Source organism: Paenibacillus sp. 2TAB26, from assembly GCF_052115145.1.
Lineage (GTDB): Bacteria > Bacillota > Bacilli > Paenibacillales > Paenibacillaceae > Pristimantibacillus.
In genome coordinates this window covers 1-115,343 of the sequence record NZ_JBFRGC010000013.1, presented here as the reverse complement: position 1 = coordinate 115,343, position 115,343 = coordinate 1, and the positions used below count along the sequence as shown (strand labels likewise).

Sequence of the window (115,343 nt, the reverse complement as noted above, 5' to 3'; positions counted from 1 at the left end):
CCTGAAAACACGCCCGTCGCGCTGACGCGCCATTGGTTTGCGCCTCCGGTTCCGGTGCCGACATAAAACTCCAGGCTGTCGTACTGGTGATCTCCGCCGGCTCCCTGATATAGATTGCTGTCCTCCACAACTATGCGGGCATACAGGTAGTTGTGGTCCCAAAGTATTCTGGCTGTGCCCGTGGCATGGGGTCTGGAGTCGCCGGGCACAGTGCTTTTGTTGATGCGATGCTCCATTGTCAGGGCCCACAGTGGGTCGTCTGACCCGAGTTCGGGAGTTCCGAAAATGGCGGTCGGCGTTTCATTCGCTTCTGCGTTCTCGATGTTGTCAGTGTCCGCGGCATAGCTGGTAGGCATTAGCGACGCCACCATTACCAAGCAACAGAGGAACGCGAGCATTCTGCTAAATCGTTTTTGCATAAATGAAAATCCTCCTTATTTTTCGATCCGGTGCGCCCACGGCTTACCCGCATCGTATTCGGACACATTGTCAATTTGACAAACGCCCAACTATATGATGTGGTATATTTACCAGGTTTTCAACCTGTCAAAATATAGAATCTATGGAAACGATTGCTCCGAGAAATCTTTGAAAATAATCATGATTCAATTCAAATAAATGCTGATGTTAAAGTGGCTTATTTATCTCATATTCAAGGCGAAATGCTAAAGGATTCTAATACAATACTAGAAGAATTCATCGATGCTGGGTTTAAAACTTATGAAGAGATTAGATCATATATTTCAAAGTATTGCTTTGAAGGTTGAAGGAGAAATTTTTAATCAAAAGATAGAATCTTTATCTTGCGGAAAAAAAATATGCTTCAATTGGCTAAAGTTTTCGCCAGTAAAGCAAACGTATTGCTTCTTGATGAACCGACAAGTCATTTAGACACCTATACACAAATAGCACTGGAGAAAGCCATTGAAGACCATAAAGGTGCGATTCTCATGATTTCTATTCTGTGGTAAATGGTATGGATTATGTTTTAATCATTGACGATAAGACGATTCGAAAAATGAGTATACAAAAATTTAGAAAGATGATTTATGCTAGTCATTTTGATAGAGACTATTTAGAAACTGAACAAAAGAAAAAATCAGTTGAAACGAAAATAGAATTGGCTTTATAAGATACAGATTTTGTACTTGCAAAAGTATTGGTTAATGAGCTATTTCTAATGAACTGATAAATCAGAAAGAGATTCTTTTTCATCATTTATCAATAGATGATTTTATCAAGGATTTTTTTAATAATAATTTTTCAGATATTGAACCTACAAGAGAAGTAGATGAGCAAGTTATCGCACAAATAATGTTTGATCCCTTAGTCTCAATGTACTATTCGACAATTAAATTGTTTTCAGAAGTGGGTTTGAAAGTAATAATAGATACTGTAATCGAGAATGACAAGTGGTTTAATGAGTGTCTTGATATATTTTCCAATCAGCCTACATTATTTATAGGTGTAATATGCTCGAAAGAAGAACTCATAAGAAGAGAGCAAGCAAGAGGAGATAGAAATATTGGACTAGCAGCTTCACAGTTCAGCAAAGTATATAGCATTGATGAATATGACCTCGAAGTAAATACGGAAGAGATGAATCCAATAGAATGTGCCGAAAAGATATTAAGTTTTATTAAGTCCAATAAGGAATACTCGGTATTTAAGAATTTAGTTAAAAGAAATGTTAGTGTTTCCTAGATGGCGTATCCATCAAATGAATGGTTTTGTCCTTTTGATCCAGCTTCATTTTCTTCAAGGAAAAAAGGAAATATAAACAAATAAGCGAATAAAAATATGGATTACGATGCTATCAAAGGAGTTAGAAGCGAAAATGTCTAATCAACTTAGCTCTCTTACCGTATTAATGGTATCCGATTTAGCAAAGTCCCAAAACTTTTATCGCGATTCGCTTGGTTTTAATGTAACCGATTGGTGGGCAGAGCGCGGCGGCTTGCATGGCGTAGCACTCAAGCTATTTCAAGCGGCCGACCCTTCGGATGTAAGGCCGAATCAGCGTCCAGCTGGCGGCGGTTATGCCGTGGATGTACAGGTTTACACAGAAACATGGGCACAATTGGATGCGCTGTACGAGGAGTTCCGCAGTAAAAATGTTATCATTTCCGTGGAACCAATCATTTATGCAGACGGAGGACCATGGAAAGAGTTCGTCATCGAGGATCCGGATGGCTACCACTTTGCATTTGGCGGAACAGATGGCAACCCAGGCAACTAAAATAGTAAAAAGGCTGCCGATCAATGGATTCGGCAGCCTTTTATTAAAATAAGCTAGACGTTAACAGGAGTAGCCTCTACCATCCAGTCAAATGGATCTGCAATTTTGCTCATTTGAATGCCCGTTAGCGTATCGTAAAGCTTCTTGGAGATTTCGCCTGTCTGGCCTCCATTGATGACGAGAACATCATCCTGCCAGTTCAGTTCTCCAATAGGAGAAATAACAGCAGCTGTACCTGTTCCGAAAGCTTCCTCTAATGCGCCGCTGCGCCCAGCCTCATACAGCTCTTCGATCGTAATCGGACGCTCGACAACTTCAATATTCCAATGACGGAGCATATGAATGATGGAATTGCGAGTCACCCCATCGAGAATACTGCCGTTTAGTGCTGGCGTATGAACAACACCGTTGATTTTGAAAAAGACGTTCATGCTGCCGACTTCTTCAATATATTTGCGATGTACGCCATCGAGCCATAGCACCTGAGAATAACCTTTCTCTTTCGCAAGCTCCTGCGCTTTCAGACCAGCAGCATAGTTGCCGGCAGTCTTCGCTTCGCCCACGCCGCCCTTTACGGAACGAACATATTCGGACTCAACGAAGATTTTTACCGGGTTTACGCCTTCTGTGTAGTAAGCGCCAACCGGCGACATAATGATGATGAATTTATACTCTGTAGACGGTGCTACACCAAGCTGAGGTTGAGTTGCTATGACGAAAGGACGAATATAAAGCGACGTGCTAGGTGCTGTTGGAATCCAGTCTTTATCAACTGAAATAAGCTGCTTTAAAGCTTCAATCGTTGAATCGATATCGAGCTCAGGAACGCTGAGACGCTCGTTAGAGCGATTCATTCGTTGTATGTTTTTTTGAGGTCTGAACAGCAATATGCGACCATCGTCGGTTTTATACGCTTTCAAGCCTTCAAAGATCGTTTGTCCATAATGAAACACTTTAGCTGCAGGGTCTAATACGATCGGTTGGTAAGGCAGAATACGCGGCTTGTGCCAGCCGTTGTCCGTCGAATAATCCATAATAAACATATGGTCCGTAAAATGATTGCCGAACCCAAGCTGGTCCACTTCTGGTTGTTGTTTCTTGTTTTTGGTTAACTCGATTTCCAATGATTGTAGCAAATGGCCCATCTCCCTTTATTGATCGTTAATTGAATGCTATCACTTCATGCGATATATTTAAAATATCTATTTTATTGAATGTCCATACCTTTAGGGTATGAACGGACGGAGTGATCGAATTGGACATGCGGCAGCTTAAATACTTCTTAACTATAGCACAAGAGGGACAGGTTACGCGCGCTGCAAAGCTGCTTAATATGGAACAGCCGCCTCTTAGCAGGCAATTGAAGCAAATGGAAGAGGAGCTTGGCGTCAAGCTGTTTGAGCGAAACGGCAAAGGGTTGATTTTGACCGATTCAGGAGAGCTGCTCAAGAAGAAGGCGGAGTCGCTGCTCTTGCAATTTGATGAATCCCTCAGAGAGGTAAAGGGGATGGAGGAGGGAGTTCGAGGCGTCCTGTCGATCGGGTCCGTTGTTTCCTGCATTTCCTTATTGCCCAAAAATATTGAGCTGTTCAGAGAAAAATATCCTCAAGTTACGTTTAAAATATCGGAGGGCGATCACTTCTACCTTGGTGAACAGCTGGAGAAGCGGGCCATTGATTTAGTTATCGCTCGGCTGCCGTTTGAGGCACAGAAACATCCGCAGCAATACTCCATTATGCCGCTGCCATCAGATCCGTTTGTCGCCGTTATTCCAAGCTCATGGACGGAATATGCAGGAAAAGAAGCATTGTGCATGAAGGAGCTTGCCCAGTTTCCGTTCCTCACCTTGAAGACGGATCGAACGACTCGCATGCATGAGCAGGTCGTGAACGAGTGCAAACGGCACGGCTTCGTTCCTAATATTATATGCGAATGCTCTAGTGTCGCCATTATTATGTCCCTTATCGCTTGCGGCATTGGGGCGACCGTATTTCCGAAATCGGTTATGTCTTCTTTTCCAAGCACCGTCGTCAAAATGCTCAACATTGAGGATGCGGACTTTCAGTCGGGTGTCGGCATTCTATGGCTGAAGGATCATTATTTGTCCAAGCGCGCRCAGCAATTTATTGAAAGCTTTCGTACTGAAATGTAATAAAGGAGGAGACAACACTTGGATCAGCTACCTATAAGATTAGCGGAAGCCAAGCTTCGTATGTATGAGCAGCAGCATGTTCTGGAGATGCTTGCAAACCTACCGGAGCAGGAGAAAAACAAGCTGGCTGCGCAAATTTTAGAAATTGATTTTGAGCGGATAGCCAAAGATTTAGCCGGCCGCAGCGATACTAAGAAGCTGAACAACGATACGATATCTTCGATACCTTTTGAAGACTGGGAAGACTTTGAACAGGGAGAAAAAGCGGCATATACCGAAAAGGGCTGGGAGCTGCTGCGAGCTGGGAAAGCTGGAGTTATCGTTGTTGCTGGCGGTCAGGGCAGCAGGCTTGGCCATGATGGGCCTAAGGGTACGCTGGATATTGGACTTCCATCCCATAAATCTTTATTTCAGCTTCAAGCAGAGCGGCTGCTGTATTTATCGAGAAAAGCCGGCAAGTCTATCCCGTGGTATATCATGACTAGCCCCGATAATCATGAAGCAACGAAGGCATTTTTTCATTCCTTACATTACTTTGGTTATCCAGCAGAGGACTGTTTTTTCTTCCAGCAAAATACGATGCCTGCGCTCGATCATGACGGTAAGCTGCTTTTATCGGAAGACGGAACACTTATGCTGGCCCCTAGCGGCAATGGAGAATGTTTCGCGTCGTTAAAACGCACAGGAGCAATTGCTGATATGAAGCAAAGAGGCTTAGAGTGGTTGTTTTATTATAATGTAGACAATGCGCTCATAAAGGTCGCAGACCCTGCATTTATTGGACTAGCTGCGTCACGCAATCAGATGGTTGCAACAAAGGTTATCGAAAAAACGGATGTTGACGAGAAAATCGGGATTTTATGTTTGAAAAATGATCGTCCGGCTGTACTCGAGTATAACGAAATTCCGTCATCCATTAAGGATAAAAGAACGAATGAAGGGCGATTGTTTTATAGCTTAGGGCATATATCTATCCATCTATTTAAGCTGGACTTCATAGAAGAGCATGCAGATACGGATATTCCTTTCCATATTGCCTCCAAAAAGATGAAATACATGGACGCCGAAGGAAGCATCATCACACCTACGGAGCCAAACGCCTATAAGCTCGAACGCTTTATTTTCGATTTTTTTCCATTGGCCGATGAAGTTACTGTTATACGGGGGATTCGTGAGGAGGAATTCGCTCCAGTCAAAAATAAATCGGGTGAAGACAGTCCGCTTAGTGCACGCAAGCTCGTTCAGTCGCTTCATCTAAGCTGGCTGCGCACCGCTGGTGTTTCTGAAGAGCAGCTGCAAGGTCGTGATATTGAAATTTCACCATTAACTTCGTATAACGGTGAAGGCTTGAAAGCGGAAGATTGGAGCTTTGACTGATCGCTAACGAACTCCAGAGTCGCTATATGATCAAATTAGACTCGTTTTGATATGTAACGAATCCCATTGGCTTTATTTAACGTTGAGGCTCCATATATTGAAGTTATTTTGCAGAATAACGTTACTGGAGTTCGTTAGAATTTAGAAAACAATCATTTGTGCGAAATAACGTCTCCTGAGTTCGTTACATGTATTGAAGTCATTCGAGCGCCAACACAGTCTAAATATAGGGCTGCGTTTACCTATTTTATAAAAAGATATCAACAAGGAAAATGTTTACATTACGAACGTGTGTACGGTATTATTGAGGTGGCTGATTATTCATGTTTATTAGCTAATAGAATAGACTTCTTTCTAAAGGGAGATGATCTGATGAATACAGAACACGTAAAATCTACCGATCAATTGCAACAAAAACTAGACAATCATTGCAATTGTCTAGCTAAGCTAGGTTATCTTAACGGTTGTGTATTGGTTGCATTCGAGGGACGAATCATCTTAAACAAGGGCTATGGGATGGCAAGCTTTGAGCTGGATGTTCCGAATGATCCGCAGACGAAATTCCGTATTGGCTCGATTACAAAACAATTTACGGCGGCAGCAATCGTTATGATGCATGAACTGAAGCTTCTGAACGTAGAAGACCCGATCTCCGAGCACCTCCCCAGCTACCCAAATGGCGATAAAATTACGATTCATCACTTGCTAACACATACATCAGGAATTCCGAACTACACAGGCCTAGAGGATTTTGTACCGAAGATGAGACTTGTTTCTTCTACAGACGACCTCATTGCCAGATTTGCAGACAAGCCCTTGTTGTTTGAACCGGGGGAGAAGTTTGATTACAGCAATTCAGGTTATGTGCTTCTTACAGCAATTATCGAGAAAATATCCGGACGCACTTACGAGGACTATATTTACCATGCCATATTGAAGCCGCTCGGAATGATAAATACCGGTTATGATCATGCTAAGAAAATATTGAAAAACCGTGCTTCCGGCTACGAGGTTTGGGGTGAAATAGTGAATGCGGAGTTTCTGGAAATGACTATTCCATCTGGCGCTGGAGGCATGTATTCGACCGTTGAGGACCTTTATATTTGGGGACTGGCGCTGCATTCACATAGGCAGATCAGCGAGAAGGCTTATGCGAGCATGACGACACCTTTCAAAGATACATATGGCTACGGATTATCTATATATGAGGAAGAAATTATGGGCAGCCAGAGGAAAGTTATCGGCCATGGCGGGGGCATTAATGGTTTCTTAACCGAAATGAGGCATTATAAAAAAGAAGATGTAACGGTAATCGTTTTATCTAATCTAGTAACGACGCAGGTAGGACCGATTAGTCAGCAGCTGGCGCGGCTTGTTTTGGGCGAGGAAGTGCAGCTTCCGATATCGCATACGCCGATCAAGCTGGAAATCAATCAGTATAACAATCTCATTGGCAGCTACGATGTGGAAGGGGAGCCAGGCTCGCCATTAATCATTTCGCAAGAGCAAGAGAAGTTTTATCTCACCCAAAATACGTGGTTTAAATTTGAGCTCTGTCCGTATTCCGCAGTAGAGGGAGAACTGCTGTTTTTCTTGAATGGAATGGACGGAAAGATTACTTATACCGATACCGGATCTGTACCAGAATTAACGGTTCAGCTGTTTGGCGGCGTCAAAAAAGCAGTGAAGAGTGTTAAGTCATGATACAAGCCGTTATTTTTGATTTAGACGGTACGCTGCTGGATCGTGATCGTTCCTTATTGATGTTTGTAGAGGAGCAATTCGAGAGATTGATTAGTCCGAACGTCGAGGTGGATAAAGAGAGTTATATTAAAAGGTTCATCGCATTAGACAGTCGTGGCTATGTTTGGAAGGACAAAGTATACCAGGAGCTCATACGAGAGTTTGAGCTAAGGCTGGATTGGAATGAGTTGCTAGACGACTATAAGATAGGTTTCTCAGATCATGCGGTTTCATTTCCTAATATGATAGAACTGCTCGATGGCCTTAAGGAGAAAGGCTATAAGCTGGCAATGATTACGAATGGATTCAGCGACTTTCAAGCGAGCAATATTCAGGCCCTCCAAATCGCTCATTATTTTGATGAAATTCTTATTTCGGAGCGGGAAGGCCTTCGCAAGCCTGATCCCGCTATATTCCTGCGAGCTGCGGAAAAACTGAATGTGGCGACAGAGGCATGTGTTTATGTTGGAGACCATCCAGTCAATGACATCACTGCGAGCAAAGCGACAGGCATGAAGGGAATATGGAAGGAAGACAACTATTATACGGAGACATTTGAGTATGACGCGAAGGTGAAGGACTTAATAGAAATTAGACATCTAGTTGAACAATGGAAATAACGGAGGAAAGCTAAAATGGAGCTAAGACCGAGGGTTTGTGCGGCAATTATTCGTGATGAGAAAATTTTGATGGTCTTTCAAGATCATCCCCTCGAGAATCGGAGCTTCTGGACATTGCCCGGCGGTGGCGTAGATGCTGGGGAAACGAATGAGGAAGCGGTTATTCGTGAGGTTAAGGAAGAAGTCTGTCTAAATGGCAAAGCGGAAAGACTACTATTTGAAGCGGAATATTCATTAGGGCCGGATTATTGCTATCTTGTTACCGTTGATGCGAAGGAAGAGGCGCAGCTTGGAGTAGACCCTGAGCTCTCTGCTGATGAGCAGGTATTGAAAGGAATCGCATGGTTTACATTAGAGGAAAAGAAAAACGATCTGCAGGTGTCTAGAGTCATTGCTTGTCTATAGCTCTTTTCGCCATCTATGAAAAATTAGTTGTAAAATGGAAAATTCACCTTTAGAATAATAGGAATGACTGGAAGGGGTGGAGGTATGAAGACGATGATAGAGGCGCTTCGGGAAATACCTCGATTATCATTTTTATATTTTCATTCTTATATGAAACACTAAAGCGATTGCTGCTTTAGTGTTTTTTTTTATACTTAAAAATGCGAAGGAGTGTTTTAGAAATGATGAGAGAACAACTGGCGAGAGCAATCTATGAAGCAGCCTATTTAGAGGGAGAGTTTAAGCTGCGTTCAGGTCAAGTTTCGAATCACTATTTTGATAAATACTTATTTGAGTCCAATCCTAAGCTTTTGGCAGAAATTGCAGAGAAACTGGCTCCGTTAGTACCCAGCGATACCGAAGTATTGGCGGGGCTCGAGATGGGCGGCATTCCGATTGCAACAGCTCTTTCACTGAAAACAGGCATACCTGCTGCATTTGTAAGAAAAGAAGCAAAAAAATATGGTACCTGTAAGCTTGCTGAAGGTATAGATATAGCAGGGAAAAAGGTCTGTATTATTGAAGATGTGGTTACAACAGGAGGACAGATTCTTATCAGTACGGATGATCTAAGGGGATATGGGGCTGAGATCAAGTCCGTTATGTCGGTTATTGAACGAGAGCCGCTGGGCAGGAGGAATCTCGAAGAGGCGGGATTAACCTACATTTCTTTATTCCATATCGATGAGCTATTGCAAGCTTCGACTAAGTAATATTTCGTAATACCAGAGCAACTACTACCCTTTATAAGAGAATATGATAGCAAGCTGCTATTAAATTGATTGGTAATTTGAATTAAAATTCGTTAATATGTATTAATATGCAATAATCTTGACGAGCATGGATTCTATTCATTCTATATAGAGTAAGGGGCTTATGAGGTGAGAATTTCATTAGAGCTGGTTCCAAGAGACGAGGCCCAGCTGAAGGCGGAGCTGGATTTAATTAAAACACAGTTTCCTGCTATCAATACAATTAATATTCCTGATTTGACGAGGTTCGAGCTACGCAGCTGGGAGGCATCCTGCCTATGTAAATCTCTATATGAGTCCAGTATTCCCCATATCCGGGCAATGGACTTCGACTGTGTAGAACCGCTGCAATTCATAGAACGCTTAGACAAACATAACATTACTGAGGTGCTCGTCGTAACCGGCGATGTTCCAAAAAATAGCGAGAAGGTTGTTTATCCGACGACTTGTTTAGACTTGATCGCCAAGATCAAGAAGGATTACCCCCATATTAAGGTGTATTCAGCGATAGATCCTTATCGTGGCAGCATGGACGAGGAATATGAGTATGTACAAAAGAAGCTTGAAGCGGGAGCAGACGGTTTCTTCACGCAGCCATTTTTTGATCTGAGCTTGATGGAGCAGTATTCAGATATGGTGAAGGGCTCCGAAATTTTCTGGGGCGTATCGCCGGTCGTGTCGGACAAATCGCAAAAATATTGGGAAACAAGAAATCATGTTGTATTCCCTGCTGATTTTCAACCGACGCTTGAGTGGAATATCGATTTTGCGAAGCAAGCATTAGCGTTTACGAAGAAGACGAACAGCCATATTTATTTTATGCCGATAAAAGTCGATTTGCAGGCTTATTTTGATGGGATCTTCAGTAAAGTACTCGTATAAAGTAAAATGCGAATGAAAAACAAATGACGGCTGTCTCCAAAGGCAACATGCCAAGAGGAGCAGTCTTTTTTTTGTGTTTTTATGAAAAAAACTTCATTGGCTGCAAGATTAGAATAATGCTACAATCGTTCAAGTGTGGTCATTTGGAAATGTAAGGAAGTTAAGATCTCGTACAATATATTAAAAAAGGGTTGAAGACGATATGGCTATCAGAACCAAAACGGTCATTTTCACCATATTGCTTGTGCTAGGCTTGCTGCTTCGCTGTTATTATACGGATTGGGATAAAAAGCTGACGGGTGACGAGGTTGGCTATAATAAAATGGTGCTGCAGCTGCTTCACGAGGGCGTTTACGGATATGCTCCATATGCTTATTCAGAAAAACCTAATGCGTTTACAACGCCAGGTTATCCTCTTTTTTTGGCTGGCTGTTATGCCGTATTTGGATATGCGGGAGATCGTCCCCCAGTCGTACAAATTCAGGCGCTGCAAATATTGATTCAGCTTATATGTGCAGTTATCATGTATGGGATTGCGAGACGGATGTTTGCGCATACGGGCATTAGTCTGTTGATGATGGCTTGTTATTTATTGCATCCCACGTTTATTTTATCGCCAATGTATCTTTTAACAGAAACGTTATACGGTTTATTTTTTCTAATATTTATTTATCTTTTAGTGAGGTGTGCACAGGAGACCAAGCTTAGATGGTTTCTTTCACTAGGTGTCGTCTTCGGCATTTGTGTACTGATTCGGCCAACGATCGTTCCCTTTATAGTTGTTTTGCTAGCTGGTGTAGCGGTATACGGCAGAAAACATGGAATGGCAGCGGTACTAAAAGCGATTTCCGTGATTACGATCGGCTTTGCTGCAATGATGCTGCCCTGGTGGATTCGAAATTGGATGACCTTAGATAAGGTGCTGTTGCTCGCGGAGCAGACGGGAAATCCGTTGTTATGGGGTTCTTATCCTTTTGAACGGAGTCCTCATGTTGACGTTAAACAAGATCCCGCGGAAATGGGGAGAATAGCTTATGAGCGAATCATCAATGGTTTCCGCAATGAATTTTTCACTTACCTGAGCTGGTACAGCTGGGGCAAGCTGCTAATTTATATTAGTGAGATTTTTCCGGGTTTAGGATATATAACAGTAAATAAGCTATTGTCCAAGCTGATAACCATTTTGCATATGATCGTTATGGTCATTGGTTTGGGTGGACTCGTAAAGATCATTATCCATGAAAGAAGAAATGCGATGTATATGATGATTGCATTGCTCGCCGTGTTTAGCATACTGCTGTATCTTCCCTTCTCGCCTACGCCAAGATATTTTTATCCTACGATTCCGCTTTGTTTCTTGGGACTGGGATATTTGCTTTCATGCACCATAACGTCTAAGGGCGGACCAATTAAAAACGAAGGTTTTCGAGCATAGTTGCTTTAAGGCATGGACGTTTTATAATAGATAGAACTAAATGTAATATCACGTTTTATTCGAATATAAGCAGCTGGGAAGAAAGTATGAATAAGGACTTTAACAAAGGTGGTATTTTGGTAAATGGCAAAAGGAAAATATTATGTCGTCTGGGTTGGCAAGAAAACAGGGATATTTACTTCATGGCCCGAGTGCCAAGCGCAGGTTAGCGGAGTACAGGATGCGAAGTTTAAATCTTTCGAGACGAAGCAGCTGGCGGAAAAAGCTTTCCAAGACGGCTGGCGCAGTCATTGGGGGACAGGCTCAGGCAAAGCTGCTGCTTCGAGCGCAAAAACAGGGAGCAGCGTAAAGCAGCCTGTACTGCTACAGGAAGAAACGGCTTCTATTGACTACGATAGTATTTCTGTTGACGTAGGAACGCGAGGGAACCCAGGGCCTGTCGAGTACAAGGGTGTGGACACACAAACGAGCGAAATTTTGTTTTATGTCGGGCCCATTCCGAATGGTACGAACAATTTAGGTGAATTTATCGCTGTGGTTCATGCACTTAGGTACTTGAAGGAGAAGGGCAGCACGAAGACAATCTATAGTGATTCTAGAACGGCTCTGAGTTGGCTACGTAATAAGAAGGTAGCCTCCACCTTAAAAAGGGACGCATCCACCGCAAAAATATGGGAGCTAACGGATGAAGCAGTGAAATGGCTGCACACGAATACATACACGACTAAAGTGTTGAAATGGAACACCGAGGAGTGGGGTGAAATTAAAGCTGATTTTGGGCGAAAGTAATGGAACGTTAACATTTTGTAGGGAGCGGAGAGCATGAAGCCAATTACAATTCTGATAGCTGACGATGATACGGAGATTATCGATTTGATCGAGCTGCATTTAGAGAAAGAAGGTTACCAATGTGTCAAAGCTTCTAACGGCCAAGAAGCTGTAGATGCTGTTCAGAAGCGTTCGATCGATTTAGCGATTTTAGATATTATGATGCCAAAGTTGGATGGGTATGAAGCAACGAGACAAATTAGGCTAAAACATCATATACCTATCATTTTTTTAAGTGCCAAGTCGTCTGATCTCGACAAGATTACAGGGCTAGTAAGAGGAGCGGACGATTATGTAACGAAACCGTTTAATCCTATGGAATTGATAGCGCGTGTGAACGCTCAACTCCGGCGTTCTACGCAGTTTAACCAAGTAGCTCCAGTTAACAGTCTCTTGTTGGAGGCTGGAGGATTAGTCATCTGCCTAGAAGAACGAACAGTCGCTTTTTATGGCAAGCCTATCGGATTAACGCCGAAAGAATTTGATATTTTGTATTTGCTAGCTAGTAATCCGAAGAAAGTATATAGCTCAGAACATATATTTCGACAGGTGTGGGGTGAAGCTTATTATGAAGGAAGCAATACGGTCATGGTACATGTCCGCACCTTAAGGAAAAAACTCGGAGAAGACTCACATAAAAATAAGTTGATCAAAACCGTCTGGGGAGTAGGTTATAGCTTCTATGGCTAAAATGATCCGCAGCTTTCGCTCAAAAATGATTCTACTTTTTGGTCTAAGTATGCTATTTTCCGGGGTAATCACCTATTCGATATATAAAGTTCTCCAACTCTATTATTATACGACTAAAGTAGAGGATAGCTTTACTAAATTTCGTTACTTCATAAGAGATATTGGAGATGTAAACTTTTTTCTTATCCTATTTATTCCTCTTTCCATTTGGTTTTTCTTTCTGCTTACTAAACGATATTCAGCGTATTTTCATGAAATATCGGGGGGAATTAACCTGCTGGCGAAGGGCGACTTTAACAACCACATTAACATTTCATCCAAAGATGAGTTTGGGGATATTGCCAGAGACATAAATTTAGCAAGCGAAAAATTAAAGCTGGCCTTGGAAAGAGGAGATTTTGAAGAAAACAGCAAGGAACGATTGGTGTTGAATTTAGCTCATGATTTGCGTACACCGCTAACTTCTGTTTTAGGTTATTTAGATTTCATCCTTCAGGATGATCAACTGTCCAAAGAACAAGTAAACCACTATACGAGCATAGCTTATATAAAATCTCAACGTTTGGAAAAACTCATAGATGAATTATTCGAAATTACGAGAATGAATTACGGAAAAAATAAGATTGTAAAAAAACAAGTCGATCTTAGCGAGCTTCTCATTCAATTAAACGAGGAATTATATCCTGCTTTTGAGAAAAACCACCTCACAACAAGGCTGAATGTCGCTCTGCATTTGAACATACGAGGTGACGGGGATTTATTGGCACGCGTATTTGAAAATCTTCTGACGAATGCAATCCGTTATGGAAAAGACGGCAAGTTTATCGACATAAACGGCAAACTTGATGGAGAAGAAGTGGTCGTGCACATTGTCAATTACGGAGATTGTATCCCAGAGGAAGAACTGCCGCATATATTTGATATGTTTTATACCGGCGATAAATCTAGAACCTATCAAGAAGGAAGTACAGGACTCGGCCTGTTCATTGCGAAAAACATAACGATTCAGCATCAAGGCACTATTTCAGCAGAGAGCAATTTTATTCATACGATTCTTGAAGTTCGGTTGCCACATGATAAAGGATCTGATGGCAGCGAGAAATCATAATAATATTCATTTAAGGAAAATTTTATGTTTACCCTACTTTTTCTTTTATCATTCACCCCTATTCTAAATGTACGAATGGGAGGTGGAACGAAGAATGAAGAAGTGGGGTTTTTGGCATGTCTTCATTGCAGGGAAACATATGAAAAAGTGGTTCAGAAAGGATTCCTCAGCGGCTTTGCTATTTCTCGTGCCGAGCGTTTTCGGGTTTGCGTTATTTTACCTGATTCCGTTTGCCATTGGAGTATTCTATTCTTTTATGGATAGTACGGTAGATAGCCAGTTTGTTGGATTAGATAATTACCGCGAGCTATTTGCGAGCGACTCCTTCCGAAAAGCGTCATCCAATACGTTTTATTTCAGCGTGGTGAGTGTTCCGCTTATACTTGCGCTGTCGTTAGGTCTTGCCATCATTTTAAATAAAAATATATATTTGCGAAATTGGCTGCGCACTGCCTATGTGCTGCCACTTGTCGTCCCTGTCGCCTCGATTCTACTCATTTGGCAGATGCTGTTCGATTGGAACGGCTCTTTGAACGCATGGCTTGCCGGGTTCGGATTTGAACGGGTGGATTGGATGAAAACCGATGCGGCCCGAAACGTAATCATTATCGTTTATCTATGGAAGAACATCGGATATAACGTCATTTTATTTTTGGCGGGACTGCAACAAATTCCTAAGGATTATTATGAAACCGCCCAGATTGAAGGTGCAGGGCGGTTAAGGCAGTTTCGTAGTATTACGCTGGTCTATTTAACATCCACGATGTTTTTTGTAGTTATTATGTCGATCATTAATTCGTTTAAAGTATTTCGGGAAACGTATTTGATCGCAGGCGAATATCCGCATGACAGCATATACATGATGCAGCATTACATGAACAATATGTTCACGTCGCTTAATATTCAGAAGCTGACAGCCGCCGCGACATTGATGGCAGGATGTATTCTTCTGATCGTCATGGGTTTGTTTGTGATGGAACGCCGTTTTCGGCAGTACATGGAGTAGGGGGAAGGAAGGCTGTGCTAGTTGTAAAAGTAGTACAAAAAATAGTGTTAACGGGAGTCATGTGTACAATAGCAGTTTTATTGTTGTTTCCCATTGTGATTACGTTCACAAACTCATTCATGACAGAGCAAGAAATTGCCATCAATTATAGTCCCATAGGGCAAATAGAAAAAGTGGAGGCAGGAAGAGAAAATCCTTTTGTAAATTTAAAATTGCTGCCGGATCAATTGACCCTGGAGCAGTTTTACAACGTGTTGGTGGGCAGTCCGAGATATTTGATGATGTTCTGGAATTCGGTATTTTTAGTCGTGCCAATCATCATAGGACAAACCCTCGTAGCAGCGCTTGCTGCGTACGCTTTCTCAAAGCTGAAATTTCGCGGTCGAGAACACTTGTTTCTCGTCTATATCCTGACAATGCTCATGCCGTTCCAAGTCACGCTAGTGCCCAATTATATTATGGCGGATAAGCTAGGTCTCCTGAATAATCCGAATGCGATTATATTACCTGGCATATTCGCGGCTTTTGGTGTGTTTATGCTCAGACAGTTCATGCTTGATATTCCCTATGCTTACATAGAAGCGGCCAAAATGGACGGAGCTGGACATTTGCGAATTTTTTTTAAGATTATTACTCCGATGATCAAACCGGGTCTGGCTGCGCTTGTGATTCTCTTGTTTGTTGATTATTGGAATATGGTAGAGCAGCCGCTTATTTTTTTGGACGATCCATTTATGCAGCCGCTATCGGTGTTTTTATCTAGGTTGAATGGTGAGATGGGGATAGCTTTCGCTGCATCTATGCTTTTCATGGCTCCGATGGTGCTGCTGTTTCTTTATGCGGAAACATATTTCATCGAAGGCATTCAATTGTCCGGAATTAAAGGTTAGGGGGAAAGATGGGAGATGGAGCTGGAAAAAGAGCCACCAGATCGCAGGCGCAAACGAAACATTTTAGTTGTATTTTTTATTCTGATGGGACTGTTACTATTTTTCACGCTTCTTAGCAATACGCTGCAGTCGCTGGCATTGCCGAAAGTAAGTACGGAAAAACCGGTCAAGGGCAGCCTTGCCTTGTCGCTCGAAGGCAGCGGTATTTTGCAACCGATCGCCCAAGCCAAATTATCGAACCCTGCTGGTTGGAAAGTCCGAAAGGTCCTCGTGAAAGAAAACGATCGAGTAACGAAGGGGCAAAAGCTCATTCTCTACGACAGCAAATCCGCCGAGCGAGAACTGTTAGATGAGAAAACCAATTTGGACAAGCAGAAAATTGAGCAGCAAAATATGCAAGATCAGTTCATCCAAACAATGATTGAAGGGGATGAGCTGAAAATTCGGAAAGCAAGACGGGATCTTGAAACGATGAAACTTGATCTTAGCACGCAGCAACGTAAAATTGACGATTTGAAAGAGCGGCTAATAAGCCAAAAGGAAATTACAGCTCCTTTTGATGGCATTATTACGCAATTGAATGCTGTCGAAGGGTTAGCACCAACAGGAGAACCTGATGTTGTTATTTCGAACAGCAGTCTTGGTTATCGCTTGGATATAACAGTTGATTCAAGGCTGCTCACAAGCTTCGGGCTATCAAGCGGAGTGAAGATAGAAGTCGAGGTAGATACTGCTCAGAAACAACAGACACATATGCTGGGCGGCATGATTGATGAGGTAGTAAATGCAGAACCCCGTACAAATAGCTCATCTAGTGAAGATGCTGGTCAGACCAAAACGGTTCCACAACATATTCTTCGCATAAAAGTCGCAAATTCAGAGCTGAAAGGAGGTGAACAGGCAAAAATTAAACTGGATGCACGCTCGCAGCAAGAGGGATTGCTCATCTCCAATGAGGCTATTCATAATGATCAAGAAGGCATTTTCATCAATAAGCTTGAAGTGCAAAGGGGAGCATTAGGCAATGCCTATGTTGTCCGTAAGGTCAGAGTTCCTTTCAGCGAAAAAAACGACATAGTAACGATGATTCAAGCGGATAACCTATATGAGGATGAACTGATTATTTTGGAGAGCAGCGAGCCTCTTCAAGACGGAAATCGTGTTCGCCTGCAGTAGTAAAGCAAGTAGAAGAGAAAAGGATAGGAGAAATGTATACCATGAAAAAGATACTGTTTATTATGGTTTTGATGCTAGTCATGACCGCATGCAGTTCTGGGGGCGGCGAGGAGTTGGAAAGCGCGAATAAGCCCGGAAGCAGTGAGGGGAAAACGGTCGTTACATTGGCAGCGCGACAACCGAGCATATTTTTGCAGACGGCAGAAAAAAAGTTTGAAGATAAGTATCCGGACATCGATATTCAAATTCAAGTCACAGAGGAATATGAAAAATATACAAAAACGACGAACGCAGCGCTCCTTTCAGGGAAAGGACCGGATATTTTTGATATAAGCAGCTTGCCTATAGAAGATTATGTGAGCAAGAAGCTTATTCTAAATATGGATGAGCTTATGGAGAAGGACAAAACGATAAATAAGAGCGACTTGCAAATGAATATTTTAGATCAATTAAAGTCGAATGATGGTATGTATACTATGCCTTTTGGTTTCTCCTTGCGGGCATTCATTGGCGATGGGGACATTCTAGGGAACACGGATATTGACGATAAAAATTGGACGTGGAAAGAGTTCGAGAAGACTGTGAAGGTATTGGGGGAGAAGGGGCCGGAACGCCGCTATGCTATGGCAAATGACCCGCCGGAAATGCTCCTGCAAGAAATGCTTATGGATAAATATTCAGAGTTTGTGGATCATGCAGCGAAAGAGGCAAAGTTCGACTCTCCATTATTTATGGAGGCGATGCAACAAATTAAAGGGATGTTTGATAATAAAGTTATGACTGCGGAACAGGCTGATATCGGTAAGCAAATGTTCCATTCCATTGTTATTGAATCGCCGGCAGACTTTATTAATGCTCCTCTACTCTATTTCTCAAATCCGAAGCTGCTGCAAAAACCGGAACAAAAAGGCGGAACAAGGATTATTACTTATTCCCGGTTCGCCATTCAAGCCCAATCTCCCGTTAAAGAAGAAGCTTGGAAGTTTATTTCCTTCTTGTTATCTGTGGAAGGACAATCTTTGCAAGATAGAGTAGGGTTTTCATTACTGAAATCTGTGAATGAAAAACAGCTGAATGAGATTCAGCAACAAGTTAAAGGTGGAACGTACAAGCTTCCGGACGGGAAAGTGCCGCAGGTAACCGATGAACAATTTAATCAATTTAAGGAACTGACTAGTACAGCGGATAACTATTCAGATGTGGACGGTAAAGTGTTTTCTATTGTAGGAGATGAGGCCAGCTCATTTTTTAGCGAACAAAAGTCTGCTGAAGAAGTTGCGAAGCTGATCCAGAACAAGGTGACCACTTACTTGAACGAGTAGTTAACAATAGAAGTAGCCTAATTAGTTTCCCCGAAGCGAGGACGGGGAAACTTTTTTGTGTTTTTTGAACGTACGGCTAAAGTAATAAATGTCATTGAAGCCTGTCGCTGTTGCAACCTCCGACACGGTAAGCGGACTATGACGCAGCAAGTAATCGGCTTTGCCGAGCCGTGTCATCGTTATATATTCTGTAACGGTATGGCCGCTCAGCTCTTTGAACAATCGGCTAAAGTGGTAGCGGCTGAGGTTTGCCATGCTTGCCAGCTGGTCCACCGAAAGCTCATCCTTGTAGCTGTCCTCAATATGCTTGAAGACAGGCGCGAAGCGCTCAATGTTCTTCATACGCTCTGCATATTCGTCTTTGGTGAGCACGGTAGCGACATGACCGCGAAGCAGCAGCGTCAACAGGCGGTAGAGCTCGGATTTTATGGCCAGCTCGTAACCGAACTCGCGCTGCTCGAGCTCATTGATGATGGCATGCATGCAGGACGTTACTTTGCTGTCGTCACCAATATAATTTTGCAGCAGAAGGCGGTTCTGCGTAATGGGCGTAATGAACTTCGTTTCGGCAGCATCCACCGACTGGCTGTGCAGCAAGGAAATGTCGGCGATGAGCGCATAGTAGTACAAATCTGATGATAGGCTGATTCCGTAGTGAAGCTCATTGCTGTTCACGACGATGAGATCGCCAGCGGATGCTGTTATCGTAGTAGAACCGCACTCTATCGAGGCTTTGCCCGACACAAAATATAAAAATTCAAGATGTTCATGAAAATGATGCGGGAAAATGACCATTCCCTGCTGGTCGAAGGTGTTGTGATGCAGTTTTATCGGAAAATGAGGGTCTGGCATGTCCATAGGCTCACGCAGTTCTTCGAATTTTTCCAACTTGAAAGACCTCCTCAGTAGGATAGCACAATTGTACAAACAAACCGCACAGCTTTACATGGAGTTGCAGGTTGAAACCATTATAATACGAAAGTGTAGACATGCAAAACCTTACTATTAGAATTCATAAGGAGAGATTAGCAATGAAACCGATACAAATCGCGGTTATTGGAACAGGCTCTATCTCATCATCTCATCTAGATTCCTATAAGAAAAATCCTAATGCGAACATTTACGCGGTTTGCGATTTAAATGAAGAGCGCGTAAAAGCCGCAGCTGAGAAATATGGCGCCGAAAAAATCTATACGGATTATCACGAGTTGCTCGCCGATCCAGTTATTGAAGCAGTCAGCATTTGTACGTGGAACAATACGCATGCTGAAATCAGCATTGCGGCTCTTAAAGCTGGCAAGCATGTGCTCGTAGAGAAGCCGCTTTGCCGTACGGTTGAAGATGCGCTTCTTGTGCAAGAGGCTGTAGAGCAATCCGGCAAGCTCCTTCAAGTGGGCTTCGTCCGCAGATACGATACGAGTGCACAATTGATTCGTGCGATGGCTGACAGAGGAGAGTTCGGTGAAATTTATTTTGCCAAAGCATCAACGCTCAGACGTCTTGGAAATCCAGGCGGATGGTTCTCCGACATTGAGCGCTCAGGCGGCGGACCGCTTATTGATATTGGCGTACACGTCATCGATCTTTGCTGGTATTTGATGGGACGTCCGAAGCCGGTATCCGTTAGTGCCAATACGTATCGCAAGCTTGGCAATCGTGCCAATGTAAAAAACCTAAGCTTCTACCAAGCGGCGGATTATGATGCGGAGAAAAACACAGTTGAGGATTTGGCGAATGCACTTATTCGCTTCGAGAATGGCGCATCGCTGCTCGTAGATGTCAGCTTCACGCTGCATGCCAAGTCTAATGAAAATACAGTTAAGCTGTATGGGGAAAAAGGCGGTTTTGAAATCGATCCGGAAACCGTTATTGTAACAGAGCAAAATGACACGATCTTAAACGTATATCCGCAGACGGATCACGCTGGCTTTGATTTTGTTGGCGCTTTCCAAAATGAGATCAACCACTTCGTTGATTGTGTTGCTAACGGAAAACAGCCAATCAGCCCAGTGGCGGATGGCGTGGAAATTATGAAGATATTAGTGGGCATTTATGAATCCGCAGCAAAAGGAGCGGAAGTGCGACTATGAAATTAGGAATCAGCACATACAGCTTATATAATGCACTGAGAACGGGCGAAATGACGATACAGGATGTTATCGTATATATCGCATCCATTGGTGGAGAGCATGTTGAAATAGTACCGCTTGGCTTTAACCTTACTGAAAATCCGGAACTGATCGAAGTGATTAAGAAGCAAGCGCAGGAAAGCGGTGTTGAAATATCGAATTATGCGGTAGGTGCAAACTTCTCCGGTTTAAATGAAGAACAATTCGAGCAGGAGCTTGACCGCTTGAAGCGTGAAGTGGATATTGCGGCAGCACTTGGCGTGAAGAAGATGCGTCACGACGTGGCATCATCGCAAAACCTATCCATTTCAAACTTCTTGTTGGAGCTGCCAAAGCTAGCGAAGGCTTGCCAAGCAGTTGCGGATTATGCAGCAACGTTTGGAATTACAACAAGTGTAGAAAATCACGGTTATTTTATACAACATAGCGACCGGGTACAGGCACTCATTGAGGTTGTAGATCGTCCAAACTTCAAGACAACGCTTGATGTCGGGAACTTCCTTTGTGTGGATGAGAATCCTCTTGCTGCTGTTAAAAACAATGTCAGCCTGGCTTCTATGGTCCATATTAAAGATTTCTACTATCGTCCATCTACCGAAAATCCGGGTGAAGGCTGGTTTAAATCCAAAGGCGGCAATTGGCTTCGGGGCGCAATCGTCGGACATGGTGACATCGCAATGCCGCAAGTACTGCGTGCAGTGAAAGAAAGCGGCTATGATGATTATATTTCGATCGAGTTTGAAGGCTTGGAAGATTGCCGTCTTGGAACGAGACTTGGCTTTGAATTCGTAAGACGTGTATGGAACGAAATTTAAACGAAGGAGTGACTCGAAGATGACATCACCTATCATTACGAACAAAATCGGCGTTATCGTGGATAGCTTTCAGGTTGGTGTAAAGGAAGGTTTGCTTAAAGCGAAGCAGGTTGGTGCGGATGGCGTACAAATGTATGCAGTACATGGCGAGCTGGACCCTGCTAACCTTAACACAGCTGCAAGAAAAGAATGGAAGTCTTATATTGATGGGCTAGGCCTTGATATTTCCGCTCTTGTTGGCGATTTGGGCGGCCATGGTTTTCAGGACCCGGCAGAAAACCGTGCGAAAATCGATAAATCCAAACGGATTATGGAGCTTGGCATGGAGCTTGGAACAAACATTATTACGACGCATATCGGTATCGTTCCAAGTGACAAAAACAGCCGTGTTTATGAGACGATGCATGCGGCATGTGAAGAGCTAGCTAGATTCGCGAATGATATGAACGCTTATTTTGCGATTGAGACAGGACCTGAGACGTCTGCGCATTTGAAGTCGTTTCTTGATGGTCTTGGCACCAAAGGCGTAGCTGTTAACTTTGACCCTGCCAACATGGTTATGGTTACTGGAGATGATCCTGTTCAAGGCGTGTACACGCTTAAGGATTATATCGTTCATACGCATGCGAAGGATGGCGTGAAGCTGGGAGATGTTGATCCGCGCGACGTTTATGGCGATTATGGCTACGAAGTTGCCCTCGACCATGAGAAAATTGCTGCGATGGCCGAAACAGGTTCTGCGTTCCGCGAAGTGCCGCTTGGTGATGGTACTGTAGACTGGCCGGCATATTTGCGAGCGCTTCAGGAAATTGGCTATACAGGTTATTTGACGATCGAGCGTGAAGTTGGTACGAGTCCAGAAGCGGATATTAGCAAAGCCGTTCAGTTTTTGAAAGCTTTTAAAGGACAATAAAACAAGCATGGAGCATCCTCAATCGTTCTCTACAGATGAATTTATAGGCTGCAAGCAGTCCAGCTGGAAGGCAAACCGTCTGGCTGCACGGCGGCAAATAAGAGGTTAGTCATCGGTTTGAGATGAATGTGTGATGTGGATTTAAGCGAAAATCTCATGAAACCGCCCAAAAGAAAGCTCTCATGGCTTATCCATGAGAGTTTTTTTGACTTTTGCAGTTAGCTTTAAGGTGGAAAGGGTGAAGCGAATTCGGTAAAATAATTGAAGACGGAGTACCGTCGATTGATAATCATGTAACTATTCAAACAAGAGGACGTGCAGAAATGGCAGTGAAAATTGTACAAGTATCACATACCGATACAGATTTACATAGGCTTATTCAGAAGCTGGATGAGGATTTAGCGCAAAGATATACGGCAGAGGAAGTATTTACAGTAGATTTTAATGATCCTGGAATTGAGCAAATTGTATTTGTGGTTGCGTACGAGCAAGGAGAACCGGTTGGATGTGGAGCCATAAAACCGCTGGATGAGGAGTATATAGAATTAAAACGATTTTATGTCAGCCCCGAATTTAGAAGGAACGGCATAGCCGCACAAGTTTTGAATGATTTAGAAGCCAGAGCGAAGGATATGAAGTATCAATATATTCGTTTGGAAGCAGGGGCTCCTCAGCCAGAAGCGCTTCATTTCTATAAAAAACATCATTATTATGAAATTGATAGATATGGTGAATATGTTGCGTACGATTCAAGCCTTTGTTATGAAAAGAAACTTTAAGTACCACCGTTAGCTCAATTGTCGGAACGCTATAATAAAACAAACCAACGACGCAAGAGTGGAAATGGTTCGCACATGATTCCATGGCGTCCAGCTGGCAACATAACGCGTCCATAATTCGGGGCCGGCGACACTTGGGTCTACTGAGGCAAGCATATCGTTTAAAGGTACGTTAAATACAATCGTTACTAGAACGGAGCCAATGAGATAGATAAGGCTGCCGGCAAGCAAATAGGTTGCAGCGGGAATATATTTCCATTTTGTTGTAAAGCCTATTTTTTTATGGCTGAGGCAGCCTAAGTATTACTGTTCAATTCTAGGCTGCCTCAGCATCTTAACTAACAGTTAGATCGATCATGCCTGCTACACGAGCAAATTTGCTCGTCGCTCACTCCGCCAGCGAACAACAAATAGTAGAACTGCGCCTGCGGCAAGAAGCAAATAAGTTAGCGGCTGCACATACTGCGCGTAATAAATATCGGCGAGTCTACCGATTAGTAATTTTTCCATCCATCCAAACATCAGAAAAGCATAAGGGATTTGGAGTCCGATGATAACCATGTAATTGGGTGCCATGCTCGAGATCCATGCTGCAAACACCGCGGTGATTAGACTGAGCGCATATATAGCTGCTACAGTCAGACCAATGTATTGTCCGAATGTGAGATCATACCAAAAGTAACCTATATTAAATATCGAATTGATGCCCGAGTCCAGAAATAATCCTGTTCCCAGCCTGCTATACATGAGGAAGAAGACGCCAAGCTGTACGGTTACGATAAGGAGTGTGGAAATCATCGCTGCAGTAAGCTTTCGCAAGAAAAGCCTTCGTCCGATTCGCGCAGTATATTGCAAATGAATAAGCTTGCTTCGTTTATCGTGAAGAAAAATAGGTGAAACCATAAAGAGGATACTTAAACCGATAAGAACGGTCATGTAGATGATTAAACTCATATAATTTCTGAATACAACATCGGTAAATATCGAGTCGCCCTCATCGGAAGCAACAAGCTTCTCCATTCTATTCTGCTGATTCGAATCAACCTCGCCATATGAGTTGTAAGGATATTTTTTACTATTTTCATAGCGTTCTATCATGTACCTGCGCGCTTGCAGCTCCCAGAACAGTTCGGTGTCCGACTCGAATACAGCATAATTATGAATCTTGTTCATCCGCTCACTGTTAGAATCGACGTTTTGAAATTGCTCATATGTGGAGATCCCAGCATCAATAAATTGCTGATCGTTCTTCATGAATTGTTCTGTTTCTTCGATCTTTTGGTCGTATTTCTGTTTAAATCGCTCATATTCAGCATCATCCATATAATTTCCATAATCCTTTTTCATCTCAATGCTGGCTCTATGAATTTCGGTTTCTGGATTTCCATTCGGAAAATATTGAAAATAAAACTGTATGAATAAAAAATAAAATACAACATTGATCGCTAGAAGCATAATGACCATTCTCAGGCCAAATACCTTCTTTATTTCATGCAGCACGATTGTCATAGGAGCTCCTTTCTAATTAATATTTTGTCGTTTAAATTGATGCAAGCAGAGGAAGCAGCACAGTGTTAACAGCGCCAGCCAAATGCCAGCTGTAATCCATTCGTTATTTGGAAGGCTCATGAAGGCGCCGCTTGCTGTAAACCACGCTTTCGGATTCAATACAAGATGAAACGGAGTAAACCCTGTAAATAAAATAAGCTTTAAATCTCTTGGTACGATGTTGGTAATTAGGAGAAAAGAGCCGAAAAGAATGGCAAATGCTCCAAATACCAAGTAGCTGTTGCGAATAATTGCGGTTAACACAAAGGTAATGGCGGTAAAGATAAGCAGGAGCACAAAGATGAGCGCGATAGCACAGCCTAAATAGGTAATATAAGACATCGAGTGCCATGTTAAATAAGGATAAGGCATGCCGAATTCCCAATTGAAAAAGCTGCTGACCGGCACCTTCCAAAGCCCCTTGTAGCTGAAGGTCAGGAAGTAAGCGGACAAGGATATTCCGGTTAGAGCGGTCGTCACGATTATGCTGGCTGCGAAGGAGGAAAGCAGCTTATCCGTTTGCAGCTTTCTGCCTCGTTTGGTGGAGTAGTGCAGCAGATGTGTACCTTGCTCAAATTCGTAATTGCTTATATACCCGGTCATTAATACAACTAAAATCATCAGCTGCAGCAAAATAGATCCAATGAGCGTTTTGAACAGCATCGAATGTGATTGATAGATTTGACCAATGAAAAATAGATTCTTGTGCTCGCCACTTTCGATAAGCTGCTGTAGTCTCTCAGCAATGTGGTCATACCGCTGTCTCACCAAATCAGCCGCCGAGCCGCTGAATCCATATTTCTTTATCTCGCCCTCGGCGATCTGCTTCATATTGAACCCAGCATAGGTATCATCGATGTCTTGCATCAAATAATAATAATTTTGAATAACTTGCAGCTCATTAAACAAATCAAGCTCATCTCTGCTGTAAAGATTCGGTTGATCGGTCACGTAACGCTTATAATTTTCATATTCAAAAAAATCGCTGGGCATCTCATACGTTTGAGATGTCCGTTTATTCGTCAGCTTGTTCATATCGTCCAGTCGCGACAAATAGTAAGACTTGTAATCCTCCTGCATCGGCTTAGTAATCTCGGAACCGAACTGTGCAACAAGCTCGTTCAATATGCTCATTTCATCCTTTTTATAAGCCTCTTGAGCAATGAGGAATAGATTATAAGCGGTAAACACCAGCAGCAGCGCGATAATGACGGGTGAGAGAAGCGCTTTTCTCAGCTCGCAAACTCGAATTTTCCAGCTCATACCGGTTGTTCCGCAGCAGCTTCATCCTGGTATATGTAGATGAATACATCCTCAAGGCTTGGCGCTGATGGGTTCCAATCAGGCTTAGGATGTCCGGTGCCTATAAACCTAAATTTCATCCGACCTGATTCCTGCTTCTCAGAAAGCGACAGATACGAATGTCGAAATGCATCCGCAGCATCGAAATCAACCGTAGTTTCATACACCATACCGTCGATGAGGCTGCAAATATTCGCAATGGAATCCTTATGCAGCACACGTTTGTCCTTGATCAAAATAATTTCATTCGCAATCGATTCAACATCCGACACGATATGTGTAGACAATATAACGATTCGATTACGCGCTAGGCTGGTCAACATATTGCGAAAACGGGCTCGTTCCTTCGGGTCCAAACCCGCTGTAGGCTCGTCCAGAATAAGAATTCGCGGATCATTCAGCAGCGCTTGTGCAATGCCAACACGCTGGATCATGCCTCCGGAAAACTTTTTCATCTTTTTATCGATCACATCTTCAAGCGCAACGAGCTTCAGCAGCTCCACGATTTTGGACTTCGCAGCAGTGGTCTCGATGCCCTTTAAAGCCGCAATATACAGAAGATATTTCCGCGGACTATAATTTTTGTAATAGCCGAAATGCTGGGGAAGATAGCCGAGCTGCTCGCGATAGCGTTCATCCAGCCTTATAATATTTTCACCGTTGTACAATATTTCACCCTCACTGGGGTACAGCAGTGTGACTAACATTTTAATCAACGTCGTTTTTCCTGCTCCGTTCGGAGCGAGCAGTCCGTAAACGCCGTTGTTGAATTCAAGATTAATTTGCTCCAGCGCGCTGAAGTTACCGAAGTGTTTGGACACATTTTGTACGGTTAGCATGTCAGACAGCTCCTTCCGAGCTTTGGAATGTCGTTAGCTTCTTAAGATTTTTTAAGGATATGGCGCATCCAAAGATGGCGACTGCAATATAAATCGAAATGGGAATGGCGGATATGAAATGTAGATAAAACTCTTTGTTTAGCTGCAGGAGAGTCAGATTCAAAATAAACCAGCCTGCAATGAGCACATATTTCATCATGTCCGAATGTACGCTGACCATGATGTACAAGAAAGCTGCAGAGAAAAGAAAAAGTGAAGCGGCTGACAGCGATATTGCGAATAAAACGTTTAGTTGGCTGTAAATGATGGCTGCCGCGACAATTAAAACCGCATTAACGACCATGCAGGCGAGGCTGAATACGAGCATCCTCAGTGAGGCAAGCTGGTACACATTATACTTGCAGGTCATTTCTGTCTCATAGGTATCGCTGTATTTTCGGCGGACAAAAAATAGGAGAGCGATGACGAGATACAAAACGGGAGATCCGATGAAAATGGCTGAATATAGGTCTTCACTCAGTACTCTTGTACGTTCAAATGCGGTGAGCGCGAACCAGATGATAAGAGCGAACCCGGCAGTTATCGCAAAGACGATTTCTGTCCAGTCATGGAACAGATGCCTGAAGCCGAGACGACGATACATCGTTCGTAAATAGTGATAGAACGTTTGCTTTGGAACAAGGCCAGCTGCAACAATGCTGCGGATATGCTGTTCTATCTCAAGTTCATCCGGCAGTTCGACTTGCTGAAATTTTTGCTCATTCATTGCTGTCGCCTCCAAGCTTTTTTTTTAGCCTTCTGATCATGGCGTAGTATTTGGTCTTCGCTGTTGATTCTGGAATATTGAGCAGCGGCGCAATGTCAGAGAATGTGTACTCAGCAAAAAACTTCAAGCGGAAAATATGCTGTGAGGCAGCATCCATTTGATTTACCTGGAGCATAATCGTTTCAATCTGCTCTCTCTTTTCTATTTCCAATGTAAAATCGCCGTCATCTGGCATTTCCTCCTCTATCGGAGCGGTATGACGGGCATAGCTGTAATATTTGGAGCGATAGTAGTCGACAATTCGGTTTGTGGCAAGCTTGTACAGCCAAGTACGGAAGGAACCGCGTGTTCCGTCAAATTTTCCAATCGACTGCAGCATATGAATGAAAATGTCCTGTGTAAGATCCATGGACAGCTGTTTGTTCGTAGTTTGCCTGTATGCGTAGCTGTACATTTCCTTGTAGTACCGGGAAACGAGTGCATTCGCTGCCGTTTCACTGGATTGTCGCTGAACTTGCTTGATCCATGCTGCTTCTGTGTCCATATCGCTCTCTCTTTCCCGCATAGTAAATTGCCGCTTGCTTGTATATTCGAAGTCCGGTCAGAAATAGTTTGCATGTGTTAAAAAAATACTTTTTCTTGGTGAATTGCACACATACGAAAAACCGCCAGCGAAGCGCTGGTGGTTGAAGGTATTCGAGGAGGTATGGAGCAATGCAGCAACACAGCAGCATAATCTCCATTGCCTCTCTTTTGCAGTTGTATAGGATGATATAAATAAATTTATTATCCTGCCAGAGCCTCAGGCAGCTCGCGCTCATAGTGTTTATGCAAAACATAACGCTGCAGTCCCCGGCTGCTTAACAGCGCTTTTTTTGCATAAGAAGCTGCTTCTAGCTGGTTTCCTGTTTTTTCTTCAATTTCGGAAAGTAATGCATTTTTCATCCATGGCTTGGAAACTCTAGCAGCGCTTGATCGAGCAAGCTCTATGTTTCCTTCTTCCAAATGAACAAAGGCTGCATAATAATGTTGGTAATCCATTGGCCGTATATGTACGATTTGGTTTTTTACCGAGGAAACATCTTTCCGATATGCACCATGAAAGGCCATATACAATGCTTGTCTGTGGCGCTGTTTATACTTGAGAAGCAATTGAGGCATCAGACGTTCAACTTCTTCATCTTGTCTGTTCGAAGATGCATATAAAATATAAAAGGCAGGGTTTTTACGCTGGGCAATTAAAAATTTCTCCAATCGATCCAAATCTGTTTCAAGAAGCGGCGTATAAAGAGGTAATACAAAGAATAAAAAGACAATAATAAAGCTGGAAATGATGGAGTAATTGATGCTTAAACCCAACATGCTTAAGGAAATATTGACGATAAAAACGAAAAGAAATGCAAATAGCGTACGGACTGGCGAGTTAATATTGAAACACATCCTTTTCTCAATAACTGCTCGATATAACTAAAGATGTTGAATGGAATAGAGAAAAATTTCCCATTTCAGAGTATTATAATACAGAACGTAATAAGGACACTAGTCTATTAATCGTTTCTATTGATCGTTTTTAAATCTCATGAGCTGTAAAATCTGTGTATTTTATTGTCTTTGAGTTTGAATTTTGCTACAATTTCTATCAGGTTATATTTGGAAGGGGAATCAACACTATGCCAGTTACTTTGTAATAGTTTAATCCACAATTCTATTTTTACTATTACAAGGAAACAAAGCAAAGTGTGTTATACATCACATCATGCGGCGAATCCTTGTGATTTGCTGCTTTTTTTGTGATTTATGATGCTTCTCAATATTCTGCTTTGTATTCCTTCTATACATTAGGAGGATATCGATGAGTCATTCACAAAATACAAGTAATAGCATTTTAACTATAGCGTGCAAAGATATTATTTTGAGAGAGTATCAGGTCGAGGATTTAGATGCTCTGCATAATCTCACTTGGCAGCCTCATTTTCATGAATTTTTGCTGGATTGGAATGTTTCTAAGGAACAAAGGGCAGACTGGTTCAATCATTATGAAATACCAGAAAATCTACTTTTTTTAGAAGCGGTATCCAAAGATGGTGATATAGGAGAGCTGCGGCTGCGACTGAGTATAATATCCAGAGATACTGGCGAATTTATCGGTGTTTGCGGGACAGGAATATTGGATAAAATATCGCCGCCCAACAGAGAGATTTTTTATGGGATTTCAAATGATCATAGAAATAAGGGTTACACGACTCAAGCTGCAAACGGATTGATTCAGTATTTGTTCGAAAATACGAATGTCGAGGAGCTCGTGGCTATCGCTCAGATACGCAACGTACCATCGAATAAAGTGATCCTAAAATGCGGTTTTGAATTTCAAAACAATATCGTTATTGAAAATAGGGAATACAGTTATTACAAGCTTAAAAAGTGATAGTTGAAAAACGGAAAATGAGAGGGCTGCCAGCAAGCAGTCCTTTCGTTTTGTTAAAATTCATCGAACACCAACAGCATTTTATCGTTCAGCCAATACATCATTCACAAATTTTATGATTTAATTCAGTGTAAAGGTATAGGAATAAAGAGCACTTAAAGCTATAATGGTTTTTAGTATAGCATTTACAAAAGGACATGGGCCGTTAATGACTGTTTGGTCCAGCCGAAAAATAACTTTTAAGGAGTACTCGAAATGACTAAAACGCTTATTTTCGGGCACAAAAACCCGGATACCGACACGATTACATCAGCGATCGCATACGCTGAGCTAAAAACAAAGCTAGGTGCTGACGTTGAGGCGATTCGCCTTGGGGACGTTAATGGCGAAACACAATACGCTCTTGATTATTTCGGCATCCCAGCTCCTCGTTTGATCGAGAATGTTGCTGACGAGACTGACACTGTTATTTTGGTCGATCATAACGAGCGTCAACAATCCGCAAACGATATCGACAGTGTACGTGTACTTGAAGTAATCGATCACCACCGTATTGCTAATTTCGAGACAAGCCACCCTGTATATTTCCGCGCTGAGCCTGTAGGCTGCACAGCGACGATTTTGAATAAATTGTACAAAGAGAACGGCGTTGAAATCCGCAAAGAAATTGCTGGCCTTATGCTGTCTGCTATCATTTCTGATTCCTTGCTGTTCAAATCGCCAACTTGCACGGAGCAAGATGTAGCAGCCGCTCGCGAGCTTGCTGAAATCGCTGGCGTTAATGCAGAAAGCTACGGTCTGGACATGCTTAAAGCAGGCGCGGATCTTAGCGACAAAACGATTGCACAGCTGATTTCCCTAGATGCGAAAGAATTCGCAATGGGCAGCTACAAAGTAGAAATCGCGCAAGTAAACGCGGTTGATACAAACGATGTTATTTCTCGTCAAGCTGAGCTGGAAGCAGCACTTAACGATATTATTGCAACAAAAGGTCTTGATCTGTTTGTGCTTGTTGTAACGGACATTTTGAACAATGATTCCGTAGCGCTTGCACTTGGCGCTCAAGCTCATGCGGTTGAGAAAGCTTACAACGTAACGTTGGTAGACAATAAAGCGGTACTCAAAGGCGTTGTTTCCCGCAAATCGCAAATCGTACCTGTTCTTACAGAAACGCTAAGCAGCCTGTAAGAAACAGCGAGGCAGCAGCCGTTTGCCAAAAAAATAGCAGTCTGAAGCTTGGATTTCAAGTTTCAGGCTGCTTTTGTTTTGCTATACTAGAGAAGAAGGAGCGGATGACATGTTTACTGTAACAGAATATAGCGCTGAATTAATGAAGGACCCGTTTGGCATTTTATCAGGAAAGAGGTATGAGTTCATTCTTGATCTGGATGTAGCGGATGATGATGAGCTTTATCATGACGAGGGCGTGACGCTCCGTGTCATTTATGTGATCGAAGAGGATACAGCCCGAATCGCAAAGTATGAATTTCTAACCACTTCCTCCAATAAGTACATTGATTTTGAGCTGGAAGAGGATGAAGAGAAGATGGTACTGGCGTTTTGTCAGGAGCATTTTGACAAGTCGGAGGAATAAACAGCCTTTTAGCAGTTGAATTATAATACATAATTCACTATACCATCTGTGCCAATAGAGCTAATTATTAGCTCTATTGCGCATAGCCTGCCGCAGTAGTTGCGAAATCCATGTATAGGGGATGAGAAACGATGGATAGCGGAATAAAGAGGAAACTGTCAGAAAGTGAAATGACAGCGATTACATCGAAAGCTTTTGGACAAGCTGCCATTGCTGTTAAAGAACTTACGGATGGATGGGCGAACGCAGCCTATCAAGTCATGCTGGAAGACGGGCGATTAATTATCGTGAAAGCGGCGCCGCTAGCGTCTGCGAAACTGATGAGCTATGAGCAAGGTTTGATGAAAGCAGAGGTTGAGGTGCTACGATTGGTGAAGCAAATGGGCGTGATTCCAGTACCGGCTGTTTATGTCCATGATGCTTCGGAATCGATCGTAAACTGCGAGTATTTCATTATGGAGATGCTGGATGGCGAACCCTATAACAAAGTGAAGGATCGCCTGACCGATGAGCAGCGTAATCAGATCGATTATCAGCTAGGTATCTATAACCGTCAATTAAATGAAATTCACGGAGAACGATTTGGCTTGTATGCGGCTAACAACGAGGCGAATCGCACATGGAGAGAGGCTTTTCACAGCCTGTTGCTTGGCGTGCTTGCAGATGGCGAAAGTGAAGGCGTACGGCTGACTGCGGAATACGATACGATTCGAAGCGAGGTTGCGCGTAGGCTTGGCGTGCTGGATGAAGTAACAGAACCGAGGCTCATTCACTGGGATTTATGGGACGGCAATGTTTTTATAAAAGACGGAGCGATTACAGGCATTATTGATTTTGAGCGTGCACTTTGGGGCGATCCACTAATAGAGCATTATTTTAGTCACTTCTGTAACACGGCTGCGTTCCTTGAAGGTTATGGAATAACGCAGCTGACTACGGCAGAACGCGGGCGCAGAGCACTCTATGATCTTTATTTGGATCTTATTCTTTGTATAGAGTGCTCATTCCGGCAGTATGAGGATGTTAATCATCTGAGATGGACACGCGATAATATGGAGCAGGGCTGGCAACGTTTTTTAACGATGTCATTGATTAGCTGACATTGGCATAGATTAAAAAACCGAAAAGAGGCAGCACCCAAATGAGCGGTACCATTGCGATGGTAACCGCTATTTTCATTTTATTGAACCGATAGAGCACCCAGCTTGCAATAATGGACAAAATAAGAGCTACCGGATAAAGCCAAATCACAATAAATAAAAGCACAGGCCAGAATAGATTTTCTGAACCTGGCGAGTCGAACATCATAACAGACATTAACGCGACAAAAAGCCAAACGAGCGTAAACAATCCGAACAAGATTTGACTAATCAGCATTGTAAGAAAAACCTTTTTGTTTTTCATCACTCAACCCCCCTTTCCCCCAAATATTATTAAAGCAAGCCTCGCGGATTTGTACAAGTGAAATTGTTACTTTCTGCCTATCCTCGGTTCCCTTTGTTATTTGTCACCCCTTAACCGCATAAAATTCAAAAACAGCTATTTTTTGCGGTGCATGCAGAGAGGAGCAGGTGATGAACAGGGCAAATAAGGATATTGAGCTGGCAGAGCAATTTGGCGCCCATAATTATCATCCCCTGCCGATTGTGATTAGCAGCGCAGAGGGCGTATGGGTGCAGGATTCAGAAGGCGCGCGCTACATGGATATGTTGAGCGCTTATTCGGCATTGAATCAAGGGCATCGACATCCTCGGATCATTAGAGCGTTAAAGGAGCAGGCGGATAAGGTCACGATTACATCACGAGCTTTTCATAATGAGGCACTTGGTGCGTTTTGCGAGAAGCTGGCGGCCTATACCGGCAAGGAACGAATTCTTCCTATGAATACAGGGGCAGAGGCAGTTGAGACGGCGATCAAAGCTGTACGACGCTGGGCTTACAGCGTCAAGCAAATACCGAATGATCAAGCTGAAATCATCGCTTTTGAGGGCAATTTCCATGGCAGAACGCTGACACTGACGTCTTTCTCCTCAACGGAGGAATATAAGCAAGGTTACGGTCCCTTTACACCTGGATTTCGTGTTGTTCCATATGGCGACCTAGAGGCAGTGAAGGCGGTGATGCAGCCGAATACCGCTGCGATATTGATTGAGCCGATTCAAGGCGAGGCGGGCATTCGGATTCCTCCGGATGGATTTCTTGCTGCTGTTGCTCAGCTATGTGCAGAACAGCAGGTGCTGCTTGTGGCAGATGAGATTCAAACCGGCTTCGGGCGTACAGGACGAAAATTCGCATGCGATTGGGAAAATGTCATTCCTGATATTTATATTATGGGGAAAGCGCTGGGTGGAGGGGTCATGCCTGTATCGGCTATCGCCGCGAACGGGAGCATTATGGATGTATTCGAGCCGGGCTCTCATGGTTCAACCTTTGGAGGAAATCCGCTTAGCTGCGCTGTTGCGATTGCAGCGCTTGAAGTAACCGAAGAGGAAGGGCTGGCGGAACGCTCACAGCTGTTGGGGCAATATTTGATGAGCAAGCTTGCTACATTGCGCCATCCGGACATTGCTGAAATTAGAGGACGCGGATTGTTCATCGCCATTGTGCTTTCGACGCCTGCAAGGCCTTATTGCGAGAAGCTGATGGAGCTGGGACTGCTTTGCAAGGAAACGCATGAGCATGTCATTCGTTTGGCACCGCCGCTCATCATCACGGAAGAGGAGCTCGACTTTGCCTTCGAACAAATTCAAACGGTCTTCGCGAATAGCATACAGGCAGGAGCGTGACGGCGATGAGCATTCAACAGGTGGCAATCGTTGCTGTTCCTTTTGGGAAAGGGGCAGGGAATCCCGGTGCGGAGCTTGGTCCAGCGCATATATTGCAGGCGGCAGAGCTTAGCCGCAAGCTGGCGGAGCTTCACATCCCGCATCGGTTAGCGGGCGAGATTGGCTTAGTTACTCCAATACCGCCGCTTCAATCCGCAAATGCCAAACATTTGTCTGAGGTGCACGAAGTGACCAGCCGATTGTCTGAGCGCGTATCGGAGATCGTTGCGGCAAGGGAATTCCCGTTAGTGCTAGGCGGAGATCATAGCATTTCCATTGGGACGATTGCTGGCTTAGCCGAGCATTATAAAAATCTTGGAGTCATTTGGTTTGATGCGCATTCGGATTTGAATTCGGAGGATACAAGTCCCTCGGGCAATATACATGGGATGTCGCTTGGCATCAGCCTTGGCAGAGGCATTCCTTTGTTAACGAATTTAAGAGGATTTTCGCCCAAAATAAAGCCAGAGCATGTCGCGATTGTCGGAGCCAGATCGCTTGATTCCGGCGAGAAGGCCTATATCCGATCTTTAGGCATCGCTTGTTATACCATGCATGATATTGATCGCCTTGGTATTGCTCGCGTGATGGAGAAGGTGATACAGCAGCTTAAGCAAACGACTGATGGCGTCCACGTCAGCTTTGACATTGATAGCCTTGATCCGGTTGAGGCACCGGGTACGGGCACGCCTGTCAGGGGCGGACTCAGCTACCGTGAAGCGCATCTTGCACTTGAGCTTCTTTATCAATCGGATCTGGTCACATCAGCCGAAGTCGTGGAAGTTAATCCAAGCCTCGACCATAATGACCAGACGGCTAAGCTTGCGGTGGAGCTAATTGGCTCGCTGCTGGGTGAACAGATTTTGTGAAGCAAGGGAAAGAGCCTCAAGCGACTAGCAAAGATTCGAATGAGCAGGAGGAACTGAGCTATGCGGGAGCCATATCAGAACGAACCATTTACCGATTTTTCGGTAATCGACCATATTAATGATTTTCAGGAGGCGCTGCGCAAAGTTGAACTGGAGCTGGGCCAAGAGTATTTTCTAAGGATTGGTGCTGACCGCATCGAGACGATTCAAAAGCGAAAATCAATCAATCCCTCTGATGTTGGGCAGCTTGTAGGAATCGTCTCACAGGCGGATTCTGAGCTGGCGCATAAAGCCATACTTGCTGCCGCAGAGACTTTCGAGCATTGGAAGAAAGTGACGCCTTCTGCCAGGGCGAGAGTATTGTATAAAGCAGCGACGTTACTGCGAAGGCGTAAGCACGAGTTTTCTGCATGGCTCGTTTATGAAGCGGGCAAAAGCTGGGCGGAGGCCGACGGAGATACAGCCGAAGCCATCGATTTTTTGGAGTATTACGGGCGGGAGATGGAACGGCTTGCAGAGCGTCAGCCTATTGTTGCTGTAGCAGGCGAGGATAATGAGCTAGTCTATATCCCGCTTGGCGTTGGCGTTATTATTCCGCCATGGAATTTTCCGCTTGCGATTATGGCGGGCATGACCATGGCGGCGGTTGTTGCCGGCAATACGGTAGTATTAAAGCCGGCCAGCGCGACGGCTGTTATCGCGGCGAAATTTGTTGAGCTGCTGGAGGAGGCAGGGCTGCCTGACGGTGTTGTGAATTTCTTGCCCGGCGCGGGAAATGAGGTGGGTGATTTTTTGGTGGAGCATCCATTAACCCGCTTTATATGCTTTACGGGGTCAAGGGAGGTAGGCCTGCGTATTAACGAGAAAGCCTCTATCGGCCAGTCGGATCAGAAATGGTTGAAGCGCATCGTTTCAGAGATGGGCGGCAAGGATACGATTATTGTTGATGCGGAGGCCGATCTTGAGCTGGCGGCCGATGCGATTACAGCATCCGCTTTCGGTTATGCTGGACAGAAATGCTCGGCCTGCTCGCGTGCTGTTGTGCATGAACTCGTCTATGACGAGGTTATTGATAAGGTTGTTGAACGAACAAAACGGCTAAAGCTTGGGAAAGCAAGCGAGCAGTCTACTTACGTTGGACCGGTCATTGACGAGCGAGCCTACATGAGTATTTTAAAATATATCGAGGTTGGGCGCAGCGAAGGAATCATCGTACATGGCGGCAAAATTGGAGATAGCAGCGGTTATTTCATTGAACCAACAATCATTAAGGATGTCGCTCCGCTTGCCCGCATCGCGCAAGAGGAAATATTCGGGCCGGTACTCGCGTTTATTAAAGCGGGCAGCTTTGACGAAGCGCTTGCTATCGCGAACAACACCGATTATGGGCTGACGGGTGCCGTCATCTCGCGGAACCGCAGCAGATTGGAGCAGGCCCGCGAGCAGTTTCATGTCGGCAATCTTTATTTTAACCGCAAGTGTACAGGTGCCTTAGTTGGGGTCCATCCTTTTGGCGGATTTAATATGTCAGGTACGGATTCGAAGGCCGGCGGGCGTGATTATTTGCTGCTCTTCACGCAGGCGAAGGTTGTATCAGAAAAATTCTAATCGTTACAGGCGAGCGGATTGGGCTATTAGGCTGCCGATCCGTTCAATGCCGCTCTCAATGTTCCTCTCAATCACATTGGTCACATTAAGCTTTAATAGATTTGCCCTCTGAAAAGTAGACAAGTAGTCACGATCCATGGCATCAACCAGTATGTCCTCCTTGCGTAATTTGCTGATTAGGAGCGGGACAGAAATGGTTTCATGAAGCAAAATATGAGTATGAACGATCGGGTAATTGGATCGCTCATAGGTGAAGGCACCTTTGCTGCGTGAAGCTTCCTTCGCAAGCGCCGTATCGAGAAGCTTAGCCCTTTCCGAGTATTTCCCGCGGATTTTGGCGCGATGACGCTCGAACATGCCGCTGCGCAAATAGATTTCAAGAGCGGCTTGCGACAGCATGGAGCTGTCGATGTCGTCTTGTTTTTTGTATAGGCGAAACGCTTCTGCAAGTAAATCAGGGATGACCGCAATACCGATCCTCAGGCCGGGAAATATAATTTTGGAATAGCTCTTTAAATAGATGACATGAGAGGAGTCGTCATAAGTGTAGATCGGATCGGCTTTGCTGTTCTGCTCGAAATCAGCTAGAAAGTCGTCTTCAACGATATATACATCGTATTTGGCGGCCAGCTTAGCGAGCAGCTGCTTCTCTTTCTTCGAATAGGAGCAGCCAAGCGGGTTGTGAAACCGCGGCATCGTATAAAAAAACTTAATGTCCTCTGTGCGAAAGATCTCCTCCAGCCTGTTGAAATCAATGCCGGAGAAACGACGCTCGATGCCAATTACGGGTACATTCCGTGTTTGTAAATACTCTATAAACAGATGATAACCTGGCTGCTCAATCAGCACCTTCTGCTTGCCGCTCGGAAATGGCATAGATGCAAGCAGAGACAGCGCCTGTTGAACCCCGGAGACAACAAAGATATTGCGCTCTGGCGCAAACACCTGATAGCTCATCAATTGCTTGCGAACGATATCAATCAAGGAATCCATTCCTTTGGCGGTGCCATAAACAAATAAGTCCTTCTGGTAAGTGTCGATTGCTTTATTAATGCAATGCTGAAAATCCAAATAAGGAAACAATGCCGGATCGGGCGCCGATGCTGCAAAGTTGAGCAGGCGGGCTGCTTCATCTTGAGCGGCGTTCATTCCTTTTACAACAAAATAGCCGCTTCTTGGCATCGCATAAATGAGATGGCGTTTCTCCAGCTCATCCAAAGCTTTAATAATTGTGCTCTTGCTGCAATTGAACTGCTCTGCCAGCGCTCGAATGGAAGGGAGCTTCTGCCCATCCTTATAGGGCTGCTTTGCAATGAGCTCCTCCAGCTCATTCATGAGCTTTAAATAAAAGTACATTTTAACAGTGCCTCCTGCCATCTGTACCGATACAGATGGCTTTTTTGTATATTGTAGCATGTGCAGCTTTGGAGATACGATACCTATATAAAGCGAACAGTTACTAGGAGGTATACCATGATGACAACACACAATAATTCGAAGTCGAAACGGCTTGCGTATACAGCGATTATTGTTTATTCCACTATTGTAGGGCTTTCTTTTCTTTTCGGAAAATTAGCCTTGACGGTTACAAGTCCGCTGGACAGTCTCGCCCACCGTTTCACCATATCTTTTATTGCGGCAACAATACCAGTCGCATTCGGCTGGATCAAGCTGCAGCTTAAAGCGCGGGATATGCTAAGCATTCTTCCGCTAGCTGTCTTTTATCCGTCGATGTTTTTTGCTTTCCAAGCCTATGGATTACAGTTTACATCCTCCGCAGAAGCAGGTATTATTCATGCCACAGTGCCTATCTTCACGATGATTGCCGCAGCGTATTTCTTGAAGGAGCGGACGACTAAGGTACAGAAGCTTTCGACCCTGCTCTCTGTTGTTGGGGTTATATTCATCTTTGTCATGAAGGGGACGTCAATCGATATTTCTAATGTAAAAGGCACCTTGCTCATACTTTTGTCAGCTCTTTCCTTGGCAGGCTATAGCGTACTAGCAAGGCGACTCTCTGGTCGCATGAAGGTAATGACGATGACGTATATGATGACGGCTATTGGCTTCCTTGTATTTAACTTTATCGCAATAAGCCAACATGTCGCCAAAGGAACGATTGCTCATTATTTTGAACCATTTGCCAGTCCAGTGTTCCTCCTATCGATATTATATTTGGGTGTGCTCTCTTCGCTCGTATCCAGCTTGCTCAGCAATTACGCCTTATCCAAGCTTGAAGCGTCTAAAGTGAGCGTATTTAATCATCTGGCAACGTTGGTCTCTGTTATCGGTGGATTTGTGTTTCTCGGCGAGAAGCTGGCATACTACCATTTCATTGGCGCTGCAGTTATCGTTGTTGGTGTGCTGGGCACGAACATGGGGGCATTCGGTAAAAGAAAGGGAACATCTCCGATAAGTGTTTCTCAAAAGGTGGAACGATAACAGAAGGCAGCGATTCCATCTGAGTCGTACAGCTGCTGCCGGAAAGCTTAGTTATACTCATTCTCTACGCTGACAGCTGCTCTAATAATGGATATGATTAGGTTTGTAGGTTATTAGAAGCGGCGTTAAGGGGATGATCAAGTGATCGAGAATAAGGATACATGGATTGTGGAAGCGGATATTACAAGCATGCAATCAGCAATGGAAAAAGGATGGATAAGCTCAGAAGAGCTGGTCCAGTTATATATGGAGCGAATCAGCAAATATGATGGCGTTCTTCGATCTATTTTGGAAATGAACCCTGATGCCATTGAAATTGCCAAAGCGTTAGATAAAGAGCGACAAGAAAAAGGGAGTCGTGGCAGCCTGCACGGTATTCCGATTTTGCTCAAGGATAACATCGATACACACGACAATATGCACACAAGCGCGGGATCAGTAGCTTTAGCGAATTCATATGCTGCGGAAGATTCCTTTGTTGCTTCGCAATTACGTGCCGCAGGAGCGGTTCTGCTAGGCAAAGCGAACATGACAGAATGGGCTAATTTCATGTCAGGCACAATGTGGGCGGGATACAGCTCAAGAGGAGGCCTTGTGCTTAACCCGTATGGTCCGGGAGAGCTGTTCATTGGCGGTTCAAGCTCGGGATCAGGCGCTTCGGTTGCCGCCAATTTGGCAGCTGCTGCAATTGGCACGGAAACTTCGGGATCCATCATTAGCCCTGCAAGCCAAACGAGCCTAGTAGGAATTAAACCAACGATTGGGTTAGTAAGCCGAGCTGGCATTATACCGATTACAAACAGTCAGGATACAGCAGGTCCGATGACTAGAACGGTAACGGATGCGGCTATTCTTCTTGGAACATTGGCAGGCGCCGATGAGCGAGATGCGGTTACGGTAAATGGGGCAAAGCAAGCTCATTCCGACTATACGCCATTCCTTGATGCTGGTTATTTAAAGCAAGCAAGGATCGGAATCCCGCGCTTTTATTATAAAGATTTGGACGAAGACAGGCTTGCGATCATGGAGTCGACTATTGCGGTTTTGAAACAGGCTGGCGCGACGATTATCGATCCCGTTGAGCTGCCGTGTGAGAAGGTTGATTGGGATTGGCATGTGCTGCGATATGAATTCAAAAAATATATCAATGACTACCTCGGAAAGCTGGATGAATCGGTTCCGGTTCATTCCTTGAAGGAGTTAATTGCTTATAACGAAGAGCATGCAGACATTGCTTTAAAATATGGGCAGGATACGCTGCTATCGGCGGAGGAAACGAGCGGAACGTTGACCGAACAGGAATATGTCGATAGTATTTTGAGAAATAAAGAGCTGGCAGGCAAGCATGGAATTGACTTCGCATTAGAGGAGCATCAACTGGATGCTTTGTTGTTCCTAGGCAATGATGATGGCGATGATCTTGCAGCAAAAGCGGGTTATCCGGTCATTACCGTGCCTGGCGGTTATGCGGAGAAGGGAATCATTGCCGAAGGCGGCTATACGACCAAGGGACCGCAAGGGGTCACCTTTATCGGTACAGCATTCAGTGAGCCTACCTTAATTAAACTAGCGTATGGCTTTGAGCAGGCGACCAAGCATCGTGTATCTCCGTCAGCTTTTAATTGAATAGCTTGAAATAAGCAGGCGTAAACACCGGATATAATCCGCTGGTTTGCGTCTGTTTTTTTGGGAAGAAATAAGGAATAGAAACATGTATGGCTTGTTATGTTTAAGAGACTGCGTATCTTTTTTTAGATATGGATCGTTTTCTAATAAAGGTGTTTTGGAGGAGTGTATTTATAATGCAAAAGGTACTTATTTTAGGTGCAAGCGGTCTTGTAGGAAGAGCATTGGTCAATGAACTGCAGCATGGTTTTGACCTGTATGGCACTTATTCTTCATCATTTACGAGGCTGCCTACGGATAAGCAGTACAAATTAGATGTTGAGCAAATGGCTGAAATGAAGGAAATCATCCATTCGATTAAACCCGATATTGTTATTTCTTGCTTAAGAGGAGAGTTTGATCAACAGCTGTTGTTCCATAAAGAATTGGCTATGGAATTAGCTAAGCATAATAGCCGACTGTATTTCTTTTCTACGACGAACGTATTTGATGGAGACTTTTCAAAGGCTCATTTTGAAACAGATCTACCTATTTCCGGCACCGATTACGGGAAATTCAAAATCGAATGTGAAAACATGCTTACAGAAATTTTGAATGAACGAGCGATCATTGTCAGAATACCGGCGATATGGGGGAAAGATTCTCCGAGATGGAACACGGTTAAAGATAGTATCGAAAATAATAAAGAGATAGAGGTTTACAGCAATCTCGTGTTTAACAATCTTCTGGATGTTTTGCTCGCTAAACAGCTGCGCTTCATTATTGAAAAAGAGCTAAAAGGAATTTTTCATTTAGACGCAGTGGATACGCTGACTCAAGGACAATTTTATGAACAAATTTTAAAGCAATTAGGAAGTGAAAAGAGTATATTGCGAGAACGATTATATGAGGATGATGCTGCTACATATTATTTTCAGTTGCGTTCGAATCGCGATGACTTTGCCAGCGCTCCGCGAAGCACTAATGCTGAGATGATATCATATTTAGTGAGCAATTATTTGGATTAAGAGCAGCAATAGTTTAAAAAGGATGGGGCGGCCGGCGGGCGGCTCTTTTTTTTATTAAACAGCCCTGCGACAACAGGCTGATCCCGATAAGCATAGGGCGTCATCTATCATAAAGAGGGCAGGAACAATCCTGCCCTCTTCATTTCTATTGCTTGATTTGGGGGAGCGTGGCAGAACTTTATGCCAAGGGCCAGCGGCTAGCAACTGGAGAGGAAGCATTCGAGGTGAAGCCTACCGGAGAGGAAGGCATCGAGATGATAAAAGCATTACTCGGAATGGGCGGGCTGATTACGAACGTAAATATGCCGAATCGCGGACAGATCGAAGGTTTGCCGGCGGGAGCCGTCGTAGAGACGAACGCTGTATTCGGTTATAATCACGTAAGCCCGATTCTTGCTGGCAGGCTTATTCCTGAGGTGGAGCAGCTGGTGCTGCCGCATGTAATGAATCAGGAAATGACACTTCAAGCTGCCTTAAACAAAGACAAAGCCTTGGCGTTTCAGGCTTTCATGAACGATCCGCTTGTTAGTCTGCCTAATCAAGCTGGAGCAGCATTGTTTGAGAAAATGCTTCAGAACACGAAGTCGATGCTGCCTGGCTGGGACCTGTAGCAAAAAACGACAGGGAAAAAGCAATTCCCTTTTGAGAGGGAATTGCTTTTTTTGTTCGTGCTGTCGCTGTAAGTCCAAGACCTCCGATGGCGGTCTTTTCTTATGTTTGTTTTTCAATCTAGAATGAAGTGTGTCTAACTGAAAGATTAATTCAATAAGGATGAAAAACCAATATATGTTAAGATATTTATGCGATATCATTTGGGAGTAACGATTTACCTTACAAAGTATTTAGAAGCTGATTTACTTCGTAAAAGGTAAAGTTATGTGGACTGCTAAGGAGGGCAGATATGACTATAAAAGCGAGATACATTTTGCTTGCTGTATTAATAATTAGTGTGGCCATTTTAATTTTACTGCTGTCATCAAGACAAGAGAAATTTATTCACAAAACAGCAGTTAACGAAAAGATAGTTCAAACTAGAAGTTTTAGCGTGAGTTCTGATTCTACAGATTTGAATACATCAGCAAAAGGAACATTATTTATCAAGGGAGACAAAGGAATTCCGGAACATATTCAGATTGTTGCTTCGATTTCAATCGACCCTAAAGACTGGGGTGGTGTTGCTTTCAATATTCCTGATAAATGGTATATTTCAAACATTACAAGCAGTTATCCTGAAAAAGAAACAAAATCCATACCTACGGACTATATAACGACATTGACTACCGCGGATACAGAAAATAAATGGAGAGCAATAATTGAAGTTGGAAGAGGACGAGACGCCTATAAATCAACGGGAGGCGGTACAGGAACGGTTGTGATTGACTTAGTTTCTGATAAAAAGGCAATACAAGAGTCAGATAAGTTCAGTATTTCGGTTGCGGTGGGCTCAGATGAAAAAGATGGTGTAAAGATTGTAGGACCTGATTATGTTGAAATACCTATATCGTTAACGGATATGTCAGATGATTAAAATTAGATAATAGACCATTRCACTTCATGTGAAACTTAAAGTGCCGCGTCATATGCGGCTTTTTCTATTTGAGAGGGATCTCGTTATAATGAGAAGAGCGATTGCAGAAAGAAGTGAAATAATCATGAAGATCATTGTCATTGGCGCAGGAATTGCTGGAGCATCAACCGCATACCATTTGGCTAAGCAGGGAGCAGATGTCCTCATTATCGATAGGAAAGATGAAGGACAGGCTACGGATGCAGCAGCTGGCATTATTTGTCCTTGGCTGTCGCAGCGGCGCAATAAGGCGTGGTATCGCCTTGCTAAGGCCGGAGCGAGTTATTACCCTGTTTTAATTGAAGAGCTGGAAAGTGAAGGGGAAACCGAAACCGGATATGCCAAGGTCGGCGCCCTCAGTATACATATGGATTCGGAGAAAATCGAGAAAATGGAAGCGAGAGCTTACAAGCGTTTAGAAGAAGCTCCAGAAATCGGTGAGATTACGCAGCTTGATGAACATCGGACCCGAGAGTTCTTCCCGCTGCTCGTCGAAGGATATTCTTCCGTTCATATTAGTGGAGCTGCTCGTGTGGACGGCCGTGCGCTGCGTGATGCTTTGCTTCGATCTGCACAGAGGAATGGGGCTGAGCTTATCTATGGGGATGCTAGGCTTGAATATCAATCCAACCGAATAACGGGTGTAACGGTTGGGGCAATTAGTTACTCGGCTGACATCGTGATCGTCTGTGCAGGGGCTTGGGCAGGGCAGCTGCTGCAACCGTTGGGCATTGATTTTAAAGTGAGTTATCAGAAAGCGCAAATTATGCACTTGCAGCTTCCAGATGCCAAACAGAATACTGGCAGCTGGCCGGTTGTTATGCCGCCTTCCGATCAATATTTACTCGCCTTTGATCAGCAAAAAATCGTCATAGGGGCCACTCATGAAAATGATATTGAAGGTTATGATACGAGGATCACGCCCGGTGGAATGCATGAAATTTTAAGCAAATGTCTTCCACTTGCACCTGATCTGGCCGATAGTACATTTCAGGAAGTAAGAATAGGCTTTCGCCCTTTTACTGCCGATTTTCTTCCGGTTATAGGCGTCATTCCAGATTGGGAGGGACTGCTTGCCGTAAACGGTCTTGGGGCTTCCGGCTTGACGATGGGGCCTTATATCGGAGAACAGTTGGCTAAGCTAGCATTAGGAATGGAAGTGGATATCGATTTAACCGATTATGAAATTTGTAAAGCCATTAGCTAAGCTGTAGGTTAAATTCATAATAAGTCATTTTAATATCGTAGAAGGAGAGCTGCTGTTTTGAAGAATAATATCATCGAATACTGTTTAACGAAGAACGGAGCGTCTAAGGATTATCCCTTCGGATTCGAACCGTTGGTCATCAAAGTTGCAGGTAAAATATTCGCGTTTATTTTTGAGGACAAAGGGGAGCATCTTCGCTTAAACCTAAAATGTGATCCGATTATTGCGGAAAACTTAAGGGAACAGCACGAGGCTGTTCGACCAGGATACCATATGAATAAAAAACATTGGAATACAATTACGATCGACGGTTCTTTGCCAGAGTCGGATGTTTTTGAAATGATTGATCATTCTTACGAGCTGGTTGTCAAAAGTCTTTCTAAGAGCCTTCGAGAATCTATTATCGAAAAGAACTAATTAGATATGGCTCAGAGCGTATGACGGGACTTCGCAGGTTGTAGTTAAATTAAGATTGTGATAAACTGTACCTAATTTTGATGACGGGAGTTGAACGAATACAATGTAGAACTTTCTTGCTGTGAGATCACGAAAAGAACGAACTCAGCGATCCGCTGTGGTTGGTTTATTTCGTCTCTGCAAGAAAGGTCTGCATTTCGTTTGCGCTCCCTATCCGGATAGTCATCCAGTCCCATAAAATGGGGCTGTATTTCCTCGTATGGATTAGAGACGCAAGAAAGCACCTTTCTTGCGTCTCTTTTTTATTTTCATACGAAAGGATGATCGCCATGCCCGCGATTCAAGTATCTAATCTCACATTTGCCTATCCAGGCAGCTATGACCTCATATTCGAAAATGTTCATTTTCAAATCGATACAGACTGGAAGCTCGGGTTTACAGGGCGAAACGGTCGGGGGAAAACGACGTTCTTTAACCTGCTGCAGGGGAAATACGAATACAGCGGTACGATCTCCGCACCCGTTGCCTTTGATTATTTTCCGTTTCCCGTCGAACATCCGGAATATTTGACCGTCGACGTCATCGAAGAAATCGTGCCAGACTATGAGCGCTGGAAGCTGATGCGTGAACTGAATCTGCTTAAGGTTTCGGAAGATGTGTTGTACCGGCCATTCGAAACGCTGTCCCAAGGCGAGCAAACGAAGGTACTGCTTGCCGTGCTGTTCATTCAGGACAATCGCTTTCTGCTCATCGACGAGCCAACCAATCATCTCGACTTGCATGCACGTAAACTCGTCGGTGATTATTTAAACACGAAGCGCGGTTTTATTCTTGTGTCACATGACCGCTCATTTCTTGACCGCTGTGTCGATCATATTTTATCGATCAACAAAACAAATATAGACATTCAAAAAGGCAACTTCTCCAGCTGGTGGACGAACAAAACTCGCCAGGACACGTTCGAATTGGCACAAAACGAAAAGCTATATAAAGATATCGAGCGTTTATCAAGCTCTGTCAAACGCACGAGCGGCTGGTCCCACGAGATTGAAAAATCGAAAAACGGCACACGAAACTCTGGTTCCAAGCTGGATAAAGGATATGTCGGGCACAAAGCTGCTAAAATGATGAAACGCGCGAAATCCATTGAGCAGCGGCAAAATGCCGCTGTTGAAGAGAAATCGAAACTGCTTCGAAATATTGAACAGTCAGAAAGCCTTGTGATCTCTCAACTCGCGTATTCCAAATCTGAACTGGCTGTGCTGGATCACGTCTCGATTTATTACGGGGAAAAATCAGTTTGCGAGAACGTTAGCTTGACGATCGAACAAGGGGATCGGATCGCCATTTCGGGTCCAAACGGTTCGGGTAAGTCTAGCGTGCTCCACCTGCTAAACGGTGAGGCGCTTCACTATACGGGTACGTTTCGGCTTGATCCTCAGCTGCGCGTTTCCTATGTATCCCAGAATACTTCTCATCTGCGAGGGTCTCTTTCGGATTATGCAGCAGAGCACGGAATCGACGAAAGTTTATTTAAGAGCGTGCTGCGAAAGCTTGATTTCGCCCGTATCCAGTTTGAGAAGGATATGTCGGCGTTTAGCGGCGGACAGAAGAAAAAGGTTCTGATCGCGAGAAGTCTATGTGAAGAGGCTCATCTGCATATTTGGGACGAACCGCTGAACTTTGTTGACGTCATTTCCCGGATGCAGATTGAGGAGCTGCTGCATGAGTACGCACCGACCATTGTGTTCGTGGAACATGATCGTGAATTTCACGACCGTGTCGCCACAAAAACGATTGAACTGACGGGAAACTTTGACTAAAAATCGTATCGTTTAAACGAAACAGCAGCCATAGGGCTGCTGTTTTTTTTGTGCAATCAAAGGCCAGTTTTATTATTTTCCAGTTGCATGACTCGATTTTAAAAATTGGGGCTGTGCAACACTGTTTGTCTGAGCTTATTTTTGATGCCAAAAACAAAACTGTTTCTCTAGACCCACACGCATTCTATCAAGTAACATAGGTTTTGTTCTGCAAAACCGACTGGGAGTGAAATAAGTGCAAGAAACGTATGATGACATCAAACAAGGCGAAAAAGGTGCATGGCTGAGCATTGGCGCTTATATTTTCTTGTCCGCAATAAAGTTAATTATAGGTTACCTCACTGGCTCCGAAGCCTTATCAGCTGATGGTCTGAACAACTCAACCGATATTATTGCTTCTATAGCCGTGTTGATCGGGCTTAAAATATCACGGAAACCACCGGACAAAAACCATCGGTATGGTCATTACAGAGCTGAAACGGTAGCTGCCCTAATCGCTTCTTTTATAATGTTCGCTGTAGGTTTGCAAGTTTTGTATCAGACGGTTATGAAGTTCAGAGCTCCAACAATTGAATCACCTGATATTATTGCAGCTTGGACTGCCCTAATTTGTGCCATAGCCATTTATTTCGTTTACCTTTACAACATTCGTTTAGCAAAAAAAATAAACAGTCACGCAATGATGGCGGCCGCACAAGATAATCGTTCGGATGCTCTTGTAAGCATGGGTGCTTTTGTTGGCATCATCGGTTCACAATTTGGCTTGCCATGGCTTGACCCAGTCACAGCTCTAATTGTAGGCATCATTATTTGTAAAACAGCATGGGATATTTTTCGTGATTGCTCGCATGCGCTTACAGACGGTTTCGATCATGAAGAACTTCAAACCATTAAACAAACCGTTTCCGATACCCCAGGTGTAGAGAAAATAATTGATATAAAAGCTCGTATTCACGGGAATAACAAACTGGTAGACGTAACGATTGCCGTAGACCATCAGCTAAATGTAGGCGAAAGCCATGACATTTCAGAACAAATTGAGAAACGTATTGCTGAATTGCACAGCATTTCCTACGTACACATTCACATAGAGCCTTTTTTGGCAAGTAGTTAGGTACACAGAGTAAGTTCAGATGTCTGTTACTGAAATAACGGTAACAGCTGACCGTATCACTATGCATTTTCATTAAGGGATGGATGCAAAGAATCTATGTATAACGAAAACTCAATAGAGAATAGGAGATTTTGTTCTGAATAGACATCAAATATTGAAGCTGTTGCATGATAACAAATTGCAAACGAATATACCATTTGAAGGATGTACAGAAGCAGAACTTAACTTATTAGAAAGTGAGATTGGCAATAAATTACCATTTGCTTATCAAGAATTCTTATTGGCAGCTGGTCATAATCATGGGAAATTGTTTCAAGGAAGCGATATTGAATTCTCGCAATTGAGGGATTTACAGATTGAAGCTAGAGAATTAGTAAGAGAGAATAATTATCCGATAATACTTTTAGAGAACGCATTTATATTCTCGATGCATCAAGGATATGAAATTCGATTTTTTGAGTTAAATGGAAATGACAATTCACCTGTCCTGGAGTGGTATGAAGGAAGTGATAAGGGGATTGTTATGCTCTCTGAATCATTTGAAGATTTCTTGCAAACGCAAATTGAACAGCACTCACATGTCAAATTGAAAATATCCAGCTTGTTGGATGAATGAAAACGGAATTGAAGTTATCAATGGATACCCTATAATAAAAGCATCATCAGAAAGGAATTGAATATGTCAGTAATAACTTTATGCGGTTCTACAAAATTCAAAGATCAATTTGAAAAAGCAAACGCGTTTCTTACACTTCAAGGCAATATTGTTATTAGCGTTGCTTTTTTTGAACAAAGCGATGGTTTTAAAATTACAGAAGAACAAGCAGAGTTACTAGGGCATCTACATTTTAGAAAAATAGATATTTCTGATGAAATATTCGTAATTGATGTTGATGGATATATAGGCAACAGTACAAAAAAAGAAATTCAATATGCTAAAGAAAAAAATAAAGTAATCCGTTACTTTTCCGATGGCGAGATTCCCTCAAATATATTCAACTAACGGATAACTATGGTGGAGGAATTGCAGTTGTACAGTTCCTCTTGTATCCCCAAAAAAGCCCGCCCGAAATTATTTTCGGGCGGGCTTTGCTCTTGCAATTATTGTTTAGGCAGTTGGTCCAGCGGTGGTGATCATCCACATTACGCCGTATTTGTCTTCGATATGTCCGAATAATGTGCCCCAAAATGCGGGTTCTAACGGGCACTTTATGTTGCCGCCTACAGCTAGCTTATCGAAGGCTTCGCGGGCTTCAGCCTCTGCATCATACTCGAGACACAGATGTATGGCATTTCCGCGAATGATTGGTTCAAATACAGAATCGGACATTAAAAAGTGAATTCCTCCAGCCATCAGACTCAAGTTAACCACTTTATCCTTGAGTTCTTCCTTTGCATCAGGAAGCTGTCCATGCGTCATAACGGACAGGATCTCTCCACCAAGTGCATGAGTATAGAACTCAGCTTGAGCTTTTGCGTCCTCCGACATCATATAAGTTGTGTGTTTTGCCATCTTATAACATCCTCTCATCCCATAGTTTGGATTATTTTTGTAGATAACCGATGAACTCAGCCTCTATTTAGACAACGAATGAGAAATTTGAAAATCGACAGATTCCAAAAAAAATTTTTAAACTTTATTTTATTATGCTGACAGGCAGTGAATTTCCAGTAATGATAAAATGAAGTTGCAGCTCGGGAAGGTGTTTATTAATTATTTCTGATCATGGGCTGCCTAAAGAGTTATTTTAAAAATGGGTACAATGCTGGCTTTAAGAGTATTTGTAGCTTAATGAGGTGTTTGGATTGGTTACTGTTAAAACCGAGGTTCTTATAAATGCTCCAATTCATCATTGTTTTGATCTAGCGAGGAATATAGAAGTACATACTCAAACGGTCTGGAAACATACGAAAGAGAGGGCCATAGCAGGAACGATTGAAGGCATGATTAATAAGGGAGAAACCGTGACCTTTCAGGCTACTCATTTTCTAATCAGACAAAAACTAACCTCGAAAATTACGGAATATGAAAGACCCTATCTTTTTGTAGACGAAATGAGTAAGGGGGCTTTTAAAAGCTTAAGACATGAGCATTTATTTGAGGAACATGATGGAATGACATTAATGAAAGACATATTGGTTTTTGAAGCTCCGTTTGGAATAGTTGGATGGATTACAGAGAGATTGATATTAAGAAGGTACATGAAAAGTTTTTTGGAGCATCGAAATAATCAATTAAAGAGTAGGGCAGAAGAGCTAGTCACTGACCTTGATTAACCTCGTTTAAACGCTCTGTACTGGCAAGCTTCTCTTAACAATCAAGCAAGATGATAGAGACCATATATGAACAGGTACTACAAAAAGTTGGTACTCGTTTCAAGAAAAGGTTTTTATTAGAATTGATTTGTAAGGAAGCAGATGATTGCTGGATTACGAGCTGGGAGGCATCAATATGTCATTTTTAGCACTAATTGTATTGTTAATCATAGGAGTAATCATGTTAGTGGTCGGATTTGTAGCTAAAAAGAATTGGCTTAAGCTGTTATCCATTATCCCGCTAGCTATTTCTACGTGGCATTTTTCAAATTTGTTTTTGATAGGTTATGGATGAAATTTGTGAGCATATCTCTAGCATTTTTTCCAGCTCTTAAAATATAATCATATGATCCAAAAGGAGGCAGCCATTATTATGGCTGTCTTTTACCTCATAACTGAAAAATTATGGTATTATCAAGCTGCTGTTATAGCTAGAAATAGGAGGGTGTGAACAAAATGAAGGAAAAGGTTGTCACAGCGTACGACAAACTTGCAAAAGACTACGAAAAGCATGTGGATACTGAGAGCGGGCACAACGCTTATTATGAGCGGCCAGCAATGATGAAACTTATGCCAAATGATATGAAATCACTTACAGTCCTTGATGCTGGCTGTGCTGCAGGTTGGTACACGGAGCAATTTTTAAAGCGTGGGTCTCAAGTAACGGCTATTGATTTGAGTCCTGCTATGGTAGAAGCATGCAAAAGGCGAGTTGATCATGAGGCAGAAGTATTCGCTTGTGATTTAACGGAGCCCCTCCCATTTAAAAACGAAACATTCAACCTTATAGTAAGCTCATTAACCCTGCACTATATCGATGATTGGGCGCCAACCTTTCAAGAATTCCATCGCATATTGAAACCGGGTGGACAAGTTATTTTCTCCGTACATCATCCATTTATGGACTTTAAACATTTTGAAAGACCTGATTATTTCGCTCACGAGCTGCTTATGGAAACCTGGAACAAGAAAGAATCTGGCCCAGTGGAGGTTACATTTTATAGGAGGCCTCTTCAAGAGATTCTGAATGTCACATCTGCCCAATTTATCATTGATCAAATCATCGAGCCGCAGCCGGATTTAGCTTTTAAAGATAAACCAGATGCTATGGATTGGTATAAGCGTTGGTATGATCGTCTTTCGACTAATCCTCATTTTCTCATTGTGAAGGCACGGAAATAGAAAGACAGAATTCTTAATTAGGATTAGGGGGATATGATGTCGACATTAATCGATGAGCTAATACACTATTATTTTATTCATCCGAGCTATGAAATCGAGTCTGTTCCTTTTGGTCTAACAAACCTCACGAAGATTGTTAAAATCAATGATCGAAAATATGTAGTCCGCATCTACGATCGTTATACGAAAAATGTACAAAGCATGGAAATGGAATCGAAAATAACTTCGTTTTTGAGTGGCAGTAATCTTACATTTCAAGTGCCTGTATTTCTTCGGGCGCTCAATGGGGATGAATACATACAATTAGCAGACGGTACTTTAGGTGCGGTCGTATCATTTATTGAAGGCCGTGTACCAGAAATAGTAGAAACACAACAAGCCTTGAAATTTGGTCATGTCGTTGGAGAAATCTCTTCAACACTGAGCGAATATGAAACTGATCTGCTAGACCACCATGGAAAAGCTTTCTCAGATCTTTATGATCTTCATCCACTCGCCCATCGTAATGATATAACTTCTTTTATTGAAAATCCGCCATTTTACATTTCTGAATCCCACCTGAACTTCTATAAAGATACGATTTTGTCCGTTGAGATGTCTATTCACCAGCTAAAAAGTTTGCCAAGGCAGCTCGTTCATCATGATTTGCTCATATTCAACCTATTGTCCCACAACAACAACATATGTGGCGTATTGGATTTTGATTTCACTTCGATTGATGCTAGTTTTATGGAATTTGTCATTAGCCTTAATCATATTTTGCAAATGTCGGATGGATCTTTGGAAATGACTGAAGCCTATATTAAGGGGTATGCCGTTTATCGTAAGGCAACTATACAAGAAATTAATCATTTGCAGCTCATGACGCAGATTTATCATATTGCAGTTCTCTATATTTATATAGGCCAGCATTACTCAGGTAAACCGATTGAAGCTAACTTCAACTATATACTCAATCAATTTCAAACACGAAATAACTGGTTGAATGAGCATCGTGAGGCCTTGCAAGCACTACTTGAATTGTATCTAGTTTGAGAAATTCTCAACTCAAGCACCGCTTGATATACAAAAAGAAGGGTCAAATATACACTGAAAGTATCTTGAACGAAGGGGTGATGACAGTGTTTGATATGATGAAGGTAGGCAGAAATATTTCAAAGCTAAGGAAGAAGATCGGAATTACCCAAATGGGATTAGCAGACAGACTTAATATCAGTTATCAGGCGGTGAGCAATTGGGAGCGGGGAGAGACGATGCCTGATATTTCTAAGCTTCCCCAGATCGCAGAAATTTTTGATGTCAGTATCGATGAGATTTTAGACGAAGGCAAAGGTACTGAACTACTTAGAAGTATGCTGGATCATTCAACAGAAGATTATTTACAACATAATGAAGTTTCACTTAAAGATATTTCCGAAATTGCACCATTGCTCAAAACAGAGCAAGTGGATGAATTCGTTGCGAATGCAGAGGAGGTTGCTGAAATAGGCGATCTTTTGGCTCTTGCTCCTTTTGTTAGTGATGAGACGATAGACAGATTTGCAAAACAGGTGTTTGAAAAAGAGGGCATTTATGTACTCGTATCGTTAGCTCCCTTTATGAGTGAATCTGCGATTGACGAGTACTCGAAGCAATCTTTTGAAAAAGCAGGTATACATTCACTCGTATCGATGGCCCCATTTATTAGTCAGTGTGCGATTGATGAATGTGCGAGGATGGCGGTTAAAAAAGAAGGCATAACTGCCATTGTGTCACTCGCCCCGTTTATTAGTAAAGAAGTCATTGATGAATGCGCGAGGATAGCCGTTGAAAAAGAGGGCATAAATGCCATTGTATCGCTGGCGCCATTTATAAGTACAGAGGCAATTGACGAATGTGCAAAAAAAGCTTTTGAGAAAGAAGGCTTAAAAGCACTGGTGTCGATCGCACCCTTCATCAGTAGAGGTATATTGAATGATTGTACTGAAAGCAGTGCTATAGCGAAAAACTGAAGGATGGACGTAAAGTCAGTCTTCCATCGATAGCTTTAAAGAACGTTTGGGAATCCGCTGCAATTCGGGTTCCTTTTTCTTATGCTTAAACGGCAGGCGATGCAATGTTTGGCTTGTTTTATATGTATAATATAAGAAAGACAAGCAGGATGTTAGAAGGGAGTATTTCATTGACTCTACAACAATTAAAATACGTAATTGAGGTCGCCAATCGAGGCTCCATTAATGAGGCAGCCAAGCGGTTGTTTATTTCTCAGCCTAGTCTTTCCAATGCCATTAAGGATCTGGAAGAGGAAATGCAGCTAGAGATTTTCGAGAGATCTAATAAAGGAATTTCACTTTCTAAGGAAGGTGTTGAGTTTTTAAGTTATGCTAGGCAGGTCGTTGAGCAGGCGGAATTGTTGGAAAGCCGTTACCTGAATGCCAAGCCTTCGCCGCAGCATTTTTCGGTTTCTACTCAGCATTATGCTTTTGCAGTGAATGCATTTGTCAGTTTGGTTCGCGAGTATGGTCAGGAAGAATATGAATTAACATTACGTGAGACTAAAACCTACGAAATTATTGAAGATGTTAAAAGCCTGCGCAGCGAGATTGGAATCTTGTATCTTAACGAGTTCAATGGGAAGGTAATCAATAAGCTGCTCAAAACGGCGAATTTACAGTTTATTAGCTTATTTACAGCTAAGCCTCATATTTTCATCAGCATTAATAACCCGTTAGCCAATCAATCCATCGTGACCATAGACCAGCTTCAAAATTATCCCTATTTGTCCTTTGACCAAGGCGAATACAATTCTTTTCATTTTTCAGAAGAAATTTTAAGTACGATGACTCATAAAAAAAGCATCCGTGTAAACGATCGGGCGACGCTGTTCAATCTCCTAATTGGACTAAACGGATATACGATATCGACTGGTGTTCTAAGCGCTGATTTAAACGGCAATGAGATTATTCCAGTACCGCTCGATTGCGAGGAGACGATCAATGTAGGTTGGATTTCGCAGCGAAATGCTTCCTTATCCAAGCTTGGATCAGCATATATTGAGGCGCTCAAACAAGCGATTGGCAAATAAAAATGCGGGTATAGCTTAAGGCTATGACTAGATATAGTTTAATCCAGTTACTCTATAACAGTGAATACGTGTTATCTTTCTTGTAACAATTTGTATAGGAGTGTTACGAGATGGTGAAAAGCAGTGTTTTGGGATATCCACGTATTGGTGCGGATCGGGAATGGAAGAAGGCGCTAGAAGCGTTCTGGGCAGGCAAGCTTGAAGAATCAGAGTTCCATGGCAAGCTTCAAGAAATCCGTTTGAATCATTTGCGCAAGCAGCAGGAGAAAGGCATCGACCTTATCTCGGTCAATGATTTCAGCTATTACGATCACATTCTTGATACAGCAACGATGTTCGGGATCATTCCGAAGCGCTTCACTTACGAAGGCGGTTCAGTACCACTGTCGGTTTATTATGGCATTGCCCGCGGAACGAAGGATGCAACGGCAAGCGAAATGACCAAGTGGTTTAACACCAACTATCACTACATCGTACCTGAACTGGACGGAGCAGCACCTGTACTTACAGAGAATAAGCCGCTTATCGCATATTTGGAAGCTAAAGAAAAGCTCGGTATCGAGGGAAAACCCGTTATTGTCGGCCCATTAACTTTCTTGAAGCTGTCCAAAGGATATAGTCAATCAGAGACGGATGCTTGGCTGGATCGATTGCTGCCGCTTTATGTGCAGATCCTGCAAGAGCTTGAAAAAGAAGGCGTTCAGTGGGTACAAATAGATGAACCAATTCTGGTAACAAAACTTAGCGATGCTGATCGCAGTCGCCTAAAAAATATTTATACCACGCTTGCTGCATCGGTAACTAATCTAAACATCATGCTGCAAACGTATTTCGAATCCGTAGAAAACTATACTGACATCGTTGCGTTGCCGGTCAAAGGAATTGGGCTTGACTTCGTACACGGTTTGTCCGTAAACTTGTCATCCATTAAACAATTTGGCTTCCCTCAGGACAAGGTTCTAGGTGCAGGAGTCATTGATGGCCGCGGCATCTGGAAAGCGTCACTTCGCGATAAATTGGCATTGTTGAAAGAGTTGGCTGAAGTCGTAACGGCTGAACAGCTAATTGTACAGTCATCTTGCAGCCTGCTTCATGTTCCAGTCACAGTGCAAAATGAGACTAAGCTATTGTCTGAACTAAAGGGTGCTCTAGCATTTGCGGATGAGAAGCTGGATGAGATTGTTCTTCTTGCGAAAGCAGTTACTTCGGAAGATGCTTTCATTACTGCTGAGCTTGAGAAATGTGATGCTGCTCTAGAGGCGCTTAAGCAATCAGGCGAGCGCAATCGCAGCAGCATTCAGCAAGCCGTAGCCGCTATTAGCGTGCAGAATCCAACACGCAATCTGCCATTTTCTGAGCGTCATATTGCCCAACAGAAAAAATGGCAATTGCCGATTTTCCCAACGACGACAATTGGCAGCTTCCCGCAATCCGCAGAGGTGCGCAAAGCCCGTCAACAATGGCGCAAGGGTGATTGGAACAATGAACAATACGCTAGCTTCATCCGTGAGCAAATCGATATCTGGATTAAGCTTCAGGAAGAAATCGGACTGGATGTACTCGTGCATGGCGAATTTGAACGGACAGATATGGTTGAGTTTTTCGGTGAGAAGCTTGCGGGCTTTGCGTTCACTCAGTTCGGTTGGGTACAGTCGTATGGCTCCCGCTGCGTGAAGCCGCCAATTATTTTTGGAGATGTAGCGTTTGAAGAAGCAATGACTGTCGAGGAAACGAAGTATGCTCAGTCGAAGACTGAACGTCCAGTTAAAGGAATGCTTACGGGACCGATCACGATCATGAACTGGTCGTTCGTCCGTGATGACATTACGCGTGAGCAAATCGCTTACCAGCTTGCCTATGCGCTTAGACAAGAAGTAGAAGCGCTTGAGCAAGCGGGCATTGGGATGATTCAGGTTGATGAGCCTGCGGTTCGCGAAGGTCTGCCGCTTAAGGAAGAAGACCAAGCCAACTATTTAGCTTGGGCTGTCAAAGCTTTCCGTGTGACTACATGCACGGTTCAGGATACGACGCAAATTCACACGCATATGTGTTATTGCGAGTTCCATGACATGATTGATTCCATTGAAGCGATGGATGCAGATGTTATCTCCATCGAGACTTCACGCAGTCATGGTGAATTGATTCATAGCTTTGAGCTGAATACTTACAAGCTGGGTATAGGTTTAGGCGTATACGACATCCACAGCCCGCGTATTCCGCGAGTGGAGGAAATGACGAGTATGATCGAACGCGCTTTGCGTGTGCTTGATCCGAAGTTATTCTGGATTAACCCAGACTGCGGACTTAAAACACGTGGACTCGAAGAAACCGTTGATTCCTTGCGCAATATGGTTGAAGCGACACAGATCGCTCGTGCGAAACATTCTTTGCAGGTGTAAGCTAGGTTAATAATAAAAATCACAGAAGAGCAGGCTGCCACGGCAGCCTGCTCTTTTTGATAGGATCAGATCCGATTTTGTTTTATAAATAAACTAGAATTAGGCTGATTTCTCAAATATGATATGATAAATGAAATGAATTGATTTTAAAAGGAATGAATATCATGGATAAGCTTCATACAGCCATAAGTTTAAGAGAAGCAGGGAAACTGGAAGAAGCCAAGACATTGCTGATAGATTTAGTCAAAGAAGAGCCGCAGAACGCTTCAATATGGTATCAACTAGCTTGGGTTCATGATGCTATGGGACTCGAAAGGGAAGCCGTCCCTTTTTATGAAAAATCGTTGGAACTAGGATTAGTAGGTAAAGAAAGAGAAGGGGCATTGTTAGGCCTAGGAAGTACATATCGTACTTTAGGCATGTATGATGAATCAAAACGTATATTTGAAGCAGCAATAAAAGAGTTTCCAGAACGTAGAGAGTTTCAGGTGTTTTATGCGATGGTTCAATACAACTTGAAGGCTTATGACAAGGCAATGGAAATTTTATTGAAGCAATTAGCCGAAACGAGCACTGATGAGGGAATTCAGTCGTACAAGAGAGCTGCCCTTTTTTATTCAGACAAATTGGATCAGGTATGGAATTAAGCCAGCCTGCTATTGCCCAACTATAAGGCGATAGACTAGGACGTCATGATGACGCCCTAGTCTATCGCCTTTTTTTATTTATTCGGATCAGCCGAAACAAATAAGGTTTTGTACCGTCTAACAATTAGTGTAAATTTTACCATTAAAACGATTTACGTTGATTTGCAGGAGGGGGAGCAATACGAATGAAACAAAATGGATTGAAATTAATAATGAGAATGGGGCGCGTCTTTCTGGCTGGATGTCTGATGTTGCAGCTGCTTATTGGCGTCGCGTCAGCCAATACGGCGGAGAAGCTGGCATCTGGCGGCAGCGTTAACGCGAGCAGCAAGGTCGATCGTTCGCTGGCCTTCACAACAGACATGCAGGATGCATTAAAGGAAGCGGAGCAATTGCTATTTGATCAGAAACCGTTCTCGGATTGGGCGGCGATCGGATTTGCAAAGAACGGCCGAGCAGTCCCAAAAGGCTTTCTGGAGGAGAAAGCAGATGTCATATTAAATAATGGGGGAAGATTTGATACGTATATAGATATGACAAGAACGGTGATCGCTTATGCTGCTGCTGGCGGCAGCAACATTAACAATATCGCTGGTCTTGATTTTTTCTCAGCCGTTTTGAACAATCCTGACCTTGAGAAGAAGGGGATATATGAACTCGTACCCGCTTATATCGTGGCGAAGAGTTCCAGTCCCTACTCTCCTAATTCAAACCCTTTCTGGTATCCTGACGCGTTTTCTCATATCATCACAAATCAGCAGCTGAAAGATGGAAGCTGGTCCGAGTCCGTTAATGGGAAAGGTAGTGCTATGGCAACGGCTGTAGCTTTGACAGGATTGTCACTCATTTCGAGAACGCAAGATCGGGAGCTGACGGAGTCAGAGCAGAAAGCGCTGGAGTGGCTGCGCATGCAGCAATCAGTCGACGGTGGCTTCGACTTCAGCACAGCGGCGACAGCCCAGGTTATCATTGCACTGTCATCGCAACGAATGGACGCTGCTGCGTTCGCGCAGCAGGGAGGCGCTCAGCCGCTCGATTTTCTGATGTCTCGTCGATTGGATGAAGGTGGATTCTCGGAGCGCAGCGATGGCGTTTTGGATATGACGGCGACGCTCCACGCTTATTTGGCGTTGACCGCTTATAAGCTGTATGTGAATGGCAAAGAACGGCTGATCGATGACTTGAATTTGGCTGCGGGCAGCGCGATTATTCAGATCGAGGGGCCTACAGGTACGATCGCACAAGGACGCGTTCCTAGTGGCGGTAAGGCAATAGATACAGCTCTTGCTTTCCTTAAGCAAGAAGGAATTGCCTACGAAATGAAGACAGCTTCTTCCGGGGAGAAGGTAATCACCTCAATTAAAGGAATCGACGTCCTCCAATACGGCGGAAAGAATGGATGGAAGTTCGCTGAGTACAGTAGAGATGGAAGTTGGATGTTCCCAGAAAATACTGGCAGCGGGAATGTTCTTAGTGATAGAAGTCGATTGCTGCTTTATTATGGTTCGGACACAACTGAGGTTATCGACTTAGTCGTTGTTAATGGCTCAAATGCGAACGGCAAACTAGCAGAAGGACGGCCTTCAGCAAATTCACTTTTCGAGCTGTTCGTTAAGAAAGCAAATCGTAAATCGGGTCAACTGCCTGCGCCGAATATAACGGTGACAGTCGGTGGGAAGACGATGGTGACCGATGCGAAAGGGAAAGTGGCTTTTGCGGGAATGCCCTCCGGTGTGCATGTCGTTACTCTAACTGGGTATCGGAAGGATGCTGCGCCTGCTGTGGCCAAAAATCTTTACTATTTATCGGTCTCTGCTCCTCCGTTGGCTGACTTTAAGGATGCTAATCAAGTAGCCGGCTGGGCAAGAGAAAATATGGCACATGCGCTTTATGAAGGTTACATCCAGGGCGTAAGCGTGAAGGATAATGTACTGGCTCCGAAAAAGACGTTGTCTCGCGCTGAATTCGCAGCCATGCTGCTCCGCTTGGTACACGGCGCTACGGATCTGCCTGCTGGCAGCTCTCCCTTTAATGATGTTCCAGTGGGCAAATGGTACAGCGACGAAATCGCAAGAGCTGCAAAGCTCGGCATTACTGACCGTACATCCGGTCGGTTCGAGCCAGAGCGTACGATTACCCGCGAAGAGGCAGCGATGATGTCCGCAAATGCTGGTCGATTAGCAACCTTCGGCAGTGAGGGTCGAATGGCGTTCGGAGACATTAAGGGTCTATCCGCGACGAGTCTCCACGCTATCCAAGCCGTCAACGAGTATAAGGTGATGGTCGGCAGCGACGGCATGTTCAATCCGCGGCAGACGCTGGTCCGAGAGCAAGCGGCGGCGATCCTTTTGAGGCTGCAGAAGCTGCTATATCCCGAGAAGTACTTAGATTGATCATGCAGCACTCTGTTCAATGGCTATGCATTCATTTTCCTATTCGAAGTTTGCAATTCATAGTATTGGACCAGTCATACCACCCACAATCGCTTGCTCAGGTTCAAAGAGGAGAAGCGAAGGAGGAAATGGTGTTATAATCAATCTATAAAAACCGAATTGCCTTGCAAAGAAATGGGAACCATCTAGGTGATAAATGGTATTTATGACTTTTTTTCATTAGATGACCATGCAATAACGAAGATAAACGACACAAGAATATAGGAGATACGATGACTGAGGAAACAGCATTAGATAAAACAGGTTGGAACTTTGACAACAGTTATGCACGGCTGTCGGAAACATTTTTCACAAAAATGAGCCCGCCGCCTGTGCACTCTCCGCAGTTGAATATTATGAATGAATCGCTCGCAAAATCACTAGGCTTAAATGTTCAATCACTTCTAAGCCAGGACGGTACTGCTATGCTATCGGGAAATGAAATTCCCGAAGGCGCTTTGCCGCTTGCTCAAGCTTATGCTGGGCATCAATTTGGACATTTTAACAGATTAGGGGATGGCCGTGCGCTATTGCTGGGTGAACAAATTACGCCTACAGGTGAGAGGTTTGATATTCAGTTTAAAGGTTCTGGCAGAACGCCATACTCTCGCGGAGGCGACGGCCGGGCGTCACTTGGACCGATGCTGCGCGAATATATTATAAGTGAGGCTATGCACGCGCTTGGTATTGCTACCACTCGCAGCCTCGCCGTTGTCACAACTGGCGAGCCTGTATACCGCGAAACGGAGCTGCCGGGTGCAATTCTGACCCGCGTAGCTTCCAGCCATCTGCGCGTTGGCACTTTTCAATATGTTGCCCAGTGGGGTACGGCTGAAGAACTCAGACAACTTGCTGATTACACCTTGCAAAGGCATTACCCAGAGGTTGGCGAAGCTGAAAATCGCTATCTTCGCCTTCTGCAAGAAGTGATTAAGCGCCAAGCAGCGCTTATTGCCAAATGGCAGCTCGTTGGTTTTATCCACGGTGTGATGAATACAGACAATATGTCGATTAGCGGAGAGACCATTGATTATGGCCCTTGCGCCTTTATGGATGCCTATGATCCAGAAACGGTATTCAGCTCCATTGACGTTCATGGCCGTTATGCCTATGGCAACCAACCGCGTATCGCCGCGTGGAATCTCGCTAGATTTGCTGAGGCGCTTTTGCCGCTGCTGCATGACAATGAAGAACAAGCTATAAAACTGGCAGAGGATGCGTTATCTGGATTTGCAGAGTTGTATCACCAGAGCTGGCTTAGTGGAATGAGAGCGAAGCTTGGAATTTTTAATGAAGAGCTTGAAGATGAGGCTCTAATTACAGATTTGCTTCGTATGATGCAGGAGCATGGTGCAGACTACACGAATACCTTCCGCTCGTTCACATTAGATAAACCAGAAGATACAGCACTCTTTGGCACCGAGGAGTTTGCACCATGGTATGAGCTGTGGCAGGCGAGACTTGGCAGGCAGCCGGAATCCAAAGCTGCATCTCATCAGTTGATGGGCGCAAGCAACCCTGCGGTAATCCCGCGCAACCTTCGAGTTGAAGAAGCGCTTGAAGCCGCAGTGAAGCAAGGCGACAACCGTGTGATGGAGCAGCTTCTGAGTGATCTTTCGAGCCCATACGATCACGCCCGCGAACGGTCTGATCATTACACGTTCCCTGGGGTATCAACTCGTCCATACCAAACTTTTTGCGGTACCTGATATAAAAAAGCGGCAGCTCACCTCAATGGTCAGCTGCTTTTGTCTGTTCTGTGCTGTTTTTATCATTCAACACGATTTATAGTATAATGATTACTATTAATTGGAATGTATAACAGGGAAAGAGGGAACGAATGCCTACTATACTGGTTGCTGATGATGATGCGAACATTCGCGAACTCGTTTGTTTATTTCTACGCAACGACGGATTCGAAACGGCTGAAGCGGGAGACGGCAAGGAAGCACTGGCCGTCTATGCCTCGATGCATATTGATCTTGTCGTACTCGATATTATGATGCCGATTATGGATGGTTGGACGTTGTGCAAGGAGCTCCGAAGAAGCAATCCTGATCTTCCGTTACTTATGCTGACTGCAAGAGGCGAGACATGGGAGAAGGTGAAAGGCTTCCAGCTCGGGACGGATGATTATTTGACGAAACCATTTGATCCATTGGAGCTGACGGCTCGTGTTGGAGCTCTTCTGAAAAGGTACCGGATTGGCTCAACACAGACGATTCGGCTAGGCAGCATCATTCTTGACCGGCAGACCTATAAAGTAATGAGAGGAACGGAATCACTTGCGCTGCCGCTCAAGGAGTTTGAACTCCTTTATAAGCTCGCTGGCACACCTGGACAAATCTACACGCGTGAGCAGCTGATCGATCAAATTTGGGGGATCGATTATGCAGGCGACGATCGAACGATAGACGTACATGTTAAACGATTGCGCGAACGCTTCGCGACGACTACCGATTTTCATATCGAGACGGTGCGCGGGCTTGGCTACCGGCTTGAGGTGCACGAATGATCAAATCTTTATATACACGAGTCGTCCTCATTTTTCTAGTCTCCACGATTGGGGGCACGATCATTGCTTTTTTTGTGGCAACTTGGGCATTTGAAGAAAAATTGAGTGAAAACTCGCAAATTTTGATGCGTAATTTTGGACAAGACATCGCGCGAATTTATGAGGCCATCCCCTCACGTGATGCGGACAAGTTCGTAAGTGGAATGAAGCAGCTCAATTCCTATCATATTCGAATTTATGAAACGACGGATCGATTCCAGTCTTTCGGAGCGCTGCACGGGCATAAGCCTGCTGTAATAGCCAAGGAACAAGTAATGAAGGTACTGGCTGGAGAAATGGTTCAGGTTCGTATGAAGGGGGTTACTGTTACTTTCATAGGATTGCCGCTCAAAACAGACATGGGAACGAAAGCGATGTTTGTGGAAGCACTCTCCCCTCCATCTGCTTCTTTTGTATTCAAATGGGGATTATCTTTTGTCGCTTATGCGTTGATTACAGGCAGCTTATTTATTCTAATTGCCTCCATATTTCTAATAAGACCAATTAAAAAGCTGACAAAAGCGACTAGACGGATAGCATCTGGCGATTTCAACGTCAAGCTGAATATTAAACAAACGGGCGAGCTGGGAACGCTGGCTCGAAGCTTCGAAGAAATGATGCATGACCTGCAGCAGTTGGAGCAGATGCGCAGAGAATTCGTAACGAATGTCTCGCACGAAGTTCAGTCTCCGCTCACGTCGATATCCGGCTATGCTATAGCGCTCAAGCAAGCAAATGTTGCGGATAACGATCGAAATCGCTACCTAGATATTATTATTGCTGAAGCTGAACGGATGTCCAAGATGAGTGATAGCCTGCTAAAGCTGAGTTTGCTTGAATCACAGTCACAACAGATGCGGCTGACCGCATTTAGACTTGATGAACAAATAAGACGAATTATCGTCGCGATACAGCCGCAGTGGTCGACTCGCAATATCGATTTCGAGCTCCATTTGCCTACCGTTATTTTTTCAGCTGATCATGATCTGTTAAATCAGGTATGGACTAATATAATCGGCAATAGCATCAAATTTTCGCAGGATGGCGGCATCATTAAAGTGAGTATCAAACAAGATATCAAAAACGTGACCGTCCGAATATCTGATAGCGGCATAGGTATTGCGCCAGAGGATCAGAAGCGTATCTTCGAGCGTTTTTTTAAGGCGGATCGCTCCCACAGCCGTAAATATGAAGGCAGCGGAATGGGGCTTGCCATCGTTAAACAGATCGTATCGCTTCATCAAGGTGACATTCGAGTGGAAAGTGAGCCTGGCCGAGGAACGACCTTCATTGTCACCCTGCCAATCATTACTCCGACAGAGTAATTCGATTCATATTTTATTAGTCGACATCGCTCGTTTACTCTATGCTGCGGCAGCAGGTGCAAGCTCTTTGCATGTGTTGCTGCAGCATTTTTTTGTTGTTCATATTCAGTTCATATTGTCGTCACGCGGAGTACATCTTCGTCGTATAAGCTTTCTTTAGCGGCCCATTAAGAGAGCCCAACATAGAGTTAATGACAGGAGAAGATGTGAGTGAGCATACGAGAGGTAAAGAAAATGGATTTGGAAACAGGTAAAAAACCAGCCAGTAAAATGAAAAAAATATTGTTCATTTTACTTAAAGTATTAGCAGTAATAGTTATAGCAATCGTCCTTTTTGTAGCTACAGTATTTGTCGTTAATAAGATCAGCAGCAAATCAGAAGAAGGTAAAATAAAACCCTATGGTCAGTCTGTAAAGGTAGACGGGAAAAATATGAATGTTCTGATTCAGGGACAAGGCGAAGAAACAATCGTGCTCCTGCCTGGTCAAGGAACTGCGACACCAGCGCTTGATTTTAAGCCGCTAATTGAAGAGCTGTCGCCATTTTACAAAATTGTCGTGGTTGAGCCTTTTGGTTATGGATTAAGTGATAGAACTGACAAAGAACGAACCACAGATAATATTGTAAGTGAAGTTCATGAAGCGCTGCAAAGCCTTAATATTGACCGTTTTATTTTAATGGGTCACTCCATTACAGGCATTTACGGACTTGATTATGTGAACAAATATCCAAACGAAGTGAGTGCATTTGTCGGGATTGATACGAGTGTTCCAGCGCAAGGCGGTATGGATAAAAAATTGCCATTAGGAGCCTTCAAACTGCTCAAACAATCAGGTTTCGGCAGATTGATGACGAGTTTTGGCGAGGATCCGTTTGCTGGGATGCCATATGATGATGAAACAAAAAAACAAATGAAGATGCTGTCAAACAAAAACATGTTTAATAACACCAGCTTGAATGAATTGGAAAATCTTTATCCCAATTTTGTTGCAGCTCGAAGCTTATCATTCCCAAAAGAGCTTCCCCTTATTTTCTTTATACAAGCGAATAATACAGGCGTAAAAGGTTGGATACCGCTGCATGAAGAGCAAATAAAAGATTCTGTTCATGGTAAAGTGATGACCTTTGAAGGTGGTCATTATTTGCACCATACCAAATCAAAAGAAATCGCTGAGAACTTCCGGGCATTTATGGAGCAAGTAAAACAAGACAAATAGACGATTATTTAGAAGCAGTTGCTGATCAAGAAGATATTGGGCTAAATAAAAAGCGGCAGTCTCGGACGTTAGTAACTCGTCCAGGCTGCCGCTTTTATTTTAGATTATAAACGGATTTTAAAAGATTTTTTCGTAAGTGGATATAGCCATTTTACGCCGCTTGGCGTGAGTGTGTCCGCTACGAGATGAGATAAATAACCGAGCATAGCCACGATCGCGATCCCTTCGATTTGAAGCTGGTTTTCCAGTCCAAGGCCGATATATCCCCAAATCGGGACGGCCCATATTGTATGCGTCATACCGCGGTGCTTCAGCCAAGGCACCCAAGCTGAAAACAGTCCGAAGCCGATGAGCCAGTTCATTTGGTAGTAGTAGCCTGCGTACATCACCGCACAGCCAACTGCGCTGGCAAGTACATTTCGGATCACGCCTTGTTTAGCAACAAGACCCAGCAGGAAGATAGCGGCTGCGACGCCTATGTACACCGGTGATGGATATTGATCTGTGAAAAAATAATAGGCAACGATTCCGGCTAGCAGGCACCCGGACCAAAGCGTAAGCTCACGAATGAGCTTCGATAGCTTGCTGAGCTTGGTGCTGAGCATGCTTGGTCCGTCAAGATCAGCGCTAAGCGCTGAAAATCCGGCTACGGCAATGTACAAAGCGGCATGCTCGATCGTAAAGGGATAATAAACAGAAGCGGCTGCGCCAACAGCTGCTCCGATTGCAAGATGGGTCTTTCCTGTCATAATTCCTCCTGTGACTGACTATGCGTGGCATGAAATATGGCAGTCTATTATAGTTGTTCTTTGTTAACTTGCTCGTTTCGAACCATTTGCTCCAGCTTCTCTACCAGCCGATCATGCGCCGGGTCTTTTTTTCCAAAGCCAAATAAACGTTTCCGATTTTGCTGCTTCAGCAGCTGAAGCAAATAGAGCTTTTCTTTTAGAGTAAACATGATGATATTGAACCTCCTTCTGCTTAGGCATGCCAGCTGAGGTTATTCTCTAGCCTCTACGATAGACGCTAGGCGTCATGCCGGTGCACCTTTTGAACAATGCGTTAAAAGAATGAATATCGCGATAGCCAACCATTTCGGCAATGGTACTGATTTTTAGCTGAGAGCCGCGAAGCAGCTCTTGGCTTTTTTGGATACGCAAGTTTTGCAAATAACGATGAAAGCTTTGTTTCGTATACTGCTGAAAGAGCCGCTGCAGATGACGCTCGCTCCAGCCGCTAGTCTCGGCCAGCTTGGCGAGGGTCAGCTCCTGCTGGAAACGCTGATCAAGATCATGTAACAGCTTTATAAATTCCAGCTGCTGCGGCGCACGAGCAGTAACCTCCGGATCGCTAGCAACAGAGCGCTGCAGAGTAATGAGCAGCTGGAGCAGGAGCGTATGCAAATAATCGGACGAGCCGCTCTGAGTCAGTTCAAATTCTCTGTGCAAGGATAGAAAAAGCTTCTCAAACTGACTATTTGTATCCATACAAGAATAATAGGGAAACTTGCCGCTTTCCATATCATTAATAAACTGCACGCTGCGATAATCGGAAGCGAATGCACTAAGCTTATGCAGCAGCAATGGAGAAAAGACGCAGTTGAATACGCTTAATGGGTTGCGGGCTTGGTCGGAGGAAATCGGCCTGAACACATGAGAAATGCCGATAGGGATGAAAAATACCTGACCTTTCCGCACCTTATGCACCTGATCTCCGATATGGTGATAGCCGGCTCCTTCTGCAATATATACGCATTCGAGAAAATCGTGATCATGATAGGGGCTCATGATGCTTTCGCTTGCACGATTAACATAAAGCAGCTGGTTGTTCTGAAAAAAGTACTCTCCACGGTATGTTTCTACGGGATGGTTCATCGTGAGCTCTCCCTGCGCAAGTTCTACATTTTGTGAAAATGTCCTGTTTGCCGCATGATATTGTCCGTTTTACCCAACATTTTTCAAGCATGCTTTTTTATAATTATAGTGTAAAGCGTTGTGGCAAGGAAGGCGAACACTCAAAAAAAAGGCGCCAACTCTATTATAAGCTCGGGCAATCATTTAATCGTTGTAAATGATCTTAAGGAGGATTATAGGATGTTTGAAATCAGCGCAGTATATTGTGAATATCAGCAAAATCCAATTGGAATCGGAGTGACAAAACCTCGTTTAGGATGGAAATTATATTCTGATGAGAGGGCAGTTATTCAAACGGCTTACGAGATTGAGATTGCGGCAGAACCAGACTTTGCATCGATCCTATGGCAGTCAGGACGCGTAAACAGCGAGCAGTCAACGCATGTTGAGCTGGACTCTTTTGTCGGTGAATCCTGTAAACGCTATTATTATCGTGTTCGGGCTTGGAATCAAGATGGAGATGCAACCGCTTGGTCTGCTGTTGCCTTCTGGGAAATGGGACTGCTTAGTCCAGACGAGTGGCTTGGCGACTGGATCGCTGCACCGCTTGCGATGCTGCCAATTGAGGCGGAGCCTAGCCCGCTAATGAGGAGAAGCTTTGAGCTCACAGGCAAAGTGAAGGAAGCGCGGGTTTATGCGACTGCGCTCGGCATATATGAGCTAGAGCTGAACGGGCAGCGAGTTGGCGATAGTTATTTTGCGCCGGGCTGGACGAGTTACAATCATACGCTGCAAACCCAAACTTATGATGTGACTGATCTGCTGAAATTAGGCGGGAATGCAATTGGCGCTTCCCTTGGAAACGGCTGGTACAAAGGAAACTTGGCGTGGGGCAATCAGCGCTGCGTGTACGGCGATCGTTTGGCGCTGCTGCTGCAAATGCACATCGTTTACGAGGATGGACGTGAAGAGGTCATTGTATCCGATACGAAGTGGAAGGCCGCCGTCAGTCCAATTCAGTTCTCGGAAATTTATCATGGCGAAACGTATGATGCACGCCTAGAACAAGAGGGCTGGAGTACAGCCGCTTATGATGACAATGCGAGTGAGTGGCAGACGGTTGAAGTGATTCAGCATGAGAAGCATATGCTTAGGCCGCAGGTGAATGAGCCTGTTCGCAAGCAGGAGAGGCTAAAGCCAATTGCTCTGATTACGACACCCAAAGGGGAAACCGTGCTTGATTTTGGCCAAAACATGGTTGGCTGGGTGCAGTTTGCGGTAAAGGGAGAAGCGGGCTCCGAAGTAGCACTGCTGCATGCAGAGGTGCTTGATCAGGAAGGCAATTTCTACACCGAAAACCTGCGTGCGGCAAAACAAATGATTCGATATGTGCTGAAGGGCGGAGAGACCGAAACATATGAGCCGCGCTTTACGTTTCAAGGCTTCCGATATGTGCAGCTGATTGGCTTCCCTGAAACGGAAAGCATTAAGCTTGATGATTTTACAGGTGTTGTGCTGCATTCGGATATGGAGGAAACCGGTGAGTTTCAGTGCTCTGAACCGCTTGTCAATCAGCTTCAGCATAATATCAAATGGGGCCTCAAGGGGAATTTCCTTGACGTACCGACCGACTGCCCACAGCGGGATGAGCGTCTCGGCTGGACCGGCGATGCGCAAATGTTCATTCAAACGGCATCCTATTTATCAAACGTCGCTCCTTTTTTCACGAAGTGGCTGCGTGATGTAGAAGCGGATCAAGCAGAAGACGGCGGCGTTCCATTCGTGGTTCCTCAGGTGCTGGGCGAGAATGACATGTCCTCGGCAGCATGGGGGGATGCAGCAGTGATTTGCCCTTGGACGTTATATATTTGTTACGGAGACAAACGGATATTAGAAGAGCAATATGACAGCATGCAGGCGTGGGTATCGTATATTCAGAGCCAAGGCGAAAATGAGTTTTTATGGAATACAGGTTTTCACTTCGGGGATTGGCTTGGACTTGATGCCAAGTCAGGCGATTATGTAGGGGCAACGGATCGGGATTTTATCGCGACAGCCTTTTATGCCTACTCGGTATCCATCGTTCAGAAGACGGCAGCTGTGCTCAACAAGGATACAGATGCGAAGAGATACTCGGAACTATACGACAATATTGTAGCGGCGCTTAGAGAAGAGTTTGTAACAGGTGCTGGACGGCTGGCTGTTCCGACGCAAACAGCTCAAGTGTTAGCCTTGATGTTTGGACTCTTGGATGAAGCTGCAGAGAAACGCGCTATTGCCAAGCTGACAGAGCTGATTGAGCAAAGCAAAGACCATCTGACGACAGGTTTTGTCGGTACTCCATACTTGAACCATGTGCTTAGTGCTTTTGGTAAAAACGATGTGGCATATAGGCTGCTTCTTCAGCAAACCTATCCATCCTGGCTGTACCCTGTGACCAAAGGCGCTACGACGATTTGGGAGCATTGGGACGGTATCAAGGAAGACGGAAGCTTCTGGAGCAAGGATATGAACTCATTTAACCATTATGCTTACGGAGCGATTGGCGATTGGATGTACCGGACGGTAGCGGGCATTCAAACAGTGGAAGATGCTCCTGGCTATAAACGAATCGTCATCGCACCGCTTCCGGGCGAAGGGCTGACGTGGGCGGAAGGGAAGATTGAGACGGTATATGGCTCAGTTAGCTCAAAATGGTCCAAATCGGAAGAGGGGCACTTCACGCTTGATGTGACGATTCCTTCGAATACCACCGCGGAAATTCGTTTGCCAGGTGCGGAATCGGGAACGAATGTAACGGAGAGTGGCGGGTTGCTAGCCGAGAGTGCGGGAATAAAATCAGCAGCTGAGACCGATGCAGGCGTTACGATACAAGCAGGGTCTGGCAGCTATCGATTTGCTTGGTAGATCTGTGCAAGCTGCAAGCAGGCATTTCAAATTCACCCCATCAACCGAAACATGTTATAATGTGCTTTAGGATGAATAGGGTTGGTGGGATGATGATGGATAATCAAGTTGTCGCAGCATGTGATGATTCGTGCGCAGGCTCTGAGGTAAACATAGAGAATGTTAGAAGCAAAATGATTAATGAAACAACAGCTGCTCAGTTGGCTGATTTGTTCAAGGCGCTTGGCGATCCCACGCGAGTGAAGATTATCCATGCGTTAGTGCAGTCTGAACTTTGCGTTCATGATTTGACTGAGGTGCTCTCCATGGGGCAATCGGCGGTTTCTCATCAGCTTCGGCTGCTGCGTAACATGCGTATCGTCAAGCGCAGGAAGGTCGGGAAAACCGTCTTTTATTCGCTCGATGACGATCATGTAGAACAAGTCTTTATGCTGACGCTTCAGCATTTGAAGCATGAATAATACATCAAACAAAGCTGCTCTTCACGGTTAGCAACCATGGGGAGCAGCTTTTGTTTTATTCAAATGGATTTTATTGATTTTTAGTAAAATTAAAGTATAATTTTACTTATCGTCACGGGTTAGCAGGAAGGAAAGGTAATATGGCTACAATTAAAGAGATTGCACAAAAAGCAAAGGTTTCAATTGCGACCGTGTCGCGGGTGCTTAATTATGATCCAGCCATATCGGTTGCAGACGTGACACGCAAACGTATATTTGAAATCGCGCAGCAATTGAATTACAAGACGCTTCGTCAACGTAATGGCGCCGGGCTTAAAGAGCGTTACCGGGTTGGTCTTGTGAACTGGTATTCTGATCAAGAGGAAATGCTTGATCCTTATTACATGGCCATTCGGCTAGGCATTGAGCGAGAGTGCTTCCATAGAAATATGGATTTGGTAAAATTGTTTATGCAAGTCCACTCTGACGAGAAAGATTGGCGAGGCGAGTCGTTTGATGGCATTATCGCAATCGGGCGCTTCGAGAAAGAGGATCTGAACCGTTTTCCAGAGGGGTTGGAGCCTATCGTATTTGTTGATTCATCTCCAGATGACAATCGATTTGATTCTGTTGTTATTGATATCGGAAAGTCGGTTTCAGAAGTGATTGATTATCTAACTCGCCTTGGCCACACAGAAATCGGTTATATTGGCGGGCATAACTTAGTAAATAATAAGCGTGTGCGTGATGAGCGTGAGCATGTATTTATAGAACGAATGACTGATAAAGGATTGTACGATGCAGAACTTGTTTATACGGGAGAGCATTTGTATTCCGAAGACGGTTATAAGCTGATGCAGCAAGCGATAAAAGCGAATAAAGTGCCAACCGCTTTTTTTATCGAAAATGATTCTATGGCCGTCGGCGCCCTCCGAGCACTGCATGAAGCGAAGCTTCGGGTGCCAGAAGATATTTCAATTGTCGGTTACAATGATATCGCTATTTCAGCCTTTTTGCAGCCGCCGCTTACGACGGTTAAGGTGCATATGGAGTATATGGGCGAGACGGCTGTTGAGCTGCTTGCTGATCGTCTGACTTCAAAGCGGGATATTGCGAAAAAGATCGTATTGCCGACCAAGCTGCAGGAACGTGAGAGCAGCATTAAACGAGTGAAGCGCTGAATAAAGCAGCCGCTAAGACGAGTACAATCCAGGCATTCGAGCGGAGGTGGCAAGATGTCGATGTTGCTAAACGGGCAAAACGTATTGCCGGCAGTGCATAAGCTGAAGGATGTGGAAGCGGTGCTTGCCTCGCCTTTTTCATACATGGTGCTCCTTGGTGGGCATTTGGGGCAGTTAAAGCATATCGTTGATCTGGCGAGTCAGCATAACAAAAAGGTACTGCTGCATGCCGATTTGATCGATGGCTTGAAAAACGATGAATACGCGGCAGAGTTTCTTTGCCAGTCTATTAGGCCAGCAGGCATTATCTCGACGCGATCCAGCGTTATTGGTCGTACGAAGCAGAATGGACTGATTGCCATTCAGCGATTATTTCTTATTGATTCGGATGCTTTGGAGAGAAGTTATACGGTGCTTGACAAAAATCGTCCTGATTTCATTGAGGTACTGCCGGGTGTTATACCGGATATTATAAGTGAAGTGAAGCAGCGGAGCGGCATTCCCATTATAGCGGGAGGACTAATTCGTACGGAGGCGCATGTCAGCCAGGCGCTTGAAGCGGGAGCTTCGGCGATAACGACATCACGGAAAGAGCTGTGGAAGCTAGGAAAATAAGAGGAAGCTGAAAAGTGAAGGAGGGGTTCAAGTGGAAACGTATATGTTATCGCTCGATCAGGGCACAACCAGCACGCGCGCGCTGCTCGTGGATAAGAGTGGAACCATTGTAGATATAGCAAGAGAAGAGCTTCCGCTGTCTTACCCGCATGCAGGATGGGTAGAAGCAGATGCTAGGTTTATATGGCAGTCGACGAAAAAGGTAATGGCAGAGCTACTGGCCAAAACAGGCATTACCGCTGAGCAAATTGCTGGAATCGGAATTACGAATCAACGGGAAACAACCGTTGTCTGGGACAAAACGACGGGTCAACCGATTCATAACGCGATCGTATGGCAATCCCGCCAAACGGCGGAAATTAGTGATGGTCTTAAGAAAAGCGGCTATGAGCAACAGTTTCATGAGAAGACGGGACTGCTCATTGATGCTTATTTCTCAGGCACGAAGGTGAGCTGGCTGCTTGAGCATGTGGAGGGCGCACGCGAGCGTGCTGAGAAAGGCGAGCTGCTCTTTGGCACGATCGATACATGGCTGATCTGGAATTTAACCGGCGGACAAGTGCATGTAACAGATGTTTCGAATGCTTCTAGAACACTTATGTTCAACATCCATGAGCGGAGCTGGGACGATGAGCTTCTGCATATTTTGAACATTCCTAAAGCGATGCTGCCGGAGGTTCGATCTTCCTCTGAAGTTTACGGACATGTGGTTGATGAAATAGTCGGACGCAAAATTCCTGTTGCAGGAGCAGCTGGTGATCAGCAAGCAGCTTTGTTTGGTCAAAATGCTTATGCAGAAGGAAATACAAAAAACACATATGGTACGGGATGCTTCATGTTAATGAATACGGGCACCAAAGCAATCGTCTCCGAGAAGGGGCTGCTCACCACGATTGCGTGGGAGGTTGATGGCAAGCTGGAGTATGCGCTTGAAGGGAGCGTATTTGTGGCAGGTGCTGCGATTCAGTGGCTTAGAGATGGTCTAGAGCTTATTGAATCGGCTTCCGAGACGGAAGCTCTGGCGGAGCAGGTGGAGTCCTCGGACGGCGTTTATGTCGTGCCGGCATTTGTTGGACTCGGTACGCCGTATTGGAATAGCGATGTTAGAGGAGCCGTATTTGGACTCACGCGGGGGACATCCAAGGCACATTTTGTCCGTGCTGTATTAGAGTCGCTGGCTTACCAGACCAAAGATGTTCTCTCCGTTATGGAGGAGGAATCAGGTTTGCCGCTGGAGTCGCTTTGTGTAGACGGCGGAGCCGTTGCCAACAACATGCTTATGCAATTCCAAAGTGATCTGCTTGGCGTTCCCGTGGAGCGTCCAGTAGTAAATGAATCTACAGCACTTGGAGCTGCATATTTAGCCGGACTTGCGGTAGGCTTCTGGCAAAACCGCGAGGAGCTGGCTAAGCTGAGACAGGTAGATAAAGTATTTAAGCCTGCAATGGAAGAGGAGACACGTGCCGATTTATACAGCGGATGGCATCGTGCAGTCCGAGCGGCCATGGCTTTCGCGCAATAATTATGCTATACTGATGGCAAGTTAATAACGGTTGGAGATCAGGAGAAACCACGAGAACCACTTCCACACCCTTTTTAGGGATTGGGGAGCGGTTTAAGTGGTTTTTTTGTTTATTTAGATTCATTCATGAGTAATGAACTGTAAATGGCAGAACAATAATAAATAGACAATCGGGAGGAAATAATGATGACCATTCATAATAAAGAAATATTTGCTGCCCAAAATCGTGAGCAAGTACTGAAGCAGATGCAGCAATCACAGCTGGATGTACTCGTCATAGGCGGAGGAATTACTGGCGCGGGTATTGCGCTTGATGCTGCTGCGCGCGGTATGAAAGTGGCTTTAGTGGAGATGCAGGATTTTGCAGCTGGGACCTCTAGCCGTTCGACGAAGCTGGTCCATGGCGGTTTGCGTTACTTGAAGCAGCTAGAGATTGGTGTCGTAGCCGAGGTTGGCAAGGAGCGGGCAATCGTATATGAGAACGGGCCGCATGTTACGACACCGGAATGGATGCTGCTTCCGCTTTATAAGGGCGGCACCTTTGGTAAATTCTCAACATCGATTGGTTTGCGCGTTTACGATTTTCTAGCTGGCGTCAAACGAAAAGAGCGCCGGATGATGCTGAACGTAGAGGATACGCTGTTTAAGGAACCTCTTTTGAAGCGGGATGGCTTAAAGGGCAGTGGATATTATGTGGAATACCGTACCGATGATGCACGGCTGACGATAGAAGTGATGAAGAAGGCGGTAGAAACCGGCGCATTGTCGGTGAACTATGCCAAGGTAGAGACGCTTCGTTATGGCAAAGACGGTAAAATAACAGGCACGTTGGTTAAAGATATGATTAACGGCGCTGAATATGAGTTGAAGGCAACTAAAGTCATTAATGCTACGGGCCCTTGGGTCGATGATATTCGTCAAATTGATGGATCGAAGAAGGGGAAAACGCTCCGTCTGACAAAAGGCGTTCATGTGGTCTTCGACCAGAGTCGTTTCCCATTGCGCCAAGCCGTCTACTTCGATACGCCGGATGGCCGCATGGTATTCGCGATTCCGCGCGCGGGAAAAACGTACTTCGGTACGACGGATACCAACTATAAGGGCAATACGGTCAATCCAGTGATGACGCTGGAGGATCGCACTTATTTGCTGCAGGCTGTTAACTTTATGTTCCCAGATCTGAAGCTTGTAGAAGCAGATGTGGAATCCAGCTGGGCAGGCCTACGTCCGCTTATACAGCAAGAAGGAAAATCGCCTTCGGAAATATCGCGTCGTGATGAGATTTTTGTATCGGATTCCGGACTGATTTCGATTGCGGGCGGCAAGTTGACGGGTTATCGCAAGATGGCTGAAACCGTTGTTGATAAAGTAGTAGAACTGCTAGGGCAGGAGGGCGGCAGCAAAGCTTTTGCCAAAAGCGAGACCAAGACGATTACGATGTCAGGCGGGGATCTAGGCGGGTCAAAAGGTTTTGAGCCTTTTGTTCAGAAGAAATCAGCAGAGGGAGCACATTATGGCTTCAGCAAGGAAGAGTCTGCGTTTCTCTCGCAGCGTTATGGCTCAAACGTGGATCAGCTGTTCTCACTGGCGCAAAGCACAGGCGCTTGGGCGGAATCCTTTGAATTGCCGCTCATACTAGCGGTACAGCTTCGTTACGCCATAGAGGCGGAAATGACAGTGAAGCCAACCGATTTCTTTATTCGCCGCACAGGTGATTTGTTTTTCCGAATTGGATATGTTCAGCAGTGGAAAACACAGGTCATAGCCGCGATGGCGAATCGTCTTCAGTGGAACGATGAGCAGCGGACTGCTTATACATTGGAGCTGGAAGAAAAGCTGGTTGAAGCAGTAGAGCCACTGAAAGGCTAAGCTGCTTCGATATTCGTTAGATCAATGGAATCCGATAGAAATGGAGGTGCAAAGATGCGCCTCTTTTTTTGTGCGTAAAAGTTGTTGCAACATTAGCATAAATTACATATAATAAATTTAATAACATATGAGCATGTATTCATATGTTATAGAAATTCGATTGTATTCATGAAATAGTTGGTTTAGATGCAGACTAATAAAGTCTGTTGGAATGGATTGGGGGAGAGAATTATGAACGGATCACAAGGTGAGAAACTAGGGAAAAATTTAAAAACAGCAGCCATTGCGGAAAACCATCAACATGATCATGGAGATGGAGCATGCGACCATAACCATGAACAGAACGCACCTAAGCATTCGCATGGGAATCACAGCCATCACGGTCACCACCATGGTCACTCGCATGGTCATCATGGACATTCTCATGCTCCGAATAATAAAGCAGGACTGCTGATCGCACTTATTATTACAGCGGGTATTATGGTTCTGGAATTTGTAGGGGGACTTGTAACGAACTCGTTAGCGCTATTGTCTGATTCAGGGCATATGCTGAGCGATACGGCGGCACTGGCGTTAAGCTTGGCAGCAATGTGGATTGCCGTGCGTCCAGCTTCTTCTAACCGCACTTATGGATTTCATCGCTTTGAAATATTGGCAGCCTTGTTTAATGGCATTACACTGTTCGTTATCGCCGCGTTTATCATTGCGGAGGCAATCAAGCGGTTCGGTGAACCGCCGACCGTCGCGAGCGGGTCGATGATGATTATAGCTGGTATCGGTTTGCTGGCTAATATAGCAAGTGCATGGTTTCTTATGCGGAAGGCGGATGTGAAGGACAATCTAAATGTTCGGAGTGCATATCTTCATGTCATCGGAGATGCCATTGGTTCGGTAGGCGCGATCATTGCCGGCATTTTGATGTATTCATTTTCGTGGTATATCGCTGATCCAATCATTAGTGTAGTCGTTGCTCTTCTTATTTTGCGAAGCGCATGGGGAGTGATTAAATCAACCGTTCATATTCTGATGGAGGGAACGCCAGCTCATGTGAATGCTGAGCAGGTTAAAGAAGCACTGCTAGACATTCAAGGTGTCAAAGACGTTCACGATCTTCATATTTGGACAATAACTTCGGGAATAGACTCCTTAAGCTGCCATCTTATTGTTGAGGATGAGAAGGATTGCCAAGTCATTCTTCAGGAAGCGATTCAACATCTGGCCGACAGGTTCCAAATTGAACATTCGACGATTCAAATCGAGAAATCGCAATTGAAGCACTCTGCTTGCAAGGTATAGATCCGATTATCGTAAAATAGGGCTGTCACTTCAGTAGGATGATCTACTTTTGTGACAGCCCTATTTTTTAGCTTATGATTACGACTAGGCTGCTTCCACAGCTGATTTCGATTTATACACTTGGGAGCCGATTAAGAAGGACACAACGCCCCATGTGACCATAATGCCAATACCGATCCAGAATGAGGTTGAAACGATCCCGGAATTGTATATGAGACCATCCCGCATGCCCTCCACGAAGTAAGTAAGCGGCAAAATTTGTGCAATCGGCTGCAGCCAGTTTGGCATGATTTCGAGTGGGATAAATACACCGCTAAGAAACATCATGAGCATGCTGGTAATGTTGGATATCCCCATATAAGCTTCTATAGATTTACTGAAGGAAGAGAATAAATAACCCATCGCATTAAATACGAGTGCGCCTGCAAAGAAAGCAATAACTAAGCTTAATACATTAATATGAAGATTTGCGCCAAAACCGAATACGCCAATCAATGTTAAAATAATGATTTGAAAAACGCCGAGCAACAGCTTTACAATTACGCCTGCCAGCCCGTAAAGGCCCATTTTTGCTGGCGTCATGCGAAGCCGCTTCATCAGTCCCTTTCTGCGCATCTCAACTAGACTGACCATGCCGAACAGACCACCCTGCGCGAGTGTTAGACCGATCATGCCTGTCAGCAGGAAGTCCGCGTAATTCAAATCCTCGGAGCCTTGCGAAATGGATTGTCTAGTTAAGCTGAATGTTGGCGTAGCTTTGGCAACGGTCCAATTCGTCTGTTGAATAAATTGATCCAAAATGCCGGCAATAGCCTGGGTGGTAGCGCCTTGCTCATTGGCTTTGTTTACAACGAGCTGCATTGTCGTGGAGCTATCGGATTCAGGCAAAATAATGAGCGCATCGATATCTTGTTTCTCAATGAGCGTATTGCCGGCTTCCTTCGTGATTGGCTGCTCTTCTTTGAACTCGAATACCGGGATTTGGCGCAGCTGCTCAAGCAGCATGCTCGAATTAGCATTCGGCTGTGAATCAACAACGGCAATTGTAGCTTTAAAGCTATCGGGTGAGCCTCCGCCAAAAATGACCATAAACAATACCATTAAAATTATCGGAAAAAAGATGTTCCAAAACCATACTTGTTTTTCGCGAAACATCATTTTGACTTGGGCGCTAAACATTTTGGAAAATTGTTTGGTGCTGTTCATTTAACTTAATCCCTCCATTCCTTGCCGGTGAAGGCAATGAATACATCTTCCAGGCTCATTTCACGAATAGAGATTTGCTCGACGCGGAAGCCGCGATCCTTTGTAAATCCAAACAGCTCATACAATGTTTCTTCAGGCTGTGTCGTCCATAGCTGGAGCGAAGCGCCTTCGCGATTCGTTCGGACGACAGCATGGTGGAGTGTCGCGACTTTCTCAGTCTCAAGAGCTGCCTCAGCGCCATCAATAAAGGTAAGCCTGACCTCTCGTTCCTTCGTGAGCCGATCAATTAAAGCAGCTGGAGTATCTAAGGTGACGATTTTCCCTTGATCAACAATGCATACACGGTCACTCAGCTTTTCGGCCTCTTCCATGTAATGGGTAGTAAGGATGGTTGTTTTGCCTAGCTCCTTCAGCTTAAGAATAATGTCCCATATATTTCGTCTTGCCTGCGGATCAAGTCCTGTTGTAGGCTCATCTAAAAAAATGATCGTAGGGTCATTAATCATGGCGAGTCCAATGGCAAGCCGTTGTTTCTGTCCGCCGGAGAGCTTCCTAACCTGCTTGCTGCGCTGATCAGTGAGATTAATCATTTCGAGCACTTCTGCTGCTGGCCGGGATTTTGGATAAAAGGTAGCGAACAAATCTAGATTTTCTTCTACCGTCAATAAATCGAACAAAGCGCTGGATTGAGGCTGAACTCCGATGGACACCTTGATTTGTTCACTATTTTTTGTCCAATTTAGAGGACCAAATTCGATTTGGCCGGCATCAGGATTTTGCAGCCCTTCAATCATTTCAAGCGTAGTCGTTTTTCCTGCGCCGTTTGGACCGATGATGGTGAACACTTCTCCAGCCTCGACGGTGAAGCTAATGCCGGCTACAGCGCTGACTGATCCAAAGCTCTTTTGTAAATTACGCACTTCTAATACGGGCATTATGTAACCTCCTTTAGTTTTTGTGAAGCAAAAACTTACTTCGAAAGCATAAGCTTAGTTTTTGTGGAGCAAAAACTCACTTCGAAAGCATAAGCTTAGTTTTTGTAATGTAAGGTTTCCGATTTAATTGATCTGCTACAATAATTTTAACCGTATCCATTTTATGAGAGTACCGTCTTAAGCATGCTTCGGACTCGGTCTTAAGGCGGAGGCCGGAATGGTTTGGAGATTTTGAAAACGATCAGCGTGTTGAATCTCCTGTCGAAGCTAGAGGAACATCGAGCAATTGCAAGGCTAGTTTTACACTTGGATGGTCGCGATTGTCTGTTAAATAGAGAGCATAGGCCCTCGTAACTGGAAAAGGTAATTCGCAGCGCAGTTCATATAAACGGTGATCATCTAGAAAAGGCTGTGCAATAGATCGGGGAAGGAAGCCAAATCCTGCTCCTTGCAAAAGCAATGTGAGCATTATGGTGGAGTGGTCGGTTTCAAAAGTAGGCAGATAACCTTCCCCAACGATTGAGCGAAACCAATCTGGAAACGGATATCCCCACTCGATGTGACAATATTGTCCCGAAAAGAAGTCTGTTTTCGTAAACAAGTTAGAACTATTTTGAGAAGAAACAAGAATAATTTCGTCCTCAAATAGGAAATATTTAGTAACATTAGGGCGATCAAGAGGGTCGTACCGAATTGCTACTTGTACAACGCCATCGAGTAAAAGATCACGAATCATGTAGCTGGAATCGATGTAGCTCAGAAATTTAATAGCAGCCTTCGGGTGTGCTTGCCTAAACGAAACAATGTGCTGCAAATAATAGTAATGCCAAACAGAGCCAGGTCCGCTCATGACGATATAGTTTTCTAATCCTTCGGATAACGTTACCTTGCTTTCTTCAAACAGCAGCAGCATCCTCTCGGCATAAGGGAGGAAATGGATGCCTGCCTGCGTTAAGCTTACATTCCGATTATCTCTTAGAAACAGCGGCTTTCCGACGGATTGTTCCAGCGCTTTTATTCTTGCTGTAACAGCAGATTGCGAGATATGCAAATACTCTGCGGCTCTTGTGAAATTGCGAATTTTGCACACCGATAAGAAAGCCTCTAACTGTGGAATATCCATAGCTGCACCTCAACTAATTTGAAATATGAATCATTATAATCAAATAAATTCGTTATACAAATTATACTTCGTTCATTACTATTAAACTATACTCATGGTTTGGAGGAGATTTGGATGGCTAATGATGTGATAATTGAACAAATACAATCCATTGAAGAACATGTTAGCGGGCTGGCGGATCTGTTGGTGCAGGTCGTTGAAGATGGTGCTTCAATTGGCTTTTTACCCCCAATGAAGCTTTCTGATGCTGTAATGTATTGGGAGGCTGTGTTAAGTCCAGAGGTGATTTTATACGTTGCCAAAATCGATGATCGAATCGTTGGGAGCGTGCAGCTGCATCTATGTACGAAGCAAAATGGCGGGCATAGAGGGGAAATTGCAAAATTAATGACTCATCCAAACTATCGTCTTAGAGGAATTGGACGTTTACTTATGCAAAAGGCAGAAGGGCGAGCAAGACACGATGGCAGAACATTGTTAGTTCTCGATACGAGGGAGGGGGATCCTTCGAATATCCTGTATACTTCATTAAAGTACATTGAAGCCGGACGCATTCCTGGCTATGCACGATCTGCAGACGGTAAATTAGATGCAACGGTTTTCTATTACAAAATGCTGAATTAAATGATCTGTTAGATCAGGCAGCCTTCCAGAATAGAAATCATCACATAAATTCATATGGTACAATATGGATATTGTATCTGCGGAGGAGTTGATCTATTTTGGCAGTTAGAAAACCTTTTGGTTATGGATCACTTTCTATACTTTTTTTATTTTCGGGGTTTTTAATAAATTATAATTTTGGGAATGGTTTTATTTTAACTCACTATCTCTTTAACCTAATCGGATTAGCAGTATATTCAAACGGCACAGATGGTTTCAACTATCCCTTTTTAGCTTCCATGCCGTTTTGGTTAGCGACAATATTGGTTTCGAAAAGACATATTCATGATTTTGGAGCAGTCGTCAGCAAAAGAATTGGTGAACTCCTGCTTGCTATAAGCGTTGTAGTTACATTTATTTTTTTAATACTGCCAATATGGATTGAATTCTAATAAAATAAAGAACAAGGAGCAGTTTGCCGCATGGCAGGCTGCTCTTATTTCATGAAGCCATATAAAAAAAGTTCTTATAAGATATTTTTGAATGGTCGTTCGTGTTTTATATAGGAGGTGAATAAATGGACAACCAATCTATAAGTCGTACCCATAGTGAGTTTTCTGAAATGTATGAGCGGAATATCGATATGGTGTACAGATTATGTTTCATCCTATTGAAAAATACGATGGATGCGGATGACGCTGTTCAGTCTGTATTTTTAAAGCTATTCAAGCACAACAAAACCTTTAATGACCGCGAGCATGAAAAAGCATGGCTTATTGTGACGACCAAAAATACCTGTAAGGACGTATTAAAAAGCTGGTGGAGATCTCGCCGGGTTGATGTAGACGTTTTGCCGGAAAAAACATACTGGGAAAACAATGAGCAGCAGAGGGATATACTCGAGAAATTGCTGCGGCTTCCTGAAAAATACAGAACGGTGTTATACCTCTACTATGTGGAGGATTATTCTGTAAAAGAAATATCAAAACTACTAGATCGAAAAGAGAGCACGCTGCAAACACAATTATCCAAAGGACGAACACGCCTGAAGGCTGATTTGGGAGGGATATATGTTGACGGAAAACCAGTTCAAGGGCATATTTGAAACCATAAAGCCTAAGAAGGAACATAAGGACAAGCTATTACATGACATAATTGTAAAAATTGAATCGGAAACCGTGGATAAAAGAATACCAACATCATGGAGACGTGCAAGATCAGCGATGCTGGCAGCAGCGGTTATGATCTGTTTGCTAACAACCACTGCTTTTGCAGCAAGCTATATGGGCCTCGATATGAAATTTTTGAACTTTCTAAACCCGTTGAATGACGAACAGGAGCTGTATTTGGAAAACGGCGCTCAATTGGTCAACAAAAAAGCGGTAAACGAGAATGGAACAATTGAAGTTAAACAGATTATCGGAGACAGCAATTTGATATATGTTCTTTTGGACTTCACCGCGCCGGAAGGTACCGTTCTAGATGCCAAAAGGTATCGTTTTGTGACACATTTAAGTTTTGACCATATGAGTACCAATAGCTCCTCAACCGGTTACACCTTATTGGACGATGAGAATCCAAGCGATAATAAAATCAGTCTAATGATGAGTTATTTAACGAAGAATAGAACAATCGCAGGAAGTCCTGTTACTTTGATGCTTAGTCATTTAGAGGCGGCAGATGTTTATCCCGATATATTTGAAAAAGTAAATCCAGGTTCATGGAAAATTAAATTCAATTTGGACTATAAGGATATGTCAACAACGTATCAGATTGATCAGGGCATATCATTATATAACTACGGAGCAACACTATCATCTATTTCTATCTCGCCCATTTCCGTTACAATAAAAGTAGACAGTGCGCATACCAAAGAGATTTCTGAGGCAGCGAGCCGCTCCTCGCGGGAAATAGGGTTAAACGAGTATGCGGATCATTATCCGATCACCATACATTACAAAGATGGAACATCGGAGACAACGGCTGTTTTTAAGGGGATGTCCTCAGGGGATCTTATAACTAACACCATAACGATTGTGAAGCCATTTACCCCCATTATTAATGATAAAGAAATAAAAGCTGTCGAATTTTTTGATAAGGTCATTCCGATGGACTAATTCGATTCTTGTGCGATTTGAGGAACTGCATGTATGCAGTTCCTCTTTTCTTAGTTGATGGTATGGACTGGTTACAGAAGAAGCTGTTAACCTGCATTGTATTGACAAGAAATATAAATAAAATTAATCTGAATATATATTAATTTGTATGTATAAAAATACAGCGTGAAAAGAGGCCATCAACTTGAATCATCTATATAAAGAGTTTCTAATTAGTGATGACAAGTCACTTATTAATATGGATACCGTTTGCAAATTTTTATCAAGGAGCCATTGGGCAAACCAAAGGCCAGCGGAAACGATTCATAAATCCATTCAAAATTCAGTTTGTTTTGGCATCTACGATAATAAAAGGCAGGTTGGATTCGCTCGAATTGTAACGGATTGGGCAACGATTTATTATTTGTGTGATGTTTTTATTGATGAAGAATATAGAGGTAGAGGGCTCGGAAAGAAGTTAGTTGAATACATTACCAAAGAATTCGAAGGGATTGGCGGCATACTGCGAACGCATGATGCTCATGAATTGTATGAACAGTATGGATTTATAAAAGATACTGAACGATTTATGAATCGCCTATTGAAAAGATAGTTTAGGGGTGAACAAACCAAAGGCAGTCTAAGACATGATTTGATGTCCTAGTCTGCCTTTGTTATTTGAATCAGCTCTGCTCACTAGAATAAACAATTAATCCGATTTTACAGTCGCGTGAATTTCAATGCCGGAAGCGTCATGTACAACGAACGCGTTTCCTTGCTCCGCAGCTTCAACACCGTCGCTGCGCAGATGCTCGAGCCAAGCTTCACGAGAAGTTGAAGTTGGGAAAACAATCGTATAATAAGATAAGCCAACCGTATTGGCTGACGGCAAGGTAGCACCTGCGCCTGCCCAAATGTTCATGCCGATATGGTGATGGTATCCGCCAGCCGAGACGAATACAGCAGCCATTTGCGCATAATCGCCAACAACATCAAAGCCTAGCTTGCCTTCATAAAACGCGCGCGACTTCCTAAGGTCGCCTACGTGAAGATGGATATGTCCAATAACGGTTCCTTGCGAAAGACCGCTCCATTCTAGACCATCACTCTGAGTAAGCAGATCTTCCCAATCAAGCGGGTCTGTTGCCATCACATAATTGCCCTCGGCATCTCGCTTCCACTCTTCACGCGGACGATCCGCGTAAATTTCGATGCCGTTATGATCCGGATCTGAAATATAAAGCGCCTCGCTTACCAAATGGTCAGCCTGCCCAATATGAATGCCGCTTGTGATCAAGTTGCGGAGCGCAAGCGATAAGGAGCGACGATCCGGCAGCAGAATTGCAAAATGGTACAAACCAGCATGAGAGCGTTTTTGCGGCACAACGGCATTCGGTACTTCCTCTAGAATGAGCAGCGTATGTTTCCCATCAGCAGTGAACGCTGCAACACGATGTATTTCATCATGCTGCAAAACCTTTAGCCCGACAACTTCCGTATAAAAAAGGATTGAACGCTCGAGATTGCTTACCTTAAGCTTTACTTCTCCCAGTGAAATTTGTTCATCCAAAAATGTCGACATGATTAATCCTCCTTGAAGTATATATGGTTGTGATACTTGATTGCTTTAAATAAACTGCATCTAAAGCATAGTCCTTTACGTCTATATCATGTACAATATTGGAAAATGTAACCAACAAGCATTAAGGCTGCTATAAGCTCAAATCGTATGAAGTAGGTTTATAATAGCATATCAATTATAAAAATTAAAGTAGCTTATTAAAAGTAATCAACTTATAGTATTTTAATCAAAAGGAGGTTGGAATGAGAAAAATATTACGAAGGGTAGAGTGGGTGCTGCTTATTGTTATTGGAGGTTTTGCGCTGCTTTTTGCGCTTCCTTCAATTGATTTGTTTGATCATAATGCTGAGCTGAGCGAGGCTAAGAAGAAGGGTTTTTATTATAAGGTGGATGCAGATAAGCAAACCTATTTCAACAAAGAGATAAGTATTGACGGCGTTGTTTATGGGGAAGGGAAGCTGACTGTTTATTTATCTTCAAAACGTTTTTTTTCGGTGCCGCAACTGCCTAATACCATTCAAATAAAAACAGATGCCAATGAGGTGCTTCAGTATCAATCTTCAGGTGCATCCATGCGGCTTTATCGATCAAATGGTCAATTTACGTTTACTAACGTGCCGCCTAATCTGAAAAGCGTCACTGTATTTAATGAAGCTTATGGCGAGTCCTTTTCCTTTTATATTCCACTTGAAAGGGGGAAGGCAGACTAATGCAGACAACTACAAAAATAATTTTCGGACACTTGATCCGTTGGTTATTGATTCTTCTGGCTTGCTCCATCATCTATTCTGCGCTTTTCGCACAAAGCTCTATTCGTGTGGAGAAAGTAGCACAGCATGCACTGGATATGATGGAGTCTCCTTACGCTCCTATTTCCTTAAAATCAAAGACAGGCCAAGGCTATGAGCTGTTGCTAATCGTTGATCATAAACATGAGCTCCAACATCAATTGTTCGTGAAACGTTCGCTTGGATTTTTCTGGAGCTCCCGCGGCGGTGGATTTGGAATGAAGCTGGACCCGCAAATCTTACTCAGCTTTCGGACGGGCATGTCTACTTTTGGCAAGTATCGTCATTATTATGCTGTTGGTCAACTGAATGATCCGAATATAAGCAGGGTGCAAATTGCATGGTGGGATGGATATGAGCAGGATGCGCTTATGAAAGACGGGGGATATCTTGCTGGGCGTTCTATTCGCAGCTCTACTAAAGAGCAGTCGGCTTCCAGGACGAATAAGGTGTATGCCTATGATGCAAACGGGCAATTATTATATGAGCTAAATGATGAGCAGCGGGAGATTAAAGCGGATGCGAAATCAGAAACGGAAATGAAGGAAGCAATTTAATAGAAGAGCCGTCCGCGCTTTCTTTGGAAGCGATCGAACGGCTCTTTTTTTTATTATCCTTGAATACTTGGCTGTATTGGAGAAGCAGGCTGTTTCTTCTTAGTTGGAAGCGGACCAAACAGCAGCCAGTGCCATTTGAATGGTGCGCTAAGTGCCATGATAGCCCAAGGAATAACGAGTGCGAGCAGGAAGCCGCCGGCCACCCAAACATGGAACAGAATTGGAGAGCCGCTGGCATTCGTCTGGCGGTATAAATACAGAATTAAGGGATGGACCAAATATATGCCAAAGGATGTGGCACCGATATGTATAAGAGCTTTGACGACCATCTTGTTCCATGATGTATAAATCCAGAAGGAAACTTGAAGCAGCACAATAGCAGCCGTAACGCAACGCACCTCATCTATCAGTTCTAATAGACTTGTGTTTATAACAGATAGCCCAGTTAACCGTTTCTCGTAATAAAAGTAGACCATAGTCATATTTGACGATAAGAATAGTGCCCACAGCACAAGCGATGCTGCAATTTTTGCCGGAGTAGCGCTTTTTCTTGTGAGATTAACCCATTCAGCGAATTTCTCATAATAAATACCGATAAATGCACCTGCTGTAAAATAAAGCATATACGTAAACGCATAGCTGCCGGGGCTAACCACATGATATTCCCGGACAATGATAAAAATAAATAACCATTGCACCAGCAAACCGATCCAGACGATATGCCGGCTGGATTTTCGAAACCGATTAACGGCGTACAGCATTAGTGGTGATATTGCATAAAATTGAATAATAATAACGACAAAATAAAGATGGACATAGGTTTTTCCAAAAATAAGCATTTTGAGAAATTTAGTCGTTGTAAAGTAACCGATAAAGGTCTGCAGGTCACTAAATCCGTAAGCTGCCAGTCTCGTAAAGGCGAAATAGAGGAACGAAAATAATATAAAAGGAATCAATACTTTAGATATTCGTTTTTTGTAAAACTGCCCAATTGCTGTTGCTGTGAAGGGTTTATTGTAGTAGTTGTAAAACAGGACGAAGCCGCTTAGAAAGATGAAGACGGGCACTGCGAATTTGGTAAATGTGTTTAGAAAGACATAAAGAGGATATAGCGTAGCCTTGTGATCGTAGTTAGCTACGACCGCTGATGTTGCGTGAATCATGATGACCGCTAAAATACCGAATGCTCTAAAAATGTCTAGCGCAGGTAAATATGGTCTTTTTGCTAATTGTGCCATTAAAATCCCCTTATTTTTATAAGATACTAGCTTGTGTTAAGAGGCTATGAGGAAACCTCTATTCGTTATTATAAGGTTAGTCCCAGTTTCAGCCAATACTTTTATTTTTGCATCGGATTACAGAAGAAAGAGCCTCTTCCTAACGCTGAAAGAGGCTTTTTGTGCTTTGGTTTACAGCCATCAGGTTGAACAGAAATAATCATCAAAAATAATAATTAGTAATAACAAGCAAGGTTCTGGATTATAAACTGGAAGCCTATAACAGGGAAATCTATCATTCCGTAACCAAAGATGACAAGCATATGTATGTGAAGCTGGTTAATGCAGACGGTGTGGAGAAAGCAGTGAAGCTTGATTTTAAAGGGGTAAATGCAGCTTCTACGGGTAAATGGGTCATATTAACGGGTGATGCTTCACTTGTTCATGTTCCGAATGTGAACAAAAAGAACGATGAGAAAATAACCCCAATGGAAGCTGAAATAAAAATCGAGAATAATACTGCCATAATAAATTTGGCAGCCAATTCCGTGAATGTTATTATAGTGAGCCTAATATAATCGAGAAAAACACTTTATCATTGAGCCTCAGAGACTAGTCTCTGAGGCTCTTTTATTGGCAACCAGACCTATTTGTAATTCTTATTCATTACTTGACTGAACAGTGATAAACTGTGGAATAGCCTTTAACGTTTTGGAAAAGTAGCATTGCACGGATAAGATGGAGGACTGGATAACATGTTGCTTGCAAATAATGTTAAGTTAAAGGAATTGCTGAACGGAAATAAAATGGATACACCCTCCTTTTTACATATAGCGATCGCGCTGACTGAATCCGTACATAAGGCTCATAAGCAAAACCTACTAATCGGTCATTTGAATCCAGCAGGGATACTCATTCAATCGGAAATAAATACTGTTGTGCTCACAGACGAAAGAATAACAGATTACGCCTACCTATCTCCTGAACAAACAGGCAGAATCAACCGTAAAGCTGACGAACGAAGCGATTTGTATGCAATCGGCATGATATTTTATCACATGCTCGCAGGTCGTCTGCCCTTTCAAGCTCAGAATAGGGAAGAATGGCTGCATGCCCATCTTGCGATTGTGCCAATGCCTTTGCGTGAGGTGCGTTTGGAGCTGGAGGATTCTCTCGAAAATATAATTATGAAGCTGTTGTCGAAGAGGCCAGAAGACCGCTATCAGAGTGCTTTTGGATTGCTGTTTGATTTGAAAAGCTGTGCTTCTTCTATGGAGAAAAAAGGAGAGATCATCCCTTTCGAAATCGCTCGTGTCGATGAGGCTAGTCGGTTTCAGCTGCCAAAAACTCTTTTTGGTCGTGAAATGGAAGGAAGGGCGCTCCGCGAGGCTTTTCAACAGGCGCAAGCCGGCGTGTCTTCGTTCGTATTCGTTAGCGGAAGTGCAGGCAGTGGAAAAACCGCGCTTATTCGAGAGCTTCAGGTGCTGGCTAGAAAAGAAGGCAGTCTGTTCATTGGAGGAAAATGTGATCTGATGAATCGTGACGTTCCTCTCTCGCCGCTCTTGCAGGCTCTGCGGAGCTTGATTCGGCAAATATACAGCCAGTCCCCTGAACGAATGGCAAAGCTGAAGTTACAGTTGGAAGAGGCATTAGGTCAAGGAGCAGCTGTTATCGTACAGCTGCTGCCAGAAGCAGCTAAGCTTTTTGGCGAACTTCCGTCTGTGGAGCCGCTGCCTCCTGCCGAAGCGGCTATTCGGTTTCATCGCTTGATTCCTCTTTTTATGAATATATTTGCTGAAAAGGAACATCCTCTCCTTATTTTTCTAGACGATCTACAATGGGCAGACCCAGCTACGTTGGATGTCCTTCGTTCGCTTGCCCATGCTCCCAATCGATTAAACTTACTAGTAATAGGAACGTTAAGAGTAGAAACGGCTTCTGGCTGCTCGGACAACGGAGCAAATCAAGGTGAAGCAGCCGTATGGATGGAGAACACACTTCACTTGCAGCATGCAAGCTCATCCATACCCGTACAGCATATCGCCCTCGAAGCGCTGACCTATTTGGATGTAAGACAAGTCCTTTCGCATGTTTTTAACGAAAATTCGGCTCGTGTACGAACACTTGCAGAGGTGCTATATCATCGAACAGGCGGTAATCCACTATTCGTACATCGTCTTCTAGACAGCCTGTATCGTGAGAATAAGCTTTATTATGATGAGGAAGCTGCGATTTGGAATTGGGACGCTGCGGCAGTTACACAGTTACCGGAACATCCTGACATTCTTCATTTAATCGGGACCCGTATTCGTATGCTTTCACCGGATATGATTGAGCTGCTTGCCATAGGTGCAGCGATTGGTCATCGTTTTCATTCCTCTACGATCGCTTTAGTAAGCGGCCGCTCTCCGCTTCATACACTTCAGCTTTTACGTTTAGTAGAGGAAGAGGGTTTATTAAGTAGAGAAATTGAAATGGATGATGCAGCAGCGGATGAAGGTTATTATACATTTATGCATGACCGTGTGCAGCAGGCAGCTTATATGACTATTACCGAAGCGGAAAAATCGAGCTTGCATCTGACCATCGGCCGTGTGCTACGCGACCATTCATTAGAAGAGCGTGAACACTCCATTTATGATATGGTGTATCACTTGAATATGGGCAGCGATAAGCTGGTAAATGAAGCAGAAAAGATGGAGCTAGCTGAATATAACTATCAGGCAGGTTTGAAATCGAAGGCAGCAACAGCATTTGCGGCTGCTCTGAACTTTTTTGAAAAAGGCTTGCAGCTTGCGGGGGATGATTGGAGGAGTACGAGCTCACTAGCCTATCGTCTGATGCTGGAGCTGCCTGAATGTGAATTTATGTGCCGTCGCATAGACAAGGCAGAAGCTCTGCTCGAACAATTGATGTCCTGTACTACGGACTTGGTGGAGCGCTCTCAGATTTACCTGAAACGCATAGCCATGTATTCGTACTTGAAGAATGACGAGCTTGCTGTCCATATTGGAAAGCAGGCGCTGGCGGAATTTGGCTGGATTTTTTCTAGTGAGCCCTCTAAAGCTGTCATCGTAAAGGAATTGATCATGACGCAAGGTGCATTATTTAGTATGCGGCATGAGATTATGAATTTACCGATTAATCGTAATCCTGAGTATAAAGCCTTGTCGGACTTGGTCATGGCGATATCTTCTTCTGTATTTACATTAAGCCTTGAACTGTCTGCTGTACTTTTCTCGAGGTTCATTCGCTATGCTCTAAAGCATGGAAGCAACGAAGCGTTCGCTTTTATGCTTGCTGGCTATGGCATGATTATTTTTAAAATTTCTTTCTATCATACGGGACCTCAATATATAGATTTGGCATTTAAGCTATCAGCCTCCTTTGAAAGCTCGGATTTGCGAAGCAGACTGCACTATATTAAGGGGCTTGTTGGGCTGCAGCAGAATCCTGAAGCAAGCGTCAAGCATTTTGAGCAATCGATTTACTATGGGATGGAATCGATTAATCTGTCCTATGTAAGTATCGCTATGCTAACCTCTACGACCACTCATACGGGTGATTTGCATACACTTACTGCACGGATTTCGAATTATGAAGAAATTTCACAGCAGCTCTTGGATGAAGTCACAGTTAATATCTTTCGCATTGCGAGGTGGTATGTGGCACAAATGCAGGATGGAGCGGGTGGATACGATGAAGTCGTAGTGCCGGTGCTGAAGGATCGATTCGAGGAGAAGCTGAATAATGAGGTTTATTATACTTGTACCAGTCAGATAGAAATTGCTTATTTGTTCGGACGCTATCAAGATGCCTTGGAATGGGTAGAGAAGGGCAAATTCAACACATATCGTCAAACCCGGATGCAAGTGCGCAAACAGCATATTTACCATTCCCTGACGCTTGCTGCCATGTATGCGGAGGCAGCGGTGGATGAGCAAAAGGGCATTCGCGCAAAGCTTAACAAGCAATTGCGCAGCATGAGACAATGGACGGGATATTACGGGAATGAATCTTCAGCATATTTGCTCATAACAGCTGAGCTCCACCGTATTGATGGTGACCGAGTGAATGCAGCCAAAGGATTTGAGGGAGCGACCCGAGAAGCTCGAAGAGAAGGAAATGGGCTAATGGAGGCTATTTCTTGTGAGCGTGCTTCAATCTTCTATAGGGAAGCTGGGAGTATTACCGGAGCGGATGTTCTGATTGCAGATGCCTGCGCTGCTTATTCAAGATGGGGGGCAACTGCTAAAGCAAAAAGACTGATGGAGTCAAATTCCAAGCTGAAATTAGCTATGGCGGAACTACAAACAGAAAGCGTGGCTGCCACTGAGGAAATTGGACAAGTAAGCACTATCCGTGAAACCACACCAATGTTCGTTGATGAAAAGGCGTTTATACGGCAAATTACAGATTGGTCAAGAAAGGCAGATGACTCTAATGTAATGAGCCAATTCCTGGAGTCGGCACTTCGGTATTCCGGTGCGGAAAAGGGATATGTGCTGGAGAGCCATGAAGAGGTTTTCACCATTGCAGATCAGGCTGGCACTAGGAATGAGAGTGATGGAGAGGTTTCGTACGCGGAGGCTATTGTCCGTTATGTGGTTAAGACAGGTGATTCTGTTGTGCTTGCAAATGCTTCACGCAGCTCATACGCAGCTGATCCCTATATCACTCGCAGTAAGTCTCAGTCTGTTCTTTGTATGCCGGTTTCCTTTCCAGGAACATCATCGCAATCTGTCCTTTATTTGGAGAATAATCTGATCTCCGATGTATTTACGAAGGAGAGGCTGGAAGTGCTGGATCTTATGATTGCACGGATGGTTTATTTGAAATCGTCAGAGGAATTCCTAATTCAAAGCAGTGCGTCTGCGTCTAGTAGCGATTCGGAGTACAGTCCTCTAGATATCGCTGCCAATGCTGCACAGCCGCAGCCGTTAGTTGAACTGCTGACAAACCGTGAAGCAGAGATTTTGTATGCTTTAACCGATGGATTGTCGAATAAGGAAATCGCCTATCGTTTTGGATTAAAGGAAAGCACCGTGAAAAGTTATGTATTCCATCTATACGGAAAACTAGGCGTGAAACGGCGCAGTCAGGCCATTGCGCGTGCAAAAGAATTAGAGCTGGTTACTTAGTTGTATGGGATAGGCATTTATATGTGGGAGAATACAATAATTACTCATAAGATTGGAGAGGTGAGAATGAGAGGCGGATACAGTATCCTTAGGGAAATTCATAGAAAAGATTTTATGCCTAATGGGAAGGACTATGGCCTATTAGACTATGAATTCGATAATATGATCCGTTTTCTTGAGAAACAAGGGTACCTAGAAAGAGTATTGAGAGTGGGCGACGCCTATTCGCTAAAACCAGCAAAATTAACGTTAAAGGGACTCCAGCTTCTGAAGGATAAATCTGATTATGAAGAAACCTATCCCGCAAGGAATGGTTTGATTGAATGGGTTAGATCAGAGAAAGAACATTATTCTAATTACTAGGCTCCACCAATCACACAGAAGAGAATGTCCCAAAGATAACATGATTTGCTTAAGAAATCATGTGAATATTGAAAAAATGGCGTTACAGAGATTTATTTCTGTGACGCCTTTTTTTTATTTATTAGACATACCACGGACAATATTAGGCCCTAACCAGCTCTTTGGCATACTGCTTGCCTGCCGAAAGAAGAGTGCCGCTCAGTTCTGGATCGTGAACAGACCGTGCAAGAACAAGAGTGCCGACCATTGTACTGATCAGTGCGCTGCCCTTGGTTGTGTCAATTCCCGCTAGATTCGAGATGAAAGTAATCATCCGCTCCAGTTCGTGGGTAAATACCTGCCGGACCTCTTCGGAAGAACGGGAAATTTCGCCAGAAAGAGCAGGAAGAATGCAGCCCATCTCTGTTTTGTCGCGGTGATACGGACTTAAATAATAATCGATGACACTATTGATTTTGGGATTCTGCTTCTCCTGATCAGCAGCATTCTGCAAAATGGCTATGGTATCGCTGATAGCATACCGGCAGGCTTCGGCGACCAGCTGTTCTTTATTGTCAAAGTGTGAATAAAACCCTCCATGCGTAAGTCCTGCCCCCTTCATAATGAACGGAACACTTACATCGAGTATACCCTTCGTGCGAAAAGCTTGGGCAGCACTTTCAACGATCTTATTCCGCACTTTCATCTTATGACCTTTGGGATACGGTATTGTAATCACTCCACAGCTTCATAATTCTATCTTCAAAATATTATAGTCGTCATAATATAGAGTGTCAATTGAGAGAGTTAGCAACGGTTAGCTAGCGGAAGGGGCTAATACGGCTGTTGACGGCTTTAAAATATGATGGTTATAATATATTATGGTCATCATATTTTAAATGGTTTCATCAGGAGGGAACAGGAAATGAGTAAGCTTGAATCCGTAGAAACGTTGGTCATTGGATCGGGTCCGGGAGGTTATGTGGCGGCGCTGCGTTCTTCACAGCTTGGAATGAAGACGGCGATTGTGGAACGCAGTCAGCTCGGCGGGGTCTGCACGCATGTTGGCTGTATTCCATCCAAAGCATTAATTGCAGAATCGCATCGCTATGATTTGCTTAGGCAGTTCAATCATGCGGATTCGGCAGCAGCATTTGAAATTGCGCAGCATTTCAAGCAGGGAATTGTGAAAAAGCAGGCTGGAGGAGTTAGCTATTTATTAAAGACTGCTGGTGTGAGCATTTTGGAGGGAGAGGCCAGTTTGGTTGATGAACATACAGCTATTATTCAGCAAAGCGGCCTGGAGCAAACCATTTCTTTTAAAAACGCCATATTGGCAACGGGATCTCGTTCGATTGAGCTGCAAGCATTTCCGGTTGGAGGACGTATTTTATCTTCCACAGAAGCGCTATCGCTCCCTGAAGTTCCGACCAGTTTGGTCGTTATTGGCGGCGGTTATATCGGAATCGAACTAGGCCAAATGTATGCCAAATTTGAAACAAAGGTATCGATTCTAGAAGGAGGAGAACAAGTGCTGCCGGGTTTCGAGGCAGACCTCGCGATCCCCGTGGTTCGGCAGTTGAAAGCCGATGGTATTCAAATGATTACTGGGGCGACAGCACAGAAAGTGGTTCAGCATGCTGATTCAATTACACTGCAGTATTTAAAAAACAAGGAGCAACATGAAATTACAGCAGAGTATGTGTTAGTCACTATCGGCAGAAAACCAAATACAGATGGTCATTTAGGGCTTGCGAACATAGGCTTGCCCGTGACGGGCAGGGGACTGATTGAGACAGACGAACAGTGCAGAACGGTTATTCCAAATATTTTTGCCATTGGAGATATTACAGCTGGTCCGGCACTCGCCCACAAGGCTTCTTACGAAGCGAAAATTGCGGCAGAAGCCATTGCTGGTCATGCCTCTGAGGTTAATTATAAAGCCATCCCGCTCGTCGTTTTTTCTCATCCAGAGCTGGCCAGCGTTGGTTTAAATGAAACGGAAGCAAAGGCTAAATCCATTCCGATTGTAATTGGCAAAGCTTCTTTTGCAATCAACGGAAGAGCTTTGGCATTGAGGGAGACTGAAGGGTTTGTGAAAATTTTGGCGGACCCATCCTCAGGAATCGTGATCGGTGCACAAATCGTTGGCGTGGAGGCTTCAACACTCGTATCAGAGCTTGGCCTTGCTATCGAGATGGGAGCAACCGTGGAGGATTTGGCTTTGACCATTCACCCCCATCCGACACTGGGAGAAGTAATTATGGAAGCTGCCGAAAACACGGTCTTAAAAATGATGAAGATAAAAAAAGAGCAGCAGATTTAACTGCAAATAGAGAATGGGAGAGATTGAGGAATGAAAATAAAAGCAGGTTTTTATATTGGGATTGCGGTTGCGCTGATCGTTGGAGGTTCACTTCTTGTTGTTAAAGGAAAGGATGCAGTCAGTCAGGCTGAGATGAGGAAACAAGGTGTGCTTGAGGCGGAGCAAACGACCCTATTTTATCAGAAGAGTCCAGGTTCGATTGTAGAGGTAGGTGTGGCTGCGGGTGACTGGGTAAAACGCGGTGATGTGTTATTTAAGGTTAAATCAGCTGAAGAAGGAGAAGAAGATGTGTTTGCGCTAGATGACGGGTTGATCAGCAGAATTGCGGTTAAGCCGGGGGATCAAGTAAAGCAAGGCGCGCCGATGGCGGTTTTGCAGAAAAATAGCTATTATACAGATCTCTATATACAGGAAAGTGAAATCCAAAAGCTTCAGGTTGATCAAAACATTGGTATTCATTTTCCATACTTGGATGATCCCGCACAGGTGACTGGTGTTGTGACTTCGATTTCAGCGGCCCCTCAATTTGCGAACTTGCGCATGTCACGTGAGAAGGGGCAAGCAGATTTAAGTATGTTTCTTGTCCGAATAGCTGTGGATTCAAATGCTGATTTGCTTCCGGGGATGACGGCGGAGGTGAGACTTGATGAAATCGCTGATTGACGAGTGGAAGTACGTATCGGGCAGTAAGTATTTGCGTTTAATCTTTATTGGCCCACTAGTTGCGGCCCTATTTTTTGGTTTAATGTTCTCGCATAACCAAATTAGCGAATCGCCCGTTGTAGTCATTGATGAGGATCACAGCTCGTATTCGCGGCAGCTGATCTCGAAAATAAATGCTTCCCCCTACATGAACGTTACAAATGTGTACGCGAGCCGCCTGAGCCCGGAAATATTGCTTGCAAATGAGCAGGCTGTAGCGGTCATCATGCTACCTAAGCAGTTGGAGCAGCTTCAGCAGCAAGGGATATCAACGAATATCGGCATTTTAATGGATAACACGATGCCCTCAGGGTTAACCGGCATTCGGACAGCGATTCAGGAAGTCATCGTAACGGAAACTATGACCCTTTCTATGTCCCATCTGGTTCAAAAAGGGATGGACGCCGAAACCGCTAGAGGCGTTGTTTCTCCGTTGTCTCTTCAGCAGCGGATGCTGTTTAATCCAACCACAAGTTATGTCGGCTTTATGGTGCTTGGTTTTGTAAACATTGTGGTTCTCATGATTACAACAAGCGCAGCGGGCTCTATTGCGCCTCGTTTGCGTCAGGAAGGGAAGCTCTTTGCAAACGGAAAGTCGCCCTTGCAGCTTTGGATTCGCAGTGTACCTTACGCGGTCATGACCGCCCTCTCGCTGCTCTTATGTTATGGATTACTGAAGCAGGTGGGGGGAATGCGGTTTGAAGCGGAGCCTTATCTTTTTATTATCCCATTGCTTGTTTATGCCTTTGCATTGTCACTTATGGGGCTGTTGATCGGCTATTCTGCCAAAGATTTGTCTAAAGTCAATTTGCGAACCAGCTTCGTATTGTATCCTTCATTTCTTGCAACTGGAATTCAACTGACCCCGCTTGCTTTTCCAGAGCCATTTCAAATTTTTGCATGGGTATTGCCGATGAACTGGCTTAACCGCCTCATACGCGGGATGGCGTTTCGGGATGGAGCGCTAACAGCCTACAGTCAGGAGCTCGGAGCACTGCTGATCATTATAGGCGGCGTGTCCTTATTCCTTGGATTACTGGTACTGCGGGAAGCAGGGAAAACATATTCCAGCCGGGAACGAGTCGTGAGTGCGGACATTCTGCCGAGCAGCGGTTCGTTAAATAGTTAAGTTCCTTACCCGTTCGAATAACGCCCTTGACTAAGATAGATACCCTATTTCAGTCAAGGGAACACAGGGGGAATACGAGAGTTCAGATTCTCGACTGTTCGAAGGTTTGTTTATTCGCGTTTAATAAATAGCTTAAAGACACTGTTTTTCAAATAATCAAGGGAGTAAAAAACAGGTTTATCGTTATCGTCATAGTGGAGCTGCTTTAATAAAGCTAGAGATGTGCGTGTTATTGGCTCTGCTAGCCTAGATTTATGTTTAGTGGCATCGGGTAGATTGACTGGATTTTGGCATGATGGGCTTTATCCTTGGGGTGTCGCCGCTGGCTTGATTATTATTCAAGAAGCGGGTGGGAAGATATCAGACCGTGATGGAAATGAGTTTAAATTCAAAGAACATAAAGATGACGCCAAGAAATATTTTCCTGAGCGTCATTTTTGTTTTTGTTATCGAAACAAAAATAGATTCGTTGAGCTGTGACGCGTTTTTAGCTTTCAAAAGATGGTCCGCTGTATGATAACAGAGGGTGGACATTGCAATTAGAGTTTGCTATTATTTACCCAACAATATTTTAGAACACGGTTTTATAATATAAAACCACTTCTAGGAGGGGAGCGAGTGAAGGAATATGCCCATCATTCAAGCATTGGATAGAGCACTGAAAATTATCGACTTATTCGATGAGCATCATATGGAGTACAAACTGTCTGAAATAAGCTCAGAAATGGATTTGCACAAAAGTACAGTTCATTCATTGTTGAAAACGCTTCAAATTCATGATTACATTACACAGGATGAGCAGACTGGGAAATACCGCCTCGGGATGAGGTTTGTAGAGAAGGGGCAATTGCTTCTCAATCATTTTGATATTCGGGAAATCGCTAGACCGCATCTTAGGGCTTTGTCTGCCGCCACTGGCCAAACGACACATTTGGTCATTATGGATGATGGAAAAGAAGGGATATACATTGATAAAGTAGAGGGGCATAAGGCTGCAATTCGTTATTCACGTATCGGTCGCAGAATACCTTTGCATAGCAGCGCCGTGGGTAAAGTATTGGCGGCTTTCCGGTCTATCAAAGAACAGGTGCAGATTGCGGAAGGACATACGTTTGTTAAGCATACGGATAAGACGATCGACAACCCCGAAGCTTTTTTGAAAGAGTTGGAGCAAGTAAGGAAGCAAGGTTATGCTATTGATAATGAGGAGAATGAGCCGGGGGTCCGGTGTGCCGCTGCTCCGATATACAATCATAACGGACAAGTGATAGCGGCGATGAGCATATCCACCATGGTAGCACACGTTGATGATCAAGAACTGGCACATTTAATTGACCTGATTCAGCAGGAAACGAGTGAAATTTCTCGTCAACTAGGTTATCAGCTCTAAGATGAGCTTCCAGAGCAATAACTTTTGAGTTCATGTTAGATCGACATGCGATGAAAGCAAGTCGATCTATATTATAATTTCAGAACGTCGTTTTATATTATAAAACAAGGAGAGATTAAAATGAGAATTATTCGATATCGTGATGGCGTAGAGCAATGTTTGGCAGCAGTAACTGACGAGGATAAGGTATTCAAATTGGCAGATTCGGACTTTTTATCATTCCTTGAACGAATAGAGAAGGCAGGAAAAACACCACTTGAAGACGTGAACGATCTGATTCGTTCAAATCAGCCGCTGGATAGGGAGTTTGCTAGTCTTGAATTACTTATGCCAGTAGCTGCCCCAGAAGTATGGGCAGCCGGTGTAACCTATGCGCGCAGCAAGGAAGCTAGAAATTATGAGGCGACTGGCGGCAAGCTGAATGCATCCACCTACTATGACAAGGTGTATGATGCAGAAAGGCCAGAGTTGTTCATGAAATCCACAGCAGCTCGGACGGTTGGCCATTTTGATAATGTTTGCTTGAGAAGCGACTCGAATTGGCAGGTTCCGGAACCGGAGCTTGGTTTGGTTTTAAATAAGCGAGGCCATATTGTTGGATACATTATTGGCAACGATATGAGCTGCCGCGATATTGAAGGAGAGAATCCGTTATATCTTCCGCAAGCCAAGGTTTGGAAACAATCATGCTCAATTGGACCGGTCATAAGATTAGCCGAAACGATTCAAGATCCCTACCAGTTGCAGATCACTTTGCGGATTTATAGAGATGGAAAAAAAGTAGTCGATGAATCAGCAAGCACGGGACAGCTTAAACGCAAGCTGGAGGAACTCGTTTCCTTTTTGCTCAGGGATAATATTGTGTACGATGGTACGATTCTCCTCACGGGTACATGTATCGTTCCTCCGAATCAGTTCACACTTGCACCTGAAGATGTCATTGAAATTGAAATCACTAGCCTTGGAACACTAGTAAATACTGCTGTTTTGGCCTAAATAGCAATTTAAATAAGAGAGGAAGATTAAAATGGTAAATATAAATTACGCTATATATAACAACTACATTAATGGCGAGTGGAGAAGCTCTGAGAGCGGCAGAACGCAGAAAAGTATTAGTCCAGCAAATAAAAACGAAGTCGTAGGTATGATCCCGGATTCGACTAAACGGGATTTAGAGGATGCTGTTGCAGCTGCAAAGGCGGCCAAGCTTGCTTGGCGTAAGCTAACGGGATCACAGCGGGGGAATTTACTGTTCAAAGCAGCTGATATCATGGAAAGTAGAGTGAATGAAATCGGTGAAGCGATGACGAGGGAAATGGGGAAGACATTACCCGAGGCGAAGGGCGAGACGGCACGTGGAGTGGCCATTCTGCGTTATTATGCAGGAGAAGGCATGCGTAAAATAGGTGATGTTATACCGTCTTCCGATCCAGATGCTTTCTTGTATACTACAAGGTCACCGCTCGGAACGGTAGGGGTGATCTCCCCTTGGAATTTCCCAGTTGCTATTCCTATTTGGAAAATCGCACCTGCATTAATATATGGGAACTCGGTCGTATGGAAGCCAGCAACGGAAACAGCGGTTACAGCAGCGAAAGTTATGCAATGCTTCCATGATGCAGGCTTACCAGCTGGTGTTCTGAATATGATCGTAGGCAGTGGCAGCGTCATTGGTCAAGGTATTGCGGAACATGCTGATATTAACGGAATCACCTTCACGGGCTCCAATGCTGTAGGGCAAGCGGTAGGGCAAGCAGCGTTGGCACGCGGGGCTAAGTATCAGCTGGAGATGGGCGGAAAAAATCCGATCCTAATTGCGGCAGATGCAGACATTGATTTTGCGGTTGAAGCGACAATTAGCGGGGGGCTTCGTTCTACTGGCCAGAAGTGCACTGCGACAAGCCGAGTTATCGTAGTGAAGGATGTTTATGAGGAGTTCAAGTTGAAGCTGCTCGAGAAGGTGACTGAATTGAAGGTTGGAGATGGAATGGATGGACAGACATGGTTAGGCCCATGTGCGAATGAAAAACAAATGGAAACCGTTCTATCTTACATTAGTAAGGGTGTAGAAGAAGGGGCAGTATTGCTGTATGGCGGCACAAGACCAACTGAGGGCGCATTATCAGATGGCTTCTATGTCACGCCAGCGATTTTTGATAAAGTGACTTCAAAAATGTCGATTGCTCAAGAAGAAATATTCGGGCCTGTGCTTACACTAATCGAAGCGAATGATATTCAAGAAGCGATAGAGATTGCCAACGATACGGACTATGGCCTTAGCGCATCAATTTATACCCGTAATATCGGAAACGCTTTGCAGTTCGTTCAAGATATGGAAGCAGGTCTCATCCGTATTAATGCAGAGACAGCCGGTGTTGAGCTTCAAGCACCGTTCGGGGGTATGAAACAGTCCAGTTCGCATTCAAGGGAGCAAGGCCAAGCCGCTATTGAATTCTATACTTCAATCAAAACCGTATTCATTAAGCCATAACGACAACACAAGGGATGGATGGTGTGAAATGAATGAAGGCTTCGAAACGATAATGGGCAAGGATATCGATTCTTATTTTGACATCTATACGCATGCTCCAGGACCAAGCGGCTCCTTGCCGCTTACCCCGGATATGCTTCGTAATTCACCAAGCGGTGATTTATTCGGATTAACACAGAACGTTGGCATGGGATGGGATCCGAAGAAGCTTTTGGGAAAGCAAATACTCATTCTTGGAACCCAAGGCGGCATTCGAGATGAGGACGGCCGCCCGATCGCTCTTGGCTATCATACGGGACATTGGGAAGTTGGAATCATGATGAAAGCCGCAGCGGAGGAAATCACAGGTCTTGGTGGCGTGCCCTTCGCGGGTTTCGTGAGCGATCCTTGTGATGGCCGTTCACAAGGGACGACGGGGATGTTCGATTCACTGCCGTTTCGCAATGATGCAGCCATGGTATTAAGACGTCTTATCCGTTCCTTGCCGCAACGCTCTGCCGTATTGGGGGTAGGCACTTGTGACAAAGGATTGCCATCCATGATGTTGGCACTGGCAGGGATGGGTAAACTTCCTGGCGTAATTGTTCCAGGCGGCGTTACGCTTCCGCCGACCCAAGGCGAGGATGCAGGCAAGATCCAAACGATTGGCGCGAGATATACAAATGGTGAACTCTCGCTTGAGGAAGCGGCTGATCTTGGTTGCCGCGCGTGCGCGACACCTGGTGGAGGCTGTCAGTTCTTAGGAACAGCGGGAACGGCACAGGTGATAGCGGAGGCTCTTGGTATGACCGTTCCTCATGCTGCACTGGCACCGTCAGGACAGCCGGTGTGGGAGGAAATGGCACGGCAATCTGCCAGAGCTGCTCTCAAAATGGCGGAGAGCGGACTGACGACAGGCCAGATTATAACGGATCATGCCATTCGAAATGCGATGGCTGTTCATGCAGCCTTCGGCGGATCTACAAATTTGCTGCTCCATATTCCTGCAATCGCACATGCGGCAGGGCTCACCCTGCCAACTGTCGCTGATTGGGCAGAAGTCAACCGCAGCGTCCCGCGATTAGTCAGCGTTCTTCCTAATGGACCAGAACATCACCCGACAGTGAGAGCTTTCCTTGCTGGCGGTGTACCTGAGGTTATGCTGCATATGCGCAAACTTGGCGTTTTGGATGAGAAGTCGCTTACGGTAACAGGCAATACAATTGGGGAGACGCTGGATTGGTGGGAATCGTCAGAACGCCGCCACCGCATGCGCCGGCATTTGCTGGAGAACGAGGGGATTGATCCAGACCGCGTCATCTTCAGCCCGGAACGCGCCAAACAAGCGGGGCTGACCTCGACTGTGACTTTCCCAACAGGAAACATTTGTCCCGAGGGCTCTGTTATTAAATCGACTGCAATTGATCCTTCGATGGTTGACAGTGATGGGGTCTATCGCCACATCGGCAGGGCGAAAGTGTTCACGACGGAACGTGCGGCAATCCATGCGATAAAAAACAAAGGCATCGTTGCCGGGGATATTATGGTACTCATTGGGCGCGGCCCATCGGGTACGGGGATGGAAGAGACTTATCAGCTGACTTCAGCGCTTAAGCATCTGCCCTTCGGCAAAGAAGTATCACTGCTTACGGACGCACGCTTCTCGGGCGTGTCAACTGGCGCTTGTATAGGTCATATTGGACCCGAGGCCCTTGCTGGCGGACCCGTTGGCCAGCTTCGCAATGGCGATTGGATTGACATCCGTATCGACCTCCGTCAATTAGAGGGACATGTCGAAATGGTAGGCAGCGGTGAGGTGCCGGAGGATTCGGAAGTGGGAACGAATGTATTGGCTTCTAGAAAACCTCATCCCGATCTCGCGAAAGACTCTGATCTTCCTGACGACACTCGGCTATGGGCTGCACTGCAAGCAGCGAGCGGCGGCACATGGCGGGGATGCGTCTATGACGTAGACAGAATCGTCAAACTGCTGGAAGCGGGTATGAACACGGCAGAAGGCCAGGAAATAATGAACAGTTAAACAAGATTTAAAGGAGAGTTGGGGAACATGATTAACAATCCCATACTGCGAGGATTTCATCCTGATCCATCTATCTTGCGTGTAGGAGAAGACTATTATATTGCAACTTCGACATTTGAATGGTTCCCGGGAGTACGTGTTCACCATTCCAAGGATTTGGTGAATTGGCGTCCGCTCACTTCGATATTGACACGTGCTTCACAACTGAATATGGAAGGCAACATCAATTCCGGTGGCGCGTGGGCGCCATGCTTAAGCTATCATGAAGGCGTTTTCTATCTTATTTATACAGATGTAAAAAGTCGCACGGGAGCCTTCAAGGATACTCATAATTATATGGTGACGGCGGACGATATAATGGGGCCTTGGTCTGAGCCCATTTATTTGAACAGCAGCGGTTTTGATCCTTCCTTATTTCATGATGAGGATGGTCGCCAATGGTTGGTGAATATGATCTGGGATCATAGGAGAGGGACAAACTCTTTCGCTGGCACTATTCTTCAGGAATACTCGAAGGAAAAGAAGAAACTTATTGGTCCTAAGAAAAATATTTTTCTAGGCACACAGCTGAGATTAACCGAAGGGCCTCATTTATATAAACGAAATGGATACTATTACTTGCTGACAGCTGAAGGTGGAACGCAATATGAACACGCTGTCACGATGGCGCGTTCTCGGCGTATCGATGGTCCTTATGAAGTCGACCCTGCGAATCCAATCTTGACGTCTGCGGGCAAGCCGGAATTGAAATTACAGAAGGCGGGCCATGCTTCACTAGTGGAAACACAGAACGGCGAGTGGTATATGGTTCACCTTGTCGGTCGTCCTGTGATTGATAAGCGATGTATGCTCGGCAGAGAAACGGCTATTCAGCGCTGTCATTGGACGGATGATGATTGGATCGCTGTTGACGGAGGAGCCAATTCGCCGCAATATGTGGTGCAAGCACCTCAATTGCCAACACATCCATTCCCTGCTGAACCGAGCCTCGATCACTTTGATAGAGCACAGCTTGGGCTGCAATGGAACACCCTTCGCATCCCTGCAAGTCCCGATTGGCTATCCTTAACGGAAAGGCCAGGATTCTTGCGGCTTCGCGGCCAGGAGTCCATGAGTTCAACGCATCGCCAAAGTCTTGTCGCGCGTAGACAGCAATCGATGTATTGTGAAGCGGAAACATCCATTGAATACCGTCCAGAGCATTATCAGCAAATGGCGGGATTGATTCTGTTCTACGATACCCGTGATTATGTCTATTTACGCCTGACTCATCACGAGAAATTAGGTACATGTATTGGGATTGTACAATCACAAAATGGAATCTATATCGAAATACTGGATCAAGATATTCCAATTGCGGATGGAACATACCGATTGAAGGTGAGTATTCAGCGTGAAATGGCCAGGTTCATGTATGCGGGCCAGACAGGGGAATGGATTGTGATTGGCCCACAGCTTGATGTTAGCCATTTATCTGATGAATATGCTGATTATATTCGTTTTACAGGCAATTTTATCGGTGTTTGCGTCCAAGACTTAAGCGGGGAACGCAAGCACGCTGATTTCGATTATTTTCGATATGATGAGTATGATGTTGTGCAGACGGATCATTAAATAAAGATTACAGCAGATATTACGTCTTATACGACCCATAGCTTTGTTGTGAGTTTTGTGTAAATAGAGCTGCAGGTGGACTCGGGTGGTAATACCAACAAATCCAGCTGGGAAAAATAGATTTTTTTGTTGAATACTATATATCTGAGGACCTTCCCATTTCTTTCGGTGTTAGTGGTGTGCTTAACACTTGAAGATTTGGGGAGGTACTCCTTTTTCTGGGCTTAAAAATGATCAATCCTGTATGGCTTCGGGGTTATGAAATGAAATCACTAACAAAACAATTGGCTTGAAAGAGGGACAGAATGATGAACAATGCTGTCAGATTCTTGATTAGTTCCTTACCTGGAAAAACCATCATTCGAACGATCATGTTCTCATATTTAATTGTAAACATTCTACTTTTATTGTTGCTGGGACTATTATCCGTTCAGGACTCAACTAAAAGTCTTACCAAAGAAGTCACTCAATCCAGCTACAAAATAATGGAGCAGGCAGCACGCGGGCTCAGCTTCAATCTTGAAGAAGCGACTCGCCCGCTCGTTCTTCTAACAGGCCATTATTCGGTTGGAAGCTTGATGAATCCAGGCAGGGAAATGGATATCGCAGGACGCATCCAGCATGAGAGGAATATCGCAGACCTAGCATTTGGCGTATCTTCCTTGCAATCAATGGTAAGTGATGTTTTGATCTTGGGCAAAAATGGCTATGTAAACAACCTAGATGGCAGAAAATCACTTCGGTGGGATTATCCTTTCACCGAACAAACTTGGTTTAGGCAGGCGATCTCGGATACTCCAAACAAAGGATTCATTACGCTTGGACTCCATACGCAGGACTATTACTTAGAAAATAATATTTCAAAATATAACATGCCGACGTTATCGATCGCTCTTCCGGTTAAAGATTATACCCTTAGAACGATCGGGGCTGTCATTGCTAATCTGGATTTAGCCAAAATCAACGGGATGTTTGAATTTAGCTCCTATCAAAACAATGAAAGCATCTTTATGATCGATAATCAGCAGACTATCATCGCCCATAAGGATAGTACGGCAATCGGGACAAAACTTGACTTCTCAGGTATCGAGCTTATTTATGCCAGCGACTCAGGAAGTTTCGTTACCGAGCTTGGCGGAAATGAGACACTTGTTATCTTCCACCCTACTGCCGTTCAGGGTTGGAGAATGATCTCGACGATTCCGATGTCTGTCATCAGAGGACAATCAGACTCACTGAAGTCAAACTTGATCGGTTTTATTTATCTTTGTTTGCTGCTCAACCTCCTCATATCCATCTTAAACACCGCTCGGATATCCCGCCCATTTGGACAACTGCTCTCAACTTTGGACAAGATTGGCGAAGACAGTATTTATATCATTAAGAATAAATACAGGTATCGCGAATTGGATTTGATAGGCGACAAATTTAGGGAACTGGTCATCCGGATCGAAACGTTGGTCAAACAAAATTATCAATCAGATATTGCACTAAAAGAGGTAGAGCTCAAAACGCTGCAGTCCCAGATCAATCCGCACTTTCTATTCAATACGCTGCAACTGCTGCAAACCGAAATTGTATGTGGAAGCACGGAGGATTCTAACCATTTGGTGTTGTCATTGAGCAGTCTGCTAAGGTATTCCATGAAGCAATCGGAAGAGATGGTGGAGCTGGAGCAAGAAATTCAGAACGTCAGGGATTATCTCTATATTGTGAACAAAAAATATGACGATCGAATTGACATCGAGTTTCTTATTCCGGACGAGTCGATTCTAAAAAACAGAACGATCAAGTTGATCCTGCAGCCTCTCGTAGAAAACGTGATTTTTCATGGATTTGGCGAAAATCCACGGTCAGCAAAAATGACGATTAGGGTTATGACAGTCAAAAAAGGAATTATGATCGTTATCCAAGACAATGGAAAAGGGATATCAAGGAGCAGAAGCCGTCAATTGGCAAGGCAATTGAACCAACAAGACTTTAAGCCGGATGGGATAGGCCTATTCAACGTCAATCAGCGTATCCGATTGAAATTCGGACCTGATTACGGACTGAAGATTAGAAGCAGGCAAGGGGTATTTACAACGGTTTATATCGTGTTGCCCAGAACGTGATATCTTCGGGGAGGTAGCGAGCATGAAATTGCTTATTGTGGACGATCAATTATCTTTGCATAGATATTTAGATAAAGTGATGGATTGGAAGGAGCTAGGGTTTGTGAAGGTGCAACATGCATATGACGGAGAAGAAGCGGCCAACATGGTAGAAACCTTCCGTCCCGATCTGATGATCATGGATATTCATATGCCGTTGCTCGACGGAATCGAGTCGCTGAAGCGGATTCAACATTTGGACAAAATACCGCGAACAATTATTTTAAGTGCGTATGATCAATTCGAATATGCACGGGATGCGCTTCGACTTCATGTTTCCCAGTACCTGTTAAAGCCGGTCGATGCCGAATTGCTTCGGGATGCTTTGCGTGAGCTGATTCAACAGTCCGTATCGGATGCTCAGAAATCGATTCGCAGTGAACTCGATCGGACGATATACGCTGGACAGATCGAAGCAAATTCGTTGATAAACTTCCGAGACTGCCTAGAATTTCTCGCCATCGAACGTTTTGCAATTTTGACATTCGAGAACAGTCTGCCATCGGACGATGATTATTCTTGCTTGCTGCAAGAACAAGCGGTCATCAAAATCCACTGTGTTATGTGTTGTAAAAACCGCAAGGAGCAAGTAGTGCTAGTCGGCGGGGGGGACGATCTGTCTAGCGGTCAATTGAGGGAATTAAGTGAATCTGTGATGGAAAAAGTGGCAGAGTCATCACCGTCTCACACATTGTCTGTCGGAATCAGCTCAATTACCCAAGATGCCGCATTTCTGCCACAGCTAATTTCCGAGAGCATGCTAGCGGTAAGAGCGCCTGCTTCGGAAACCGGATCCAAGCTTCAGGATGCTGTGCGGCGGATTAAACCGTATGTAGAAACCCGATATCAAGAGGATTTATCTTTGCAATCAGTGGCAGATCGCTTCGATATAGACAAGTATCAATTAAGTCGTGCGTTCAAACAGGAATTCGGTGTGAATTATTGGGCTTATGTGATCCAGGTGCGGATGATTAAAGCCGCAGAACTACTCGTTGGAACGAATTGGAGGAACAACCACATCGCGGATCATATCGGTTTTTTGGACGAGAGTCACTTTAGCCGCGCTTTCAAAAAGTATTTCGGCGTAACGCCTAAAGAGTACCGCGCATCGTCTATTCGACCCAATTAATCGGATTTGCTGCTAGTGCAACATTTGACAACAAATGATGCAACAATATGAATTCAGATTCAAGCGAGTTCATATTACACTCTAAATGTAAGTGCTTACAACAAGTGCTTATTACAAAAAAATGATTACATGGGGGTTAATCAAACATGAAGAAAACGTCTCTACTGCTATTAATCACTCTCCTTTGTTTGTCAGTCGTGCTCGCTGCATGCGGTAAAAACAGCAATACAGGTAATAAAGGCAATACCGGTAATGAAGGTACGACCAACAATGCTGAAAAGGGTAATGATGCACCTAAATCAGTCAAGCTAAGCATTCTTGCATGGAACAATGAAAAAGAAATGAAGCCTGTTATAGACGGCTTCAAAGAAAAATATCCACATATTTCATTCGATTTTCAATTTGCTCCACCGGTAAAGGATTACATTGCTAAGCTTCAGACGATGCTGTTGTCTAATACGGCACCTGATATTTTCATCATCGCCGCAGAAAACCGTAATGAGATTATTGATGGCGGTTATGCACTCGATTTGACTGACGAACCATTCATGTCCGTTATGTTGGACAGTAACAAACCGATGCTAAGTAAAGATGGAAGAACATATGCCTTCACTCAAAGCGGATGGGCAGGCGGCTTGTTTTATAACAAACAATTGTTTCAAAAAGCTGGCATCACTCAATTGCCAGAAACATGGGATGAGTTCATCCAGGACTGCTTGAAGCTTAAAGAAGCGGGCATCATTCCACTCTATGACAGAATGCATGATATTACGATTATTCATTCCGCCATGTTCGGCAGCAATGTACTAACGAAAGACCCAACGTTCGACGAGAAGCTGTTTAAGGGCGAGGCAACATTTGCTGAAGGATGGACTGAAGTGTTAACGATGTGGAAGGAAGGGCTTATCGATAATAAAATTTTGACGCCAGACATGATTGGACTAACCGGTGACCAAGTGATGAACGAGTTCTCCCTTGGTAACGTAGCAATGTTCCCTGGCGGCCCTTGGAACATTGCCACAATTGAGAAAACGAATCCCGATATTGAGTTCGAAATTATGCCGATTCCAGGAAAAGAACCAGGCAACAAATACTACAACGGTGCTCCTGGTGTAGGTTTCGCTGTCAACAGTAAAACGAAAAACAAGGAAGAAGCTTTGCTGTTCCTCGAATATATGACAACGCAAGAAGGGTTGAAGCAATTCGAGGAAGGCACTGGCGGCATCATTACAGCTCACGGTTATGAAAGCAAAGTTCACCCGGCGTATGCACCAGCATATAACGACGGGCTGATGGCAGGAAAGATTTATTTGCCAATGGTATCGTGGGACAGACATCAAGAAGCGCTGCGCAACCAATTCCTTGTATCGATCCAAGATATAGCCGTAAACAAAATAACACCGGAGCAAGCAACGGCTTCACTAGATAAGAAACTGAAAGAAATGGAAAATAAATAATCGGAATTAGTTAAAGTAGAGGGTATGTTGAAACCTACTACCCTCTCTTCAACTATTTACACCTTGATCCTCTATTACTTGAATGCTTCCAATGCAGTTTTATCGACTGCCGACATCATCAATCAAAGTCTCAAAGGAGGCAAATTATGGTCAAATATGTTCGTCAACTACAGTTTCTATTGTTTTTGCTTCCGATTCTAGCGATATACTCATTGTTTACGATCTATCCGCTGATCAAATCGTTTTTCTTGAGCTTTACTAATTTTGACGGATATACGGAGGCATATGATTTTATTGGCTTGAAAAACTATGTGCGGATATTTAGTGATGATGCGATTACATCCGCCATTTCCTATACGTTATTTTTTACTTTTGGCAAGGCTTTGCTTGTTACGTTGTTAGCTATCCCGCTCGCTATGATATTGGATCAAAAATTTTTAACGAGAAACATTCATCGCGCCATCTTTTTCTTCCCGTCGATTCCAAGCGGCTTGCTGCTTGCCTATATTTGGGGATTTATCCTTGCACCGATTGGGTCAGGGGTACTGAACACCGTCCTTAGTGAGCTGTTTAACATCGGTCCTCAGCCATGGCTATCCGCCCCGTTGCTAGCGAAACTGTCAACAATCGTCGTGGCAACATGGGCGATAACAGGATGGCACGCAGTGCTGTATTTGGCATTTCTGCAATCCATTCCGAAAGATTATTATGAAGCTGCCTCAATAGATGGGGCGAACCGTTTACAACAAATTCGGTTTATAACTTTTCCGCTACTCGCACCTGCGATGACGGTCAGCGTCATGCTGCTGCTTACCGGCGGTCTCAAAGTATTCGAAATTCCATTTGCATTGACAAAGGGCGGGCCTGGCTATGAAACTTATTCGATAACCCAGGTCATCGTATTAAGGGGAATATCTGAAACCCAATACGGCCTAGCATCGGCAATGTCGATCGTCTTTTTCCTAATTGTGTTAGCGATTGCTATCTTCCAAGTTACAGTAATGCAACGAAGAGAGCAGGGCATACAATGAAAAAAACCTTTGAAAAACGGTTATGGATTCTAGACATCATCATGCTCCCTGCCGGATTAATAGCGTTCTTCCCGTTTTATTTGATCATTGTCAACACGTTCAAAACGATGCAAGATGCAGCAAGAAGCCCGATGGCTCTTCCTTCGAAATGGATCTTTAAAAACTATGTCCAGGTTTTCGAGGAAACATCGATCTTGCAAAGCTTTTGGAACAGTTTTATAATCACCGTCTGTTCTGTCGTATTGATCGTTTTGATTGGTGCGATGGCGGCATACCCGGTTGTGTTTAATGCGAATCGATTAACACGGTTTGCTATGCTCTATTTGCTTGCCGGATTTATGATTCCTTTCCAAGCGACTCTCATTCCCTTGTTCCAGCTGATGAGTGATTTGCGCCTGATCGACAAAATATCCGGTTTGATCATTCTCTACACGAGCGGCTCTGTTTTCGTCTTTTTCCTAATGACGGGCTATATGAAGTCGATACCCAAGGAGCTGCCCGAAGCGGCCGTCATCGATGGCTGCAGTGTATGGGGCATTTTCTGGCGGATCATCTTTCCGCTGCTAAAGCCCATTACGATAACGAGCATCATCTTTCAGACGATGTGGATATGGAACGACTTTTTGGCACCTATGCTGTTTTTGAACTCATCCTCCAAATCGACACTCGTTCTGCAAATCTATAAAGCCAAAGGCGAATTTACCGTTGATTGGCCGATGTTCATGACACTTACAGTCATCACACTGGTGCCGATATTCATCTTCTTTATTATTATGCAAAAGCATATCGTCAAGGGTATCGCTGCCGGCGCTGTCAAAGGCTGATATGTATTAAATCAATAGATTTGTTAGAAACGCCTGATTCTATAATCGGGCGTTTTTCACTAATTGCAAGTTTAATTCCAAAGGGAATATTTTATGGTGGGAGAACAAGATGGGACTTGCAACGTTTGTTTAAAAAGGGAAGCGGTGTAGACAACCGCTTCCTTTTTGTTTATCTTTCATATAGGTTTGATTTAAGAAAGGGGTTCTATTGCACTCATGTGGCTTACTTATTCAGTGTTTGCAGCCTTATGTTTTGGCTTGCGAGGCATTCTGTACCATTGGACGAGTCAGAAGCCGCTTAACCGTAACTTGTTGCTATGCGGCGCGTTCACTATGGGAGCGCTCGTAAATGGAATTTGCGCGTTAGTGTTCTCATCGAACTGGACGCTCGCGGCGTTGATAGGCATTCAAATGGGCTTGTTTTCATTCGGTGCGAATGCCAGCATGTTCAAGGGTTTTGCCGTCGGCAAGGCTTCACTTGTAGCGATACTAACGGCATTGCCTTCAGTCGTTGTTGTGATCGTTGCGTTTGGACTTTGGGGAGAAAAACTCCATGCGATGCAATTCATTGCATTTGTCGTGATTGTTGGCGGAGTGCTTCTCGTTCGGCTATCGAATGACATCTCGCTGCGCAATTTGCAAGGAGCACAGTGGGGGCTGCTGGCTATGCTGCTATTTGCAGCAAATGATTTGTCAGGGAAATGGTCAACAATTATGGAAGCAGATTTGTTTCCTACAATGTTTTTTATGTTTGTGACGGGCGCATCGTGTTTTGGTATATGGTGGCTGCGAGATCTGCAAGCGGAGAGAGCTAGAAGAGCGTTGTCGCTGCAGGGTGCGGTCACTGCCCGGGGGGAAGTGCGTGTGTCACAGCATTCGACCAGTGCTAGTTTAACCGATAAGCCACCGGCTTGGAGCGGCAAAAAAACGTTTCTTATTGGTTTGGCCGTCGGCACAACTAACGCTGTCGGCATGATGCTTATTGTAACCGCATTTGATCTTGGCAAAGCGGGGCTAGTATCTGCTGTCACAGCTCTAAACGTTCTGATTGTGCTGCTCTATACACGATTCGTTGTGAAAGAGAAGTTCACGAAGATAGAGATCACCGGCATTTCACTTGCCTTCGCCGGTATCTTGCTGATGCGATTATTCGGATCGTAAAAAATAATGGATAGAAGAAGCTTTGCATGGGCTAAGAAGTTAAGCCTGTGCAGAGCTTTTTTTGTGGATGATATTGACAATTTAGGTTGGTTCATTTAAATTAATGTTTAACGATTGTTAAATGACTTTTGTATATTGTTTAAATAACATTAAACGAATACTTAACGAAGTATGGAGGCGTTAATTATTTTAGACTGGGAAATAGCAGCCAAAAGATTACATTTTTCTTATCATGAGCCTATTGAATTTTTAGTCACGATGAAATTTGTTGCGCAATTCGAGCATATGAAGGCTTTCGCGCGCGAGATTCATTTTACACTGGATGATGAAATGATTCGTATGGCGGAGACCGCGAATGCGAGCATGAGCAATTATGTGAAAGCAGAGATAGCTACCCTATTTGGTGACAACATGTTTAAAGAGCGGCTTGACTATGTCATGGTTATGCTGTTTGTAGAGGAACGAGACAAGCTGAATAGTTCTGAGGATTTTCTGGCGTTTTACCGTGACAAGCCTGCAAGCGAGCTCGTCTTCCATCTGGCAGCTGCGAAATATAATGACGAGAACATGGAATGGACGAAGGGGAGAGACTGGGGAGCCATCTCGAAGGATGCGGGGTTGCTTTACGAGCTCGTTGAGGGATGTGAGCTGCCTGATCAAGCGGAGCATGCGGCACTGCTGGAACATATTCGATTTTCTGAGGAATACAAACAGCGGACTCTGTTTATAATGGAGCAGTTTCATCGTTATGCCTATATGCCTATGCGAGATCGCTTGAAGGAGCTTGGCGAAGCTGGAGCTGTGAAATATCGTGCCTTATTTGATGAACAGCCAGAGCGCGCGATCCGCGATATTACGAAGATGGATGTTGATCTGGTCGATAAAGAGACAGCCGTACATGTTAGTTATTTTTCGCAGGTGCGTGTTGGCATTCATCGTGATGACCGTGAAGGACATTCCAATTTGGTGGTGATTGGAATCAACAATGACGCTTTTGCATGGCGTAACGAGGATCAAGAGACGATTGAGCGTTTCTTGAAGGTTATTGCCGATAGGCGAAGGCTGGAATTGATTGAGCTGCTTCGCCATAAAAATTACTATGGCAATGAGCTTGCTCAGGAAATGGGCTTAACGCCTGCTGCTATAAGCTATCATACGAATATGTTGTTTGATCTAAATCTCATTCAGCTGATTCGGGTAGATAATCGCATCTATTATGAGCTCGACAAAGAAAAAATCGCTTATTACTGGGAGCAAACAAGGCGCAAGCTGCTGCCGTAATACATAAGGGAGTGAATGAGATTGGGTGAGTATGTATACGAGCTAAAGGGAGTTAGTCAGGTATATAAGAAAGGCAAAACGATGGTCACAGCCAATGATGATATCTCGCTTACGATTCGTGAAGGAGAGATACTCGGCGTGCTCGGCCCGAATGGGGCGGGCAAGTCAACGCTCATTAAACAAATGGTCGGTCAATTGAAACCCACAAAAGGGCAGGTTTTGTTTTGCGGCGAGGATGTGATTAAGAATACGCGTCACGTATCCGGCATGGTGGCTTATTACGCGCAGGAGCCGCATGTGCTGTCAGCGCTGAAAGTGCATGAGGCTCTTTCTTTTACGGGCAGGCTAAGAGGGATGCCAGCATCAGAGGCAGAAAAGCAGGCGAAGGAATTATTAGAGCAATTTGATATGGCGGATGTAAGAAACAAGCTGCTGAAGCAGTTGTCCGGGGGACAAAAACGATTGATCGGTATTGGCACAGCCCTAATTGGCCGTTCACCTGTGCTTATCTTTGATGAACCCACCAATGAGCTTGATCCGAAAAAAAGGCGGCTCGTTTGGAATTTAATCCAAGAACGCAATCGCGAAGGCGCGACGATTATTTTGGTCACCCATAATGTGCTGGAGGCTGAGCAGGTTGTAGACAGAGCGGCTGTCATCAATCATGGCAGGCTGCTGGCGATTGATCATGTAGCAACGTTAAAGCAGAAGGTTGATCAGCGTTTGAAGTTTGAGCTTACGACAGAGAATGGGCGTCGTGCCGAAGCTGCTGCTGCCCTTCATCATTACGGGATCGTGCAGGAGAGCGGTGAGAATCGTTTGCTGCTGCTAGTTGAGAAGAATGTTGCCGGCAGAGTACTAGAGTATATTATCGACCATACAGAGCTGCCGATTTTGGAATATGCCGTAGTGCCTCCAAGCTTAGAGGATGTTTATTTCCATATTGATGATTTGGCGATGAAGGAGGTATCCGCATCATGAATGGAACACCACTTGGCTTGCGGCACATGCAGTCCATACAACTATCTGAACCGAAGCGATTATGGACGGAGCTGGAGATTTTATTCCGCATTCAATTCGCGCTTATACGTGACAGCTGGGTAATCGTCGTGCTGCTGGCAACGATGTTTCCGCTCACGACGATTTTATTTATGCGTTTCTTTATCGCTGACCCAGCCCCGGAGATGATGGTTCAAATTATTGCGGGCAATATGATATTTAGCGTCATTATTATGGGCTTAAATAGTATGGGGCAAGAAATATCGATGCAAAAGCATCAGGGACATTTTACATTTTATGCATCGCTTCCAATCCGGAAAATAAACTTCGTAGCCGCTAATTTGCTGCGCGGGCTTATGAGCACGATTCCATCCTTCGTATTGCTGGGTGTCATTGGTTATTTTGTTTATGGCGTAGACCTTCATCTATCATGGGGTTTGCCAGTCGTTATGCTGCTGTCGCTGACGAGTGTGGTAGGGCTCGGCGTATGCATAGGCTTCTGGTCGCCGAATCAGCAGTTGACCAGTATGCTTGCTCAGCTGCTTATGATGGTTGTAACCTTCCTATCTCCAGTCATGGTAGAGCTCAATCAGCTGCCTAAAGCGCTGCAGGTCGTCTCGTATATTTTCCCTACAACTTATGCAGCGGACGCCATGCGCGTTGTTTTGCTTCATGGCTGGACACAAGGGGTCATGCTGGATTGCCTCATGATGCTTCTCTACACAGCTATGACACTGGTCATCGTTAATCGATTGGTCAGCTGGCGAGTTTAATATGTAAAAAAAGGCTGCCCTGCACAGTGAACTGCCCCCCGTCAAGTAGACATTACAAATAATAAAACCTGTTAAACGGCCTTAGTCCTAAACTCCATTGGACTGAGGCCGTTTAGTTTTGCCTGTAATCGTTCGTTATTGTAAAAGTGGATGTAGGCTTCAATGTCCCGTTCA

General features: G+C 44.2%; 108 protein-coding genes and 2 pseudogenes (1 of these 110 running past the window's edge). 87 read left to right on the top strand and 23 right to left on the bottom strand.

Features of this window, described 5'->3' with window-relative positions; translation table 11 throughout:
- Positions 1-419 carry the beginning of an S-layer homology domain-containing protein gene (locus tag AB4Z50_RS16730; protein ID WP_441880755.1) on the bottom strand. It extends 3,160 nt beyond the left edge of the window, so only the first 419 of its 3,579 coding nucleotides appear in the window; its start codon is at positions 417-419; its stop codon lies off the left edge, out of view.
- A gap of 153 nt (positions 420-572) precedes the next feature.
- Here AB4Z50_RS16730 and AB4Z50_RS16725 point away from each other — a divergent pair.
- The 3 genes and pseudogenes from AB4Z50_RS16725 to AB4Z50_RS16715 form a co-directional block, all read left to right on the top strand.
- Positions 573-1,129 (top strand): annotated as a pseudogene (locus AB4Z50_RS16725) (ATP-binding cassette domain-containing protein); the annotation flags it as partial.
- A 44-nt stretch (positions 1,130-1,173) separates the two neighbouring features.
- On the top strand, positions 1,174-1,704 hold the full coding sequence (locus AB4Z50_RS16720; RefSeq protein ID WP_441880821.1) for a chloramphenicol phosphotransferase CPT family protein: 531 nt from the start codon (positions 1,174-1,176) through the stop codon (positions 1,702-1,704).
- A 133-nt stretch (positions 1,705-1,837) separates the two neighbouring features.
- On the top strand, positions 1,838-2,239 hold the full coding sequence (locus tag AB4Z50_RS16715; RefSeq protein WP_441880754.1) for a VOC family protein: 402 nt from the start codon (positions 1,838-1,840) through the stop codon (positions 2,237-2,239).
- Positions 2,240-2,292: 53 nt separating this feature from the next.
- On the opposite strand, the gene AB4Z50_RS16710 is transcribed toward AB4Z50_RS16715, so the two are convergent.
- On the bottom strand, positions 2,293-3,375 hold the full coding sequence (locus AB4Z50_RS16710) for a branched-chain amino acid aminotransferase (RefSeq protein WP_441880753.1): 1,083 nt from the start codon (positions 3,373-3,375) through the stop codon (positions 2,293-2,295).
- Positions 3,376-3,494: 119 nt separating this feature from the next.
- On the opposite strand from AB4Z50_RS16710, the gene AB4Z50_RS16705 reads away from it, so the two are divergent.
- The 15 genes from AB4Z50_RS16705 to AB4Z50_RS16635 all read left to right on the top strand — a co-directional run bounded on the left by AB4Z50_RS16705 (position 3,495) and on the right by AB4Z50_RS16635 (position 18,664).
- Positions 3,495-4,391, top strand: a complete 897-nt coding sequence (locus AB4Z50_RS16705; RefSeq protein WP_441880752.1) for a LysR family transcriptional regulator — start codon at positions 3,495-3,497, stop codon at positions 4,389-4,391.
- Between the two features lie 18 nt (positions 4,392-4,409).
- Positions 4,410-5,768, top strand: coding sequence for a UTP--glucose-1-phosphate uridylyltransferase (locus AB4Z50_RS16700; RefSeq protein ID WP_441880751.1), 1,359 nt, complete (start codon positions 4,410-4,412; stop codon positions 5,766-5,768).
- Between the two features lie 372 nt (positions 5,769-6,140).
- Positions 6,141-7,472 carry a serine hydrolase domain-containing protein gene (locus tag AB4Z50_RS16695; RefSeq protein ID WP_441880750.1) on the top strand — a complete coding sequence of 444 codons (1,332 nt, stop codon included), beginning with the start codon at positions 6,141-6,143 and terminating at the stop codon, positions 7,470-7,472.
- The gene (locus AB4Z50_RS16690) at positions 7,469-8,131 is read left to right on the top strand and encodes an HAD family hydrolase (protein ID WP_441880749.1); all 663 of its coding nucleotides are present in this window, start codon (positions 7,469-7,471) and stop codon (positions 8,129-8,131) included. Before AB4Z50_RS16695 ends, AB4Z50_RS16690 begins: the two co-directional genes overlap by 4 nt.
- 15 nt (positions 8,132-8,146) lie before the next feature.
- Positions 8,147-8,536 (top strand): NUDIX domain-containing protein, encoded by a 390-nt coding sequence (locus tag AB4Z50_RS16685; protein ID WP_441880748.1) that lies wholly within the window; start codon positions 8,147-8,149, stop codon positions 8,534-8,536.
- Between the two features lie 221 nt (positions 8,537-8,757).
- Positions 8,758-9,288: an orotate phosphoribosyltransferase gene (pyrE, locus tag AB4Z50_RS16680; protein WP_441880747.1), complete on the top strand. Its 531-nt coding sequence runs from the start codon at positions 8,758-8,760 to the stop codon at positions 9,286-9,288.
- Between the two features lie 168 nt (positions 9,289-9,456).
- Positions 9,457-10,209 (top strand): methylenetetrahydrofolate reductase, encoded by a 753-nt coding sequence (locus tag AB4Z50_RS16675; RefSeq protein ID WP_441880746.1) that lies wholly within the window; start codon positions 9,457-9,459, stop codon positions 10,207-10,209.
- 202 nt (positions 10,210-10,411) lie between these two features.
- On the top strand, positions 10,412-11,644 hold the full coding sequence (locus AB4Z50_RS16670; protein WP_441880745.1) for an ArnT family glycosyltransferase: 1,233 nt from the start codon (positions 10,412-10,414) through the stop codon (positions 11,642-11,644).
- Between the two features lie 123 nt (positions 11,645-11,767).
- Positions 11,768-12,433 carry a ribonuclease H gene (rnhA, locus tag AB4Z50_RS16665; protein ID WP_441880744.1) on the top strand — a complete coding sequence of 222 codons (666 nt, stop codon included), beginning with the start codon at positions 11,768-11,770 and terminating at the stop codon, positions 12,431-12,433.
- Between the two features lie 33 nt (positions 12,434-12,466).
- Complete coding sequence (locus AB4Z50_RS16660) at positions 12,467-13,162, top strand: response regulator transcription factor (RefSeq protein ID WP_441880743.1); 696 nt, start codon at positions 12,467-12,469, stop codon at positions 13,160-13,162.
- Positions 13,155-14,270, top strand: a complete 1,116-nt coding sequence (locus AB4Z50_RS16655) for a sensor histidine kinase (RefSeq protein WP_441880742.1) — start codon at positions 13,155-13,157, stop codon at positions 14,268-14,270. The genes AB4Z50_RS16660 and AB4Z50_RS16655 overlap by 8 nt, the downstream gene beginning before the upstream one ends.
- A gap of 139 nt (positions 14,271-14,409) precedes the next feature.
- A complete protein-coding gene (locus AB4Z50_RS16650; RefSeq protein WP_441880820.1) occupies positions 14,410-15,276 on the top strand; it encodes a carbohydrate ABC transporter permease in 867 nt (288 codons plus the stop codon).
- A gap of 59 nt (positions 15,277-15,335) precedes the next feature.
- A complete protein-coding gene (locus AB4Z50_RS16645; protein WP_441880819.1) occupies positions 15,336-16,166 on the top strand; it encodes a carbohydrate ABC transporter permease in 831 nt (276 codons plus the stop codon).
- A gap of 15 nt (positions 16,167-16,181) precedes the next feature.
- Positions 16,182-17,342: an efflux RND transporter periplasmic adaptor subunit gene (locus tag AB4Z50_RS16640; protein WP_441880741.1), complete on the top strand. Its 1,161-nt coding sequence runs from the start codon at positions 16,182-16,184 to the stop codon at positions 17,340-17,342.
- A 41-nt stretch (positions 17,343-17,383) separates the two neighbouring features.
- On the top strand, positions 17,384-18,664 hold the full coding sequence (locus AB4Z50_RS16635) for an ABC transporter substrate-binding protein (protein ID WP_441880740.1): 1,281 nt from the start codon (positions 17,384-17,386) through the stop codon (positions 18,662-18,664).
- Positions 18,665-18,685: 21 nt separating this feature from the next.
- On the opposite strand, the gene AB4Z50_RS16630 is transcribed toward AB4Z50_RS16635, so the two are convergent.
- Positions 18,686-19,552: an AraC family transcriptional regulator gene (locus AB4Z50_RS16630; RefSeq protein ID WP_441880739.1), complete on the bottom strand. Its 867-nt coding sequence runs from the start codon at positions 19,550-19,552 to the stop codon at positions 18,686-18,688.
- Between the two features lie 143 nt (positions 19,553-19,695).
- Between AB4Z50_RS16630 and AB4Z50_RS16625 the strand changes: the two genes are divergently transcribed.
- The 4 genes from AB4Z50_RS16625 (at position 19,696) to AB4Z50_RS16610 (ending at position 23,300) form a co-directional block, all read left to right on the top strand.
- Positions 19,696-20,754 carry a Gfo/Idh/MocA family protein gene (locus AB4Z50_RS16625; protein ID WP_076267279.1) on the top strand — a complete coding sequence of 353 codons (1,059 nt, stop codon included), beginning with the start codon at positions 19,696-19,698 and terminating at the stop codon, positions 20,752-20,754.
- On the top strand, positions 20,751-21,608 hold the full coding sequence (locus AB4Z50_RS16620) for a sugar phosphate isomerase/epimerase family protein (protein ID WP_441880738.1): 858 nt from the start codon (positions 20,751-20,753) through the stop codon (positions 21,606-21,608). Before AB4Z50_RS16625 ends, AB4Z50_RS16620 begins: the two co-directional genes overlap by 4 nt.
- A gap of 19 nt (positions 21,609-21,627) precedes the next feature.
- Complete coding sequence (locus AB4Z50_RS16615) at positions 21,628-22,521, top strand: sugar phosphate isomerase/epimerase family protein (RefSeq protein WP_339204981.1); 894 nt, start codon at positions 21,628-21,630, stop codon at positions 22,519-22,521.
- 323 nt (positions 22,522-22,844) lie between these two features.
- Complete coding sequence (locus AB4Z50_RS16610; RefSeq protein WP_441880737.1) at positions 22,845-23,300, top strand: GNAT family N-acetyltransferase; 456 nt, start codon at positions 22,845-22,847, stop codon at positions 23,298-23,300.
- Positions 23,301-23,309: 9 nt separating this feature from the next.
- On the opposite strand, the gene AB4Z50_RS16605 is transcribed toward AB4Z50_RS16610, so the two are convergent.
- The 7 genes from AB4Z50_RS16605 to AB4Z50_RS16575 all read right to left on the bottom strand — a co-directional run bounded on the left by AB4Z50_RS16605 (position 23,310) and on the right by AB4Z50_RS16575 (position 29,117).
- Entirely contained in the window at positions 23,310-23,531 is a 222-nt protein-coding gene (locus tag AB4Z50_RS16605) for an anthrone oxygenase family protein (RefSeq protein WP_441880736.1), read from the bottom strand.
- Between the two features lie 132 nt (positions 23,532-23,663).
- Positions 23,664-24,809 (bottom strand): hypothetical protein, encoded by a 1,146-nt coding sequence (locus AB4Z50_RS16600; RefSeq protein ID WP_441880735.1) that lies wholly within the window; start codon positions 24,807-24,809, stop codon positions 23,664-23,666.
- A 12-nt stretch (positions 24,810-24,821) separates the two neighbouring features.
- Positions 24,822-26,111 carry a hypothetical protein gene (locus AB4Z50_RS16595; protein ID WP_441880734.1) on the bottom strand — a complete coding sequence of 430 codons (1,290 nt, stop codon included), beginning with the start codon at positions 26,109-26,111 and terminating at the stop codon, positions 24,822-24,824.
- Positions 26,108-26,989: an ABC transporter ATP-binding protein gene (locus tag AB4Z50_RS16590; RefSeq protein ID WP_441880733.1), complete on the bottom strand. Its 882-nt coding sequence runs from the start codon at positions 26,987-26,989 to the stop codon at positions 26,108-26,110. The genes AB4Z50_RS16595 and AB4Z50_RS16590 overlap by 4 nt, the downstream gene beginning before the upstream one ends.
- A 1-nt stretch (position 26,990) precedes the next feature.
- Complete coding sequence (locus AB4Z50_RS16585) at positions 26,991-27,755, bottom strand: hypothetical protein (protein WP_441880732.1); 765 nt, start codon at positions 27,753-27,755, stop codon at positions 26,991-26,993.
- Complete coding sequence (locus AB4Z50_RS16580) at positions 27,748-28,320, bottom strand: RNA polymerase sigma factor (RefSeq protein ID WP_441880731.1); 573 nt, start codon at positions 28,318-28,320, stop codon at positions 27,748-27,750. The genes AB4Z50_RS16585 and AB4Z50_RS16580 overlap by 8 nt, the downstream gene beginning before the upstream one ends.
- Before the next feature lie 221 nt (positions 28,321-28,541).
- Positions 28,542-29,117, bottom strand: a complete 576-nt coding sequence (locus AB4Z50_RS16575) for a hypothetical protein (RefSeq protein ID WP_441880730.1) — start codon at positions 29,115-29,117, stop codon at positions 28,542-28,544.
- Positions 29,118-29,607: 490 nt separating this feature from the next.
- On the opposite strand from AB4Z50_RS16575, the gene AB4Z50_RS16570 reads away from it, so the two are divergent.
- The 4 genes from AB4Z50_RS16570 to AB4Z50_RS16555 all read left to right on the top strand — a co-directional run bounded on the left by AB4Z50_RS16570 (position 29,608) and on the right by AB4Z50_RS16555 (position 32,874).
- The gene (locus AB4Z50_RS16570) at positions 29,608-30,180 is read left to right on the top strand and encodes a GNAT family N-acetyltransferase (RefSeq protein WP_441880729.1); all 573 of its coding nucleotides are present in this window, start codon (positions 29,608-29,610) and stop codon (positions 30,178-30,180) included.
- A 255-nt stretch (positions 30,181-30,435) separates the two neighbouring features.
- Entirely contained in the window at positions 30,436-31,368 is a 933-nt protein-coding gene (locus AB4Z50_RS16565) for a manganese-dependent inorganic pyrophosphatase (RefSeq protein ID WP_430063283.1), read from the top strand.
- 109 nt (positions 31,369-31,477) lie between these two features.
- Positions 31,478-31,774 (top strand): DUF6509 family protein, encoded by a 297-nt coding sequence (locus AB4Z50_RS16560; protein WP_339204976.1) that lies wholly within the window; start codon positions 31,478-31,480, stop codon positions 31,772-31,774.
- 131 nt (positions 31,775-31,905) lie between these two features.
- A complete protein-coding gene (locus AB4Z50_RS16555) occupies positions 31,906-32,874 on the top strand; it encodes a phosphotransferase family protein (protein ID WP_441880728.1) in 969 nt (322 codons plus the stop codon).
- Here the strand turns inward: AB4Z50_RS16555 and AB4Z50_RS16550 are convergent.
- Positions 32,867-33,178 (bottom strand): hypothetical protein, encoded by a 312-nt coding sequence (locus tag AB4Z50_RS16550; protein WP_441880727.1) that lies wholly within the window; start codon positions 33,176-33,178, stop codon positions 32,867-32,869. The genes AB4Z50_RS16555 and AB4Z50_RS16550 overlap by 8 nt on opposite strands.
- A 170-nt stretch (positions 33,179-33,348) precedes the next feature.
- Between AB4Z50_RS16550 and AB4Z50_RS16545 the strand changes: the two genes are divergently transcribed.
- Genes AB4Z50_RS16545 through pruA form a run of 3 tightly spaced genes read left to right on the top strand, consistent with a single transcriptional unit; the run spans position 33,349 to position 37,076 of the window.
- A complete protein-coding gene (locus AB4Z50_RS16545) occupies positions 33,349-34,560 on the top strand; it encodes an ornithine--oxo-acid transaminase (RefSeq protein ID WP_441880726.1) in 1,212 nt (403 codons plus the stop codon).
- A 5-nt stretch (positions 34,561-34,565) separates the two neighbouring features.
- Positions 34,566-35,468 (top strand): arginase, encoded by a 903-nt coding sequence (rocF, locus tag AB4Z50_RS16540; RefSeq protein WP_441880725.1) that lies wholly within the window; start codon positions 34,566-34,568, stop codon positions 35,466-35,468.
- A 60-nt stretch (positions 35,469-35,528) separates the two neighbouring features.
- A complete protein-coding gene (pruA, locus tag AB4Z50_RS16535; protein ID WP_441880724.1) occupies positions 35,529-37,076 on the top strand; it encodes an L-glutamate gamma-semialdehyde dehydrogenase in 1,548 nt (515 codons plus the stop codon).
- Positions 37,077-37,079: 3 nt separating this feature from the next.
- Here pruA and AB4Z50_RS16530 read toward each other — a convergent pair whose 3' ends face one another.
- Positions 37,080-38,432 (bottom strand): aminotransferase-like domain-containing protein, encoded by a 1,353-nt coding sequence (locus AB4Z50_RS16530; RefSeq protein ID WP_441880723.1) that lies wholly within the window; start codon positions 38,430-38,432, stop codon positions 37,080-37,082.
- Positions 38,433-38,552: 120 nt separating this feature from the next.
- On the opposite strand from AB4Z50_RS16530, the gene AB4Z50_RS16525 reads away from it, so the two are divergent.
- The 11 genes from AB4Z50_RS16525 to AB4Z50_RS16475 all read left to right on the top strand — a co-directional run bounded on the left by AB4Z50_RS16525 (position 38,553) and on the right by AB4Z50_RS16475 (position 49,282).
- The gene (locus tag AB4Z50_RS16525; protein ID WP_441880722.1) at positions 38,553-39,518 is read left to right on the top strand and encodes a DMT family transporter; all 966 of its coding nucleotides are present in this window, start codon (positions 38,553-38,555) and stop codon (positions 39,516-39,518) included.
- A gap of 141 nt (positions 39,519-39,659) precedes the next feature.
- Positions 39,660-41,144, top strand: coding sequence for an amidase family protein (locus AB4Z50_RS16520; protein WP_441880720.1), 1,485 nt, complete (start codon positions 39,660-39,662; stop codon positions 41,142-41,144).
- A gap of 176 nt (positions 41,145-41,320) precedes the next feature.
- Entirely contained in the window at positions 41,321-42,151 is an 831-nt protein-coding gene (locus AB4Z50_RS16515; RefSeq protein WP_441880718.1) for a sugar nucleotide-binding protein, read from the top strand.
- Positions 42,152-42,318: 167 nt separating this feature from the next.
- Positions 42,319-42,762, top strand: a complete 444-nt coding sequence (locus AB4Z50_RS16510) for a hypothetical protein (protein ID WP_441880716.1) — start codon at positions 42,319-42,321, stop codon at positions 42,760-42,762.
- Positions 42,763-43,052: 290 nt separating this feature from the next.
- Positions 43,053-43,679 (top strand): hypothetical protein, encoded by a 627-nt coding sequence (locus AB4Z50_RS16505; RefSeq protein ID WP_441880714.1) that lies wholly within the window; start codon positions 43,053-43,055, stop codon positions 43,677-43,679.
- Between the two features lie 121 nt (positions 43,680-43,800).
- Entirely contained in the window at positions 43,801-44,925 is a 1,125-nt protein-coding gene (locus tag AB4Z50_RS16500; RefSeq protein ID WP_441880818.1) for an NAD(P)/FAD-dependent oxidoreductase, read from the top strand.
- A 57-nt stretch (positions 44,926-44,982) separates the two neighbouring features.
- Positions 44,983-45,342: an MmcQ/YjbR family DNA-binding protein gene (locus tag AB4Z50_RS16495; RefSeq protein ID WP_076267250.1), complete on the top strand. Its 360-nt coding sequence runs from the start codon at positions 44,983-44,985 to the stop codon at positions 45,340-45,342.
- Positions 45,343-45,671: 329 nt separating this feature from the next.
- On the top strand, positions 45,672-47,165 hold the full coding sequence (gene abc-f / locus AB4Z50_RS16490; RefSeq protein WP_441880713.1) for a ribosomal protection-like ABC-F family protein: 1,494 nt from the start codon (positions 45,672-45,674) through the stop codon (positions 47,163-47,165).
- A 235-nt stretch (positions 47,166-47,400) separates the two neighbouring features.
- Positions 47,401-48,279 (top strand): cation diffusion facilitator family transporter, encoded by an 879-nt coding sequence (locus tag AB4Z50_RS16485; RefSeq protein ID WP_441880711.1) that lies wholly within the window; start codon positions 47,401-47,403, stop codon positions 48,277-48,279.
- 154 nt (positions 48,280-48,433) lie between these two features.
- Positions 48,434-48,895: an SMI1/KNR4 family protein gene (locus tag AB4Z50_RS16480; RefSeq protein ID WP_441880709.1), complete on the top strand. Its 462-nt coding sequence runs from the start codon at positions 48,434-48,436 to the stop codon at positions 48,893-48,895.
- 63 nt (positions 48,896-48,958) lie between these two features.
- Positions 48,959-49,282, top strand: a complete 324-nt coding sequence (locus AB4Z50_RS16475; RefSeq protein WP_441880707.1) for a hypothetical protein — start codon at positions 48,959-48,961, stop codon at positions 49,280-49,282.
- Positions 49,283-49,387: 105 nt separating this feature from the next.
- On the opposite strand, the gene AB4Z50_RS16470 is transcribed toward AB4Z50_RS16475, so the two are convergent.
- The gene (locus AB4Z50_RS16470) at positions 49,388-49,792 is read right to left on the bottom strand and encodes a VOC family protein (protein ID WP_339204961.1); all 405 of its coding nucleotides are present in this window, start codon (positions 49,790-49,792) and stop codon (positions 49,388-49,390) included.
- Positions 49,793-50,085: 293 nt separating this feature from the next.
- Here AB4Z50_RS16470 and AB4Z50_RS16465 point away from each other — a divergent pair, with 293 nt between their 5' ends.
- The 12 genes from AB4Z50_RS16465 to AB4Z50_RS16410 all read left to right on the top strand — a co-directional run bounded on the left by AB4Z50_RS16465 (position 50,086) and on the right by AB4Z50_RS16410 (position 65,416).
- Positions 50,086-50,556, top strand: coding sequence for an SRPBCC family protein (locus AB4Z50_RS16465; RefSeq protein WP_441880705.1), 471 nt, complete (start codon positions 50,086-50,088; stop codon positions 50,554-50,556).
- A 495-nt stretch (positions 50,557-51,051) separates the two neighbouring features.
- Positions 51,052-51,777, top strand: coding sequence for a class I SAM-dependent methyltransferase (locus AB4Z50_RS16460; RefSeq protein ID WP_441880703.1), 726 nt, complete (start codon positions 51,052-51,054; stop codon positions 51,775-51,777).
- 36 nt (positions 51,778-51,813) lie between these two features.
- The gene (locus AB4Z50_RS16455; RefSeq protein ID WP_441880701.1) at positions 51,814-52,812 is read left to right on the top strand and encodes a phosphotransferase; all 999 of its coding nucleotides are present in this window, start codon (positions 51,814-51,816) and stop codon (positions 52,810-52,812) included.
- Positions 52,813-52,907: 95 nt separating this feature from the next.
- Positions 52,908-53,768 carry a helix-turn-helix domain-containing protein gene (locus tag AB4Z50_RS16450; protein ID WP_441880699.1) on the top strand — a complete coding sequence of 287 codons (861 nt, stop codon included), beginning with the start codon at positions 52,908-52,910 and terminating at the stop codon, positions 53,766-53,768.
- Between the two features lie 170 nt (positions 53,769-53,938).
- Complete coding sequence (locus AB4Z50_RS16445; RefSeq protein WP_076267414.1) at positions 53,939-54,841, top strand: LysR family transcriptional regulator; 903 nt, start codon at positions 53,939-53,941, stop codon at positions 54,839-54,841.
- 110 nt (positions 54,842-54,951) lie between these two features.
- Entirely contained in the window at positions 54,952-57,240 is a 2,289-nt protein-coding gene (metE, locus tag AB4Z50_RS16440) for a 5-methyltetrahydropteroyltriglutamate--homocysteine S-methyltransferase (RefSeq protein ID WP_441880698.1), read from the top strand.
- Positions 57,241-57,404: 164 nt separating this feature from the next.
- Positions 57,405-57,887, top strand: a complete 483-nt coding sequence (locus tag AB4Z50_RS16435) for a tetratricopeptide repeat protein (protein WP_441880696.1) — start codon at positions 57,405-57,407, stop codon at positions 57,885-57,887.
- A gap of 185 nt (positions 57,888-58,072) precedes the next feature.
- Complete coding sequence (locus tag AB4Z50_RS16430; protein WP_441880694.1) at positions 58,073-60,280, top strand: S-layer homology domain-containing protein; 2,208 nt, start codon at positions 58,073-58,075, stop codon at positions 60,278-60,280.
- A gap of 272 nt (positions 60,281-60,552) precedes the next feature.
- Complete coding sequence (locus AB4Z50_RS16425; RefSeq protein WP_441880692.1) at positions 60,553-62,028, top strand: protein adenylyltransferase SelO; 1,476 nt, start codon at positions 60,553-60,555, stop codon at positions 62,026-62,028.
- A gap of 131 nt (positions 62,029-62,159) precedes the next feature.
- Positions 62,160-62,834: a response regulator transcription factor gene (locus AB4Z50_RS16420; RefSeq protein WP_339204952.1), complete on the top strand. Its 675-nt coding sequence runs from the start codon at positions 62,160-62,162 to the stop codon at positions 62,832-62,834.
- Positions 62,831-64,198, top strand: a complete 1,368-nt coding sequence (locus tag AB4Z50_RS16415) for a sensor histidine kinase (RefSeq protein WP_441880690.1) — start codon at positions 62,831-62,833, stop codon at positions 64,196-64,198. The genes AB4Z50_RS16420 and AB4Z50_RS16415 overlap by 4 nt, the downstream gene beginning before the upstream one ends.
- A gap of 234 nt (positions 64,199-64,432) precedes the next feature.
- A complete protein-coding gene (locus tag AB4Z50_RS16410) occupies positions 64,433-65,416 on the top strand; it encodes an alpha/beta fold hydrolase (protein ID WP_441880817.1) in 984 nt (327 codons plus the stop codon).
- A 104-nt stretch (positions 65,417-65,520) separates the two neighbouring features.
- Here the strand turns inward: AB4Z50_RS16410 and AB4Z50_RS16405 are convergent, their stop codons facing one another.
- From AB4Z50_RS16405 to AB4Z50_RS16395, 3 genes are read right to left on the bottom strand one after another with little or no spacing between them, the layout of a single operon-like run.
- Positions 65,521-66,165, bottom strand: a complete 645-nt coding sequence (locus AB4Z50_RS16405; protein ID WP_441880688.1) for a metal-dependent hydrolase — start codon at positions 66,163-66,165, stop codon at positions 65,521-65,523.
- Between the two features lie 47 nt (positions 66,166-66,212).
- Positions 66,213-66,374 (bottom strand): hypothetical protein, encoded by a 162-nt coding sequence (locus AB4Z50_RS16400; protein ID WP_339204950.1) that lies wholly within the window; start codon positions 66,372-66,374, stop codon positions 66,213-66,215.
- Between the two features lie 49 nt (positions 66,375-66,423).
- Positions 66,424-67,290: a helix-turn-helix domain-containing protein gene (locus AB4Z50_RS16395; RefSeq protein WP_441880686.1), complete on the bottom strand. Its 867-nt coding sequence runs from the start codon at positions 67,288-67,290 to the stop codon at positions 66,424-66,426.
- A 219-nt stretch (positions 67,291-67,509) separates the two neighbouring features.
- Here AB4Z50_RS16395 and AB4Z50_RS16390 point away from each other — a divergent pair, with 219 nt between their 5' ends.
- The 7 genes from AB4Z50_RS16390 (at position 67,510) to AB4Z50_RS16360 (ending at position 77,099) form a co-directional block, all read left to right on the top strand.
- A complete protein-coding gene (locus AB4Z50_RS16390; RefSeq protein ID WP_441880684.1) occupies positions 67,510-70,176 on the top strand; it encodes a family 78 glycoside hydrolase catalytic domain in 2,667 nt (888 codons plus the stop codon).
- A gap of 92 nt (positions 70,177-70,268) precedes the next feature.
- On the top strand, positions 70,269-70,637 hold the full coding sequence (locus AB4Z50_RS16385) for an ArsR/SmtB family transcription factor (RefSeq protein ID WP_372238973.1): 369 nt from the start codon (positions 70,269-70,271) through the stop codon (positions 70,635-70,637).
- A 140-nt stretch (positions 70,638-70,777) separates the two neighbouring features.
- On the top strand, positions 70,778-71,797 hold the full coding sequence (locus tag AB4Z50_RS16380) for a LacI family DNA-binding transcriptional regulator (protein ID WP_441880682.1): 1,020 nt from the start codon (positions 70,778-70,780) through the stop codon (positions 71,795-71,797).
- Positions 71,798-71,857: 60 nt separating this feature from the next.
- A complete protein-coding gene (locus AB4Z50_RS16375; protein ID WP_430063306.1) occupies positions 71,858-72,412 on the top strand; it encodes a glycerol-3-phosphate responsive antiterminator in 555 nt (184 codons plus the stop codon).
- Positions 72,413-72,443: 31 nt separating this feature from the next.
- Entirely contained in the window at positions 72,444-73,934 is a 1,491-nt protein-coding gene (gene glpK, locus AB4Z50_RS16370) for a glycerol kinase GlpK (RefSeq protein WP_441880680.1), read from the top strand.
- A 186-nt stretch (positions 73,935-74,120) separates the two neighbouring features.
- Positions 74,121-75,803, top strand: coding sequence for a glycerol-3-phosphate dehydrogenase/oxidase (locus AB4Z50_RS16365; RefSeq protein ID WP_441880678.1), 1,683 nt, complete (start codon positions 74,121-74,123; stop codon positions 75,801-75,803).
- A gap of 231 nt (positions 75,804-76,034) precedes the next feature.
- Complete coding sequence (locus tag AB4Z50_RS16360; protein WP_441880676.1) at positions 76,035-77,099, top strand: cation diffusion facilitator family transporter; 1,065 nt, start codon at positions 76,035-76,037, stop codon at positions 77,097-77,099.
- An 84-nt stretch (positions 77,100-77,183) separates the two neighbouring features.
- On the opposite strand, the gene AB4Z50_RS16355 is transcribed toward AB4Z50_RS16360, so the two are convergent.
- From AB4Z50_RS16355 to AB4Z50_RS16345, 3 genes are all read right to left on the bottom strand, one after another.
- Positions 77,184-78,305, bottom strand: a complete 1,122-nt coding sequence (locus AB4Z50_RS16355) for an ABC transporter permease (protein ID WP_441880674.1) — start codon at positions 78,303-78,305, stop codon at positions 77,184-77,186.
- A gap of 5 nt (positions 78,306-78,310) precedes the next feature.
- Positions 78,311-79,240, bottom strand: a complete 930-nt coding sequence (locus AB4Z50_RS16350; RefSeq protein ID WP_441880672.1) for an ABC transporter ATP-binding protein — start codon at positions 79,238-79,240, stop codon at positions 78,311-78,313.
- A gap of 241 nt (positions 79,241-79,481) precedes the next feature.
- Positions 79,482-80,363 carry a LysR family transcriptional regulator gene (locus AB4Z50_RS16345; RefSeq protein WP_441880671.1) on the bottom strand — a complete coding sequence of 294 codons (882 nt, stop codon included), beginning with the start codon at positions 80,361-80,363 and terminating at the stop codon, positions 79,482-79,484.
- 114 nt (positions 80,364-80,477) lie between these two features.
- Here AB4Z50_RS16345 and AB4Z50_RS16340 point away from each other — a divergent pair, with 114 nt between their 5' ends.
- The 5 genes from AB4Z50_RS16340 (at position 80,478) to AB4Z50_RS16320 (ending at position 83,675) form a co-directional block, all read left to right on the top strand.
- Positions 80,478-80,987 (top strand): GNAT family N-acetyltransferase, encoded by a 510-nt coding sequence (locus tag AB4Z50_RS16340; RefSeq protein ID WP_441880669.1) that lies wholly within the window; start codon positions 80,478-80,480, stop codon positions 80,985-80,987.
- Between the two features lie 98 nt (positions 80,988-81,085).
- On the top strand, positions 81,086-81,418 hold the full coding sequence (locus AB4Z50_RS16335) for a hypothetical protein (RefSeq protein WP_441880668.1): 333 nt from the start codon (positions 81,086-81,088) through the stop codon (positions 81,416-81,418).
- A 125-nt stretch (positions 81,419-81,543) separates the two neighbouring features.
- Complete coding sequence (locus tag AB4Z50_RS16330) at positions 81,544-82,071, top strand: RNA polymerase sigma factor (RefSeq protein WP_441880666.1); 528 nt, start codon at positions 81,544-81,546, stop codon at positions 82,069-82,071.
- Positions 82,037-83,083 carry a DUF4179 domain-containing protein gene (locus tag AB4Z50_RS16325; protein WP_441880664.1) on the top strand — a complete coding sequence of 349 codons (1,047 nt, stop codon included), beginning with the start codon at positions 82,037-82,039 and terminating at the stop codon, positions 83,081-83,083. The genes AB4Z50_RS16330 and AB4Z50_RS16325 overlap by 35 nt, the downstream gene beginning before the upstream one ends.
- Before the next feature lie 184 nt (positions 83,084-83,267).
- The gene (locus tag AB4Z50_RS16320; RefSeq protein WP_441880662.1) at positions 83,268-83,675 is read left to right on the top strand and encodes a GNAT family N-acetyltransferase; all 408 of its coding nucleotides are present in this window, start codon (positions 83,268-83,270) and stop codon (positions 83,673-83,675) included.
- A gap of 96 nt (positions 83,676-83,771) precedes the next feature.
- Here AB4Z50_RS16320 and AB4Z50_RS16315 read toward each other — a convergent pair whose 3' ends face one another.
- Positions 83,772-84,644 (bottom strand): VOC family protein, encoded by an 873-nt coding sequence (locus AB4Z50_RS16315; protein WP_441880660.1) that lies wholly within the window; start codon positions 84,642-84,644, stop codon positions 83,772-83,774.
- Positions 84,645-84,886: 242 nt separating this feature from the next.
- Between AB4Z50_RS16315 and AB4Z50_RS16310 the strand changes: the two genes are divergently transcribed.
- Both AB4Z50_RS16310 and AB4Z50_RS16305 read left to right on the top strand, forming a co-directional pair.
- Entirely contained in the window at positions 84,887-85,354 is a 468-nt protein-coding gene (locus AB4Z50_RS16310) for a hypothetical protein (RefSeq protein WP_441880658.1), read from the top strand.
- Complete coding sequence (locus AB4Z50_RS16305) at positions 85,354-85,989, top strand: hypothetical protein (protein ID WP_441880656.1); 636 nt, start codon at positions 85,354-85,356, stop codon at positions 85,987-85,989. The genes AB4Z50_RS16310 and AB4Z50_RS16305 overlap by 1 nt, the downstream gene beginning before the upstream one ends.
- Positions 85,990-86,042: 53 nt before the next feature.
- Here AB4Z50_RS16305 and AB4Z50_RS16300 read toward each other — a convergent pair whose 3' ends face one another.
- Entirely contained in the window at positions 86,043-87,227 is a 1,185-nt protein-coding gene (locus AB4Z50_RS16300) for an acyltransferase (protein ID WP_441880654.1), read from the bottom strand.
- A 302-nt stretch (positions 87,228-87,529) separates the two neighbouring features.
- Here AB4Z50_RS16300 and AB4Z50_RS16295 point away from each other — a divergent pair, with 302 nt between their 5' ends.
- The 3 genes from AB4Z50_RS16295 (at position 87,530) to AB4Z50_RS16285 (ending at position 92,710) form a co-directional block, all read left to right on the top strand.
- The gene (locus tag AB4Z50_RS16295) at positions 87,530-87,784 is read left to right on the top strand and encodes a hypothetical protein (RefSeq protein WP_441880652.1); all 255 of its coding nucleotides are present in this window, start codon (positions 87,530-87,532) and stop codon (positions 87,782-87,784) included.
- A gap of 177 nt (positions 87,785-87,961) precedes the next feature.
- The gene (locus AB4Z50_RS16290; RefSeq protein ID WP_441880650.1) at positions 87,962-92,347 is read left to right on the top strand and encodes a helix-turn-helix transcriptional regulator; all 4,386 of its coding nucleotides are present in this window, start codon (positions 87,962-87,964) and stop codon (positions 92,345-92,347) included.
- Between the two features lie 21 nt (positions 92,348-92,368).
- The gene (locus tag AB4Z50_RS16285; RefSeq protein WP_441880648.1) at positions 92,369-92,710 is read left to right on the top strand and encodes a hypothetical protein; all 342 of its coding nucleotides are present in this window, start codon (positions 92,369-92,371) and stop codon (positions 92,708-92,710) included.
- 142 nt (positions 92,711-92,852) lie between these two features.
- Here the strand turns inward: AB4Z50_RS16285 and AB4Z50_RS16280 are convergent, their stop codons facing one another.
- Complete coding sequence (locus tag AB4Z50_RS16280; protein WP_441880816.1) at positions 92,853-93,419, bottom strand: TetR/AcrR family transcriptional regulator; 567 nt, start codon at positions 93,417-93,419, stop codon at positions 92,853-92,855.
- A gap of 195 nt (positions 93,420-93,614) precedes the next feature.
- Here AB4Z50_RS16280 and lpdA point away from each other — a divergent pair, with 195 nt between their 5' ends.
- The 18 genes and pseudogenes from lpdA (at position 93,615) to AB4Z50_RS16190 (ending at position 115,169) form a co-directional block, all read left to right on the top strand.
- Entirely contained in the window at positions 93,615-95,015 is a 1,401-nt protein-coding gene (gene lpdA / locus AB4Z50_RS16275; RefSeq protein WP_441880646.1) for a dihydrolipoyl dehydrogenase, read from the top strand.
- A 30-nt stretch (positions 95,016-95,045) separates the two neighbouring features.
- A complete protein-coding gene (locus AB4Z50_RS16270; protein ID WP_441880644.1) occupies positions 95,046-95,678 on the top strand; it encodes an HlyD family efflux transporter periplasmic adaptor subunit in 633 nt (210 codons plus the stop codon).
- On the top strand, positions 95,662-96,846 hold the full coding sequence (locus AB4Z50_RS16265; RefSeq protein ID WP_441880642.1) for an ABC transporter permease: 1,185 nt from the start codon (positions 95,662-95,664) through the stop codon (positions 96,844-96,846). The genes AB4Z50_RS16270 and AB4Z50_RS16265 overlap by 17 nt, the downstream gene beginning before the upstream one ends.
- Before the next feature lie 222 nt (positions 96,847-97,068).
- Positions 97,069-97,326, top strand: a complete 258-nt coding sequence (locus tag AB4Z50_RS16260; RefSeq protein WP_441880640.1) for an inositol monophosphatase family protein — start codon at positions 97,069-97,071, stop codon at positions 97,324-97,326.
- 148 nt (positions 97,327-97,474) lie between these two features.
- Positions 97,475-98,236 carry an IclR family transcriptional regulator gene (locus tag AB4Z50_RS16255; RefSeq protein ID WP_441880638.1) on the top strand — a complete coding sequence of 254 codons (762 nt, stop codon included), beginning with the start codon at positions 97,475-97,477 and terminating at the stop codon, positions 98,234-98,236.
- Positions 98,237-98,356: 120 nt separating this feature from the next.
- Positions 98,357-99,232 (top strand): fumarylacetoacetate hydrolase family protein, encoded by an 876-nt coding sequence (locus AB4Z50_RS16250; RefSeq protein ID WP_441880636.1) that lies wholly within the window; start codon positions 98,357-98,359, stop codon positions 99,230-99,232.
- A gap of 31 nt (positions 99,233-99,263) precedes the next feature.
- Positions 99,264-100,727 (top strand): alpha-ketoglutaric semialdehyde dehydrogenase GucD, encoded by a 1,464-nt coding sequence (gene gucD / locus AB4Z50_RS16245; protein WP_441880635.1) that lies wholly within the window; start codon positions 99,264-99,266, stop codon positions 100,725-100,727.
- 28 nt (positions 100,728-100,755) lie between these two features.
- Positions 100,756-102,747, top strand: coding sequence for a YjhG/YagF family D-xylonate dehydratase (locus tag AB4Z50_RS16240; protein WP_441880633.1), 1,992 nt, complete (start codon positions 100,756-100,758; stop codon positions 102,745-102,747).
- Between the two features lie 27 nt (positions 102,748-102,774).
- Positions 102,775-104,361, top strand: coding sequence for a glycoside hydrolase family 43 protein (locus tag AB4Z50_RS16235; RefSeq protein WP_441880631.1), 1,587 nt, complete (start codon positions 102,775-102,777; stop codon positions 104,359-104,361).
- A gap of 305 nt (positions 104,362-104,666) precedes the next feature.
- Positions 104,667-106,475 carry a sensor histidine kinase gene (locus AB4Z50_RS16230; protein WP_441880629.1) on the top strand — a complete coding sequence of 603 codons (1,809 nt, stop codon included), beginning with the start codon at positions 104,667-104,669 and terminating at the stop codon, positions 106,473-106,475.
- A gap of 22 nt (positions 106,476-106,497) precedes the next feature.
- Positions 106,498-107,643, top strand: coding sequence for a response regulator transcription factor (locus AB4Z50_RS16225; protein ID WP_441880627.1), 1,146 nt, complete (start codon positions 106,498-106,500; stop codon positions 107,641-107,643).
- Between the two features lie 146 nt (positions 107,644-107,789).
- On the top strand, positions 107,790-109,100 hold the full coding sequence (locus AB4Z50_RS16220; RefSeq protein WP_441880625.1) for an ABC transporter substrate-binding protein: 1,311 nt from the start codon (positions 107,790-107,792) through the stop codon (positions 109,098-109,100).
- 146 nt (positions 109,101-109,246) lie between these two features.
- Positions 109,247-110,131 carry a carbohydrate ABC transporter permease gene (locus AB4Z50_RS16215; protein WP_430063207.1) on the top strand — a complete coding sequence of 295 codons (885 nt, stop codon included), beginning with the start codon at positions 109,247-109,249 and terminating at the stop codon, positions 110,129-110,131.
- Positions 110,128-110,955, top strand: a complete 828-nt coding sequence (locus AB4Z50_RS16210) for a carbohydrate ABC transporter permease (protein WP_441880623.1) — start codon at positions 110,128-110,130, stop codon at positions 110,953-110,955. Before AB4Z50_RS16215 ends, AB4Z50_RS16210 begins: the two co-directional genes overlap by 4 nt.
- A gap of 216 nt (positions 110,956-111,171) precedes the next feature.
- Positions 111,172-112,116 carry an EamA family transporter gene (locus AB4Z50_RS16205; RefSeq protein ID WP_441880621.1) on the top strand — a complete coding sequence of 315 codons (945 nt, stop codon included), beginning with the start codon at positions 111,172-111,174 and terminating at the stop codon, positions 112,114-112,116.
- 258 nt (positions 112,117-112,374) lie between these two features.
- Positions 112,375-113,397, top strand: coding sequence for an ArsR/SmtB family transcription factor (locus AB4Z50_RS16200; protein WP_441880619.1), 1,023 nt, complete (start codon positions 112,375-112,377; stop codon positions 113,395-113,397).
- 105 nt (positions 113,398-113,502) lie between these two features.
- Positions 113,503-114,378 (top strand): annotated as a pseudogene (locus AB4Z50_RS16195) (ABC transporter ATP-binding protein); the annotation flags it as partial.
- A complete protein-coding gene (locus AB4Z50_RS16190; RefSeq protein ID WP_441880617.1) occupies positions 114,375-115,169 on the top strand; it encodes an ABC transporter permease in 795 nt (264 codons plus the stop codon). The pseudogene AB4Z50_RS16195 and the gene AB4Z50_RS16190, both read left to right, overlap by 4 nt.
- A gap of 71 nt (positions 115,170-115,240) precedes the next feature.
- Here the strand turns inward: AB4Z50_RS16190 and AB4Z50_RS16185 are convergent, their stop codons facing one another.
- Positions 115,241-115,333 (bottom strand): IS3 family transposase, encoded by a 93-nt coding sequence (locus AB4Z50_RS16185; protein WP_441880815.1) that lies wholly within the window; start codon positions 115,331-115,333, stop codon positions 115,241-115,243.
- Between the last annotated feature and the right edge of the window lie 10 nt (positions 115,334-115,343).

Excerpts from the sequence above, each read along its gene's own strand:
- AB4Z50_RS16380 (WP_441880682.1), top strand. The coding sequence starts at position 70,778 with ATGGCTACAATTAAAGAGATTGCACAAAAAGCAAAGGTTTCAATTGCG.
- AB4Z50_RS16505 (WP_441880714.1), top strand. The coding sequence starts at position 43,053 with ATGACTATAAAAGCGAGATACATTTTGCTTGCTGTATTAATAATTAGT.
- AB4Z50_RS16215 (WP_430063207.1), top strand. The coding sequence starts at position 109,247 with ATGGTCAAATATGTTCGTCAACTACAGTTTCTATTGTTTTTGCTTCCG.
- lpdA (WP_441880646.1), top strand. The coding sequence starts at position 93,615 with ATGAGTAAGCTTGAATCCGTAGAAACGTTGGTCATTGGATCGGGTCCG.
- AB4Z50_RS16270 (WP_441880644.1), top strand. The coding sequence starts at position 95,046 with ATGAAAATAAAAGCAGGTTTTTATATTGGGATTGCGGTTGCGCTGATC.
- rnhA (WP_441880744.1), top strand. The coding sequence starts at position 11,768 with ATGGCAAAAGGAAAATATTATGTCGTCTGGGTTGGCAAGAAAACAGGG.
- AB4Z50_RS16250 (WP_441880636.1), top strand. The coding sequence starts at position 98,357 with ATGAGAATTATTCGATATCGTGATGGCGTAGAGCAATGTTTGGCAGCA.
- AB4Z50_RS16300 (WP_441880654.1), bottom strand. The coding sequence starts at position 87,227 with ATGGCACAATTAGCAAAAAGACCATATTTACCTGCGCTAGACATTTTT.
- AB4Z50_RS16515 (WP_441880718.1), top strand. The coding sequence starts at position 41,321 with ATGCAAAAGGTACTTATTTTAGGTGCAAGCGGTCTTGTAGGAAGAGCA.
- AB4Z50_RS16330 (WP_441880666.1), top strand. The coding sequence starts at position 81,544 with ATGGACAACCAATCTATAAGTCGTACCCATAGTGAGTTTTCTGAAATG.
- AB4Z50_RS16210 (WP_441880623.1), top strand. The coding sequence starts at position 110,128 with ATGAAAAAAACCTTTGAAAAACGGTTATGGATTCTAGACATCATCATG.
- AB4Z50_RS16390 (WP_441880684.1), top strand. The coding sequence starts at position 67,510 with ATGTTTGAAATCAGCGCAGTATATTGTGAATATCAGCAAAATCCAATT.
- AB4Z50_RS16635 (WP_441880740.1), top strand. The coding sequence starts at position 17,384 with ATGAAAAAGATACTGTTTATTATGGTTTTGATGCTAGTCATGACCGCA.
- gucD (WP_441880635.1), top strand. The coding sequence starts at position 99,264 with ATGGTAAATATAAATTACGCTATATATAACAACTACATTAATGGCGAG.
- AB4Z50_RS16595 (WP_441880734.1), bottom strand. The coding sequence starts at position 26,111 with ATGAGCTGGAAAATTCGAGTTTGCGAGCTGAGAAAAGCGCTTCTCTCA.
- abc-f (WP_441880713.1), top strand. The coding sequence starts at position 45,672 with ATGCCCGCGATTCAAGTATCTAATCTCACATTTGCCTATCCAGGCAGC.
- rocF (WP_441880725.1), top strand. The coding sequence starts at position 34,566 with ATGAGCATTCAACAGGTGGCAATCGTTGCTGTTCCTTTTGGGAAAGGG.
- AB4Z50_RS16365 (WP_441880678.1), top strand. The coding sequence starts at position 74,121 with ATGACCATTCATAATAAAGAAATATTTGCTGCCCAAAATCGTGAGCAA.
- AB4Z50_RS16240 (WP_441880633.1), top strand. The coding sequence starts at position 100,756 with ATGAATGAAGGCTTCGAAACGATAATGGGCAAGGATATCGATTCTTAT.
- AB4Z50_RS16470 (WP_339204961.1), bottom strand. The coding sequence starts at position 49,792 with ATGGCAAAACACACAACTTATATGATGTCGGAGGACGCAAAAGCTCAA.
- AB4Z50_RS16400 (WP_339204950.1), bottom strand. The coding sequence starts at position 66,374 with ATGTTTACTCTAAAAGAAAAGCTCTATTTGCTTCAGCTGCTGAAGCAG.
- AB4Z50_RS16220 (WP_441880625.1), top strand. The coding sequence starts at position 107,790 with ATGAAGAAAACGTCTCTACTGCTATTAATCACTCTCCTTTGTTTGTCA.
- AB4Z50_RS16310 (WP_441880658.1), top strand. The coding sequence starts at position 84,887 with ATGAGAAAAATATTACGAAGGGTAGAGTGGGTGCTGCTTATTGTTATT.
- AB4Z50_RS16425 (WP_441880692.1), top strand. The coding sequence starts at position 60,553 with ATGACTGAGGAAACAGCATTAGATAAAACAGGTTGGAACTTTGACAAC.
- AB4Z50_RS16340 (WP_441880669.1), top strand. The coding sequence starts at position 80,478 with ATGGCTAATGATGTGATAATTGAACAAATACAATCCATTGAAGAACAT.
- AB4Z50_RS16660 (WP_441880743.1), top strand. The coding sequence starts at position 12,467 with ATGAAGCCAATTACAATTCTGATAGCTGACGATGATACGGAGATTATC.
- AB4Z50_RS16350 (WP_441880672.1), bottom strand. The coding sequence starts at position 79,240 with ATGCCCGTATTAGAAGTGCGTAATTTACAAAAGAGCTTTGGATCAGTC.
- AB4Z50_RS16670 (WP_441880745.1), top strand. The coding sequence starts at position 10,412 with ATGGCTATCAGAACCAAAACGGTCATTTTCACCATATTGCTTGTGCTA.
- AB4Z50_RS16230 (WP_441880629.1), top strand. The coding sequence starts at position 104,667 with ATGATGAACAATGCTGTCAGATTCTTGATTAGTTCCTTACCTGGAAAA.
- AB4Z50_RS16625 (WP_076267279.1), top strand. The coding sequence starts at position 19,696 with ATGAAACCGATACAAATCGCGGTTATTGGAACAGGCTCTATCTCATCA.
- AB4Z50_RS16410 (WP_441880817.1), top strand. The coding sequence starts at position 64,433 with ATGGATTTGGAAACAGGTAAAAAACCAGCCAGTAAAATGAAAAAAATA.
- AB4Z50_RS16385 (WP_372238973.1), top strand. The coding sequence starts at position 70,269 with ATGATGGATAATCAAGTTGTCGCAGCATGTGATGATTCGTGCGCAGGC.
- AB4Z50_RS16685 (WP_441880748.1), top strand. The coding sequence starts at position 8,147 with ATGGAGCTAAGACCGAGGGTTTGTGCGGCAATTATTCGTGATGAGAAA.
- AB4Z50_RS16475 (WP_441880707.1), top strand. The coding sequence starts at position 48,959 with ATGTCAGTAATAACTTTATGCGGTTCTACAAAATTCAAAGATCAATTT.
- AB4Z50_RS16655 (WP_441880742.1), top strand. The coding sequence starts at position 13,155 with ATGGCTAAAATGATCCGCAGCTTTCGCTCAAAAATGATTCTACTTTTT.
- AB4Z50_RS16545 (WP_441880726.1), top strand. The coding sequence starts at position 33,349 with ATGAACAGGGCAAATAAGGATATTGAGCTGGCAGAGCAATTTGGCGCC.
- AB4Z50_RS16420 (WP_339204952.1), top strand. The coding sequence starts at position 62,160 with ATGCCTACTATACTGGTTGCTGATGATGATGCGAACATTCGCGAACTC.
- pyrE (WP_441880747.1), top strand. The coding sequence starts at position 8,758 with ATGATGAGAGAACAACTGGCGAGAGCAATCTATGAAGCAGCCTATTTA.
- AB4Z50_RS16620 (WP_441880738.1), top strand. The coding sequence starts at position 20,751 with ATGAAATTAGGAATCAGCACATACAGCTTATATAATGCACTGAGAACG.
- AB4Z50_RS16560 (WP_339204976.1), top strand. The coding sequence starts at position 31,478 with ATGTTTACTGTAACAGAATATAGCGCTGAATTAATGAAGGACCCGTTT.
- AB4Z50_RS16530 (WP_441880723.1), bottom strand. The coding sequence starts at position 38,432 with ATGTACTTTTATTTAAAGCTCATGAATGAGCTGGAGGAGCTCATTGCA.
- AB4Z50_RS16585 (WP_441880732.1), bottom strand. The coding sequence starts at position 27,755 with ATGAATGAGCAAAAATTTCAGCAAGTCGAACTGCCGGATGAACTTGAG.
- AB4Z50_RS16225 (WP_441880627.1), top strand. The coding sequence starts at position 106,498 with ATGAAATTGCTTATTGTGGACGATCAATTATCTTTGCATAGATATTTA.
- AB4Z50_RS16255 (WP_441880638.1), top strand. The coding sequence starts at position 97,475 with ATGCCCATCATTCAAGCATTGGATAGAGCACTGAAAATTATCGACTTA.
- AB4Z50_RS16570 (WP_441880729.1), top strand. The coding sequence starts at position 29,608 with ATGAGTCATTCACAAAATACAAGTAATAGCATTTTAACTATAGCGTGC.
- AB4Z50_RS16395 (WP_441880686.1), bottom strand. The coding sequence starts at position 67,290 with ATGAACCATCCCGTAGAAACATACCGTGGAGAGTACTTTTTTCAGAAC.
- AB4Z50_RS16645 (WP_441880819.1), top strand. The coding sequence starts at position 15,336 with ATGTGTACAATAGCAGTTTTATTGTTGTTTCCCATTGTGATTACGTTC.
- AB4Z50_RS16405 (WP_441880688.1), bottom strand. The coding sequence starts at position 66,165 with ATGACAGGAAAGACCCATCTTGCAATCGGAGCAGCTGTTGGCGCAGCC.
- AB4Z50_RS16455 (WP_441880701.1), top strand. The coding sequence starts at position 51,814 with ATGTCGACATTAATCGATGAGCTAATACACTATTATTTTATTCATCCG.
- AB4Z50_RS16355 (WP_441880674.1), bottom strand. The coding sequence starts at position 78,305 with ATGAACAGCACCAAACAATTTTCCAAAATGTTTAGCGCCCAAGTCAAA.
- AB4Z50_RS16715 (WP_441880754.1), top strand. The coding sequence starts at position 1,838 with ATGTCTAATCAACTTAGCTCTCTTACCGTATTAATGGTATCCGATTTA.
- AB4Z50_RS16345 (WP_441880671.1), bottom strand. The coding sequence starts at position 80,363 with ATGGATATTCCACAGTTAGAGGCTTTCTTATCGGTGTGCAAAATTCGC.
- AB4Z50_RS16315 (WP_441880660.1), bottom strand. The coding sequence starts at position 84,644 with ATGTCGACATTTTTGGATGAACAAATTTCACTGGGAGAAGTAAAGCTT.
- AB4Z50_RS16360 (WP_441880676.1), top strand. The coding sequence starts at position 76,035 with ATGAACGGATCACAAGGTGAGAAACTAGGGAAAAATTTAAAAACAGCA.
- AB4Z50_RS16325 (WP_441880664.1), top strand. The coding sequence starts at position 82,037 with ATGTTGACGGAAAACCAGTTCAAGGGCATATTTGAAACCATAAAGCCT.
- AB4Z50_RS16430 (WP_441880694.1), top strand. The coding sequence starts at position 58,073 with ATGAAACAAAATGGATTGAAATTAATAATGAGAATGGGGCGCGTCTTT.
- AB4Z50_RS16235 (WP_441880631.1), top strand. The coding sequence starts at position 102,775 with ATGATTAACAATCCCATACTGCGAGGATTTCATCCTGATCCATCTATC.
- AB4Z50_RS16190 (WP_441880617.1), top strand. The coding sequence starts at position 114,375 with ATGAATGGAACACCACTTGGCTTGCGGCACATGCAGTCCATACAACTA.
- AB4Z50_RS16525 (WP_441880722.1), top strand. The coding sequence starts at position 38,553 with ATGACAACACACAATAATTCGAAGTCGAAACGGCTTGCGTATACAGCG.
- AB4Z50_RS16295 (WP_441880652.1), top strand. The coding sequence starts at position 87,530 with ATGTATGTGAAGCTGGTTAATGCAGACGGTGTGGAGAAAGCAGTGAAG.
- AB4Z50_RS16615 (WP_339204981.1), top strand. The coding sequence starts at position 21,628 with ATGACATCACCTATCATTACGAACAAAATCGGCGTTATCGTGGATAGC.
- AB4Z50_RS16435 (WP_441880696.1), top strand. The coding sequence starts at position 57,405 with ATGGATAAGCTTCATACAGCCATAAGTTTAAGAGAAGCAGGGAAACTG.
- AB4Z50_RS16600 (WP_441880735.1), bottom strand. The coding sequence starts at position 24,809 with ATGACAATCGTGCTGCATGAAATAAAGAAGGTATTTGGCCTGAGAATG.
- AB4Z50_RS16205 (WP_441880621.1), top strand. The coding sequence starts at position 111,172 with ATGTGGCTTACTTATTCAGTGTTTGCAGCCTTATGTTTTGGCTTGCGA.
- AB4Z50_RS16565 (WP_430063283.1), top strand. The coding sequence starts at position 30,436 with ATGACTAAAACGCTTATTTTCGGGCACAAAAACCCGGATACCGACACG.
- AB4Z50_RS16575 (WP_441880730.1), bottom strand. The coding sequence starts at position 29,117 with ATGTTGGGTTTAAGCATCAATTACTCCATCATTTCCAGCTTTATTATT.
- AB4Z50_RS16580 (WP_441880731.1), bottom strand. The coding sequence starts at position 28,320 with ATGCGGGAAAGAGAGAGCGATATGGACACAGAAGCAGCATGGATCAAG.
- AB4Z50_RS16610 (WP_441880737.1), top strand. The coding sequence starts at position 22,845 with ATGGCAGTGAAAATTGTACAAGTATCACATACCGATACAGATTTACAT.
- metE (WP_441880698.1), top strand. The coding sequence starts at position 54,952 with ATGGTGAAAAGCAGTGTTTTGGGATATCCACGTATTGGTGCGGATCGG.
- AB4Z50_RS16265 (WP_441880642.1), top strand. The coding sequence starts at position 95,662 with ATGAAATCGCTGATTGACGAGTGGAAGTACGTATCGGGCAGTAAGTAT.
- pruA (WP_441880724.1), top strand. The coding sequence starts at position 35,529 with ATGCGGGAGCCATATCAGAACGAACCATTTACCGATTTTTCGGTAATC.
- AB4Z50_RS16415 (WP_441880690.1), top strand. The coding sequence starts at position 62,831 with ATGATCAAATCTTTATATACACGAGTCGTCCTCATTTTTCTAGTCTCC.
- AB4Z50_RS16650 (WP_441880820.1), top strand. The coding sequence starts at position 14,410 with ATGAAAAAGTGGTTCAGAAAGGATTCCTCAGCGGCTTTGCTATTTCTC.
- AB4Z50_RS16690 (WP_441880749.1), top strand. The coding sequence starts at position 7,469 with ATGATACAAGCCGTTATTTTTGATTTAGACGGTACGCTGCTGGATCGT.
- AB4Z50_RS16375 (WP_430063306.1), top strand. The coding sequence starts at position 71,858 with ATGTTGCTAAACGGGCAAAACGTATTGCCGGCAGTGCATAAGCTGAAG.
- AB4Z50_RS16460 (WP_441880703.1), top strand. The coding sequence starts at position 51,052 with ATGAAGGAAAAGGTTGTCACAGCGTACGACAAACTTGCAAAAGACTAC.
- AB4Z50_RS16550 (WP_441880727.1), bottom strand. The coding sequence starts at position 33,178 with ATGAAAAACAAAAAGGTTTTTCTTACAATGCTGATTAGTCAAATCTTG.
- AB4Z50_RS16200 (WP_441880619.1), top strand. The coding sequence starts at position 112,375 with ATGAAATTTGTTGCGCAATTCGAGCATATGAAGGCTTTCGCGCGCGAG.
- AB4Z50_RS16640 (WP_441880741.1), top strand. The coding sequence starts at position 16,182 with ATGGAGCTGGAAAAAGAGCCACCAGATCGCAGGCGCAAACGAAACATT.
- AB4Z50_RS16450 (WP_441880699.1), top strand. The coding sequence starts at position 52,908 with ATGATGAAGGTAGGCAGAAATATTTCAAAGCTAAGGAAGAAGATCGGA.
- AB4Z50_RS16590 (WP_441880733.1), bottom strand. The coding sequence starts at position 26,989 with ATGCTAACCGTACAAAATGTGTCCAAACACTTCGGTAACTTCAGCGCG.
- AB4Z50_RS16290 (WP_441880650.1), top strand. The coding sequence starts at position 87,962 with ATGTTGCTTGCAAATAATGTTAAGTTAAAGGAATTGCTGAACGGAAAT.
- AB4Z50_RS16695 (WP_441880750.1), top strand. The coding sequence starts at position 6,141 with ATGAATACAGAACACGTAAAATCTACCGATCAATTGCAACAAAAACTA.
- AB4Z50_RS16285 (WP_441880648.1), top strand. The coding sequence starts at position 92,369 with ATGTGGGAGAATACAATAATTACTCATAAGATTGGAGAGGTGAGAATG.
- AB4Z50_RS16555 (WP_441880728.1), top strand. The coding sequence starts at position 31,906 with ATGGATAGCGGAATAAAGAGGAAACTGTCAGAAAGTGAAATGACAGCG.
- AB4Z50_RS16305 (WP_441880656.1), top strand. The coding sequence starts at position 85,354 with ATGCAGACAACTACAAAAATAATTTTCGGACACTTGATCCGTTGGTTA.